The following is a 115,343-nucleotide window of genomic DNA, read 5'->3' as shown; positions in this document are numbered from 1 at the left end:
ACCGAGCAGGCCTGGTGGCCGCAGGAGACCACCCGGTTCGGCGTCCTGGCCCGGCGGGTGTGGCACCCGCTGCTGGCGCACGAGGAGACCGAGACGTCATGACCTCCCTGCTCGCCCCACCGGACGTCTTCGACGTCTGCGGACCGCTGCCCACCGGCACCACCGTGCTCGAGGCCAGCGCCGGCACCGGCAAGACCTTCACCATCGCCGCCCTCGCCACCCGCTACGTCGCCGAGGGGCACGCCGACCTCGCCGACCTGCTCCTCGTCACCTTCGGTCGCGCCGCCACCAGCGAGCTGCGTGACCGGGTCCGGGAGCGGCTCGTCAGCGCCGAACGGGCCCTGCGAGCCGTGGACGCGCGTACCGCGGACGACCCGCTGATCCGGTTGCTCGCCGACGTCGACGACGACGAGCTCGACCGTCGCCGCAGCCGCCTCACTCGGGCCCTCGCCGACGTCGACGCCGCCACCATCACCACCACCCACGGCTTCTGCCACCAGATGCTGCTCTCCCTCGGGGTCGCTGGGGACATGGACCGTGACGCGGTGCTCCTGCCGGACATCGCCGACCTCGTCGACGAGGTCGTCGACGACCTGTACCTGCAGCGGTACGCCGACGACCCCGACCCGGTCCTCAGCGTCTCGGAGGCCCGCGCGGTCGCTCGCGCCGCGGCCGGGGACCGGCAGGCGCGGCTCGAGCCCGCCGACGCCGACCCGGCCACGCAGGCCGGTCACCGGTACGCCCTGGCCCGGGACGTCGTCGCCGAGGTCGCCCGCCGCAAACGGGCCCGTCGGCTGCTCGACTACGACGACCAGCTCACCCTGCTGCGCGACGCCCTCGTGCACCCCGAGCACGGACCCGTCGTCGCCGAACGCGTCCGCTCGCGCTACCGGGTGGTGATGGTCGACGAGTTCCAGGACACCGACCCCGTGCAGTGGACCGTGCTCGAGCGCGCGTTCCACGGGCACCGCACCCTCGTCCTCATCGGCGACCCCAAGCAGGCCGTCTACGCCTTCCGCGGCGGCGACGTGCACGCCTACCTGGCCGCCCGGACCCGGGCCCACCACGTCGCCACCCTCGGGCGCAGCTGGCGCAGCGACGCCCCTCTGGCCCGCGCCCTGGACGCCGTCCTGGGTGGCGCCGCCCTCGGTGACGACGCGATCGTCGTCCACCCGGTGCAGGCCCAGCACGCCGGCCGCCGGCTCGACGGCGGCGCCCCGCTGCGGGTCCGGCAGGTGACCCGGGCCGCGTTCGGGCCCCGCTCGCCGTCCGCCGGCCCCAGGGTCCAGTCGGCCCGCGACCTCGTCGTCGCCGACGTCGCCGCCGACGTCGTCCGCCAGCTGGGCGGCGTCCGGGTGCAGGACGGCGACGGCTGGCGCCCGCTGCGGCCCGCCGACGTCGCCGTGCTCACCCGGACCAACAAGGAGGCCGCCCAGGTCCGCGACGAGCTCGTCGCCTGCGGCGTCCCCGCCGTCGTGTCCGGCCAGGCCAGCGTCTTCGACACCCCGGCCGCCCGGGCCTGGACCACCCTGCTCGCCGCCCTCGAGCAGCCCGGGCGCTCCGGGCTGGTGGCCGCGGCCGCCCTCACCCCCTTCCTCGGCTGGGACGCCGCCCGGCTGGCCACCGCCGGGGACGACGAGCGCGACGCCCTCGCCGACACCCTGCGCCGCTGGAGCCGGCTGCTCGCCACCCGCGGGGTCGCCGCCCTGCTCGAGGCGGCCGCAGCCGACGGGCTGGCCGAGCGGCTGCTGCGCACGGACACCGGTGAGCGCGTGCTCACCGACCTGCGCCACATCGGGCAGGTGCTGCACGCCGCTGCCCTCGAGCACGGGCTCGGGACCTCCGCGCTCACTGAGTGGCTGCGCCGGCGCACCCAGGAGGCCGACGCCGACTACGCCGAGGAGCGCAGCCGGCGGCTGGAGACCGACGCCGCCGCCGTCCAGGTCGTCACCGTGCACTCGGCCAAGGGCCTGGAGTTCCCCGTCGTCTACGTGCCGTTCGCCTGGGACCGCCACGACGGTCGCCCGCCCGGGGTGCTGCGCTACCACGACGAGCGCGGCGAGCGGGTGCTGTCCGTCGGCGGCTCCACCGACCCCGGCCACGACGAGGCCGTCGCCCGCCACCGGGCCGAGGAGCGCGGCGAGGACCTGCGCCTGCTCTACGTCGCGCTGACCCGGGCCCGCTCCCAGGTCGTCCTGTGGTGGTGCCCGACGCAGCGGAACACCGCCTGCGGGCCGCTGACCCGGCTGCTGCTCGGCGGGCACCCGCCCGGTGCCCAGCCGCCCGAACGGGTCACCGCCGCCCGCCTCGCCGACGACGCGGTCGCCACCCGGCTGGCGGGGCTCGCCGCGGGCTCGCAGGGGACCGTCGTGCACGAGCTGGTCGACGCCGCCCCCGCCCGGCTGCACTGGCCGGCGGCCGAGCCCACCGGCGCGGAGCTGTCCGTGGGCCGCCTCGGCCGGGTCCTCGACCAGACCTGGCGCCGGACGTCGTACACCGGCCTCACCGCAGCCGCGCACGCCACCGCGCCCGGGGTGACCAGCGAGCCGGAGACCACCGGCGTCCAGGACGAGACCGACATCGCCGTCCGGGGCGGTGCGGCCACTGCCACGGGAACCGGGGAGGCGACCGGGGAGGTAGCCGGCGAGCCCGCCGGGGACGACCCGTTGGCGCAGCCCTCCCCGATGGCCGACCTGCCCGGGGGAGCGGCGTTCGGGACCGTCGTCCACGAGGTGCTCGAGCACGTCGACCCGGAGGCCGGCGACCCGGCCGCCGAGCTGGCCCGTCGCTGCGCCGAGTCCGGGTCGGCGCGGACCGTGGGCGTCGCTCCCGAGGTCCTGGCCGCCGCTCTTGAACCGGTCCTCGCCACGCCGCTCGGCCCGACGCTCGACGGGCTGACGCTGGCCGACGTCCCGGCTCGCGACCGGCTGGCGGAGCTGGAGTTCGAGCTGCCGCTGGGCGGCGGGGACGCCGGTCTGCCGATAGGCGGCGGGGACGCCGCAACGGCCGGTCGGGTGGCCGGGGCCCTGGCCGACGTCGCGGACCTGCTGCGCCGCGAGCTGCCCGCCGACGACCTGTTCGCCGCCTACCCCGACCGGATGCTCGACGACGGCCTCGGCAGCGCCCGGCTGCTCGGCTACCTCACCGGCTCTATCGACGTCGTGCTGCGGGTCGGGCCGCCCGAGAACCGGCGGTACGTCGTCGTGGACTACAAGACCAACCACCTCGCCGCCCCCGACGAGCCGCTCACCCTCGGGCACTATCGGCCGGCGGCGATGGCCGAGGCGATGATGCGCTCCCACTACCCGCTGCAACTGCTGCTCTACACCGTCGCCCTGCACCGCTACCTGCGCTGGCGGGTCCCCGGCTACCACCCCGACCGCCACCTCGGCGGCGGCCTGTACCTGTTCGTGCGCGGGATGGCCGGACCGGCCACCCCGGTCGTCGACGGCAGCCCCTGCGGGGTGCTGGCGTGGCGTCCCCCGACCACGGTCGTCACCGGCCTGTCCACCCTCCTGGACGGCACCCGGTGAGCCCGCCGGAAGCCGCCGCCGGCAGCGACCCCCGCATCGCGGTGCACGCCCCGCCGCTGATCGCCGAGATCAACCGGGCCGGCGTCGTCGCCGCCCCCGACGTCCACGTCGCCCGCCGGCTCGGCCGGCTCACCGGCGAGGACGACGAACGGGTGCTGCTCGCCGTCGCGCTCACCGTCCGGGCGCTGCGGTCCGGGTCCGTGTGCCTGGACCTCGACGACCTCGACGCGCTCGCCGTCCCCGAGGCGGAGGACGCCGAGCCGCTCGGTGCGCTGCCCTGGCCCCACCCGGAGCAGTGGCGCGCCGCCATCGCCGCCAGCCCGCTGGTCGCGGTCGGCCCCGACGGGTCACCGGAGCGCCCGGTCCGGTGGGTCGACGGGCGGATGTACCTGGACCGGTACTGGCGCGACGAGCAGCTCGTCCGCCGGCACGTGGACGGCCGGCTCACCGCCGGGTCCGGCCAGGGCACTGCCGGGTCCGGTCAGGGCACCGGCCCGACCGGGGTCGACCCGCTGCGCGCCGGGCACGCCGCCCGGCGGGTCTTCCCCCGGCCGCAGGACGCCCGCCAACGGCTCGCCACCGCCTGCGCCGTCCTGAGCCCGCTCACCGTGCTCACCGGCGGACCGGGCACCGGCAAGACCACCACCGTCGCCCGGCTCCTGGCCGCCCTCGACGACGTCGCCGGACCGGGACTGCGGATCGCCCTGGCCGCGCCGACCGGCAAGGCCGCGGCCCGGCTGCAGGAAGCCGTCCGGGCCGAGGTGGCCGACTTGCGCAGCACCGGCGTCGTCGGCGGGCAGACGGCCGACCGGCTCGGCGGTCTCACCGCGTCCACCCTGCACCGCCTGCTCGGCTGGCGGCCCGGGACCAGCACCCGGTTCGTCCACCACCGCGGCCACCACCTGCCGCACGACGTCGTGGTCGTCGACGAGACCTCGATGGTGTCCCTGCCGCTCATGGCCAGGCTGCTCGAGGCGCTGCGACCCCAGGCGAGGGTCGTGCTCGTCGGGGACCCCGACCAGCTCGCCTCGGTCGAGGCTGGCGCCGTCCTCGGCGACCTCGTGGCCCGCCCCCCGGTCGCCGGGACCCTGCCCGCACTGCTCGCCACCGCCGTCCCGGACGACGTCCCCCAGCACCCGGCGGACCGGACCGCGCTCGGCAACGGCGTCGTCCGGCTGGAACGGGTGCACCGGCACGGCTCCGTCATCGCCGAGCTCGCTGGCGCCGTCCGGCACGGGCGCGCGGAGGAGGTCCTCCACCTGCTGCGCACCGGCAGGGACGCCGTGTCCTTCGTCGAGGTCACCACCGAGCGGCCCACCGCCGCGGACGTCGCCGGGGTGCGGGCCGACGCGGTGGCCGCGGGCACCGAGCTGGTCCGGGCCGCCCGCCGCGGAGACGTCCCCGCTGCGCTCGCCGCCCTGGAGCGGCACCGGCTGCTGCTCGCTCACCGCCGCGGCCCGGCCGGCGTCGCGCACTGGGCCGCCGAGGTGGAGGCCTGGGTCGCCGAGGAGACCGGGCCCGACCCGGGCGGGGCCCACGGCCCCTGGTACCCCGGGCGGCCACTGCTCGTCACCGCCAACGACCGCGACAGCGGGCTGTACAACGGCGACACGGGTGTCGTCGTCGCCGCGCCCGGCGGGGTGGTCGCCGTCTTCGGCACCCCCGAGGCCCCGCTGCTGGTGCGCCCGCACCGCCTGCCGGCCGTGCAGACCGTGCACGCGATGACCGTGCACCGGGGGCAGGGCAGCCAGTTCGGCGCCGTGTCGCTGCTGCTGCCGCCGGCGACCTCACCGCTGCTGACCCGTGAGCTCCTGTACACCGCCGTCACCCGGGCCCGCGAACGGGTCCGGGTCGTCGGGACCGCGGCCGCGGTCACCGCCGCCGTCGAGCGGCCGGTGCGACGGGCCAGCGGCCTGCGCCGGCCGATCGGCTGAGCCGCCGCTACGAGCGGGTCAGCCGCGCGGCCCCGGCGCCGTCCCGACGAGCCGGCAGGCGGCGTCCCACTGCTCGGCCGACGGCGCCTGCACGGTCCCGCGCCCGAGCACCTCCCGGCTCACCGCGATCGCGTCGACGAGCAGGTCGTAGAGCATCCGCTCCGGGTCGTGGGTGCACGACGTCGCGATCCCCTCGACCGCGTGCCGGACCGTGTTGGGTGCGGTGAACCGGCGGAAGGTCCGCACCGAGACCGGCACCCGGCCGCCGACCCGCCGCCGGAAGTCCCGCGCCCACGCCTCCGCCCCGGGCGCCAGCCGGAGCACGGCCCGGACCTCGGGGGAACGGATCTCGTCGTCCGGCGGCCCGCCGTCGAGCAACCGGTCGACGGCCTCGGTGGCGAGCAGCGCGAGGGCGAGCACGTGCTGACGCTCCTCGGAGGTCACCGGCAGCGCCCGCACGGCCGCCAGCCGGGCCAGCTCGACGTCCAGCCGCGGGTCGTCCCCGACCACGCCGATCACCGACGGGATCAGCGGCGCCAGACGGGGGCGGGCGTCGTCCCCGGTGACGTCGTTGACGTGCCGGGCCAGCGCCGCGAGCAACGGGTGGGTACAGGCCGGGTGGTCGCTCCACCGCTCCCCGGCCAGGAAGGAGGCGATCTCCATGAAGCACCCGCCGTGCCGCGGTCTGCGGTGCTTGCCGCGGGACAGGACGGGTAGCGCGTCCGGGACGTCGAGTGCGTCCGCGACATCGAGGATGTGGGCCACGAGGCACCCCCTGGGGACGGGTCGTCCGACCCGACCAGTCTGCGCCGCCGCGGTCGTGTCGTCCAGCCCCTGTCGAGCCCTTGTCGACGCCGGGCTCCTCTGCGAATCTCGTGGCTCCGTGGGGCTGTCGCTCCGCGGCCCGAAGAGTTCCGTGCGAGCCCGGTGAGGAGCACCGCCATGAGCATGACCGATGAGCTTCTGCGGAACGCCGAGGCCTACGCCGCCTCCTTCGACCTGGGCCATCTGCCCATGCCGCCAGGTCGGCAGGTCGCCGTCGTCGCCTGCATGGACGCCCGCCTCAACCCGTACGGCCTGCTCGGACTGGCGGAGGGCGACGCCCACGTGATCCGCAACGCCGGTGGGGTCGTCACCGAGGACGTGATCCGGTCCCTTGCGATCAGCCAGCGTCTCCTCGGGACACGCGAGATCATCCTCATCCACCACACCGACTGCGGAATGCTGACTTTCACGGACGACGGCTTCAAGGCGCAGGTCGAGGCCGACACCGGCATCCGTCCGCCCTGGGCCGCTGAGGCCTTCCAGGACCCCGCCGAGGACGTGCGGCAGTCACTCAGGCGGATCACCGCCAACCCCTTCATCCCGCACAAGGAGCAGGTGCGCGGCTTCGTCTACTCGGTGACCGACGGCACGCTCACCGAGGTGCACTGACCTCAGCTGAAGCGGGAGGGGTCGCCGACCCCGACCCGCACGACCTCCGGCTCCGGGCCGGACCAGTCGACGACGGTGGTGGGTCCGGGGCGGCTGTCACCGCAGTCCAGGACGACGTCGACCGCGCTGTCCAGCGTCTCCTTGATCTCCCAGCCGTCCGTCATCGGCTCCTGCTCCCCAGGCAGGATCAACGTGCTCGACATCAGCGGCTCCCCGAGCTCGCGGAGCAGGGCCGTCGTCACCGGGTGGTCCGGGATGCGCACACCGACGGTCCGCTTGCGCGGGTGCGCGAGTCGGCGCGGGACCTCCTTGGTCGCCGGGAGGATGAACGTGTACGGCCCGGGGGTCGCCGCCTTCACCGACCGGAACGCGGTGTTGCTCAGGTGCACCAGCTGGCCCAGCTGCCCGAAGTTTGCGCACAGCAGGGTGAAGTGGTGCCCGTCGTCGAGGCCGCGGATCCGCCGGATCCGCTCCGCGCCGGTCGGGCTGCCCAGCACGCAGCCCAGGGCGTAGCCGGAGTCCGTCGGGTAGGCGATGAGGGCGTCGTCGCGCAGCATCCTGACGACCGTGGCGATCGCGTGCGGCTGCGGGTCCTGGGGGTGCACCTCGAGGTACCTGGCCATCCTGGGAGCGTAGGGCGCCCGGCCCGGGTGTGGTGGACTGACGTCCGTGTCCACCTCCGGTCCTGTCACCCCGGTCGATGGCGTCCCCGCGGTCCCCGACGGTCGAGGCGGGCCCGGTCTTGCCGTCGTCCTGCTCAGCCTGGTCCTGGCCGCCGTGCTCGGGGCCGGGGCCGGGGTCCTGCTCGGCCGGCTCGGTGGGCCGGCCGGCGGCACCCCGGTCGTCACCATCACCGACGAACCGACCCAGGAGCCCGTCGCGATCGAGCCCGTCTCGGTGACCAGCTACGACCCGGTCGGCGGCAGCGGCTTCCAGGACGAGGGCGGCGGCGCGTGGAGCACCCAGACGTACACCACCGCCGACTTCGGCCGGCTCAAGCCCGGCGTCGGCCTGCTCGTCGACCTCGGCGAACCCCGCGAGGTCGGCACGGTGACGTTCGACAGTGCCTCCGCGGGGGTGGCCGTCGCCCTGCTCGCCGGTGACGCTCCGCCGTCCGGGGCCGCTGAGGGGATGACACCGGTGGCCGAGACGACGACCGTCGCCGGGACCAACGAGCTGTCCGCCGCGGACGCCGGCGCCCACCGGTACTGGATGCTCTGGGTCACCTCGCTCGCCCAGCGCGGCGACGGCTACGGAGCCGACATCACCACCCCCACCCTGACCACCCCCTGACGTCCCCTCGATCTCTGGAGGCTTTCCGTGGTCTCACGGCCACTTGAGACCACGGAAAGCCTCCAGAGATCGCGTGGCACCAGGGGGGCGGACGCCGGTTGGTCTGGGGTAGGGCATACTGGGACCTGCGAGGCAGCGCCGACCCGGCGCACCCGCCCGTCGTGGAGCTCCCGCCCGGCACCCGCCCTCACCGGCCGTGTCCGTGCCCGTTGCGCGGCGCCCCGACCCTCTGCCCGGAAGGCACCTCCCCTTGACCAGCAGCACGCTGTCCCCTGTTCGCACGTCCCCTCGCAGCACCCGCACTGCTCCAGCCGCCGCTCCCGCCGGGGCCGACGGCTTCACCGCCCTCGGCGTCCCGGCGGCCCTGGCGGCCATCCTCACCGCCCAGGGCATCACCGCCCCGTTCCCGATCCAGGCCGCGACCCTGCCGGACTCCCTGCGCGGCCGTGACGTCCTGGGCCGCGGCCGCACCGGCAGCGGCAAGACCCTCGCCTTCGCCCTGCCGCTCCTCACCCGGCTCACCGCCGGGGGCCGGCGCACCCGCCCCGGCCACCCCCGCGGGCTCGTCCTGGCGCCCACCCGCGAGCTCGTCAACCAGATCACCGCCGTCCTCGAGCCGCTCGCCGCGGTCGCCGGGCTGTCGGTGACCACCGTGTTCGGCGGGGTCTCCCAGCACCGTCAGGTCACCGCCTTGCGCGCCGGCGTGGACATCGTCATCGCCACGCCGGGCCGGCTGGAGGACCTGATGGGCCAGCGGCACATCGCCCTGGACGCCGTCGAGGTCACCGTCCTGGACGAGGCCGACCACATGGCCGACCTCGGCTTCCTGCCCGGGGTCAAGCGGATCCTCGACGCGACCCCGGCGGGCATCCAGCGGCTGCTGTTCTCCGCCACCCTGGACAACGGCGTCGACGTGCTGGTCCGCCGCTACATGCGCGACCCGGTGACGCACTCGGTCGACTCGGCGTCCTCTCCGGTCGCCGGCATGACCCACCACGTCCTGGCGGTGGACGGTCCGGGCGACAAGCGGGACGTCGTCCACGAGCTGGCCGCCGGCACCGGCCGCCGGCTGCTGTTCACCCGCACCAAGCACGCCGCGAAGAAGCTGGCCAAGCAGCTCACCGCGGCCGGCATCCCCGCCGTCGACCTGCACGGCAACCTCTCCCAGAACGCCCGGGAGCGGAACCTGGCGGCGTTCTCCGACGGGGCGGTGCGGGTGCTCGTCGCCACCGACATCGCCGCCCGCGGCATCCACGTGGACGACGTCGAGCTCGTCGTGCACGTCGACCCGCCGGTCGAGCACAAGGCCTACCTGCACCGCTCCGGCCGGACGGCGCGCGCCGGGGCCGGCGGGACGGTCGTCACCGTGATGCTCACCGAGCAGCGCGGCGACGTCCGCACCCTGATGCGTCAGGCCGGGATCACCGCCGAGCACTCCCCGGCCTCGGCCGGGGCGCCGGTGCTGCGCCGCCTGGTCGGCGACCGCGCGGCGCACATCGAGCCCGCAGTGGCACCGGTGCCGGTGGCCGGGCCGTCCGGCACCCGCAGCCGCTCCCGCCGCTCCGGCGGCCGGGCGCGGACGGCGGTCGACGTCTCCCGGGCCGGCGGCCCGCGCCGCGGTCGCTGACCCGCAGACCTCAGTCGGGCCGGGAGACCGGTCGGACCAGCACGCGGGCGACCCGGTAGCCGTCCATCTCGACCACCTCGAGCTCGTGCCCGTCCGCCGTCACCCGGTCCCCGAGGCGGGGCACGCGCCCGAGCCGGTCCATGACGAACCCGCCGACGGTGTCGTAGTCGCCGTCCGGCAGACGCAGGCCCGGCACCGTCTCGTGGACCTCGTCGACCCGGGTGAGCCCGTCCAGCGTCCGGGCGCCCACCGGCGCCGGCGGCGGCACCTCCGGGACCAGGTCGTACTCGTCGCGGATGTCCCCGACGAGCTCCTCGATGAGGTCCTCGAGGGTGACGATCCCCGCCGTCCCGCCGTACTCGTCGACCACGACGGCCAGGTGCGTGCCCGAGGCACGCATCCGGGCCAGCGCCACCAGCGCGTGCATGGACTCGGGCAGCAGCGGCACCTCCCGCACGACGTCACCGACGACCTGGGCGCCGGCGGTCGTGGCTGGGTCGAACAGGTCCCGCACGTGGACGAAGCCGCGGACGTCGTCCGGGGTCGTCCCGATCACGGGGTAGCGGGAGTACGGCCGCCCCCGGCACGTCTCGACCGCCTCGGCCAACGGCAGGTCGGCGCGCAGGAACTCCACCTCGGTCCGCGGCAGCATCACCTCCCGGACGTGCCGGTCACCGGCCTCCAGCACGTCGCCGAGGATCCGGCGCTCGTGCACGGTCAGCGACTGGTGGCCGCGCAGCAGCACCGCCAGCTCCTCCTCGCTGATCTCCTCCCGCTGGGCCGTCGGGTCACCGCCGAGCAGCCGGACGACGACGTCCGTGGACCGGGACAGCAGCCAGATCACCGGGCGCAGCACGGTCGCCAGCAGGTCCAGGGGGATGGCGACGACGAGGGACAGGCCCTCGGGCCGTTGCAGCGCAAGGCGTTTGGGTGCCAGCTCGCCGAAGACCAGCGACAGGTAGGCGATCGCGACGGTGATGACGATGAACGCCACCGTGTCGGCCGCCTCCTGGCCGAGCCCCCAGTCCACGAGGACGGGGGCCAGGTAGGGGGCGAGCGTGACCGCGCCGTAGGAGGCGGAGAAGAACCCCGCCAAGGTGACCCCGATCTGCACGGTCGACAGGAACCGGTTCGCGTCGGCCGCGAGCCGCCCGGCCCGCGCGCCGGCAGCCCCCCGCTCGGCGAGGCGCTCCAGCTGGGTGCTGCGCAGCGACACCAGGGCGATCTCGCTCGCCGCGAAGAAGCCGCCGACGAGGATGAACAGCACGACCATCCCGACGTCGCTCAGGACGCCGTCCACCGGACCCCTCCGTCCCGCACGCTCACCGCGTCAGGATGTCACTCGTCGGCGCCTGATCGGCAGCACGGTCACCCTGCCGGCGGCGCCGGCGGCTAACCTGCGCCGCACAGCCGTCCCCGGGAGGCCCCGTGACCCAGCCGACCCGACCCCAGTCGACCCGACCCCAGTCGCCGCGACCCCGGCCGGTCGCCCCGCTCGACCTGCTCGACGTCGACTCGCTGCTGACCGAGCAGGAGCGGGACGTCCAGCGGACCGTGCGCCGGTTCTGCGGCGACCGGGTCCGGCCCCACGTGGCCGACTGGTTCGCCGCGGGCGACCTGCCGGTCCGCGAGCTGGCCCGGGAGATGGGCGGTCTCGGCCTGCTCGGGATGCACCTGCAGGGCTACGGGTGCGCCGGCACCAGCGCCGTCGAGTACGGCCTGGCCTGCCTCGAGCTGGAGGCCGCCGACTCCGGCGTCCGCTCGCTGGTCAGCGTCCAGGGGTCGCTGGCGATGTACGCGCTGCACGCCTACGGCAGCGAGGAGCACAAGCAGGAGTGGCTGCCGCGGATGGCCGCGGGCGAGGCGATCGGCTGCTTCGGCCTCACCGAGCCGGACCACGGGTCCGACCCCGGCGGGATGCGGACCCGGGCCCGGCGGGACGGCCCCGACTGGGTGCTCGACGGCACGAAGGCGTGGATCACCAACGGCTCCGTCGCCGACGTCGCCGTGGTGTGGGCCCGCACCGAGGACGGTGTCCGCGGGTTCGTCGTCCCCACGAAAACCCCCGGCTTCACCGCGACCCCGGTGCCGCGCAAGCTCTCCCTGCGCGCCTCGGTGACCGCCGAGCTGGCCCTGGACGGCGTGCGGCTGCCCGCCGGCGCCGAGCTGCCCGGCGCCCGGGGCCTGGCCGGACCGCTGGGCTGCCTCACCGAGGCCCGGTTCGGGATCGTCTTCGGCGCGGTCGGCGCGGCCCGCGACTGCGTGGAGACCGCCCTGGCGTACACCGCGGAGCGGGAGGTGTTCGACCGTCCGCTGGCCGGCTACCAGCTGACCCAGCGCAAGCTCGCCGACATGACCGTGGCCCTCGGCACGTCGATGCTGCTGGCACTGCACCTCGGGCGGTTGAAGGACGCCGGCCGGCTGCGCCCCGAGCAGGTCAGCGTCGGCAAGCTCAACAACGTGCGGGAGGCCCTCGCGGTCGCCCGGGAGGCCCGGACCCTGCTGGGCGCCAACGGCATCACCCTGGACTACCCGGTGATGCGGCACGCCAGCAACCTGGAGTCGGTGCTGACCTACGAGGGCACCTCCGAGGTGCACACCCTCGTCGTCGGGCAGGCCCTCACCGGGCACTCCGCGTTCCGCTGAGCTCCTCCAGCCGGTCACGGTCCAGCACCGCCGTCCACCGACGCCCGGTCTCCACGACACCGTCGGCGACCAGTCGGCTCATCACCCGCGACACCGACTCCGGGGTCGACCCCGTCATCCCGGCCAGGTCGGCGCGGGTGAGCGGCAGCTGCAGCAGCGTCCCGCCGTCGGTGCGTCGCTGACCCACCCGGTCGGCGAGCCGGAGCAGGGTCGCGGCGACCCGTTCGGTGACCGTGCCCGACGCGGACCGGCTCGTGGAGGTGCGGCTGCGCTCGAGCCGGACGGCGACGTCGTCCAGCACCTGCAGGGCGACCGCCGGGTGCTCGGTGAGCACTTGCCGGAAGGCCGCCGGCCCGATCCGCAGCGCGCACACCGTCGTCAGTGCCACCGCGGACTCGGGGTAGCGGGCCTCGCCGTGCACGGTCAGCGAGCCGAACAGGTCACCGGGGACGAGGACGTCGGTGACCACCTCCGCGCCGGACGCAGTGGGCTGGGTCACCTTGACCCGGCCCTCGGCGAGCACGAACAGGTACTCGGCCGGCTCCCCGGCCCGGTAGAGGGCCTCGCCCTGCCCCCAGGCGAGGCTCTTCATCCGCCGGTCGACTCCGGCGAGCTCACCACGGGTCAGGCCGGCGAGCACGGGCACGTGGGCGAGCACCTCGAGCCGCAGCGGCAGCGGGCAGGCGTGCGGCTCGGCGCATACCCGGCGCAGCGGGGCGTGTCGGCGTGCCATCGGCGCCAGCCTAGGGCCGTTCTGCCGCAACCTGACGCACGTCATGGTCGGTGCTCCGGCGAGCTCCTAGCGTCCCGGACGTGCCCCGCGACCGTGCGGGGTCCGGCCCCGACCGGGGCCGTCCGTCCCGCCGGGAGGCAGCTGAGATGACCGCAGTACCCACCACCCCGACCCACACCGTCCTGCGCGCGGAGGGCTTCTCCTGCCCCTCCTGCGTGGCGACGATCGAGAAGCGGCTGCTGCGCCTCGACGGCGTGAGCGCGGCGACCGTCCGGTTCGCCTCCGGGCGGATCGAGGTCGACCACGACCCGCAGCGGGTCCCCGTCGGCGACCTCGTCGCCGAGGTCGCCGACGCCGGCTACCGCGCCGTGCCCGCCGCGTTCTGAGGAGAAGCCGTGCACCCTTCCGCCGCTACCCGCAGCCGGTGGGCCGTTCCCGCGGTCTCCGGTGGCCTCGTCGTCGCCGGCCTGCTGGCCGGTCGAGTCCTGGACCGGCACGCCGTCGAGGACCTGCTCATGGTCACCGCCGCCGTCGTGGCCGGCACGGGGATCGTCCGCGGCGCGGTGCGCGCTCTGCGGGTCCGCACCGTCGGCATCGACCTGCTCGTCTCCGTCGCGGCCGTCGGCGCGGTCCTCATCGGCGAGTACTGGGAGGCCGCCGCGGTGACCGTCCTGTTCGCTGTCGGGCACGCCCTGGAGGCGGCCACCCTGGCCCGCACCCGGTCGGCTCTCGCCGAGCTCGTCGCCGTCGCCCCGGACGTCGCCGTCGTCGTCCGGGACGGCGAGCAGGTACAGGTCCCCGCGCTCGCCGTCCGGCCCGGGGAGAGCGTGCTCGTCAAGAACGGGGCGAAGGTCCCCGTGGACGGCGTCGTGACCGGTGGCTCCGGGGCCGTCGACGAGTCCACCGTCACCGGGGAGTCGATGCCGGTGGAGAAGAGCCGCGGGGACGACGTGTTCGCCGGCACGGTCTCCCGCGGCGGCCTGCTGCAGGTCCGCGCCGTGGGCGTCGGCGCCGACACCACGCTGGCCCGGATCATCCACCGGGTCGAGCAGGCCCAGGACGCTCGCGCCCGCACCCAGGCGTTCATGGACCGGTTCTCGGCCTGGTACACGCCCTCCGTCATCGTCCTGGCCGTCGTGGCCGGCGTGCTGAGCGGTGACGTCGTGCTGGCGCTGACCCTGCTGGTCATCGGCTGCCCCGGTGCCCTTGTCATCTCCGTGCCGGTCGCTGTCGTCGCCGGGATCGGGCGCGGCGCCCGTGACGGCGTCCTGGTCAAGGGCGGGGAGCACCTCGAGACCACCGCCCGGGTGAGCGTGGTCGCGCTCGACAAGACCGGCACCCTGACCGAGGGCCGACCCAGGCTCACCGACGTCGTGGCCGTCGCGCCGGGCGCCGACGAAGACGACGTGCTGCGGTGGGCGGCTCAGGCGGAGGCCGGCTCGGAGCACCCGCTGGCCCGGCCGATCATGGACGCCGCACGCGCCGCGGGACTGCCCGCGCCGACGCTGCCCGAGCAGACCGAGCCCGTCCCCGGGTACGGGGTGGTGGCCGTCGTTGCCGGCCACGCCGTCCTGGTCGGGACCGCGGCGCTGCTGCGTGCCCGAGGGGTCAGCACCGCTGTCGTCGAGCCCTTGCTGGACCGGTTCGCGACGCTCGGCCGCACGCCGGTGGCGGTCGCCGTGGACGGCCAGGTCGTCGGGGTCCTCGCCGTCGCCGACCCGGTCCGGGCCGAGTCGCGACGCGCCGTCCAGCAGCTGCACGCCCTCGGGCTGCGGACCGTCATGCTGACCGGAGACGCTCCGCAGGTGGCGGTAGCCGTCGCCGCGCAGGTGGGGATCGAGGACGTCCGCGCCGGGCTGCTGCCGGAGGCGAAGCTGGACGCCGTCCGAGAGCTGCAGGCCGAGGGGCACGTGGTCGCGATGGTCGGCGACGGGGTGAACGACGCCCCTGCCCTGGCCACCGCAGACGTCGGTGTGGCGATGGGCGCTGCTGGCACCGCGGTGGCGGTGGAGACTGCGGACGTCGCGCTGATGGCGGACGACCTGCTGCGCCTGCCGTACGCGCTCGCCCTGGCCCGGCGCACCGTGCGGGTGCTGCGGCAGAACATCGCCGTGGCCGTGGGCACCGTCGTGGTCCTGCTCGTCGGGGTCCTGGTCGGCGGGGTGACGATGTCCGTCGGCATGCTCGTCCACGAGGTGTCGGTGCTGGCGGTGATCCTTAACGCCATGCGGTTGCTGCGGGGCCGGCCACGCGATACCGGCCTACCGGGCAGTAGTGCCTACGGTGACGCGGGTGAGCCGCACCACCACCACCACGTCCCCGCGCCCCTTGCGCACCGTCGCGATCGTCAACCGCGGTGAGGCCGCGGTCCGCCTCCTGCACGCCGTCCGAGAGCTCAACGCCGCCCGCGGCGAGGACCCCTCGACCCCGCCGGTGCGCACCGTCGCCCTCCACGTCACCGAGGAGGCTGGAGCCCGGTTCGTGCGGGAGGCGGACGCCGGGTACGACCTCGGCCCGGCGGCGGCACGCCCGTACCTCGACCTCGCCGTCCTCGAGCGGGCGCTCACGGCGACCGGGGCGGACGCCGCGTGGGTGGGCTGGGGGTTCGTCGCGGAGGACCCCGCGTTCGCCGAGCTGTGCGACCGGCTCGGTGTCACCTTCGTCGGCCCGGACGCGCAGGCGATGCGCCGGCTCGGCGACAAGATCGGCGCCAAGCTGCTCGCCGAGTCGGTCGGCGTCCCGGTCGCGCCGTGGAGCCGTGGACCCGTCAGCGACCTCGAGCAGGCCCGCGCCGCCGCCGACCGGATCGGCTACCCGCTGGTGCTCAAGGCGACCGCCGGCGGCGGCGGGCGGGGCATCCGCGTCGTCACCACGGACGCCGAGCTCGCCGACGCGTTCGAGCGCACCCGCCAGGAGGCCGCCCGGGCGTTCGGCAGCGACGTCGTCTTCCTCGAGCGGCTCGTCACCGGTGCCCGGCACGTCGAGGTCCAGGTCGTCGCCGACGGCCAGGGCACCGCCTGGGCGCTCGGGGTGCGCGACTGCAGCGTCCAGCGCCGCAACCAGAAGCTGATCGAGGAGTCCTCCTCCCCGGTGCTCCCGGCGGACGCCGACCGCCGGCTGCGCGAGTCCGCCGAGCGGCTCGTCCTGGAGGTCGGCTACCGCGGCGCGGCCACCGTCGAGTTCCTCTACCACCCGGGCGACGGCACCCTCGCCTTCCTCGAGGTGAACACCCGCCTGCAGGTGGAGCACCCGGTGACCGAGCTGACCACCGGGACGGACCTGGTGAAGACCCAGCTGCACGTCGCCGCGGGCGGCCGCCTCGAGGGGGAGCGGCCGAGGGAGGCCGGGCACGCCGTCGAGGCGCGGCTCAACGCTGAGGACCCCGACCGCGACTTCGCCCCCGCCCCCGGCCGGGTCGCCCTGCTGCGGCTGCCCAGCGGGCCGGGCGTACGCGTCGACACCGGCCTGGCCGAGGGGGACACCATCCCGGCCGAGTTCGACTCGATGGTCGCCAAGGTCATCGCCACCGGGCGGGACCGCGGTGAGGCCCTGGCGCGGCTGCGCCGGGCGCTGGCCGACACCCACGTCGTCGTCGAGGGCGGGACGACGAACAAGGGCTTCCTGCTCGACCTGCTCCACCAGCGCGAGGTCGTCGACGGCAGCGCCGACACCGGCTGGATCGACCGCGTCCGCGCCTCCGGCCGGCTCGCCTCCACCACTCACGCGGGCGTCGCCGTCGTCGTCGCCGCGATCGAGGTGCACGACCAGGAGGAGGCGCACGAGCGCGCGCACTTCCTCACCACCGCGCACGGCGGACGCCCGCACGTCCGGCACGAGCCGCTGCGAGCCGTCGAGCTGCGGCTGCGCGACCGGCTGCACCGGGTCACCGTCACCCGCCGCGGCCCGACCCGCTACCGGGTCGCCCCGGGGGAGGGGACGGCACCGGTCGACGTCGGGGTCGAGCGGTTCGACCGCTACACGGCCCGGGTCACGATCGGGGACAGCGCCTTCCAGGTGGTCAGCGCCACCCACGGCGCCGTGCACACCATCGACGTCGAGGGCGCCGTGCACCGGGTCTGGCGGGACGAGGGCGGGGTCGTGCGCTCCCCGGCACCGGCGCTGGTCGTCGCCACCCCGGTCGGCCCCGGCGACCGGGTCCGGCGCGGCGAGCGGGTGGTCGTGCTCGAGTCGATGAAGATGGAGACCGTCCTGACCGCCCCGCACGACGGGGTGGTGCGGGAGGTCGCCGTCGCCGTGGGCGGGCAGGTCGAGTCCGGGACGCCGCTGCTGCGGCTCGACCCCGACGACCCCGACGCCCCCGACGCCGCTCAGGACCCAGCCACGCCGCGGCCGGCGGCCGACGTCCCCGAGCCGCTCGGACTGCCCGAGGCGGCGTCGTCCACCGGCGAGGACCCCGCCGCGACCGCGGTGGCGGCGCTGCGCGACCTGCGGGACCTCGTCCTCGGCCACGACCTGCTGCCGGGGGAGCAGGACCGGGCGCTGGCCGCCTACCGGGCGGTCCGCGCCGGCACCGACCCGGTGCCACCGGCGGTCCTGGACGCCGAGGTGGCCCTGCTCGAGGCCTTCGCCGACGTGGCCGAGGTCGCCCGCAACCGGCCGGCCGGGGAGGAGGACGCCGAGACCCGGGTGCACTCCCCGCGCGAGCACCTGCACAGCTACCTGCACAGCCTGGACGCCGAGCGGGAGCGGCTGCCGGAGTCGTTCCGGCGCCGACTGGTCCGGGCGCTGGCGCACTACGGGGTCGGTGACCTCGAGCGGACCCCCGCCCTGGAGCAGGCCGTGTACCGGCTCTTCCTGGCCCAGCAGCAGGCCGCGGCGCACGCCGGCGCGGTCGCCGCCGTCCTGCAGCAGTGGCTCACCGACCGGGCCCCGGACGGGGTCCGTGCCGAGCGCGTCCACGACGTCCTGGACCACCTGGTGCTCGCCACCCAGCTGCGCCACCCGCTGCTGGGTGACCTGGCCCGCAGCGCCCGGTTCCGGTGGTTCGACCAGCCGCTCGTCGACGCCGCCCGCGCCGACGTGCTCGCCGGCGTCCCCGCCGAGGTCGACGCCCTCGCCGATCCCGAGGCGCCGGACCGGGCCAGACGGATCGACGCCCTGGTCGCCGTGCCGGAGCGGATCGTCGGTGTCCTCGCCCAGCGCCTGGAGCGCGGCGTCCCGGCCCGGGAGCCGATGCTCGAGGTCCTCGTCGGCCGGCACTACCGCGAGCACGACGTCCGCGACCTGCGGGTGCACGACGGCTCCCGGGCCGCGGTGAGCGCCCGGTACACCCTGGACGGCCGGGACACCGTCCTGGTCAGCACCCTGGGGCACGTCGAGGAGCTGGCCCCGGAAGCCGGCCCCGGGGCACCGGGCGGGCCGACCAGGCCGGCGCCGTTGGCGCGTGACCTCGCCGACCTGCTGGCCGGCGCCGGGTCAGGCGCCGGGTCAGGCGCCGGGTCAGGCGTCGAGCGGGCCGTCGACCTCTACCTGTACTGGCCGGGGGCCCCCGTGGCGCCGGACGACCTGGCCGACCGTTTACGAGTCGTGCTCGAGCAGGTCGAGGCCCTGCGGCGGGTCAAGCGGGTGGTCGTCGGGGTGCACCCGGGCGACGGCCGCGACGTCCAGTACCTCACCTACCAGCCCGAGCGGTACGGCGCCGAGGACGACGACCCCACCCGTGCCCTGGTGGAGGACCGGTTGGTCCGGGGCGTGCACCCGATGGTCGCCCGGCGCCTCGACCTGTGGCGGCTGCGGGACTTCGAGGTGACCCGCCTCGATGCGCCCGGGGACGTCCTGCTGTACCACTGCGTCGCCCCGGACAACCCGTCCGACCAGCGGCTCGTCGCCCTGGCGCAGGTGCGTGAGCTCGCCGTCGTCCGGGACGCCGAGGGCACGGTCACCTCCCTGCCGCACCTCGAGCGGGCGCTGGCCGCCTGCCTGGAGGCGATCCGTGGGGCACGGAGCGCCCGCGGTCCGGCCGGGTCGCGGCTCGACACCAACCACGTGTGGCTCACCATCTGGCCGGTGCTGGACGCCGCACTCGAGGAGCTCCTGCCGCTGAAGGAGCGGGTCTCCCCGCTCACCGTCGGCGCCGGGGTCCAGGAGGTCGTCGTCCAGGGCCGGGTCCGGGACGTCGACGGGGGCACCCGCCGGGCCGCCGTCCGGTTCGGCTACCGGCCGGGCACCGGCGTCGTCGCCAACGTCGGTGGACCGCCGACCCGGCGGCTGGCGCCGCTGGACGGCTACGCCCAGAAGGTGATCCGGGCTCGCCGTCGCGGTGCCGTGCACCCGCACGAGCTGGCCGAGCGGGTCGCCGGACCCGGCGGGCAGTTCACCGAGTACGACCTCGCCGAGGACGGGACCACCCTGGTGCCCGTCGACCGGCCGAAGGGCCTCAACACTGCCGGGGTCGTCGTCGGCGTCGCAGTCACTCCCACCGCCCGGTACCCCGAGGGCGTGCGGCGGGTGGTGCTGATGGGGGACCCGACCCGGGCGCTCGGGGCGGTCGCCGAGCCGGAGTGCCGCCGGATCATCGCCGCCCTCGACCTCGCCGAGCGCCTCGACGTGCCGGTGGACTGGTACGCGCTGTCCGCCGGCGCCCGGATCGCGATGGACTCCGGCACCGAGAACATGGACTGGGTCGCGCGGGCGCTGCGGCGCCTGGTCCGGTTCACCCAGGACGGCCGCACCGTCCACGTCGTCGTCGCCGGCATCACCGTCGGGGCCCAGCCGTACTGGAACGCCGAGGCGACGATGCTCATGCACACCAAGGGGATCCTCGTCATGACCCCGGACAGCGCGATGGTGCTGACCGGCAAGCAGTCCCTGGACTTCTCCGGCGGTGTCTCCGCGGAGGACAACGTCGGCATCGGCGGCTACGACCGGGTGATGGGCCCCAACGGGCAGGCGCAGTACTGGGCCCCCGACCTCGGCTCGGCGGTCGACCTGCTGCTCGCTCACCACGAGCACACCTACCGGGCACCCGGCGAGCCCGGGCCCCGGCGCGCGCGGACCACCGACCCGGTGGACCGGGACGTCTGCGCCACGCCGCACACCCTCCCGGGCAGCGACTTCACCACCATCGGCGACGTGTTCTCCGCCGAGCGGAACCCTGAGCGCAAGAAGCCGTTCGACATCCGCACCCTGCTGCGGGCCGTGGCGGACGCCGACCAGCCGGTGCTCGAGCGGTGGGCCGACATGGCGGACGCCGAGACCTCCGTCGTCCTGGACGCCTCCCTGGGCGGCTGGCCGGTGTGCCTGATCGGTATCGAGTCCCACCCGGTGCCGCGGCGCGGGTTCCCGCCCAGCGACGGGCCCGCCACGTGGACCGCCGGCACCCTGTTCCCCCGGTCGTCGAAGAAGACCGCCCGGGCGATCAACGCGGCCAGCGGAAACCGGCCCGTCGTCGTGCTGGCGAACCTCTCCGGCTTCGACGGCTCCCCGGAGTCGATGCGCAACCTGCAGCTGGAGTACGGCGCCGAGATCGGCCGGGCGGTCGTCAACTTCGACGGCCCGATCGTGTTCTGCGTGGTCTCCCGCTACCACGGCGGCGCGTTCGTCGTGTTCTCCAAGGCGCTCAACAGCGCGATGACCGTGCTGGCCGTCGAGGGGTCCTACGCCTCGGTCATCGGCGGGGCCCCGGCGGCGGCGGTCGTCTTCGCCGGCGAGGTGGACGCCCGCACCGCCGCGGACCCACGGGTGCGGGCCCTGGAGGAGCGGCTCGCCGGCGCCGACGACGCGGCCCGCGCCGGCCTGCTCGCCGAGCTCGAGAGCGTGCGCTCGGCGGTGCGCACCGAGCGGCTCGCCGAGGTCGCCGCCGAGTTCGACCGTGTGCACAGCATCCACCGCGCCGTCCAGGTCGGGTCCGTCGACGCGGTCATCGCCCCGCACGAGCTGCGGCCCCGGCTGGTGGCCGCGGTCGAGGCCGGGCTGGCCCGCTGCGGGCGAGGTGCGCCGTCGGACGGCGCGGGGCAGGGTGGGGACAGGACGGCCCGCGCCGGGCGGGCCGGCTGACGACGACGAGGTCCCGATGAGCGCACCGCCCACCGGCCGGCACGTGTCCCCGTGGATCGCCACCGCGACCCGCCCCGACCTCGGGGACACCACGTTCCGACCGGGCCAGGCCGACGTCGTCGTGCTGGGCGCGGGGGTCGCCGGCCTCACCACCGCGCTGCTGGTCCAGCGCGCGGGCCGACAGGTGACCCTGCTGGACGCCGGCCCCGTCGGGCACGGCGTCACCGGGCACTCCACGGTCAAGGTGACCGTCGGGCAGGGCACCGTGCTCGGCAGCATCAGCGACCGGCTCGGCGAGGACGCCGCACGGACCTACGCCGACGCCAACCAGGCCGGCCTGGCCACCGTGCGCTCCCTGGTCGAGGAGCTCGGGATCGACTGCGACCTCGATGTCGCGCCGCACGTCGTCTGGACCGCCGAGCCGGACGGGGTGGCCGCCCTGGAGCGGGAGGCCGAGCTGGCCCGACGGTTCGGGCTGCCGGCCCGGCTCACCGGCGACGTGCCGCTGCCGCTCGTCGTCCGGGCAGCGGTGGCCTTCGACGACCAGGTGGCCCTGCACCCCGTGGCCTACCTGTACGGGCTGGCCGCTGCCTTCGTCGCCGCCGGCGGCACCCTCCTCGAGGGCACCCGGGCCACCGGGGTCTCCGACGACGCCCCCTGCGTGGTCACCACCGAGCGCGGCGACCTGACCGCCGAGCAGGTCGTCGTCGCCACCCACTACCCGGTGCTCGACCGCGGGATGCACTTTGCCCGGCTGTCGCACAAGCGCGCCTACGGGGTGGCGCTGGCGCTGCCCGAGGACGTCGCCGCCGGGATGACCATCACCGTCGACGCCCCGACCCGCTCCACCCGGACCGCCCGCCTGGACGGCGAGCGGCTGCTCGTCGTCGTGGGGGAGAGCCACCCGGTCGGTCACGACCGGGACACCGAGGCGCGGTGGCGCGCGCTGGCCGACTGGGGCCGCGAGCACCTCGGCGCCGGCCCGGTGCGGTACCGGTGGTCGACCCAGGACGTGACCAGCCTCGACGGGATGCCGTACGTCGGCTGGCTGACGCCGGGGACCGACCGGCTGCTCACCGCGACCGGGTTCGCCGGGTGGGGGATGACCAACGGGACCGCGGCCGCCATCCTGCTCAGCGACCTGCTGCTCGGCCACGAGAACCCGTGGGCGCAGGCGTGGGACGCCCGCCGGGTCAACCTGGTCGCGACCGCGGGCCGTCTTGCCCGGCAGAACCTGCACGTCGGTCAACGGTTCGTCACCGACCGGGTGACGAACCGCGACCACCGGTCCCCGGCGGACCTGGCGCCCGGCGAGGCCGCCGTCCTACGCCTCGGCCGCACCCCCGCCGCCTGCTACCGGGACGAGGACGGCCGGCTGCACAGCGTCTCGGCCCGCTGCACCCACCTCGGGTGCTACGTGGCCTGGAACGACGGCGAGCGCAGCTGGGACTGCCCCTGTCACGGCTCCCGGTTCGACCCCACCGGCGCCGTGCTCCAGGGACCGGCGGTGAAGCCGCTGCCACCGGTCGACCCGGCCGGCTGAGCGGCGTCCCGCACCTCGGCGACGGTCCGGATCCCGCACTCGAGCAGCTCGGCGAGCACGGCGTCCCGGCGGGCCGGGCTCAGGGTGGCCGCGGCGCAGCCGACGGCGCTCACTGCCCGCACCGCGGGCCCCTCGGAGTACAGGACGTCCCGCAGCCGGCGCACGCCGGTAACCAGCCCACCGACCGGCCTGCCGACCGGACGCCGGCGGCGCACCACTTGCAACCGGCGGGCGGCGCGCGCCTGGTGCCACTCCAGCACGGTGCCGCGCAGGCCGTGCCGCGAGGCGAGGGTGAGCAGGTCGAGCACCAGCCGCGGCGCGCACGCCGGGTCGTCGGTGGTGCAGCCCACCACACGGGGGACGAGTGGGACGAGGCCGGCCCTGGCCGCGTCGCTGGTCATGTCGTTGACCATCCGGGCCAGCTCGGCGAGCAGCGGGTGGGTGCACCGCGGCTGGTCGCTGAACGGCTCGCCGGCCAGCACCGACGCGTACTCCATGAAGCAGGCGCCCTCGGTCGGGTTGTCGTGGCTGCCGCGCAGCAGCCGGGGCAGACCGTCGGGGACCCGGGACCCTGGAACCGTCATGGCGCGACCTCCGTTGCCTCGCCCGACGGTAAGCACGCCGGATGCCGGCGGACAAGGGGTGCACTAGAAAGAGCCGGTGCGACACGTGTGGATCGACCCCCTGCCCCCCGAACGGCTGGCCGCCCTCCTCGTGCCGGAGCGCGCCGAGCAGCTGCGCCGGACCGCCGAGCACGCCCGCGAGGCGCTTGCCGGGCGCGTGGTGTGGAACGTCAACGCCACCGCCCAGGGCGGCGGGGTCGCTGAGATGCTCCAGTCACTGCTCGCCTACATCCGCGGCGCCGGGGTCGACGCGCGCTGGCTCGTGCTGCGCGGCGACCCGCCGTTCTTCACCCTCACCAAACGGCTGCACCACCTGCTGCACGGCTCACCCGGTGACGGCGGGCCGCTCGGGGACGCCGAGCGGGCGCACTACGAGGAGGTGCTGCAGGACAACCTCGAGGCCATCGTGCACGAGGTGTCCCCGGGGGACGCGGTGCTCCTGCACGATCCCCAGACCGCCGGGCTCGCCGCCGGCCTGCGCGCCGCCGGGGCGCACGTCGTCTGGCGCTCGCACGTGGGCCGGGACGAGGACAACGAGCACACCGACCGGGCCTGGGAGTTCCTGCGTCCGTACCTCGCCGACGTCGAGCGGTTCATCTTCTCCCGCGCACAGTACGTCCCCGAGTGGCTTCCGCAGGACCGGGTGACCGTCATCCCCCCGTCCATCGACCCGTTCACCGCCAAGAACCAGGAGCTCACCGGCGAGCAGGTCCGCGGCATCCTGCTCTCCGCCGGCCTGGTCCGGGACGGCGCCGGGGAGCACCCACCGGTGGAGTTCACCCGTCGGGACGGTCGCCCGGACGTCGTCGGCCGGCACACCGGCGTCCTCGTCGACGCGGCAGCGGCCCCGCCGCTGGACGCGCGGCTCGTCGTCCAGGTCAGCCGGTGGGACCGGCTCAAGGACATGGCCGGCGTGCTGGAGGCGTTCACCCGGCACGTCGATGACCTGCCCGGCGACGTGCACCTCGTGCTCGCCGGTCCCGAGGTCAGCGGGGTGTCGGACGACCCGGAGGGCGCCGAGGTGCTCGCCGACTGCATCGCCCGCTGGCGGCGCCTCGAGCCTGCGTGCCGGGAGCGCGTCCACCTCGCCGAGCTGCCGATGGACGACATCGACGAGAACGCGATCATCGTGAACGCGCTGCAGCGGCACGCCTACGTCGTCGTCCAGAAGAGCCTCGTCGAGGGGTTCGGGCTCACCGTCACCGAGGCGATGTGGAAGGGGCGCCCGGTCGTGGCCAGCGCCGTCGGCGGGATCCAGGACCAGATCGAGGACGGCCGCACCGGGCTGCTGGTGCACGACCCGACCGACCTCGACGAGCTCGCCCGCGCCCTCGAACGGCTGCTCGCCGACCGGGACCTCGCCGACCGGATCGGTGCCGCGGGCCGCCGCCGGGTGCTCGACGCCTTTCTCGGCGACCGGCACCTGCGGCAGTACGTCACGCTGATCGAGGAGCTGGTGCGGTGAACGCACCGACCCTCGGGATGCTCCTCGGGGGCCTGGTGCTCCTCGTCGGCGGCGGTGAGGTCCTCGTCCGCGGCGCCAGCGGCCTCGCCCGCGGGTTCGGCCTGTCGCCGCTCGTCGTCGGGCTCACCGTCGTCTCCTTCGCGACGTCCGCCCCCGAGCTCGCCGTCACCCTGGACGCCGCCGTGTCCGGCAGCCCCGGGCTGGCCGTCGGCAACGTCGTGGGCAGCAACATCGTCAACGTCCTGCTCGTGCTCGGCCTGTCGGCGCTCATCCTGCCGCTGGCGGTGCGTTCCTCCCTGGTGCGCCGGGACGTGCCGGTGATGCTGGCGCTCAGCGCGCTGCTCCTCGTCCTGGCCCTGGACGGCGGGGTGTCCCGGCTCGACGGCCTGCTGCTCGTCGTCCTGCTCGTCGGGTACGTCGTGTGGTCCGTCGTCGGCGGACGGCGCGCCGACCCGGCCGGGCCACCTGCCGGTGACGGCGAGCACGACCGGCGTGATGCGGCCGACGGGAGACGGACCGCCGGGGCGATGCTCCGTGACGGCGCTCTCCTCGCCGTCGGGGTGGCCGCTCTGGTGCTGGGCGCCGACTGGCTGGTGGGCGCTGCCACCGAGGTGGCCGGCGCGCTCGGTCTCAGCGACATGGTCATCGGTCTGACCGTGGTCGCGGTGGGCACGTCGCTGCCCGAGCTGGCGACCTCGGTCATCGCCGCGGTGCGCGGCGAACGCGACATGGCCGTCGGCAACGTCGTCGGCAGCAACATCTTCAACATCGGCGCGGTGATGGGTCTGTCGGCCGCCGTCGCGCCGGGAGGGGTGCCGGTCGAACCGAGCGCCGTCCGCTTCGACCTGCCGGTGATGGTCGCGGTGGCGCTGCTGCTGCTGCCGATCGTGTTCACCGGCTTCACCGTCGCCCGGTGGGAGGCGGTCGTCTTCGTCGGCTACTACGGCGCCTACGTGGCGTTCCTGCTGCTGGACGCGACCACGCACGACGCCCTTCCCGCGTTCAGCGCCGTCATGCTCGGGTTCGTCGTCCCGCTCACCGTCCTCACCTTCGTCGCACTCGTCGGGTACGAGCTCGGGCTGCGGCGCGGGCGCAGGTCCGCGGCGGAGCGGGGCACCGGTCCCACGTGACCCTGCCGCGCCCCGGCGCGGCCGGCGGAGTCGTACACCCCAGGGGGTATCGTGACGGGATGCGCGTCCTCGTCGCCCGCACGCCGCTGGCCGGGTGGACCGCCCGGCGCTGGGTGGTCACGGTCGTGGTGCTGCCGGTCCTGCTGGCCTGGTTCGGCTCTGCCGCCGGGGCCGGCGAGCTGCTCGCCGCCGGCGCCGACCTGCCGCTGGGATGGGCAGGACTGGTCCTGCTGACCTCCCTCGCCGGCGCTCTCGTGCTGGCCAGCTACGTACCGGCCGTCGGTAGCCGGCCCGACCTCGGCTGCACGACCTGCGCGGCGCTGTCGGCGGTCACCGTGCTCGCGGCGACCCTCGTGCTGCGCAACGGCGCCGCCGGGGACGGCGGCACCGCCGCGCTCGCGCTGGCCGTCGTCGGATTCGGCCTCGCCCAGCGGCTGAGCGACCCGGCGGCCTGCGGTGTCCCGGCAGGAGCAGTCCCCGGGGTCGGCGAGGCGTCTCAACCCCCGGTGACCCGCTCCTCCGCCACCGACGCCCCGCCGTCGACGACCAGCAGCTGACCGGTCACGTACCCGGCTCCCGGTGAGGCCAGCCAGCACACCGCGGAGGCCACCTCCTGCGGTGTGCCGCTGCGCCCGAGCGGTGTGCTGCGCCCCTCCAGCGCCTCGGCCGCGGTCTGCGAGCCGGTGGCGATCCAGCCCGGCGCGACCGCGTTGACCGTGATCCCGTCCGCGGCGAGGTCTACCGCCAGCGCCCGGGTCAGCCCGACGAGCCCGGCTTTGGCCGCGGCGTACGGGACCTCGCCGCGCATCGCCATCACCGCGCCGGTGACGCTGGCGACCATGACCACCCGGCCGCTGTCGGCCGCGCGCAGGGCCGGCAGCGCCGCGCGGGTGACGAGGAACGCGGTGTCCAGGTTGCGCCGCAACGAGGCGTGCCAGGTGCTCACCGGCACGCGGTCCAGCGTCCCGGACTGGTAGTCGGGGTCGGACGCCGAGACCATCCCGGCGTTGTTCACCACGACGTCCAGCCGTCCCCACTGCTGCCGGGCCTGGGCCACCACCGCCTCGGCGACTCGCTCGTCGGTGAGGTCGCCGACGACGCCGGCAGCGGGCCAGCCGGCGGCCGTGAGCTCGGCCACCCGGTCGTGCACGCGGTCGGTGGTGGCGGCCAGCACCACGGCGGCACCGGTCTCGGCGAGGGCCCTGGCACAGGCGACGCCGATCCCGGTGGGGCTGCCCGCGCCGGTGACCAGCGCGACCCGCTCGGGACGGTCTGCGGCTGCGTCGAGCACCGGCACGGGGCACCTCGTTCCTCGGGGTCGGGAGGGGCAGGCCAGGCCGCTACCGGCTCAGCCGGGTGAAGCGTACGGGCGCAGCGCCACGGCCAGCCGGCACCGCTGCGGTAGACAAGCGCTGCGGGAGACAAGCGCTGCGGTAGACATGGGCCGTGCCCCGGTGCCTGCCCGAGCGTCCACGCTTCGCCAGTCCGGCCGAGCAGCTCGTCTGGGAGCGGCTGCGCTCCACCCTGCGCCCCGACGACCTGCTCGTGGCCAACCAGCGGATCACCGACCGCAGCAAGGACCACGAGATCGACATGATCGTCGTGCTGCCGGACGCCGGGGTGGTGGTCGTGGAGGTCAAGGGCGGTGCGCTCTGGCACGACGGGCGGTCCTGGCACCGCCGCTGGAACGGCCGCGACGCCACCCTCGACCCCGTGGACCAGGTCCGCACGAACAAGTACGCGGTCCGCGACTACGTCGAGCACGACCCGCGGTGGCGTGACTCCAGCCGCCGGCGGGTGCGCTGGGCACACGCCCTGGTGCTGCCGGCCACCACCCTGCCGGACGAGTTCTCGCTGCCGGACTGCCCCCGCTGGTCGGTCGTGGACAGCCGCGGACTCGACACGCTGGCCGCCCGCCTGCGCGAGATCCCCGTGCGGCAGCAGAGCCCGAACCGGGCCCCTGACCTCGACGACGTCGAGCTGATCGCGGAGATCCTGCGCGGCCGGGGACTGCCGCAGCGCGACCTGGTCGCCGAGGCCGCGGCCCGGGACCAGCAGGTGCAGGTGCAGCTCACCCAGGAGCAGGGGCTGGTGCTCGACGCCACCCGGCTGCTGCGTCGGGTCGAGGTCCGGGGCGGCGCGGGCAGCGGCAAGACGTTCCTGGCCATGGAGCGGGCCCGCCGGCTCGCCCGGGACGGTGAGCGAGTCGCACTGGTGTGCTACTCGCACGGGCTGGCCTCCTACCTGCGCCGGGTGGTCGCCGGCTGGCCGCGGCGCCAGCAGCCGGCCTACGTCGGGGAGTTCCACGCCCTCGGCCGGCTGTGGGGGGCGCCGCAGGGCCCGCCGGAGAGCGACCGCAGCGCGGACGCCGCCCGGTTCTGGGAGCGGGAGCTGCCGGAGCGGATGACCCGGCTGGCGGCCGCGCTGGACCCGGGGCACCGGTTCGACAGCATCGTGGTCGACGAGGCCCAGGACTTCGCCGACGCCTGGTGGGCGCCGCTGCTGTCCTCCCTGCGGGACGGGGACGACGGCGGGCTGTACGTCTTCTCCGACGAGGGGCAGCGGGTCTTCGACCGCTTCGGCGCCCCGCCGGTGCCGCTCGTGCCGCTGGTGCTCGACCACAACCTGCGCAACACCCGGCAGATCGCGGACACCTTCAACCCGTTGACCGACGTCCGGATGCGACTTCTCGGCGGCGACGGACCCGACGTCCGGTTCGTGCCGTGCCCCGCGCCGGACGCGATCGACGTCGCCGACCGTGAGGTGGACCGGCTGCTCGCCGAGGGCTGGCGGCCCCAGGACGTCGCGCTGCTGGCGACCGGGTCCCGGCACCCCGAGCAGGTGGCCCGTCAGGACCGGGGCCAGGAGTCGTACTGGGACACCTTCTGGGACGCCGACCAGGTCTTCTACGGGCACGTGCTGGGCTTCAAGGGCCTCGAGCGCTCCGCCGTGGTCCTCGCGGTCAACGGTGGCCTGGCCGACCGGGGCCGGGAACGGCTGTACGTCGGGCTCTCCCGGGCCCGGGACCAGCTCGTCGTCTGCGGCGACCCAGGAGAGGTGCGGGCCGTCGTGGGGGAGGACGTCGCCCGACGGCTCGGCACGTCCGGTCCGACCTGAGGGTCCACGTCGCTTCGCCAGATCGAAGCGGCAGGATCGAAGCGGCAGGATGGACGGCCGGACGGTGCGCCCGACACGCGCGGTATCTTCACGTCAAGACGTCCTCGACGGTGGAACGGAGTCCCGGTGACCGACCCGAAGATCATCTACACCCTCACGGACGAGGCGCCCCTGCTGGCGACGTACTCGTTCCTGCCGGTGCTCGAGGCCTACGCCGCCAAGGCCGGGGTGGCGGTCGAGACCCGGGACATCTCCCTCGCCGGCCGCATCCTCGCCTTGTTCCCCGAGCGGCTCACCGAGGAGCAGCGGGTCGGCGACGCGCTGGCCGAGCTCGGTGACCTCGCCACCCGCCCCGAGGCGAACATCATCAAGCTGCCGAACATCAGCGCCTCCATCCCGCAGCTCAAGGCCGCGATCACCGAGCTGCGGGCCCAGGGCTACGACCTGCCGGAGTACCCGGACGACCCGCGCACCGACGAGGACCGCGACGTGCGCGCCCGCTACGACAAGGTCAAGGGCTCGGCGGTCAACCCGGTGCTGCGCCAGGGCAACTCCGACCGGCGCGCTCCGGCCTCGGTGAAGAACTACGCCAGGGCGCACCCGCACTCGATGGGGCCGTGGAGCCCCGACTCCAAGACCGCGGTGGCCACGATGGGCCACGACGACTTCCGCTCCAACGAGCAGTCGGTCGTCGTCGAGCAGGACGACACGCTGCGGATCGAGCACGTGGCCCCCGACGGCACGGTCACCGTCCTCAAGGAGGAGGTGCCGGTGCTGGCCGGGGAGGTCGTCGACGGCACCTTCATGGACGTCGCCGCGCTACGCCGGTTCCTGGCCGAGTGCGTCACCCGGGCCAAGGAGCAGGACGTCCTGCTGTCGGTGCACCTCAAGGCCACGATGATGAAGGTGTCCGACCCGATCATCTTCGGCCACGCCGTCCAGGCGTACTTCCCGACCCTGTTCGAGCAGTACGGAGAGCAGCTGGCCGCCGCCGGGGTGTCGCCCAACGACGGACTGGCCGGCCTGCTCGCGGCCGCCGACCGGCTGCCCGAGGGGCCGGCGATCCGGGCCGCCGTCCAGGCCCGGCTCGCCGAGGGCCCGGCCCTGGCGATGGTGGACTCCGACCGGGGCATCACCAACCTGCACGTGCCCTCCGACGTCATCATCGACGCCTCGATGCCGGCGATGATCCGCAGCTCCGGGCACATGTGGGGCCCGGACGGCCAGGAGCACGACACCCTGGCCGTGATCCCGGACTCCAGCTACGCCGGCGTCTACCAGGCGGTGATCGAGGACTGCAAGGCCCACGGCGCCCTGGACCCGGCGACGATGGGCTCGGTGCCCAACGTCGGCCTGATGGCCCAGGCCGCCGAGGAGTACGGCTCGCACGACAAGACCTTCGAGGTCCACGCCGCTGGCACCGTGCGGGTCGTCGACTCCGCCGGGCGGACCCTGATCCAGCACGACGTCCAGCCCGGCGACATCTGGCGCGCCTGCCAGACCAAGGACGCCGCGATCCGGGACTGGGTGCGTCTGGCCGTCCAGCGGGCCAGGGCCAGCGACACCCCGGCGGTGTTCTGGCTGGACGAGACCCGCGCCCACGACCGGGTGCTCGTCGAGAAGGTGCGCACCTACCTCGCCGAGCACGACACCGACGGGCTGACCCTGGAGGTCCTCGCCCCCGCCGAGGCCACCCGGTACTCCCTGGACCGCATCCGCCGCGGCCAGGACACCATCTCGGTCACCGGGAACGTGCTGCGCGACTACAACACCGACCTGTTCCCGATCCTCGAGGTCGGCACCTCCGCGAAGATGCTGTCCATCGTCCCGCTGATGAACGGCGGTGGTCTGTTCGAGACCGGTGCCGGAGGGTCGGCCCCCAAGCACGTCCAGCAGCTGCTCAAGGAGAACTACCTGCGCTGGGACAGTCTCGGGGAGTTCTTCGCCCTCGTGCCGTCGCTGGAGCTCTACGCCGAGCAGGCCGGGCGCCCCGCCGCGACCGTGCTGGCGGCGGCGCTCGACCGGGCCACCGAGACGTTCCTCAACGAGGACCGCTCGCCGACCCGGCGGCTCGGCGGGATCGACAACCGGGGCTCGCACTTCTACCTGGCCCTGTACTGGGCCCGCGAGCTCGCGGCCCAGGACGACGACCCGCGGCTCGCCGAGGCCTTCGCCCCGCTCGCCCAGCGACTCGGCGAGCAGGAGCAGACGATCGTCGACGAGCTCCTCGCCGTCCAGGGCTCCCCGGTCGACATCGGCGGGTACTACCACCCTGACCCGCGGCTGGCGTCCGCGGTGATGCGCCCGTCGACGACGTTCAACGAGGCTCTCGCCGCGTTGTAGCGCAGCGAGGCCGTCCGCCGGTGCGGTCGGGGCGGTGGCGCTGCCCAGGCGGCTAGTCTCGGCCTGGTGGAGCGCGCGGACGACGTCGCCGGCCCGCTCGAGCTCGTCTCCGGTCTCGGCTCGGTCGACGACCTCGGCGTCCTGGACGCCTTCCCGGCGCGGATGACCGCGGCCACGGCGGCCCTGCTGGACGCCGGCACCGACCCGCTCGAGGTGACCCGGACGATCGCGGGCGTCAACGACGTCCTCACCGTCCGGCTGCTCCGCCTCGCCGAGGAGACGCTGGGGCCGCCGCCCTTCGCCTACGCCTGGCTCGCGCTCGGCTCGCACGGCCGCGGCGAGCAGGTGCTGTCCAGCGACCAGGACAGCGCCCTGGCCTTCGGCGGCCCCCGGCTCGGCCCGGGGGAACCGGCGCAGTACTACCCGCGGCTGGCCGGCCATGTCGTCGACGGGCTCGCCCGGGCCGGCATCCGGCGCTGCAGCGGCGGGTACATGGCCACGTCCTGGTGGCGGTCCCTCGACGACCTGGCGGCCGCCTTCGAGCACTGGGTGGAGCACCCGCTGCCGTCCGCGCTGCTGCAGGCGGAGGTGTTCCTCGACGTCCGCCCCGTGCACGGCGACCTCGACGTCGCCCGGCTGGACCGGATCCTCGTGCGCGGCGGGCAGCGTGGCGCCTTCGTCCTGCAGATGGCCCGGGCCGCGGTGTCGTTCCGCCCGCCGCGGGTCATCTTCGGCCGGCTGCACACCGACCACGGCTACCTGGACGTCAAGCGGGCCGGCACCGCCGCCATCGTCCTGCTGGCGCGTCTGTACGCGCTGTCCGTCGGCTCCGCGGCCCGCAGCACGACGACCCGCCTGGCGGCAGCCCGTGAGCACGGTGCGCTGAGCCCGGCCGGCGTCGACCAGCTGCTGGCGGCCTACCGGCTGCTCACCGGGCTGCGACTTCGCCACCAGGTGGCCCAGGTGCGTGCCGGCCTGCCCCCGGACAACCGGGTGCACGTGGCCGGGCTGTCCGCCGCCGACCAGCGGCGGCTGCGTGACGCCGTCCGCACCGTCCGGGTGGTCCAGGAGGTCACCGAGTCCCGCTACGCCACCCACACGGTGACCTGATGGCCCTGGAGCTCGACCGGCGCCAGCGGCTGTGGGTGGCCGGGGTCACCGGTTACGCGGTCGCCGCCGGCGGCGTCGTCACCGGCCTGCTCGCCGGCGGCGCCGACCCGGTGGCCACCGCGCTGCTCGCCACCGCCTCGGTCCTGGGGCTGGCGTGGCTGCTCGCGGCGCGGGTCAGCCGGACCGCGGCGACCGCGCGCCGGCTGGCCGCCGACACCAGGGTGCTGCTCGACGTCAACCCCGCCCACCGGCTCGATCCCGTGGCCGCCGGGGAGATGTACCTGCTCGCCGCGGCGGTGAACCGGCTCGCCGACGCCCGCCAGGACGCCGAGGGTGGCCTCGCCGAACGTGTCGCCACCGCCCGCCGTGACCTCGAGGCCGAACGCAACCGGCTCGCCGCCCTGCTCGCCGGTCTGGCCCTGCCCGTCGTCGTCTGCGCCCCCGACGGGCGGGTGCTGCTGTACAACGACGCCGCCCGCCGGCTCGTCGACGACGAGACCCTGCTGGGCCTGGGCCGACCGGTGTTCGGTGTCGTGGACCGCTCCCTCGTCGCCCACGGGCTGGCCCGGGCCCGCCGGGGCGGACGCGGGTACACCGGCACCACGGTGCACCGCGGCCGGCTGCTGTCGGTGCGGCTCACCGCGGTGCAGGAGCCCGGTGGCCAGGACGGCGGGTTCGTCCTCGTCCTCGAGGACGTCACCGAGACGGTGCGGGCGACCGACCGCCGAGAGGCCTCGCTCGTTGCCCTGACCGAGCGGCTGACGGAGGCTCACGACCCGCAGCAGCTGCGCCGGCTGGTCGCGGACTGGGTCCAGCACAGTGCCGCCGTCCCCCTGCTGCCGGTGATGACGGAGATCTCCGCCGACGACCTCGCCGAGGTGGTCGCCGGTACCGTCCAGGAGCACCTCGGCCCGGACGCGGACGTCGCCGTGCAGGCGCCGACCGCACCGGGCGCCGGCTGGGTCCGGGCGGACCCGCACGCCCTGGCGCGGCTCGTCGTCCGGCTGCTCGCCGGTGCCGGGGGGTCCGCCCCGGTGACCGTGCGGGTCGGGCCGGGAGAGGAGGACGTGTCGCCGACGCCAGGTCCGGCCGGGGAGGTGACGCTGTCGGTCACCTGGACGCCCCGGGCCGGTGCCGCTGGGCCGGGAGACCTGCCGGCCGACCTGCCGGGTGACTGGCTGGACGACCTGCTGGACCGGCCCGCCCCGATCGCGGGGCTGACCTCCCGGGCGCTGCTCGCCCGCCACCGGGGGCGGGTCGACGGCGCGCCGGGGCTGCTGCGGCTGCACCTGCCGGCCGTGCCCGCGTCGTCCGGTGCCCCTGCTGCAGGAGCCGGTGTCCTGCGGTCGGCGGTGGAGACCGGTAGCCGCCCGGAGTTCTACGACTTCGAGCTGCCCGCGCCTGCGCCGGACACGGACCTCGCGGACCGGCCCCTGGCCGACCTGACGTTCACCGTCCTGGACACCGAGACCACCGGACTGGACCCGGCCACCGACCGGGTCGTCGCCGTCGGCGCCGTCCGGGTCGTCAACGGCCGGCTGCTCCACGACGAGGTGCTCGAACGGCTCGTCGACCCCCGTCGCCCGGTGCCCGCGGCCTCGACGGCGGTGCACGGCATCACCACCGCGATGGTGGCCGGCCAGCCGACGCTGCCCGAGGTGCTGCCCGACCTCCTGCGGTTCGCGCACGGCACCGTGCTCGCCGGGCACAACGTCGGGTTCGACCTGCGCTTCCTGCAGGCGGCCGCGGACGCCGCCGGCGTCCGGCTCGACCTGCCGGTGCTCGACACGCTGCTGATCGACGCGGCCCTGCACCCGGACCACGAGAGCCACACCCTGGAGGCCATCGCCGAACGGCTCGGCGTCGACGTCGTCGGGCGGCACACCGCGCTCGGCGACGCGCTCGTCACCGCCGAGGTCCTCGTGCGTCAGCTCGTGCTGCTTCGTCGGTCCGGGGTGACGACGCTGGGGGAGGCGATCCGGCTCAGCCGCAGCACCCAGCAGGCGCGGGTCGACCGCCGGCTCACCGGTGGCGGGCGGTGAGGCGCGCGGTCAGCGGGCCTCGCGGAGCAGGCCGGTGGCGGCCACCAGGGCCAGCACCCCGCCACCGACGGTGAGGACGAGCCCTGGACCGGGCATCCAGCCGGAGAACCCGACCAGCCCGACCAGGTGGAGGACCTGCCACAGGCTCAGAGCGACGGCGACGGCGCCCATCACCGCGGCGTGGCCGGCGGCCCAGCGCGGGGAGCGCAGGATCGCCCCGGCGACCCCGAGCATCGCCGCGTACATCGTCCAGATGCCGGCCCCCTGGACGCCGGCGACGTTGCCGAGGGCGGTCGACACCCAGGGCAGGAAGGCGCCGAGGAGGATCATCAGGGCCGCGCCGAGCAGGTGCCGGCTGTAGCGGCTGCGACGGGCGACCGGGCGCCGGGCAGGTGTGCTGACGGCGTTCATGGCGGTGAGCGTGCGACGTCCCCGGCTGCCGGGTCCACCCGCCTCGCCGGCGGCGCGCCGAGCGGCGTGCCTCACGCGACGAGCGGTCGAGGGGTGACCGCCCGGCGATTGGTGTGAGCCACATCACGGCGAGTGCTTGACCGTGAGATGACGGGTCTGTTTCCTGCCGACGACCGCTGCCCCTCCGTCGTCCCAGGGAGACCGCATGGACGCGACACAGCGCCGGGAGTACTGGCGCAGGAACCTCCGCCTGATGGCGGTGCTGCTGACGATCTGGGCGCTCGTGTCCTACGGCGCCGGCATCCTCTTCGTCGACGCGCTCAACGAGTTCAGCATCCTCGGCTTCCCGCTCGGGTTCTGGTTCGCCCAGCAGGGGTCGATCATCACCTTCGTCGTCCTCATCGCCATCTACGTGTGGCGGATGGACAAGCTGGACGCCGAGTACGGGATCACCGAGTACGAGGAGGAGGTCCACCACTCGTGAGCGACATCCAGCTGTGGACCCTCGTCTTCGTCGTCCTGACGTTCGGTCTGTACATCTACATCGCCTACGCCAGCCGGGTCAGCACGACCTCGGGCTTCTACGTCGCCGGCGGCGGCATCCCCGCCCCGGCCAACGGCGCGGCCATCGCCGCGGACTGGATGTCGGCGGCGTCGTTCATCTCGATGGCGGGCATCGTCGCGTTCTCCAACAACGGGTACGCCGGCTCGGTGTACCTCATGGGCTGGACCGGCGGCTACGTGCTGCTCGCCATGCTGCTCGCGCCGTACCTGCGCAAGTTCGGCAGGTACACCGTCCCCGACTTCGTCGGTGACCGGTACAACGAGACCGCTCGGCTCGTGGCGGTCATCGCCGCGATCGTCGTCTCGTTCGTCTACGTGGCCGGCCAGATGTCGGGCGTCGGCGTCGTGTTCCAGCGGTTCCTCGGGGTCGACACCACCGCCGGCATCGTCATCGGCATGGTCATCGTGTTCTTCTACGCCGTCCTCGGCGGGATGAAGGGCATCACCTGGACCCAGGTGGCCCAGTACACGGTGCTGATCATCGCCTACCTCATCCCGGTGTTCGCCATCTCCCAGCAGCTGACCGGGATCCCGGTGCCGCAGATCGGGTTCGGCCAGCTGCTCGACGAGCTCGACGGCCTGCAGCAGGACCTCGGTTTCGCCGCGTACACCGAGGCCTTCACCCAGACCAACATGCTCAACATGGTGCTCATCACCGCGGCGCTCATGTTCGGCACCGCCGGCCTGCCGCACGTCATCGTCCGCTTCTACACGGCCAAGTCCGTTCGGGCGGCGCGGTTCTCGGCGCTGTGGGCGTTGTTCTTCATCTCCCTGCTGTACACCTCGGCCCCGGCCGTGGCCGTGTTCAGCAAGTTCAACATCATCGACCAGATCGCCGGCACGCCGGTCGACCAGGTGCCGTCCTGGTTCACGAACTGGTCCGAGGTGGGCCTCATCACCCACACCGACCTCAACGGTGACGGGATCATCGACTACGTGCCGGGGGAGGCCGGTGAGCTCGTCATCAACAACGACATCATCGTGCTCGCCACCCCGGAGATCGCCGGTCTGCCGGCCCCGATCGTCGGCCTCGTCGCCGCCGGTGGCCTGGCCGCCGCCCTGTCGACGGCGTCCGGTCTGCTGCTCGTCATCTCCTCCGCGGTGGCGAACGACATCTACTACAAGCGGATCAACCCGCAGGCCACCGAGGCGCGCCAGCTCCTCGTCGGGCGGATCGCGATGGCCGCTGCGATCGTCGTCGCCGGCTACCTCGGGATCAACCCGCCCGGTTTCGTCGCGCAGGTGGTGGCACTGGCCTTCGGCCTGGCCGCGGCGAGCTTCTTCCCGACCCTCGTGCTCGGTATCTTCTGGAAGAAGACCACGGCGGCCGGCGCCGCAGCCGGCATGATCGCCGGCCTCGGGACGACGTTGCTGTACATGGTGTGGACCATCGACATCTACGGCAACAGCGACGGCATCCTCGGCATCCACGAGACCGGCTTCGGCACCGTCGGCATGATCATCAACTTCGTCGTGACGATCGTCGTCTCGCAGTTCACGACGAAGCCGTCGCTGGCCATGCAGGAGCTGGTCGAGGAGATCCGCTACCCCGGCAAGACGGAGCTCGTCGTCGCGCACGCCGAGGGGCACCTGGAGGACGTGGTCATCGAGGACGGTGACGAGCCTCCGTCGGGTCCTCGGCACTGACCGACCTGCACGACGCCCCGGCGCCGGTCCCGCTGCGGCGGGCCGGCGCCGGGGGCGCGTCGTCTAGCCTCGGTGCGTGCTCGACGTCCCGATCCGCAGCGACATGATCCGGCTCGGCCAGTTCCTCAAGCTGGCCGGGACCGTGGACGCCGGCGGGGACGTCCGCCCCCTGCTGAGGTCCGGAGGCGTGCGGGTCAACGGTGAGGTGGAGACCCGTCGCGGCCGGCAGCTGCACCGCGGCGACGTCGTCGAGGTCGACGGCGCGGCGCCGGCCCGCGTGGCCTGAACGGAGCGATCTCGGTGTCCTGGCTCGTGCTCGTGGTCTCCGGGGTCCTGGAGGCGGTGTGGGCCACCGCCCTCGGCCGTTCCGAGGGGTTCACCCGGCTGGGACCGACCGTGGTGTTCGCCGTCGCGCTGGTGCTCAGCATGTCGGGTCTCGCCTACGCCATGCGTGAGCTGCCCACCGGCACCGCCTACGCGGTCTGGGTGGGCATCGGCGCCTCGCTGACCGTCGGCTACGCGATGGTGACCGGCGCCGAGCCGGTCTCGGTGCTGCGGGTGCTGCTGCTCGCGGGGATCGTCGTCTGCGTCGTCGGGCTCAGACTGATCGACTGAGCCCGGTCACGGCTGCCTCGGCGAGCTATGATCGATCTCGTGGTTGCAGCTGTCGACCGGTGGGACGCCCACACCCGCGCCGTCGAGGCGATGCTGCGCTCCTACCGGGCCGTCCCGGCCGGGGCGCCGGTGCGGCTCGCCAAGCGGACGTCGAACCTCTTCCGTCCCCGGACCGGGACGGTGGTCGCCGGGCTCGACGCCTCCGGGCTGACCGGCGTCCTGGAGGTCGACCCGGACGGTCGCACCGCCGAGGTGCAGGGCATGTGCACGTACGAGAGCCTCGTCGAGGCGACCCTGCCGTACGGGCTCGCGCCGCTCGTCGTCCCGCAGCTGCGCACGATCACGCTCGGCGGCGCCGTCACCGGCCTGGGTATCGAGTCGACCTCGTTCCGGCACGGGCTGCCGCACGAGTCCGTGCTGGAGATGGACGTGCTCACCGGTGCGGGGGAGGTCGTCACTGCTGCGCCCGACGGCGAGCACGACGAGCTGTTCCGGGCCTTCCCGAACTCGTACGGCGCCTTGGGGTACGCGACCCGGCTGCGGATCGAGCTGCAGCCGGTGGGGCCCTACGTCGCGCTGCGCAACGTCCGGTTCACCGACCTCGACGAGCTGGTGGCTGCGGTGGGTGAAGTGACCGGCACCGGCGCGTGGGGCGGCGAACGGGTCGACGCGATGGACGGGGTGATGTTCTCGCCGGACGAGGCGTACCTCGTCCTCGGTACCTTCACCGACCAGGTGCCGGCGGTCAGCGACTACACCGGGCAGGACGTGTACTACCGCTCGCTGCGCGACCGAGGTCGCGACGCCCTCACCGTGCACGACTACCTGTGGCGGTGGGACACCGACTGGTTCTGGTGCTCGAGGGCCTTCGGCGTGCAGAACCCGCACGTGCGCCGGCTGTGGCCGCGGCGGTACCGCCGCAGCGACGTGTACCACCGGCTCGTCGGGCTCGACCACCGGCTGCACGTCGCCGCACGCCTCGACCGGCTGCGCGGCATGCCGCCCCGCGAACGCGTCGTGCAGGACGTCGAGATCCCGCTCGAGGGCACCGCCGACTTCCTGCGGTGGTTCTCACGGAACGTGCCGATGGAACCGGTGTGGCTGTGCCCGGTACGACTGCGCTCGGACCGGGCGTGGCCGCTGTACCCGCTGTCGCCGGGGCGAACCTACGTGAACGTGGGCTTCTGGGGCACGGTGCCGATCGCTCCCGGCGCGGCCGACGGTGACGTCAACCGGGCGGTGGAGCGGGCAGTGGCAGAGGCCGGCGGGCACAAGTCGCTGTACTCGGACGCGTACTACGACCGGGAGACTTTTGACCGGTTGTACGGCGGCCAGACGTACCGCTCGGCCAAGGAGCGTTACGACCCCGCCCACCGGCTCACAGACATGTACGACAAGGTGGTGGGCCGGCGCTGAGTCCGGCTCCGGAAGGAGAGACATGACCACGGTCGCGGACATCGTGGACGCCGTGACGGACGGACCACTGCCGCTGAGGCTGACGGCATACGACGGCAGCGACGTCGGGCCGCGCGACGCGGCGATCCGGCTGCACGTGGCCTCCGAGCGGGGGCTGTCGTACGTGCTGACGGCACCGAGTGACCTCGGCCTGGCGCGCGCCTACGTCAACGGTGACATGGAGGTGCAGGGGGTCCACCCCGGGGACCCGTACGAGGTGCTGCGACTGGGCGAGGACCTGCGTCTGCGCCGTCCCTCTGCGGCGGAGGTCGTGACGCTGGCGCGGGGCCTGGGCCTGCAGCGGCTGCGCCCACCGCAGCCGCCGCCCCAGGAGTCCCTGCCCCGCTGGCGGCGCACCGTGCAGGGGCTGCGGCACTCCAGGTCCCGGGACGCCGCGGCGATCCAGCACCACTACGACGTCTCGAACTCCTTCTACGAGAAGGTGCTCGGCCCGTCGATGACGTACACGTGCGCCCTCTACCGCAGTCCCGACGACAGCCTGGAGACCGCGCAGGAGGCGAAGTACGCCCTGGTCGCCGACAAGCTCGGGCTGCGGCCCGGTATGCGTCTGCTCGACGTCGGCTGCGGGTGGGGTGGCATGGTGCGGCACGCGGCGCGGGAGCACGGCGTGCGCGCCCTCGGCGTCACCCTGTCCCGCCAGCAGGCGACGTGGGCGGCAGAGGCGATCAAGAAGGAGGGGCTCGACGACCTGGCCGAGGTGCGCTACCTCGACTACCGGGACCTGCCGACCGACGCTCCTTTCGACGCGATCAGCTCGATCGGGCTCACCGAGCACATCGGGGTAGAGAACTACCCCGACTACTTCCGCCGGTTGCGCCAGCTGCTGGTGCCCGGTGGCCGGCTGCTCAACCACTGCATCACCCGCAGCGACAGCCGCGCCTCGCACCGCACCGGGGCGTTCATCGACCGGTACGTGTTCCCGGACGGCGAGCTCGCGTCCCCCGGCCGGCTGATCACCGAGATCCACGACGCCGGGCTCGAGGTGCAGCACGACGAGAACCTCCGGCAGCACTACGCGCTGACCCTCGCTGCCTGGTGCCGCAACCTTGTCGACCGGTGGGACGAGTGCGTCGCTGACGTCGGTGAGGGAACGGCGCGGGTGTGGGGCCTGTACATGGCCGGCTCCCGGTTGTCGTTCGAGCGCAACGCCCTGCAGCTGCACCAGGTGCTGTGCACCCGCACCGAGGCGGGCGCACCAGACTTTCCGCTCCGCCCGGACTGGACCCCGTGACCCCAGGCCGAGGGTGAGTCCAGCAGGGCTCAGCGCAGCGCCCGCTCCATCCGCACGACGGTCCCCGCGTCGGTGGAGATCCGCACGTGGTTCATCGCCCGGCGGATGAGCCGGAGCCCGTGACCGCGGTACGGCTCGCTCGGAGAGTCGTCCCAGCGGCCGGCGTCGTGCACCTCCAGGTGCACTCGCCCGTCCCGCACCGCGGCCGAGACCTGCACCTCGCCGTCCGGGGAACCGTGCTCGACGGCGTTGGCGACGGCTTCCGAGCAGGCCAGGACGACGAGCTCCACGTCGTCGTCGGGGGCGTCGTGGGTCCGCAGCCAGTCGGCGAGCCGCCGCCGCATCCCGGACAGGTCAGGTCGGTCAGGTCGGACGACGTGTTCGAAGGTGCCCGCCGTGCCACCGGCCTCCGCCTGTCCTGGCGGGGACGGTGCCGGTGCCTGTCCCGGTCCCGGTGGGGACGGTGAACCCGGCACCGCGGTCGACGGGTCGCCGACGGTGCCGCCCGGGGTCTCGGGGCGCGCCACGCGGCGAGGGTACGGCGTGCCCCGCGCGGCCGCCCGTCGGAGCCCCCCGCCCGACCCACCCGTGATCATGCAATCCCGCCACCCCGCCCCACGCCCCCCGTGATCATGCAATCCCGCCACCCCGTCCCCGTCCCGTGATCATGCAATCCCGCCACCCCGCCCGCGGCCTTGCTGGCCGTGGCGTCCCACGCCGGGTCGGGCGCCTTCACAGAATGCTGCGCTCGGCACAACTTTCCCGGCGTGTCGCGCCACCAACCCAGCATTCTGCGAGCCGGTGGGTGGCGGGATTGCATGATCACGGGGGGGAGGGGAGGGGGGTTGTCGACTGGTCACCGATGGGTCAGAGCCAGCGGCGCAGGGGGCGGACGGCGGCCTCGAGCGCCCGCTGGGCGGCGCCGCGGCGTGCCCACCGCTCGCCGTCGACCTGCCGGCAGCTTCGCAGGTCGTCGTCGTAGTGGGCGTCAAGGGTGGCCACGAGGTCGTCGTCCAGGACGACGAGCGCCACCTCCTCGTCGTGGTCCAGGGAGCGCCGGTTGACGTTGCTCGAGCCGATGAACGCACACATGTCGTCGACGAGCAGGGCCTTGGCGTGAAGCATCGAGGTCTGGTAGCTCCACACCCGCACACCGGCGCTCACCAGGTCGGCGTATGTCGCCTCCCCGGCCAGCCGCGAGACGCGCTTGTCCCAGTGCGGCCCCGGCAGCATGACCTCGACCTCGACGCCGCGGGCCATGGCGTCCCGTAGCACCTCCATCAGATCGTCCTCGGGGGCGAAGTACGCACTCTGCAACCGGATCCGGTGACGCGCGGACTGCAGCAGGATGTACCAGGCGCGCTTGAGGTCGTCGTGACCGATGCTCGCCGAGCCGCGTACCACCTGGATGACAGCACCGCCTGGTTGCGGCTGGTCGGGAAAGCGGTCGCGGTCGTCGTAGAGGTCACCACCGGTCTCCGCCCAGTCCTGGGCGAATGCGGCGGCCAGGCCGTCGACCGCGGGCCCCCGGACCCGGAAGTGGGTGTCCCGCCACTCAGTCTCGTCTCTCGCGTCTCCGCACCACTCCTGCGCGATCCCGACCCCCCCGGTGAAGGCCACCTGTTCGTCGCACACCATGACCTTGCGGTGTCCGCGGTGGTTGTGCTTGAACGGCGACTTCGACCAGGGGATGCGGAACCAGCGGACGTCGACGCCCGCATCGCTCATCACCGCGAGGCAGTCCCGGTCGATGTGCCAGCCGCCGACGGCGTCGATGAGGACGCGAACCCGGACGCCGGCTCGGGCCCGCCCGGCGAGGGCAGCGGCGATGTCGTGGGCAGGCTGACCCTGCCAGTAGACGAAGGTCATGAGATCGACAGTGCGCCGGGTGGCGCGGATCGCCTCGAGCAGGGCCGGGAAGATCTGGTCCCCGTTACGCAGGACGTCGATCGCGTTGCCCTCGGTGAAGCTGACGCCGACGAGGCACTCCATGCGGCGGCGCAGCGCGTGCCCGGCCTCGTCCACGGAGGCGTTCTACCACGCTGCGGCGTCCGGCGTCCGGCGTCCCGCGACCGGATGACGGGGGTCGGCGGCCGCCGCCGAGCAGCCGGATCCACGAGGACGATGTACCGCCGTCACCAGTCGGTCGGCCGCTCGACGCCACTGTGCGCCCACGGGGTCGGCCGGGCGCAGGGCGTCGGCGACGGACGACCGGCCGGGCGCCGTCCGGTGGGCGCCACGTCATGCCCGCACGACGTGGGACGGGGGCCGCGATGGCCACGTCATGCCCGCACGACGTGGGGGGGTTGGGGGGGTTGGGGGGGTTGGGGTGGTAGGGCGGACGGCGCGGGGCTGGGGGAGGGGGGGCCGGGTCAGGGGGACAGTGCCGCGAAGGCCTTGCGGATCCGCTTCTCGGACACCGGGTGCGCGGTGCCCACGCCCTGGGCGAACAGCGACACCCGCAGCTCCTCGAGCATCCACCGCACGGCGACCACGTCGTCGTCCTCCCGGCGGTGCTCGGGCAACCGGTCCACCACCCGGGCGTACTCCTGCGCCAGCCGCTGGACGACGCCGGTGCGGTCCCGGTCCCGCGCCGGGTCCTCCGGCAGCTTGTCGAGCCGCCGGTGCAGGGCCCGCAGGTAGCGCAGCAGGTCGGGGAGCCGCCGCGCTCCGGTGGCCGTGACAAAGCCGGGGTGCACGAGGGCGTCGAGCTGGGCCCGGGCATCGGCCAGTGAGGGCAGCAGCGGCAGGGACGCCGCGGCGTCCAGCCGGACGGCGACGGCGTGGGAGTCCGCGAGCACCCGGGCCACGGTTCGGACGACGTCGGCGAGCACCGGCTCGGCGGAACCCCGTACGTGCGCCGCGAGCCGCTCCCAGTCGGCTGCGTCCCACACCGGCGCGCCACCCGTCGTCATCAGCGTGTCGACGGCGCACGCGGCGCAGTCCTCGAGCAACCGGTCGACGCTGCCGTGCGGGTTGCGGGTCAGCGCGAGCCGGCCGGCGTTGTCGAGGACCTCGCGAGCCACCCGGCCCGGGCTCGGCACCTCGGCGAGCAGCAGCCGCCGTTGACCGGCCCAGGTGGCCCGTCGCTGCTCGGCCTCGGTGGGCAGCACCCGGACGTCGACCCGGCCGCCGGCGTCCACGAGTGCCGGGTAGCCACGGACGAGGTGGCCGGAGGCGGTGACCTGCTCGACCACGCGTGGCAGCGTGTCGACGTCCCACCCGGTCAGGCCGGTGCGGTCCAGGGCCGGGGTGGTCCCACCAGCGGACGCCGTCTCCCGGGCGGGCTCCGGTGCACCGGAGGCCGTCACCGCCCGGGCCACGGCCTGGGCCACGTCGGGTGCCAGCCGGCGCCGCAGGGCCTCGAGGTCCTTGCCCTCGGCGAGCCGGCGGCCGGAGTCGTCCTCGACCCGGAACGTGACCCGCAGGTGGTCCGGGACCCCGGTCGGGTCCCACGCGTCGTCGGGCACGTCCACGCCGGTGGTGCGGTGCAGCTCGTCGGCGACGGCACGGGTCAGCGTTCGGCCGTCCGGCTCGGCGGGCAGCCGGGCCAGCACCTCGCGGGCGCGGTCCGGGGCGGGCACGAGCTGCTTGCGCACCGGCTTGGGCAGCCCTCTGATCAGTGCGGTGACGAGGTCCGCCCGCAGTCCTGGTACCTGCCAGTCGAACCCCGAGGCGGTCACCTGGTTGAGGACGGCCAGCGGGACGTGCACGGTGACCCCGTCGGCGTCAGACCCCGGCTCGAACTGGTAGCTCAGCGGCAGCTCGAGCAGCCCCTGTCGCCAGGTCCGCGGGTAGTCGCGCTCGTCGACGTCCCCGGCCTCGGGGTTGACCAGCAGGTCGAGGTCGAAGGTCAGCAGGTCCGGGTGCCGGTGCCGCTCGCGCTTCCACCAGGCGTCGAAGTGGCGGGCGGACACGACGTCGGCCGGGACCCGCCGGTCGTAGAAGTCGAACAGCGTCTCGTCGTCGACGAGGATGTCCCGGCGGCGGGCCCGGTGCTCGAGGTCCTCGACGTCGGCGAGCAGCTCGCGGTTGCGGTGGAAGAACCGGTGGTGGGTGTCCCAGTCCCCCTCGACGAGCGCGCGGCGGATGAACAGCTCCCGGGAGGTCTCGGGGTCGACGGCGGCGTACCCGACGCGGCGCGCGGCGACGAGCGGCACCCCGAAGAGCAGCACCTTCTCCTGCGCCATCACCGCGCCCTGCTTCTTCGACCAGTGCGGCTCGCTGTAGACCCGCTTGACGAGGTGCCCGGCGATCGCCTCCGCCCACTCCGGCTCGATCCGGGCCACCTCACGGCCCCACAGCCGCGAGGTCTCCACGAGCTCGGCGGCCATCACCCAGGCCGGCGGCCGACGGAACAGCGCCGACCCGGGGAAGACGGCGAACCGGGTGCCCCGGGCACCGAGGTAGTCGTTGCGGTCGCCCTGCTTGAGGCCGATGTGCGACAGCAGCCCGGCGAGCAGCGACCGGTGCACCTGCTCCGGCGTGGCAGGGGTGCGGTTGACACTGACGTCCACGCTCCGGGCGACCTCGCGCAGCTGGGCGTAGAGGTCCTGCCACTCGCGCACCCGCAGGTAGCTGAGGAACTCCGTGCGGCACATCCGGCGAAACGCGCTGGAGGACAACGCTTTCTGCTGCTCGGTGACGTGGTTCCACAGGTTGAGGTAGGCCAGGAAGTCGGAGGTCTCGTGTCGGAACCGGCGGTGCGCCTCGTCGGCCGCCTGCTGCCGGTCCGCCGGGCGCTCACGCGGGTCCTGCACCGACAGCGCCGCGGCGATGACGAGCACCTCGTGGACGGCGCCGTTCGCGTCCGCCTCCAGGACCATCCGGCCCAGCCGCGGGTCGACGGGAAACTGGGCGAGCCGGCGTCCGAGCGGGGTGAGGCGCCGGCGCGGGTCCTTCTCGTCCGGGTCGATGGCGCCGAGCTCGTGCAGCAGGGCGAGGCCGTCACGGACCTGCCGCGGGTCGGGCGGGTCGACGAACGGGAAGGCCGCGACGTCACCGAGACCGAGCGCGGACATCCGCAGGATGACCGAGGCGAGGTTGGTCCGCAGGATCTCCGGGTCGGTGTACTCCGGGCGGGAGTGCAGGTCCTCCTCGGAGTACAGCCGGACGGCGACGCCGTCGGCGACCCGGCCGCAGCGGCCGGCCCGCTGCCGCGCCGACGCCTGGGACACCGGCTCGATCGGCAGCCGCTGCACCTTCGTGCGGTGGCTGTACCGGGAGATCCGGGCGGTGCCCGCGTCGACGACGTAGCGGATCCCGGGGACCGTCAGCGAGGTCTCGGCGACGTTCGTGGCCAGCACGACGCGGCGGCCGGGGTGCGGGCTGAACACCCGGTGCTGCTCCGCGGCGCTGAGCCGGGCGTACAGCGGCAGGACCTCGGTGCCGCGCAACGACATCGCCCGCAGGGCGTCCGCGGTGTCCCGGATCTCCCGCTCCCCGGAGAGGAAGACCAGGACGTCGCCGGGTGCCTCGCCGGCGAGTCGCGACACCGCGTCACAGACCGCCTGCACCTGGTCGGTCTCCTCCGGGTCGTACGGCTCGTAGCGCACCTCGACGGGGTACGTGCGGCCGGACACCTCGATCACGGGGGCCCCGTCGAAGTGCCGGGAGAACCGGTCCGGGTCGATCGTCGCCGAGGTGATGACCACCTTGAGGTCCGGGCGGCGGGGGAGCAGCTGCTTGAGGTAGCCGAGCAGGAAGTCGATGTTGAGGCTCCGCTCGTGCGCCTCGTCGATGATGATCGTGTCGTAGCGCAGCAGCGACCGGTCGTTCTGGATCTCGGCCAGCAGGACGCCGTCCGTCATCACCTTGACGAGCGTGTCCTGCCGGGAGGAGTCGGTGAACCGGACCTTGTAGCCGACCACGCCGCCCAGCTCACCGCCGAGCTCCTCGGCGACCCGTTCGGCCACCGACCGCGCGGCGATCCGGCGTGGCTGGGTGTGGCCGATCGTCCCGCGCACCCCACGGCCCAGCTCGAGGCAGATCTTCGGCAGCTGGGTGGTCTTGCCCGACCCGGTCTCCCCGGCGACGACCACGACCTGGTGGTCGCGGATCGCGGCGGCGATCTGCTCCCGGTGCCGGCTGACCGGCAGCTCCTCGGGGTAGCTGACCTGCGGGACGGACGCTCGCCGGCGGGCCACCCGCTGCTCGGCCTGGTCGAGCGCGGCCTCGACCTGGGTCAGTGCCCGCTGCCTGCGGGCCTCGTCGCGCAGCGACCGGACGCCGTCCAGCCGGCGGCGCAGCCGACGCTCGTCCGCCAGGGTCAGCCCGGCAAGGCGCCCGTGCAGGCTCTGGAGCGGGTCCACCGCAGGCAGCGCCGACATGACCGGCTCAGGGTACGCCGCACCCCTGGGGCCGTCGCGAACGTAGGCTTCCGTCCGTGGCAACGGGACTGGACGGCCTGGTCGAGCTGGTGGCCGGTGGCGGCGTGCTCGTGCTCAGCGGCGCCGGCCTGTCCACCGACTCCGGCATCCCGGACTACCGGGGGCCGACCGGGTCGCTGCGGCGCGCCAGCCCGATGACGTTCCAGGAGTTCACCGGCTCGGCGGCGGCCCGGCGCCGGTACTGGGCCCGCAGCCACGTCGGCTGGCGGACGATCGCACGGGCGCGGCCCAACGCCGGTCACGACGCCGTCACCCGGCTGCAGCACCGCGGGCTCGTCGACGCCGTCATCACCCAGAACGTCGACGGCCTGCACCAGGCCGCCGGCTCGAGCGACGTCGTCGAGCTGCACGGTGGGCTCGACCGGGTGGTGTGCCTGTGCTGCGGTGACGTCACGTCGCGGGCCGGGCTGGACGCCCGGCTCACCGTGGCCAACCCGCGCTTCGGAGCGGACGTCGAGCGGGTCAACCCCGACGGCGACGCCGAGGTGCCCGACGAGGTGCTCGAGGACTTCGTCGTCGTGGACTGCCTGCGCTGCGGCTCCGGCCCGCTGAAGCCGGATGTCGTGTTCTTCGGCGAGCGGGTGCCGCCCGACCGTACCGCGCGCTGCTTCACGCTGGTCGACGCCGCCCGCGCCGTCGTCGTCCTCGGGTCGTCCCTGACGGTCATGTCCGGGTACCGGTTCGTCCTGCACGCCTCCCGCCGGGGCATCCCGGTCGCGGTCGTCAACCGGGGCCCAACCCGCGCCGACGACCGCGCCGACGTGCGGGTGGACGCGCCGCTGGGGGACGTGCTGCCGGTGCTGGCGGCCCGACTGGCCGTCCCGGCGGACCGGACGGCCTGAGCCGGCCGGTCAGGCGCTGCGGTCAGGCGCTGAGGGAGAACCAGACGCTCTTGCCCGGGCCGGAGGGGTCGATACCCCAGGAGTCGGCGACGGCGGACACGATCGCCAGGCCGCGCCCCGACGTCCGCCACACGCTGTCCTCACCGGTCAGGTCGTCGGTCCTGGGCTGCGGGGTGTGCACGCTGGTGTCGGACACCGCGACGGTCAGCTCGGCGTCCGAGCCAGTGACCGTCACCACGACGGACCCGCCCACGTGCACGACCGCGTTCGTGATCAGCTCGCTGACGAGCAGCTCGACCTCGTCGGCCCGCTCGTGCCAGCCCCAGTCGCGGACTCGGTCGGTCACCGCCCGCCGCATCGCGCGCACCGCCGCCGCGTCCGTCGTCGCAGCCTCGAAGGTGGCCTGGCGCACGCCCGGTCCGCCGTTGGCGCCGGTACGTTCCAGGATCAGCAGGGCGACGTCGTCCTCCCTGGCCGGGTCGTGCCCGATCAGGGCGTCGGCGAACGCCGGCAGCGGCTCCCGGACGGCGGAGCGGGCCCGGGCGAGCAGGGCCGCCTCGCCGCGTCCGAGGTCCAGGTCGCGGCGCTCGACGAGGCCGTCGGTGTAGAGGACGACCCGGCAGCCCTCGGTCAGCGGCACCCAGGTGACCGGGTAGGACGCCTGGGGGTCGATGCCCAGCGGCAGTCCGCCGGGGACGTCGAGCGACCCGGCCGTGCCGTCCGGCATGACGAGCAGCGGCTGCGGGTGCCCGGCCCGCACGATGGTGAGGCCGTCGTGGGTCGCGTCCAGCGCGGCGTAGGTGCACGTGACGAAGGAGTCCGCGCCCGCGGTGAGCAGGAAGCGGTTGGCCCGGGCGACGATGGTGGCCGGGTCGTGCCCCTCGGCGGCGTAGGCCCGCAGCGCCCCGCGGACCTGGCCCATCAGTGCCGCGGCCGCAGCGGAGTGGCCCTGGGCGTCGCCGATGACGATGCCGGTGCCCCCCTTGGGCAGGGGGATGACGTCGTAGAAGTCGCCGCCGACCTCGAGACCGGCGACAGCGGTCTGGTACCGGACCGCGATGGCGCAGCCGGGGACGTCCGGCAGGTGCTGCGGGAGCAGGGACCGTTGCAGTGTCCGGGTCAGCGACCGTTCAGCGGCCAGCACCTCGGAGCGGGCGACGGCCTGGGCCAGCAGGCCGGACAGCGTCGTCAGCAGTGCCCGCTCGGAGACCGTGAACCGGTGCGGACCGTCGAAGCTCAGGCACCACGACCCGATCACCTCGCCCCCGGCGATCATCGGCAGGAACGCCCACGCTCCCTTGCCCGCGGCCCGGGCGACCGCCTGTCGCTGCGGGTATCGGGCGACGTAGTCCTCGAAGGTCTCCACGAAGATCGGGCTGCGTTCCAGGACGGCCTCGACCATCGGTGAGCGCTCGGCCATCGGCTGGTCCTCCAGCACCTTCCGGACGGGGTCGGGGTAGCCGCGGCTGGACGCCAGCCGCAGCCGGGGCCCGTCCGCGAGCGAGATCAGCAGGCCCTGGGCGTCGAACGCCTGCAGCTGGCGCTCCATCACCGCGGTGACGTCCGCGACGGTCACGGCGCCGGCGAGCGCCGTCGCCGCCTCCTCGACGGCCCGGGCCTGCACCACCCGCAACGGCACCCGGGACGCCGGGGCGGGCCCGACGGACCAGGCGTCCTCGGCGTCCGGCAGCACCTGGACGACGAACAGCTCCCGGCCGGCCACGTCTGCCGGAACGTCCCACAGCAGCAGGGTGACGACGCGTTCGCGGCCGTCGGAGCGCACGACCCGGCGGCGCAGCCGGCGGCCGTCCTCACGGGTGCTGCCGGCGGCGAGGGCACCGTCCACCGGCTGCTCGTCGGCCCGGTCGGCGGGCCGCAGCCACGAGGTCAGGACGGCGCCGGGCAGGTCCTCGTCGGCGGTCCCGAGCAGCTGGCCCATCGCCGGGTTGGCGTGCACGACGACGGCGTCGGCGTCGATGACGCACATGCCGTAGGGGGAGACGTCCGAGACCGCGGTGAGGACGCGACCGATCGTGGCCTCGTCGAGCATCCGACCGCGCCTCCACCTCACACGTCTCCGGCGGGGTGCCGGACCGGCACTCACTGTAACGGCGGGGGACGCGGCGGCGCCGCCGCTGAGCACCCGGTTCCGGCCGGTTTCCGGTGGCCGGTTCGCCGCCGCCGTGATCGGGTAGCGGCAGGACCGACACGGCCGTTCGCAGAGAGGAGACCCGATGCAGACCGGATGGCTCCAGGAGGTCGTCGAGGCCGACGGCCCCTTCGCCAGCGTCCACCTCGACGTCACCCGGGACCAGCCCACCTCGGCCGAGGAGCTCCGGCTGCGCTGGGCTGCTGTACGTCAGTCGCTGCTGGAGCAGGGCGCGCCGCAGGACGTCGTCGGCGTCGTCGAGGACGTCGTGCTGTCCGAGACGGGCCTGCCCGGGGAGCAGGGCCGCACGGTGATCGCCGGCCCCGCCGGCGTCGTCCTGGACCGCGTCCTGCCCCGCCGGCCGGTGCGCGACAGCGGCTCCTACGGTCCGGTGCCGCACCTCATGCCCCTGGTCCGCGGGCTCGTGGACGCCGTCCCCTACGCGGTGGTCGAGGTCGACGCGGCGGGCGCCGACGTCACCCTCGTCGGCGCGCTCGGCCAGCCGGTGCTCGAGCGGGAGATCGAGGGCGGTCACGACGTGCTGCACAAGTTCGGCGGCGGGGGGTGGTCGCACCGCCGCTTCCAGATGCGGGTCGAGGACTCCTGGGAGCGCAACGCCGCCGCGGTCGCCGACGGTCTGGACCGGGTCGTCGCGCAGCACCGGCCCGCGCTGCTGCTGCTCGCCGGTGACCCGCAGGTCCGCAGCCTCGTCCACCGGCACGCCACCGGCCGGGTCGCCGAGCTGCTGACCGACCTCGAGAGCGGAGGCCGCGCCGAGGGGGTGCACGAGGAGGCGTTCCAGGAGGCGGTGGAGGGGGCGCTGCGCCGGCACCGCCAGGCCGCGACGGGCGAGCTGCTCGCCCGGTACACCGAGCACCTGGGCCGGGACGACTCGGTGGCCCACGGGCTGCCGGCCGTCGTCGAGGCGCTGCGCGCCGGTGCCGTGGACGTCCTGCTGCTCGCCGACGACCCGTCCTCGACCGAGCGGCTGTGGGCCGGTGACCAGCCGCTGCAGATCGGCCGGACCGAGCAGGAGGTCGCCGCCCTGGGTTCCACGTCGGCGACGAGCGACCGGGCGGACGCCGTCCTGCTGCGGGCCCTGGTCGCCCAGCGCGGCGACATCGAGCTCGTCGAGGGCACCGACGTCCTGGAGGGGGGCGTCGGCGCGCTGCTGCGCTTCGACGTCCGTCCGCCGGTACCCGGCCGTTCCTGACCCCATGGCCAGGCGGTCCGTCGTCCGGGTCGGGATCTCCGGGTGGCGGTACCGCCCGTGGCGGGGGGTGTTCTACCCGCCGGGGCTGCCTGCGGGACGCGAGCTGGAGTACGCGGCGCAGCGGATGAGCAGCCTGGAGGTCAACGGGTCCTTCTACGCGCTGCAGCGGCCGACGACCTACCTCACCTGGCGCGCGCAGACGCCGGACGGCTCGGTCCTCGCCGTCAAGGGCGGCCGGTTCATCACCCACATGAAGAAGCTCCGGGACGTCGAGGTGCCGCTGGCCAACTTCCTGGCCTCCGGGCCGCTCGCCCTCGGGGACCGGCTCGGCCCGTTCCTGTGGCAGCTGCCGCCCACGCTGGCGTTCGACCCTGGGCGGGTCGGGGCCTTTCTCGACCTGTTGCCCCGGACGACGACCGAGGCCGCCGTGCTGGCGGCCGGGCACGACGAGCGGCTCGCGGACCGGTCGTGGACGACGACGGACGCCGACCGCCCGCTGCGGCACGCGGTCGAGGTGCGCCACCCGAGCTTCGTCACCGACGCGTTCCCGGACCTGCTGCGGGACAAGGGGATCGGGCTCGTCGTGGCGGACACCGCCGGGCGGTGGCCGCTGTTCCTGCAGGCCACCGCCGACTTCGTCTACGTCCGCCTGCACGGGGACACCGAGCTGTACGCCAGCGGCTACTCGGCCGAGGCGCTCGACCTCTGGGCGCAGCGGGTCCGCCGGTGGGCCGGTGACGGCCGGGACGTCTACGTGTACTTCGACAACGACGCCAAGGTCCGTGCCCCGTTCGACGCCCTGGCCCTGTCCGAACGGGTCCGCGACCTCGTCCCCGCGCCGTGGGGTGACGCGCCGGCCGGCTCTCCGGGCACTGGTCCGGGCACCGGTCAGCGGGAGGGACCGGACGACGGGTCGGACCAGGTCGCCACGACGTAGGCCACCCCGAACGGGTCGCCGGCGTAGCGCACCTGCGCCGGTGGCAGGCCGTCGATCAGCCCGGCGAGCACGTGCCAGGCGACGGTGCCGGCAGCGAGCAGCTCCGCGGCGGTGTCGTCGTCGACCTGGGCGAGCGTGGCGGTGTCCGCGGCGCGCAGGGCGGCGAGCACGGCGGCGTCGAACGGCACCGCCCGCTCGTCCACGTACCCGGGGGCCTTGACCCCCCGGCGGGCGCTGCCGTCGCCGAGCACCAGCACCGGGTCGCCCCCGGCCGACAGCTGCCGGCCGAGGGCGACCCGGTCGGCGACAGCGGACGACGCCGCAACGGCGTGCTCGGTCACCGGGCCGGTCCACCCGGCGCCGGCCAGCAGCGCACGCCCGACGAGCAGTGGCAGCGGGGCGGCGGACATCGGGCCTGCCCGGTCAGCGGTGGGTGCCGGTGGACTGGCGCCGGGGGCGAAGGACGCGGCGTCGACGGCCGGGCCGTCCGCGCCGACGAGGTGCACCCGGCCCGGCGCGTCGGTGAGCAGGACGCCGACCGCGTCCCGGCAGGCCGCCCGCAGGTCGGGCACCGGGTCGGCGGCGCCGGTGAGGCCGGGCAGGAGCAGCGGAGGGTGCGGGCACAGCGCCACCGGCGGACGGCTCACGCCAGTCCTCGCACCGTGCGTGCCGGTGGCCGCGTCCCGCGCAGGGTGGCCACCATGTCGAGCACCTCGCGGGTCTGCACCACGTCGTGCGCCCGGTAGACGCGGGCGCCGTGCCAGGCGCACACGGCAGTGGTGGCGAGCGTCCCGACCAGGCGCTCGGTCACCGGCGCGTCGAGGGTCTCGCCGACGAAGTCCTTGTGGGACAACGACACCAGCACCGGCCAGCCGGTGGCGACCACCTCGTCGAGCCGGCGGGTGACCTCCAGGGAGTGCCAGGTGTTCTTGCCGAAGTCGTGGCCCGGGTCGATGAGGACCGACTGCGCTGCGACGCCGAGGCCGACGGCCCGGCGGGCCAGGGCCGTGGTCCGCTCGACGACGTCCGCGACGACGTCGTCGTAGGCCACCCGGTGCGGCCTGGTGCGTGGCTGCTGGCCGCCGGCGTGGGTGCACACGAGGCCCACGTCGTGGGCGGCGGCGACCTCCGCCAGCACCGGGTCCACCCCGCCCCAGGCGTCGTTGAGCAGGTCGGCGCCCTCGCCGCAGACCACCCGGGCGACCTCCGAGCGCCAGGTGTCCACGCTGATGACGACGTCGGGGTGCCGGTCACGGACCCGGGCGACGAAGCCCGCGGTCCGGCGGATCTCCTCCGCGGCGTCCACCTCCTCGCCCGGCGCGGCCTTGACCCCGCCGACGTCCACGATCTGCGCCCCGGCGGCGACCACCTCGTCCACCCGGTCCAGCGCGGCGTCCTCGGCGTACGTGGCGCCCCGGTCGTAGAACGAGTCCGGCGTCCGGTTCACGATCGCCATGACGAGCAGCTCGGTGTCGCCGAACACCCGCCGGCCCAGCCTCAGCACCCCAGCACCTCCCGCAGCGCGGGCCGTTCGGCGACCGGCACCGGGCGGGCCCGCCAGCCGCCCTCGGCGCGGCGGTACTGGTGCAGCACCGGCTCGGCCGGTACGCCCCGCGGCGTCGGGTACCGGGTGTCGGCGACCGCGAGCAGCTCGCCGGCCATGACGGCCAGGTCGTGCACGGCCTGGTGGCGGTGGCCGCGGCTGCCCAGGTCGACCTGGGCGACGGCGTCCAGCCCGTACCGGTCGACGGTGTCGATGAGGGTGGCCAGCTCGACGCCGTACCCGGCCGGGAACGGCAGCTCGACGGCCAGCGACCGGCGCACCGCCCACTCGCCGGCCAGCGGCTGGACGACCGCGGCCAGGTGCGGCCACCACAGTGACAGCAGGGGGCGGGCGACGAGCTCGGTGACTCTGCCGCCGTCCGTCGACGGACCACCGCCGGCCGGTCCGGTGCCGTCGCCGGCAGGCGCCGCTGCGTCGTCGAGCACCCGGTCGTAGAAGCCCTTGACCAGCCGCACCCCGGGGTCGGCCAGCAGTGGGCCTATCAGCCCGGTGACGAAGTGCGGTCCCCACTCGGTGAGGTCGGCGTCGACGAACACGAGCACGTCACCGGTGGTGACGAGCAGCGACTTCCACAGCGCCTCGCCCTTGCCCGACAGCGTGCCCAGCTCGGGCGCCACGTCCCGGGAGGCGTGGACGACGGCCCCCGCGGCCGCCGCGACCGCGGCGGTGTCGTCGGTGGAGTCGGAGTCGATGACGACGAGCTCGTCGACCAGTCCCACGTCGAGGACGTCCCGGCGCAGCGTCCCGACGACCTCTCCGATCGTGGCCGCCTCGTCCCGGGCCGGGACGACCACGCTCACCCTGGTGCCGGTCTCGTCGCGCAACCGCAGGCACCGCTCCAGAGGCCAGTCCCCGGCCGTCGACGTGCGCCGCTCGAACCAGCCAGCCGCTCGCGGGTCCACGGCAGGAACCTAACCGGTGGGGCTTTCGGGGGAGGGGCGCGGGTAAGCCCAGGCACCCGCGCGTGGCGCAGTCCCACTCCGGGGCGGGCGCCGCAGGCGTCGGACGTGTCCGAGAAGAAGGACATGTTCGAGAAGAAGCAGGACGGCGCGGTGAAGGTGCTCTTCCAGCCCTGAGGCGGCAGACTCCGGCCGCGTGACCGAGTCCAGGGCCAAGCCGCACCTCGCCGCCGTCCTGGAGGCCCGTGCGGACGCCGTCGTCGAGCAGGTCCTGCGTGGGCGTGGCTGGGTTCCGCACGTCGTCGCCTACCCCGGATACGGCTCGGTCGCCCGGGACGGCGCGCCCGGCTGGATCCGGGTGCTCGGCCGGGTGCTGCTCTCGCGCCCCGGGACCGCCGGGCAGCCGCGTCGGCAGGGGCTCGTCCGGGGCTGGCGCAGCTTCGTCACCGCGCCCGTCGCGGGCGCGCAGGTGGTGGTCACCGCCGGGTCGTCCACTGGGACGGTGCGGACCAACCGCAGCGGGTACGTCGACGCCGTCGTCGAGTGCGACCTGCCCGCCGGTACGCACGAGGTGACGCTCCGGCTGCCCGACGGGGAGCCCACTTCGGCCGTCGTCACCGTCGTCGGCGCGCAGCAGACCCTCGGCGTGGTCAGCGACATCGACGACACCGTCATGATCACGTCCTTGCCGCGCCCGCTCATCGCCGCCTGGAACACGTTCGTCCTGCACGAGCAGGCCCGGTACGTGGTGCCGGGGATGGCGCCGCTGTACCGGGAGATCGTCGTCCGGCAGCCGGGGACCCTCGTGGTCTACCTGTCGACCGGGGCGTTCAACGTGGCCCCGACGCTGTCCCGGTTCCTCACCCGCCACGGGTACCCGGCCGGGCCGCTGCTGCTCACCGACTGGGGTCCCACGAACACCGGGTGGTTCCGCTCCGGGCGCCAGCACAAGGCGGCGACGCTGCGCCGGCTGGCTCGCGAGCTGCCCCAGGTGCGCTGGCTGCTCATCGGGGACGACGGGCAGCACGACCCGGACATCTACCTGGACTTCGCCCGGGAGTACCCCCAGCACGTTCGCGGGATCGCGATCCGCCAGCTGACCACGGGGGAGCGGGTGCTGTCCCGGGGCACGACCGGCCCGAGGCCCGAGGACCACGGGCCCGCCGAGGCTCCGGTGCCGGAGGTGCGCGCTCCGGACGGCACCGGCCTGGGCGACGCGCTGCGCCGCGCCGGTCTGCTGTGAGGGACACCGCTTCGGGTCGAGTCGGGAGCCCGGGGTCGAGTCGGCAGTCCGGGGTCGAGTCGGCAGCTCGGGGAGGTCCTGCCAGGATGGGCGGATGAGCTACCCGGCGGCACCGGACCGGTACGACACGATGACCTACCGCCGGTGCGGGCGCAGCGGCCTGGACCTGCCGGCCGTCTCCCTCGGGCTGTGGCACAACTTCGGTGACGACCGGCCGCTGGACACCCAGCGCGCCATCCTGCGTCGCGCGGTGGACCTCGGCGTCACTCACATCGACCTGGCGAACAACTACGGGCCGCCGTACGGTTCGGCCGAGCTGAACTTCGGCCGGGTGATGCGTGAGGACCTGCGGCCGTACCGGGACGAGCTCATCGTCTCGACGAAGGCCGGCTACGACATGTGGCCGGGCCCGTACGGGCAAGGTGGCGGCTCGCGCAAGTACCTGCTGGCCAGCCTGGACCAGTCCCTGCGGCGTCTCGGCCTGGACTACGTCGACATCTTCTACTCCCACCGGTACGACCCGACGACGCCGCTGGAGGAGACGATGGGCGCGCTCGACACCGCCGTCCGCTCCGGCAAGGCCCTGTACGTCGGGATCTCCTCCTACGGCCCTGAGCGCACCCGCGAGGCCGCCAGGATCCTGTCGGACCTCGGCACACCGCTGCTGATCCACCAGCCGTCGTACTCGATGCTCAACCGCTGGATCGAGACCGAGGGACTGCTCGACGTCCTGGAGGAGGTGGGTGCCGGCTGCATCGCGTTCTCGCCGTTGGCTCAGGGGATGCTGACGACGAAGTACCTGGACGGCGTGCCCGAGGGGTCCCGCGCAGCCCGCGACAGCTCTCTGTCGAGCGAGCTGCTCACGGACGAGGCGATAGAGCACGTCCGGGCGCTGAACGGGATCGCCGCCGCTCGCGGTCAGACCCTGGCGCAGATGGCGCTGGCCTGGGCGCTGCGCGACGAGCGGGTCACCTCGGTGCTCATCGGCGCCAGCAGCGTGGAGCAGCTCGAGGAGAACCTGGGGGCGACGCGGGCGCCGGCGTTCACCGACGACGAGCTGGCCGCGATCGACGAGCACGCCGTGGACACCGGGATCGACCTGTGGGCGTCCTCCCGGCAGGCATGACGGTGCGCGACCGGGCCGTCGTCGTCCTGGGGCTGATGGGCTCCGGCAAGAGCACCGTGGCCTCGGACCTTGCCAGCGCGCTGGACCGGCCGCTGCGCGACAGCGACACCGACCTGCTGCGTGAGCACGGCATCGACACCGCGACGCTCGCCGACCGGGACGGGGTCGACGCCCTGCACCGGTGGGAGGCCGAGCACCTCCTCACCGGTGTGGCGGAGCGACCGGCGGTGGTGGTCGCGGCAGCGGCCAGCACCGTGGAGGTACCCAGGTGCCGGGCGGCGCTGGCGGACGCGTTCGTGCTGTGGCTGGACGCCCCGCCGGAGGTGCTCGCGGCGCGGTTCGGCGCCGACGACTACCGGCCCCGGTTCGGCAGCGACCCGCTGGAACTGCTGCGTCGACAGGACCCGGTGCGCCGGCCGTTGTTCACGCAGGTCGCGGACGTCGTGCTGGACGCCTCGGCGCCGGTCGAGGAGGTGCTCGCCAGGGCGCGTGCCGCCGTCGGCCTCGACCCGGCGAGTACCTGATGCGCGCGGTCGTGGTCGAGGAGGTCGGCGTGCCGCCCGTGCTGCGGGAGGTACCCGACCCGGTGCCGTCGCCGGCCGGCGTGGTGGTCCGGGTCGAGGCCACCGGCATCTGCCGCAGCGACTGGCACGCCTGGCAGGGGCACGACCCCGACGTCGTCCTGCCGCACGTGCCGGGGCACGAGCTCGCCGGCACGGTCGTCGCCGTCGGCCCTGACGTCGTCCGCTGGACCGTGGGGCAGCGGGTCACTGTCCCGTTCGTCTGCGCGTGCGGGACGTGCGAGGTCTGCCGGGCCGGTGACGGCCAGGTGTGCCCGCACCAGACCCAACCGGGCTTCACCGGGTGGGGGTCCTTCGCCGAGCTCGTCGCCCTCGAGCACGCCGACACCAACCTCGTCGCACTGCCTGACGACCTCGACTCGGTCACCGCAGCGGGCCTGGGCTGCCGGGTCGCCACGGCCCACCGGGCCGTCGTGACGCGCGGCCGGGTGCAGCCGGGGGAGTGGCTGTCCGTGCACGGCTGCGGCGGTGTGGGCCTGGCGGCCGTGGCCATCGGCGTCGCGGTCGGAGCGCGCGTCGTCGCCGTGGACGTCCGCCCCGAGGCGCTGTCCGCGGCGCGGGAGCTCGGCGCCGAGGTGGTCCTGGACGCCACCACGGACGGCGACGTGCCCGCTGCTGTCGTCGCCGCCACCGGGGGCGGAGCACACGTCGCCCTCGACGCGTTCGGCTCCGCCGTCACCTGCGCCGACTCGGTGCTCTCGCTGCGCCGGCGCGGCCGCCAGGTGCAGGTGGGGCTGCTGCCGGCCGCGACCGGCCACCCGCGGGTCCCGATGGAGCGGGTCATCGCCTACGAGCTCGACCTCCTGGGCAGTCACGGGATGGCGGCCGCCGACTACCCGCCCCTGCTCGACCTCGTCACCTCCGGTCGGCTGCCCCGGGCTGCCCTGGTGCACCGGACCGTGTCGCTCGAGGAGGTCCCCGCGGCGCTGGCCGCCCTCGGTGAGGGGCGGCTCGGCGCCGGGATCACGGTGGCCGTGCCGTGAGGTGCCGGGTCGGGGGACCGCCGGTACGTTCGGTGTCATGAGTGAGGAACCGCTGGAGCGTTCGCGAGAGGCCGTGGAGCGGGCGAAGGAGGCCGCCGACCGAGCAGCGGAGGCCGAGCCCTTCCACCGCGAGGAGCCCGAGGAGGAGCGGCGCACCGCCCCGGAGCCGCAGTCCGCGTCCAAGGATCCTGCCGACGGCGACGGCAGCGCGCCCGACCCCCACGACCCCCCCACCCCGTGATCATGCAATCCCGCCACCCCAGGCCGGCACCCCCCGGTGATCATGCAATCCCGCCACCCCAGGCCGGCACCCCCCGGTGATCATGCAATCCCGCCACCCCAGCACAAAATGCCTGGCTCCGGCATCGTTCTAGCGGCGTGTCGTGCCTGCGACCCAGCATTCTGCGAGGTGGCGGACCCGGGAGCCGTGCGGCCAGGGGTGGCGGGATTGCATGATCACGAACAGGGGATTCGCAGCTGATCACGAAGGGTGGTCGACGGATCGTGACGGGGTTAGTCGACTGATCACGCAGAGCGGCCTGGGCTGCCCCGCAGAGGGGTCAGGCGGCGGCGAGGGGTCAGGCGGCGACGGCGAGGGCGAACGGCAGTACGCCACCCGCACCGGCCACTCGCAGCAGCCGCCCCGCGACCGTCAGCGTCCACCTGGAGTCGACGAGGTCGTCGACGAGGAGCACGGGCGCCGGAGCGAGCCGGCGCACCTCCGCGGCCATGTCCGGCGGCACCTCGAACCGGTCCCACACGCCCGCTAGCCGGAAGGCGCTGTTGCCACCGCGGGCACCGACCGGACCACCGTCGACGGCAACGAGCGACCCGAGCACCGGCAACCTGCCCAGTGCCCCGATCTGCTCGGCGACCGAGGCGACGAGGCGCCCGCGGCGGCGCGACGGGACCGTCACGACGGCGGCCGGCCGCACCTGCCAGCCCCACCCGGCCAGGACGTCGACGCAGGCCCGGACGAGCTCGTCGTCGGCGGGACGGTCCTCGGCCTCGTCCGCGAGCAGTCCCCGCAGGCGCTGCCCCCAGCCCAGGTCGGTGAGCCGTGCGACGGCGCGTCCCGGCGCCACCTGCTCCTGCACGGGGATCCGTCCCTGGACGGGGACGCCGAGCCGGCTCATCCCGGTGGGCCACGTCGTCCGGGGGTCGACCTGCACCCCCACCCGGCGGATCGCGGCGCCGGCCGACTGTCGTACCTCGGTGGGGACCGCGGTGGGGTACCAGGGCCCGGCGCAGACGTCGCAGCGGCCGCACGGTGCGGCGGTCTCGTCGTCGAGCTGCTGCTGGAGGAACGCCATCCGGCAGGACTCGCCGTGCTGGTAGGCGACCATGGCGTCCTGCTCGGCCACGCGTGCCTGCGCCACCCGCTCGTACCGCTCGGCGTCGAAGACCCACGGCCGGCCGGTCGCCGTCCAGCCGCCGCCCACCCGCTGGACGGCGCCGTCCACGGCGAGGACCTTGAGCAACAGCTCCAGTCGGGTGCGACGGACGTCGGCGACCGTCTCCAGGGCGGGGACGGACAGCGGCCGGTCTGCTGCGGCCAGCGCGGAGAGCACCGCCTCGGCGTCCTCGCGGCGAGGCATGGCTGCTGTGGCGAAGTAGCGCCAGATCTCGCGGTCCTCCGGACCCGGCAGCAGCAGCACGTCCGCGGTGCTCACCGCACGACCAGCCCGACCCACCTGCTGGTAGTAGGTCACCGGCGAGGACGGCGCTCCGAGGTGCACGACGAAGCCAAGGTCCGGCTTGTCGAAGCCCATGCCCAGCGCCGAGGTCGCCACCAACGCCTTGACCCGGTTGTCGCGCAAGGCCTCCTCGGCCTCGCGGCGCTCGGTGTCGTCGGTGCGGCCGGTGTAGACCCGGACGTCGTGACCGGCCTCGCGCAGCAGCGCGGCGGTGTCCTCCGCGGCGCTGACGGTGAGCGTGTAGACGATCCCGCTGCCGGGCAGTGCGGGCAGGTGCGTGGCCAGCCAGCCGAGCCGGTCCTCGGCACTCGGCAGCCTCAGCACACCGAGACGCAGCGAGGTGCGGGCCAGCGGCCCCCTGATCGTCGTGACCCGCACGCCGCCGCGACCCAGCTGCTCGGCCACGTCCTCGACGACCCGGGCGTTCGCCGTCGCCGTGGTGGCCAGAACCGGCGTGCCCGCGGGCAGACGGTCGAGCAGGTCACCGATCCGGCGGTAGTCCGGTCGGAAGTCGTGCCCCCAGTCGGAGACGCAGTGCGCCTCGTCGACGACGAGCAGCCCGCAGCGCCGAAGCAGGTCGGGCAGCTGCTCGGCGGCGAACCGCGGGTTGGTGAGTCGCTCCGGTGACACCAGCAGGACGTCGACCTCGTCGCGGTGGAGAGCGGCCGCCACGTCGTCCCACTCGGTGACGTTCGAGGAGCTGATCTCCACCGCGCGCACTCCGGCGCGGCCCGCGGCCGCGACCTGGTCGCGCATCAGGGCGAGCAACGGGGACACCAGCAGCGTCGGGCCGGCGCCGCGGCCGCGCAGCAGCGCGGTGGCGACGAAGTACACCGCGGACTTCCCCCACCCGGTGCGCTGGACGACCAGGGCCCGGGCGCGGTCCTCGACCAGCACCCGGACCGCGTCGTCCTGGCCCTCACGGAAGGTCGCGTCCTGGTTCCCGGTGAGGCGGCGCAGCAGGCTCAGGGCGTCCTCGGACGCGGGGACAGGGGGTGCGGCGCTCGGCATGCGGCGAGCGTAGGGGCGGCCACCGACAACGAGGTCGACCGGCCGCCCCTCCGCGCTGCGAGCGCCGTCCCGGTGGATCAGCCCTTCACGCCACCGGCGAGCAGTCCCCGCACGAAGTACCGCTGCAGGGTGACGAACACGATGAGCGGGACGATCATCGCGATGAAGGCACCGGCTGACAGCAGGTGCCACTCCGACCCGCGGGTGCCGACCATGTTCGCGAGCTGCACGGTGAGCGGGGCGACGTCCTGGTCGCCGCCGGCGAAGGTCAGGGCCACCAGCAGGTCGTTCCACACCCAGAGGAACTGGAAGATGCCGAACGCGGCGATGGCCGGCACGAGCAGCGGGAACAGCACCTGGAAGAAGATCTTCACGTGTCCCGCGCCGTCCATCCGGGCGGCCTCGATGAGCGAGCGCGGGATGTCCTTCATGAAGTTGTGCAGCAGGAAGATGGCCAGCGGCAGCGCGAAGATCGAGTGGGACAGCCAGACCGTCCAGAACGAGCCGGCCAGACCCCAGTCGACGTAGAGGGTCAGCAGCGGGATGAGCGTCACCTGGATCGGGACGATCTGCAGGGCGAACACGGCGACGAACAGCGTGTCCCGCCCCTTGAAGTCGATCCACGCGAAGGCGTACGCCGCCAGCAGCGCCAGCGTGATCGGGATGACCACGGCGGGGATCGTGATGACGACCGAGTTGACGAAGAACGTGGAGAAGTTCACGCCGGTGCCGAACAGCGCCTGCTCGTAGTTGGCGAGCGTGACCTCGGGCTCGAAGGGGAACTCCCACCACCCGGATCGGCGGATGTCGATCTCCGGGCGGAACGACGTGATGAGCAGGCCGAGAGTCGGGATCGTCCACAGGATCGCCATGACGATGGCGATGCCCGACGCCCACGGGGAGCTGAGCTTCGTCTTCGCCTCGGCAGAGCGCTGGGCTCGTTTGGCCGCCTTGCGGTTCTGGCGCGAGGTCTCGACGGCGGTGGCGGTAGCGGCGGGTGTGGTCGTGCTCACCGGATCTCCTCGGAGAGGCGCATCTGCCGGACGTTGTAGACGACGATGGGGACGACAAGCACGAAGAGGATGACGGCGAGCGCCGCGCCCAGGCCGGTGTTGAACTGCCGGAAGGCCTGCACGTAGAACTCGTTCGCGACCACGCTGGTCTGGAAGTTCCCGCCGGTCATCGTCCGGACGATGTCGAAGACCTTCAGCGTGACGATGGCGATGGTGGTGAAGACGACGACGATCGCCGGGCGGATGCTCGGCACGGTCACGTAGCGAAACATCCGCACGCCGCCGACGCCGTCGAGACGCGCGGCCTCGATGATGTCGTCGGGGATGGCCTTGATGGCCGCGGACAGCACCGTCATGGCGAAGCCGGCCTGGATCCAGATGAAGACGACGATGAGGAAGAACGTGTTCCACGGCGTGCTGATGAGGAACTGGTAGGGCTCCAGGCCGAGCCAGACGAGCACCTGGTTGGCCAAGCCGATCTGGCTGACGCCCGGCTGGTCGGGACGGAACTCGTAGACGAACTTCCAGATGACGCTCGCGCCGACCATGGAGATGGCCATCGGCAGGAAGATGAGCGCCTTGGCGAACGACTCGAAGCGTGAGCGGTCGACCAGGACGGCGTAGACGAGGCCGAGGAACGTCGCCGCGATCGGCACGACGAGCACCCAGATCGCCGTGTTCCGCAGGACGACCTGGAAGCCCTCCTGGGTGAAGATGGTCGCGTAGTTGTCCAGGCCGATGAAGTTCTCCCCGGTCCGGTCGTAGAAGGAGTCCACGATCGTGCGGATCGCCGGGTAGATGAGGCCGAGGACCAGCATCAGCACGGACGGCCCGAGGAACCCGGCCACGACCACCCAGTTCGGGATGCGCTTGGGCCGGTCGACGGCGAACAGGATGCCGGCCATGACGACGACGAACAGCGCGATGGCGAACGCCATCACGAGGAACTTCTCGCCGGGCGTCCCGGCGTCGAGCAACCAGTCCATCTCGTTCTCCTCGCTGCGTGCCGCCCGGACCGGAAGTGCCGGGGCCACCTTGCCACAGGCCCCGGCACTCCCGGCCGGACGACATCAGGACGACATCAGGACGACGTCCGGGTCACTCGACCGTCACGGCCAGGACGCCTCGATGGCCTCGAGAACGGCCTGGTCGTCCTTGTCGTTGGCGATCCAGTTCGTCATCTCGGTCCAGAAGCTGCCGGCACCGACCTCACCGGGCATGAGGTCGGAGGCGTCGAACCGGAAGACGGCCTCCTCGTCCTGGAACAGCTCGGCGGACAGCTGGTCGATCGGCGACTCGAGGTTCGCCGGGTCCAGGCCGGTGTTCGAGCTCACCCAGCCCGGCCCGCTGACCTTCGCCTTCTCGTTCGCCCAGTCGTCCGAGGACAGGTAGGTCTGGAACGCCTGCACGGCCGGCCGGTCCGAGAACGCGGCGGCGAACTCGCCACCGCCGAGCAGCGGCCGGGTGTCGTCCATCGACGGGAGGTAGAACGCGAAGACGTCGCCGTCCTCGGCCACCTCGGTGCCCTCAGGCCAGTTGGCCTGGTAGAAGGACGCCTGGCGGTGCATCCAGCACGCCCCGTCGAGGATCGGCAGGCCGGCGTCGCCGAACTCGGTGGAGGCGATGCTCTGGACCCCGCCCAGGCCACCGTTGACGTACTCCTCGTTCTTGAGGATCGAGCCGACCTCCGCGAGCGCCTCCGCGATCTGCGGGTCGTCGAACGGGATCTCGTGAGCGACCCACTGGTCGTAGACCTCCGGGCCCGCGGTGCGCAGCACGAGGTCCTCCAGCCAGTCGGTGGCCGGCCAGCCCGTCGCGTCGCCGGACCCGATGCCGGCGCACCACGGCACGCCGCCGTCGGCGACGATCTGGTCGGACAGGTCGATGAGCTCGTCCCAGGTCTGCGGGATCTCGTAGCCCGCCTCCTCGAACATCGAGGGGGAGTACCAGACGAACGACTTGACGTTCGCGCCGATCGGGGCCGCGTAGAAGGTGCCGTCGACCGAGCCGTACGCCTTCCAGTCCTCGTTCCAGAACTCGTCGACGTTGGCCGCGACGCTGTCCGGGGCCGGGACGACTGCTCCGGTGTCACGCACCAGCGTCTGCAGCAGGCCCGGCTGGGGGATGTAGGCGATGTCCGGGGCGTTGCCGGACTGGATCCGGACGACGAGCTGGGCCTCGAACTCGCGGGAGCCCTCGTAGTCGATCTCGGCCCCGGTGCACTCCTCGAACGGCTTGTAGGACTCGATGTGCGGGGCGTCCTCGGGGGAGACGATCGAGGTGTAGACCGAGACCGTCTCGCCCTCCAGGTCGCCGAACTCCTCGAACGCCGAGCAGTCGACCTCGCCGCCGGCCTCGGCGTCGCCGTCTCCGCCGTCGCCGCTGTCGCCGCCGCAGGCGGTCAGGACGAGGGCGATGCCCAGACCGCCCGCGACCGCGGCAGAACGACGTCTGCGCGTACTGAATGCCATGAACCTGGTCCTTCCATCGGGACTGCGGCGGGGTTGCCGCACAGTGCGTCACGAGCCAACTCCCCAGGGCCGTGAGCGGCAAGCAGACTCGTCAACATCGGCGTAACAATCCGGTCACGTGCGCGGTGACCGCAGGGTCGGGTGCCCTGACGAGAACGGCCAATCACCGCGGACATCGACATATCGCCGCACACGGGTGATCGTGACTCGACGAGCGCTCCGGCGACTGGCTCCGGCACGATGAGGACATGCCACCCATCACGACCGGGCCGAGCGGAAGCACGGGCCCCAGCACCGGGCCACAGGACGGCGGCCCACAGGACGACGGCCCGCGGACCCCGCGGGCCGTCGCCGACGCCTACGTCGACGAGCTCGTCGAGCTCGACCCGCTGGTCGCCACCTCCCTCGGACGACGTCCCGGCGACGACCGGGCCCCCGACCTGTCGCCGCAGGCCCAGGACGCCAAGGACGACGCCGCCCGCCGGGCACTCGGACGGCTCGCGGCGGCCGAGGCCGCCGGCGCGGCCGAGGACCCCCTGGAGGCGCGGGCCGCCCGGCTGCTGCGGGAGCGGCTCGAGGCCCAGCTCGCCGTCAGTGCTGCTGGTGAGCACCTGCGCCAGGTGCGCAACATCTTCGGACCGCCCCAGGCGGTGCGGCAGCTGTTCTCGATGATGCCGGCGCGCACACCGGAGGACTGGGCAGTCATCGCCCGGCGGATGTCCCGGGTCGACGAGTCCTTCGCCGGGTACGTCGAGTCGCTGCGCGCAGGAGGCCGGCGTGGTCTGTACGCCGCGCCCCGGCAGGTGCGCACGCTCGCCGACCAGCTCGGGGACTGGCTGGAGGCGGCCGGCGGTCGTGGCTGGTTCACCGGGTTCGTCGAGGAGGCGCCCGCCGACCTCCCCGCGAGCCTGCGGAGCGACCTGACGCGCGCCGCCGAGTCGGCCAACCGGGCCACCGCCGACCTGCGGGGGGTCCTGCTGCACGAGTACCTGCCGGCCACCGAGGGCACCCCGGACGCCGTCGGCGCCGAGCGCTACCGACTGCTCGCGCGGCTGTCCACCGGTGCCGACCTCGACCTCGAGGAGGCCTACCGCTGGGGGTGGCAGGAGTACCTGCGCCTGGACGCCGAGATTCGCGAGGAGGCCGAGCGCGTTCTACCCGGCGCCACACCGCTCGAGGCGATGCGGCACCTGGACGCCGAGGGCGAGGCGGTGGAGGGCGTCGAGGCGGTCCGGGAGCGGTTGCAGCAGATGCTCGACGGCGCCGTCGCCGACCTCGACGGGACGCACTTCGACATCGCGGACCCGGTGAAGGTCGTCGAGGCCCGCATCGCCCCACCGGGCAGCGCTGCCGCGCCGTACTACACCCGCCCCACCCTCGACTTCTCCCGGCCGGGCCGTACCTGGCTGCCGACCTTGGGGCAGAACCGGTTCCCGCTGTGGAACCTGGTCTCGACCTGGTACCACGAGGGAGTTCCGGGCCACCACCTGCAGCTGGCGCAGTGGGCCTACGTGGCGCCACAGCTGTCCACCTACCAGACGACGGTGGGATCGGTCAGCGCGAACACCGAGGGATGGGCCCTGTACGCCGAACGCCTTATGGACGAGCTCGGCTACCTCGCCGACCCGGGCGCCCGGCTTGGCTACCTCGACGCGCAGATGATGCGCGCCGTCCGGGTCGTCATCGACATCGGCATGCACCTGCGGCTCAGCGTGCCGGAGGACTCCACGTTCCACCCCGGGGAGACCTGGACGCCGGAGCTGGCCAGGGAGTTCTTCGGAGCCCACAGCGGGCGTGAGGCCGCCTTCATCGACAGTGAGGTCGTCCGGTACCTGGGCTGGCCCGGGCAGGCGATCAGCTACAAGCTGGGGGAGCGCGCGTGGCTCGCGGGGCGGGAGGAGGCTCGCCGCCGCCGGGGCGACGGCTTTGACCTCAAGGCCTGGCACATGGCGGCCCTGTCGGCCGGCTCCCTGGGCCTGGACGACCTCACCGAGGTGCTCGCCGGCCTGTGAGACAGAGCCGGCCGCGGCGCGCTCACTGCGGGTCGTGCCGCGGCCGGGCGCCGGCCCGCAGCTGGACCAGGGCGTCCCCGTGCACCAGTCGGGCCCGCACCGCCCCGGACGCCGCCCGACGCGCGAGGGCTGCGACCGGCAGGGGGACGTGCGACCCGATGAGGACGGCGTTCGCCCACCGCCGGCGCCGTAGCGCCGCCGGTTCGGCAAGCACGGCGACGGACTCGAAAACGGCTGTCGCCGAAGCGATCTCGACGCGCAGCTCCTCCAGGGCCCCGGGGTCGGCGATGTTCGCGAGGTAGACCGCGCCCGGGCGCAGCACCCGGGCGACGCAGGCCACGAACTCGGCCGTCGTCAGGTGCGAGGGAGTCCTCGCGCCCGCGAACACGTCCCGGACGACGACGTCCGCGCTGGCGTCCGGACGCCTCGCCAGGCCCTCTCGGGCGTCCCCGGACTGCAGCCGCAGGCGAGGGGAGCGGGGCAGGCCGAACCAGCCTCGGACGAGCCGGTTCAGCTCGGCGTCCAGCTCGACGACGACCTGCCGGGACCCCGGCCGGACGGCGTCCAGGTGCCGGGCCAGGGCGCACCCGCCGCCGCCGAGGTGGACGACGTCGAGCGGCTGGGGAGCCGGCGCGGCCGCGACCTCGACGACGTCCGCCATCCACTGCAGGTACTCGAACTCCAGGACTGTCGGGTCGCGCAGGTTGACCGGCGAGCTCGGCACCCCGTTGACCCAGACCGTCCATGCGTCAGGGTCGGCGCCGTCGCGGGTCAGGCGAACCGTGCCGGTGTCGATCGGGTACTCGCCCTCCACCGGTCCTGACCGGTCGCTGTGCCCACGGCGGTCACGCTGCCGGCTCCCCATCCCCACCCTCCCCACCCCCACACCCTCCCCTCGCCGTGATCATGCAATCCCGCCACCCTCCGAGCCCCACCCCTCGGTGATCATGCAATCCCGCCACCCTCCGAGGTGGTCTTGGTTGCCATGTCAGCCTCACGTCGGGTGGCGCGCCTCCACCACAGAATGCTGCGCTCAGCACGGCCTGGCCGGCGTGTCGCGCCCACAACCCAGCATTCTGCGAGCGGGTGGGTGGCGGGATTGCATGATCACGAGGGGGGATTGTCGACTGACCACCGAGGGTGGTCGGCTGACGGACCGCCGAGCGCGGACGTGGCGGGAGGTGACGCAGATGACACTAGAGTGACGGCTCGTGAAGATCGGCATCCCGCGCGAGGTCAAGAACAACGAGTACCGGGTGGCCGCCACCCCCTCCGGCGTCCACGAGCTGGTCCGCCACGGTCACCAGGTGTACGTCGAGACGGACGCCGGGACCGGGTCCTCGATCTCCGACGAGGACTTCGCCGGCGCGGGAGCCCAGATCCTGGACTCACCCGACGACGTGTGGGCCGAGGCCGACCTCGTGCTCAAGGTCAAGGAGCCGGTGGCGTCGGAGTACCACCGGATGCGCGAGGGGCAGACTCTCTTCACCTACCTGCACCTGGCCGCCGACGCCCGGCTCACCACCGAGCTCGTCGAGCGCAAGGTGACCGCCATCGCCTACGAGACCGTGGAGCTGCCGGACCACTCGCTGCCGCTGCTCGCCCCGATGAGCGAGGTCGCCGGCCGGCTCGCCCCGCAGGTCGGCGCGCACACCCTCATGCGCGCCCAGGGCGGCCGCGGGGTCCTCATGGGCGGTGTGCCGGGCACCTACGCCGCCAAGGTCGTCGTCATCGGAGCCGGCGTGGCCGGGTTCAACGCGGCCGCCATCGCGCTCGGTATGCAGGCCGAGGTGCTCCTGCTCGACAAGAACGTCGCCCGGCTGCGCCAGGTGGACGCGATCTACCAGGGGCACTGCCAGACGGTCGCGAGCAACACCTACGAGATCGAGCGGGCCGTCCTGGACGCCGACGTCGTCATCGGCGCGGTCCTCGTCCCGGGCGCCAGGGCACCCAAGCTGGTCAGCACCGAGCTGGTCTCCCGGATGAAGCCCGGCAGCGTGCTCGTCGACATCTCCATCGACCAGGGCGGCTGCTTCGAGGACTCCCGCCCGACCACGCACGCGGAACCCACCTACCGGGTGCACGACTCGGTCTTCTACTGCGTCGCGAACATGCCCGGCGCCGTCCCGCACACCTCCACCTACGCCTTGACGAACGTCACCTTGCCGTACGCCCTGGAGCTGGCCGACAAGGGCTGGCAGCAGGCGATGCGCGACGACGAGCCGCTGTCCCTCGGGCTCAACACCCACGCCGGGGCGGTGACGTACGCCCCGGTCGCGGAGGCCCACGGGCTGGACGCCGTCCCGCTGGCCGAGGTGCTCTCCTGACGAGCCCGCGGCGGCCAGCACCACCGAGCGGCCTGGCCCGCGCGGTGGCCGGCTACCTCGAGCACCTCACCGTTGAGCGCGGACTGTCGGTGAACACCCTCGGTGCCTACCGCCGGGACCTCGAGCGGTACGTGGCGTTCCTGGAGGGACAGGGCCGGCGTGACCCCGGCGACGTCGTGGCCCAGGACGTCAGCGACTTCCTCGCCACCATCCGCACCGGGCAGGACGGCCGCCCGGCGCTGTCCGCCGCGTCGGCGGCGCGCACCGTCGTCGCCGTGCGCGGCCTGCACCGCTTTCTCGCCCTCGAGGGGACGACGGTCGCCGACCCGGCCCGGGACGTCCGCCCGCCGACACCGCCCAAGCGGCTGCCCAAGGCCATCAGCGTCGCCGCGGTCACCCGGCTGCTCGAGGCCGCGTCCGTCGGCGACACCGCCGCCGCGCTGCGGGACCGGGCGCTGCTCGAGCTGCTCTACGGCTCCGGCGCCCGGATCAGTGAGGCCGTCGGGCTCGACGTCGACGACGTGCTCACCGGGGACGACGGGGGCGTCGGCGCCGCCGTGCGGCTCGTCGGCAAGGGCGGCAAGGAGCGGCTGGTGCCGCTCGGGTCCTACGCCGTGCAGGCGCTCGAGGCCTACCTCGTCCGGTCCCGCCCGGTGCTGGCCCGGGCCGGGCGGGGGACCCCGGCGGTCTTCCTCAACAGCCGGGGCGGACGGCTGTCGCGCCAGAGCGCGTGGGCGGTGCTGCGCTCGGCCGCTCAGCGGGCCGGGCTGTCCGAGCACGTCTCCCCGCACACCCTGCGGCACTCCTTCGCGACCCACCTGCTCGAGGGCGGCGCCGACGTCCGGGTGGTCCAGGAGCTCCTCGGCCACGCCTCGGTGACGACCACGCAGGTCTACACGCTCGTCACCGTCGACACCCTGCGCGAGGTGTACGCCGCCGCGCACCCGCGGGCCCGCTGACCCGCGGTGCTGCTGGGGTAGGGTCGCTGCGATCTGACCGCCGTCCGAGCAGGAGACGAGAGCACCTGTGAGCAGCAGTGACACCACCGTGGTGCCTGCCGGGGAGACGGTCGGCCCGACCGGCCGCCCACTGCCCGCCTTCCCCGAACCCGCCCCGCTGGCGGGGCACGGTCCAGCTCGGATCATCGCGATGTGCAACCAGAAGGGCGGCGTCGGCAAGACGACGACGACCATCAACCTGGGTGCTGCCCTGGCCGAGTACGGCCGCCGGGTGCTCCTCGTCGACTTCGACCCCCAGGGCGCACTGTCGGTGGGGCTCGGGGTGAACCCGCACGAGCTCGACCGGACCATCTACAACCTGCTCATGGAGCGCTCCAGCGACGTCCGGGAGGTCATCCGTCCCACCGCGGTCGCCGGACTCGACCTGCTGCCGGCGAACATCGACCTGTCCGCGGCGGAGGTTCAGCTCGTCGGCGAGGTGGCCCGCGAGACGGTGCTCGCCCGGGTGCTGCGCCCGGTGGCCGACGACTACGACGTCGTCCTCATCGACTGCCAGCCCTCCCTGGGCCTGCTGACCGTCAACGCGCTGACCGCCGCCCACGGCGTCGTCATCCCCCTGGAGTGCGAGTTCTTCGCCCTGCGCGGGGTGGCGCTGCTGGTGGAGACCATCGAGAAGGTCCAGGACCGGCTGAACCCCGCGCTGCAGATCGACGGCATCCTCGCCACGATGTACGACTCGCGCACGCTGCACAGCAGGGAGGTCGTCGCCCGGGTCGTGGAGGCGTTCGGCGACCGGGTCTTCCACACCGTCATCGCCCGCACGGTGAAGTTCCCGGACGCGTCCGTCGCCGCGGAGCCGATCACCTCGTACGCGCCGGGCCATCCGGCGGCCGAGTCCTACCGGCAGCTCGCCCGCGAGCTCATCGCCCGTGGTGACGCCGCCTGAGCAGGGGCCGGGCAGCCCCGCCGGACGCTCCTTCGAGGTCCACCTGGAGAACTTCAGCGGGCCGTTCGACCTGCTGCTGTCCCTCATCGCCAAGCACAAGCTCGACATCACCGAGATCGCCCTGGCAACCGTCACCGACGAGTTCGTCGCGCACATCCGCTCGGCCGCCGACGGCGGCTGGGACCTCGGGCAGGCCAGCGAGTTCCTCGTCGTCGCCGCGACCCTGCTGGACCTGAAGGCAGCCCGCCTGCTGCCCGCCGGCGAGGTCGACGACGACGAGGACGTCGCCCGGCTGGAGGCGCGCGACCTGCTCTTCGCGCGGCTGCTGCAGTACCGGGCGTTCAAGCAGGTCGCCGCCTCCCTGGCGGAGCGCCTGGCCACCGAGGGCCGCCGGTACCCCCGCTCGGTGCCGCTCGAACCGCACCTGGCGAACCTGCTGCCCGAGCTCGTCATGAGCACCACGCCCGATCAGCTGGCCACCGCGGCAGCGCGGGCGCTGGCACCCCGTCCGCAGCCGGAGGGGGTCAGCCTGGCCCACCTGCACAGTGCCCGGGTCAGCGTCCGGGAGCAGGCGCAGGTCCTCGCCGACCGGTTGCGTCGCAGCCGTCGCACCACCTTTCGCGCGCTCGTCGCCGACGCCACCTCGACGACGGTCGTCGTCGCCCGCTTCCTCGCACTGCTCGAGCTGTTCCGCGACGGCGCCGTGGCGTTCGACCAGGTCGAGGCCCTGGCGGAGCTCAGCGTCCGCTGGACGGGCAGCGAGGATGGTGACGTCGAGGTGGACGACGAGTTCGACCAGACAGACCCGGACGGCGTGCGGCTCGCCGGCCGGGACGCCGAGCAGGAGGTGGCACCGTGACCGACGCCGGCACGCACAGCGACGCGGCGAACGCGGCAGCACAGGGGTCGACGAGCCGGACGGCAGGGGAGGACGACCCGGTGGCCGAGGGCCTCGACCTCGACGTGCTCCCCGGCGGGGCGCGGGCTGCTCTGGAGGCCGTCCTCATGGTGGTCGACGAACCGGTGCCCGTGCTCCAGCTGGCGTCCGCTCTCGTCCTGCCCGTGGAGCGGGTGGAGGCGCTCCTGGCCGAGCTCGTCGCCGACTACGCCGAGCAGCACCGCGGCTTCGAGCTGAGGGAGGTCGCCGGGGGCTGGCGGATCTTCAGCCGGCCGGACGTCGCCCCGGTGGTCGAGCGGTTCGTCCGCGACGGGCAGACGGCCCGGCTCACCCAGGCCGCTCTGGAGACCCTCGCCGTCGTCGCCTACCGTCAGCCGGTGTCCAGGGCACGAGTGTCTGCGATCCGGGGGGTCAACGTCGACGGCGTGATGCGCACCCTCAGCAGTCGCGGTCTGGTCGAGGAGGCCGGCCACGACCCCGACAGCGGCGCCGTCCTCTACCGGACGACGAGCTACTTCCTCGAGCGGATGGGGCTGACGTCGGTGGACGACCTGCCACCGCTGGCCCCGTACCTGCCCGACGCTGACGTCCTCGAACAGCTGGCGGGAGAGGAGCGGTGAGCCCGCCTGACGGCCGCGGGCAGGGCCGAGGCGGTCACCGCGGGCGCCCCGGCCGGCCCACCGGCCGGCCGTCCGCCGGACCGGCCAGGCAGCGGGTTCGTCGTCCGGGGCCGGCCCAGCCGGTCGAGCCCGCGGTCGACGTCCACGACCCGGACGGCGTCCGGCTGCAGAAGGTTCTCGCGCACGCCGGGGTCGGCTCCCGGCGGGCCTGCGAGGCGCTCATCGCGGCCGGCCGGGTCACCGTGGACGGCCACGTCGTCACCGAGCTCGGCGTGCGGGTCGACCCCACCACGGCGGTGATCACGGTCGACGGGGTGCGACTCCAGCTGGACGAGTCGAGGACCTACCTGGTCCTCAACAAGCCGCGCGGCGTGCTGTCCACGATGGAGGACCCGCAGGGCCGGCCGTGCCTGGCCGACCTGCTCGGTGATCGCGGGGACCGGTTGTTCCACGTCGGCCGTCTGGACGCCGACACCGAGGGCCTGCTGCTGCTGACCAACGACGGGGAGCTCGCCCACCGGCTGCAGCACCCCTCCTACGGCGTCCGCAAGACCTACCTGGCCGAGGTCGAGGGTCGGGTCTCCAAGGACGTCGGCCGCCGGCTGCGGGCAGGGGTCGACCTCGAGGACGGGCCGGTCGCGGTCGACTCCTTCCGGGTCGTGGACGCCGCCGGCGGGCGCACCCTCGTCGAGGTGGTCCTGCACGAGGGCCGCAAGCACGTCGTCCGCCGCCTGCTCGCCGAGGTCGGTCACCCGGTGACACGCCTGGTGCGCACCGAGGTCGGCCCGGTGCGGCTCGGGGACCTGCGCCCCGGCAGCACCCGGCCGCTGACCCGGGCCGAGCTGAGTGCCCTGCTGCTCGACACCGGGCTGTGACGTCGGTGTGCCGGTGAGGGACGCCGGCGAGCGCGGGGCGCCGTGGTCCGGGTGGTGGTCATGGCGTCTCAGCAGGTGGATGCGTCGGTAGGCTCGTCCCGACAGCGGACGACGCGAGGAGGGGTACCGATGGCGGTGCGGGCCATCCGCGGGGCCACCCAGCTCGAGGTGGACGAGCGCGAGCACCTGCTCGAGCGCACCCGCGAGCTGGTCACCCAGGTGCTCGAGGCGAACCGCCTCGACCGGGACGCCCTCATCTCGATCATCTTCACCGTCACCGCCGACCTGCGCAGCGAGTTCCCCGCGCTGGCGGCCCGCGAGCTCGGCCTCGGCGACGTCCCGCTGCTGTGCACGGTCGAGGTCGACGTGCCCGGCGCCCTGCCCCGCGTCGTCCGGCTCATGGCGCACGCGGAGCTGGACGTTCCCCGCAGCCAGGTGCAGCACGTCTACCTGCGCGGCGCCGAGGTGCTGCGCCGGGACCTCGCGCAGTAGGCCCGTGAGCCTCACCCGTACCCGCGGACCGGTGCGCGTCGTCGGCACCGGGCTGCTCGGCACGTCCGTGGGCCTCGCCCTGGCGACTCGGGGGGTCGACGTCCTGCTCGCCGACCCCTCGCCGTCCGCCGTGGTTCTCGCCCGTGACCTCGGCGCGGGCCGACCCGCCACGGACGACGACCCGCCGCCGGCCCTCGTCGTCGTCGCCGCCCCGCCGGACGTCACCGGGGACGTCGTCGCCGAGGAGCTGGCGCGCTGGCCGGACGCCGTCGTCACCGACGTCGCGAGCGTCAAGTCCGGTCCGCTGCGCCGGGTAGCCGACCGCGGCGGTGACCTGGCGCGCTACGTGCCCGGTCACCCCCTGGCGGGGCGCGAGCGCGGCGGCGCGGTCGCCGCACGCGCGGACCTGTTCGCCGGCCGGCCGTGGGTCGTCGTCCCGGGTGCGACGGCGGCCGCCGTGCGCCGGGTCGAGGACCTCGTCACCGACCTCGGCGCGACCCCCGTGGCGCTGTCGGCGGCGGCGCACGACGAGGCCGTCGCGGTCGTCTCGCACGTCCCGCAGGTCGCGGCGAGCCTCGTGGCGGCCCGGCTGCGCGACGCCCCTGCCGAGGCCGTCGCCCTGGCCGGTCAGGGGCTGCGGGACGTCACCCGGATCGCCGCCAGCGACCCCGCGCTGTGGGTGCAGATCCTCGGGGGAAACGCCGCCCCGGTCCGCCGAGTGCTCGGTGCGCTGCGCGACGACCTCGACGTCGTCCTGGACGCCCTGGACCGCCTGGCGGGCGAGGGCGCGGGTGCTGCCGCGGGGGACGGCGGCCCAGCGGTCGGCGCGAGTGCCGCGCTCGCCGCCGTGGTGGCTGCCGGCAACGACGGGCACGCGCGCATTCCGGGCAAGCACGGGGCGCCGCCCACGCCGTACGCCGTCGTCACGGTCGTCGTCCCGGACCGGCCTGGTGAGCTCGGGCGGCTGTTCTCCGACATGGGGGAGATCGGGGTCAACCTCGAGGACCTGCGTCTGGAGCACTCTCCGGGCCAGCCGGTGGGTCTGGCCGAGCTGTCGGTGGTCCCCGCCGCCCGGGAGCGGCTCGAGACCGCCCTGAGCCACCGCGGCTGGGTCGTCCACTCCTCCCCTCGCTGATCGCTCGAACACCCCTATTGGTGATCATGCAATCCCGCCACCCCCAGCGCCCCTTCGGTGATCGTGGATACTCCCCTTCGGTGATCATGCAATCCCGCCACCCTTGCCTGTGCTGGTGGAACAGCTGCACCACGCCTCACGAGGGTGGCGGGATTGCATGATCACGAGGGGAGGGGGCGGGGCGAGGGTGGCGGGATTGCATGATCACGAGGGAGGGGGGTGGAGGCCGAAGGGCGGGGGGTGCGGGCGTACTCCACTAGGCTCGGCACAGCCCCCACCGAACCGTCGAGGAGTCGCACGTGCCCGCCCTGCAGCGCCGCATCGTCGTCGCGATCGACGGTCCGTCCGGCTCGGGCAAGTCGACGGTCAGCCGAGAGGTGGCCCGCCGGCTCGGGCTGGCGTACCTCGACACCGGGGCGATGTACCGGGCGGTGTGCTGGTGGTGCCTCGAGCGGGGCATCGACCTGACCGACGTCGAGGCCGTCGCGCAGGAGGCCCGCCGCCTGCCCCTGCGGATGGGGACCGACCCGGCCGACCCCCGGGTCCTCGTCGACGGTCAGGACGTCGGCGCCGCCATCCGGGAGAGCCGGATCTCCCGGCAGGTCAGCCTGGTCGCCACGAACCTCGCCGTCCGTGCCGAGCTCGTCCACCGGCAGCAGGAGATCATCGCCGCCGCCCCGGCCGGCATCGTCGCGGAGGGCCGGGACATCACCACGGTCGTCGCGCCGCAGGCCGACGTGCGGGTGCTGCTCACCGCGGACGAGGAGGCGCGACTGACCCGCCGCGCTCTCGAGCTGCACGGCCACAGCGCCCAGGAGGCGCTCGCTGCCACCCGGGACGAGGTGCTGCGCCGCGACCGCGACGACGCCACCGTCTCCACCTTCCACGTAGCAGCCGACGGGGTCGTCACCGTGGACACCTCGACCCTCACTCTCGAGCAGGCGGTGGACGCCGTCCTCCAGGTCGTCGCCGACCGCACCGGGGAGCCACGATGACCGACCGGAACGATGCCGTCGACCCGACAGAGGCCTTGCGCGCCGGGCTGGAGGACTACGAGCTCGACGAGTCCGACCTCTCGCTGCTCGAGGCCGCACCGGAGGACCTGCCCGGCGGCGACGCCGGCCCGCTGCCGGTGCTCGCCGTCGTCGGGCGTCCCAACGTCGGCAAGTCCTCCCTGGTCAACCGCATCCTCGGACGGCGGGAGGCCGTCGTCGAGGACGTCCCCGGGGTCACCCGGGACCGGGTGACCTACCCCGCGACGTGGGCCGGGCGCAGCTTCACGGTCATGGACACCGGAGGCTGGGAGGTGGACGTCGCGGGCCTCGACGCCCGGGTTGCCGAGCAGGCGGAGATCGCCGTCGAGCTGGCGGACGCCGTCCTGTTCGTCGTCGACGCCACGGTCGGGCCGACGAGCACCGACGAGTCCGTGGTCCGGCTGCTGCGCCGCAGCGGCAAGCCCGTGCTGCTGGTGGCCAACAAGGTGGACGACGAGCGCGGGGAGCTGGAGGCCGCCTCGCTGTGGTCGCTCGGCCTCGGGCTGCCGCACCCGGTCTCCGCCCTGCACGGGCGCGGCTCGGGGGACCTGCTGGACGCCGTCCTGGAGGTTCTGCCGCAGACCCCGCGCGAGCGGCTGGGTCCGGTCGCCGGGGGGCCGCGGCGGGTGGCCCTCGTCGGCAGGCCGAACGTCGGCAAGTCCAGTCTGCTCAACCGCCTCGCCGGCAGCGAGCGGGTCGTCGTCGACGCCACCGCGGGCACCACCCGGGACCCGGTCGACGAGCTCGTCGAGCTCGGTGGGCGCACGTGGCAGCTCGTCGACACCGCCGGCATCCGCCGCCGGGTGCACCAGACCCGCGGCGCAGACTTCTACGCCTCGCTGCGCACCCAGGCCGCGCTGGAGAAGGCCGAGGTGGCCGTCGTCCTCATCGACGCCAGCGAGACCCTGACCGAGCAGGACACCCGGATCATCTCGATGGTCGTCGAGGCGGGCCGGGCGCTGGTCATCGCCTACAACAAGTGGGACCTGCTCGACGACGAGCGCCGTCGCTACCTGGAGCGGGAGATCGAGCGGGACCTCGTCCAGGTGCAGTGGGCGCCGCGGGTCAACGTCTCGGCCCGGACGGGGCGGCACGTCGAGCGGCTGGTGCCGGCGCTCGACACGGCGCTGGAGTCGTGGGACGCCCGGGTCCCCACCGGCCGGCTCAACGCGTTCCTCGGTGAGCTCGTGGCGGCGCACCCGCACCCGGTCCGTGGTGGCAAGCAGCCGCGGATCCTGTTCGCCACCCAGGCCGCCACCCGGCCGCCCCGGTTCGTGATCTTCGCCTCCGGCTTCCTCGAGGCGGGGTACCGCCGCTTCATCGAGCGCCGGCTGCGTGAGACGTTCGGGTTCACCGGGACGCCGATCGAGGTGTCCGTGCGGGTGCGGGAGAAGCGGCGCGGCCGTCCCGCGCGCTGACCACCTCACGTCATGCGGCCTTGAGGTGCCTTCGGCGGGGGTCGCAGCCACGTCCAGGCCGCATGACGTGGGAAGGGGGAGCGGGGCAGGCGGGGACCTCACGCCACAACGTCGGGCTGCTGCGAAACTACTGCCAACAAGCCCGGAAAACCGCGGAACTGGCCGAACTCCTGACCACGGCGCGCGAGTCGACACGAGAGGTCGACAACCGCCCGCTCCCCCAGCAGAACGCCCTTCACAGGTCAGTCGTCAAGCTCCTGATCGAGGACTACGAGGCCGGCGCCTCGACGTACGAGCTTGCCGAGCGGTACAACGTGCGACGCAACACCGTCCGCGACACGCTCCGCCGCGCAGGGTTCGACCTCACTGTCAAGGCGAAGCGTGCAGCCCTCAGCGAGGAACAGAAGGCAGAGGCGCGACGCCTGTTCGATGACGGGGCGACCCGTCGCGATCTGATGGAGATGTACGGAGTGAGCGAGTCGACGATCACCTGACTCGTGCCACTTCTCCGGGATCTGGTGGGTGCGGGGGGATCGCTGCTGGTCAGAGGGTTGAGTAGGGGGGCTGCGACACACTAATCGGTGGGTAGTGTCGCCGGGTGGTGTTCGTTCGGAAGGTGCGGACGGGGTCGGGGGCGACGGCGGTGCAGATCGCTGAGCGGGCGGGCGGGCGTGACCGGGTGCTGGAGCACGTGGGGTCGGCGCGCACGGCGCAGGAGCTGACGGCGCTGCTGGAGGTCGCCCGCCGCAAGATCCGCCCGGGTCAGGGCGAACTGGACCTCAGCGGTGGGTCGGTGCCCGCTGGTCAGGCGGTCATCACCAGCCGGTCCAGTGCCCTGCTGTGGCACGTCCTGGTCAGCACGTACGCGCGGTTGGGGTTCGACGCGCTCGGGGACGAGGCGTTCAAGCAGCTGGTGCTGGCCCGGCTGGTCGAGCCGACCAGCAAGGCCGACTCTGTGCGTGTCCTGGACGAGCTGGGGGTCGCTCACGCCTCGCTGCGCACGATGTTCCGGTCGCTGGCCCGCTGCCAGGAGCGTGGGTACCGGGACCAGATCGCCAGGGCGTGCTTCGAGCACGCCAGTGTCCACGGTGATCTGTCGCTGGTGCTGTACGACGTCACCACCTTGTACTTCGAGGCTGAGAAGGAGGACGACCTGCGGCGGGTCGGGTACTCCAAGGAACGCCGCGTGGACCCGCAGATCGTCGTTGGGCTGCTCGTGGACCGGGCCGGGTTCCCGCTCGAGGTCGGCTGCTTTCAGGGCAACAAGGCCGAGACGACCACGATCCTGCCGATCATCCAGCAGTTCCAGGCCCGCCACCAGGTCGCGGACATGGTCGTCGTCGCCGACGCGGGGATGCTGTCGGCGGCGAACCTGCGGGAACTGGACGAGGCGAACCTGCGGTTCATCGTCGGCTCGCGGGTCACCAAGGCGCCGGTCGACCTGGCCTCCCACTTCCGCTGGCACGGGGACGCGTTCACCGATGGGCAGGTCATCGACACGATCACCCCACGCTTGTCCACCGGCACCGCCCGCAGCAGCAACGACACCACCAAGCGCGCCGAACCCGTGTGGGACCCGGCCGTGCACGAGCGGTCGTGGCGGGCAGTGTGGTCGTACTCCAGCAAGCGAGCCGCCCGCGACGGCAGGACCCTCACCGCGCAGGAGAACAGGGCCAGGGCAGTGGTCTCCGGGGAGAAGGCCGCCCGCACACCCCGGTTCGTCACGACGGCGAACGGCGCAGTCAGTCTCGACCAGGCGGCCCTGGACCGCGCCCGCCGGCTCGTCGGGTTGAAGGGCTACATCACCAACGTGCCCGCCACGCTCATGGCGGCCAGTGAGGTCATCGACTCCTACCACTCGTTGTGGCAGGTCGAGGCCTCGTTCCGCATGAGCAAGAGCGACCTACGGGCCCGTCCGGTGTTCCACCACGACCGCGACGCGATCGAGGCCCACCTCACTGTCGTCATGGCCGCCCTCGCCGTCGCCCGTCACCTGCAGAACACGACCGGGATGAGCCTCAAGAAGATCATCCAGGCGTTACGCCCGCTGCAGCAGATCACCGTCAACATCGCCGGACACGAACATCCCGCCAGCGACCCCCTCACCGACACCGCCCGCACGATCATCGACGCTGTAGGTGTCAAGTGGCCGACACACTAAATCGGCACGAGTCAGGTTCGATGACGGGGCGACCCGTCGCGATCTGATGGAGATGTACGGAGTGAGCGAGTCGACGATCAGGCGAGTGTTGCGCCGGTGATGAACAGCACCTACTCCTCGTCGGAAGGCTCAGCAGTCGCGAAGCCCTCCTTTCCCATGATGCGGCGCCCGCGATGGTGTCGATGTCATTCGATCGCATCCCGAGTGCCCGGCACTTCGTTCGCGCCTGCTCACCAGTGATCGACACCCAGCGGGGCAGGTAGAGCGTGGCGAAGCGGGAGTTCCAACAGGGTCACAAACTCAAGACAGTTACGGTCTTTGGCGCACCTTCTGGCGCTTGGGCACCTTGGTAACAGGGATCACCCCACGACGCTGCTGAAGCAGGTTCTCATCCTTCCTGTTCTCTCGAACCTCGAGCCGATCCAGAATCCGCTTCTGCGTCGATGGCGTCCAGTAGACCTCGAGGTGCTTCCGAGCCCGCGTAATCGCTGTGTAGAAGATGCTGTGCGAGATGTTCTCTTCGTTGGCTTCCGTGATGACGACCTTCACCGAGTCGAACTCGAGACCCTGCGCCTTGTGGATCGAGACCGCGTAGGCAATCTGGAATGGCACGATGGTCGTCGTCGAGTCATCGTCCTCGTCCGTGTCTGGGCGCTCGATGACGTCGAACTGGACCACGGAGCCTCCGACGACGCGGAGGTTCGAGTGCATCGCCTCCATCGCTGTCACGTCGCGCCCGAGCCCAAGGTCGACGTCGAAGGTAATCTTCCCGGGCGCCTGGCTGATTCCGACAATCTTGCCCTTCATGTTGTTGAAGATCAGCGGACGGAAGCGATCCGTCTCATTGAAGAGCACCGGATCACCAACCTTGTAGACAGCTTCACCCCAGACGTATGCCGGGTTTGGGTTGTTTGCTTGAATGAAGCGGTTGACGTTATTGATTCCGTACAAGCCGTCGTAGTTGAGGCAGAGCACGATCTCGTCGGCGCCGTGCCGCGTAAAGAGCGACTCCCCCAGTTCCTTGGAGTACTCGTTCTTCGACAGCGATTCTTCGATCCTGTCGTCAAGGTCGCGCACGCGATCCCAGAGGGTCAGGAGCGCCTCGTCGGTCGTGCGGAACGGGTGTGTCAGTTCGTGCACTGACTCCGGCGGGATGTACGAGCGAATTGTGCCAAACCAGTTCCCGAACTCGATGGACTCGATCTGGTAGACATCACCGACTAGCACCAGCAGATCGAAGTCGGTGTTGGCGAGCACCTCGAGGAACGCAGCGTTGCTGACCGTACTGCATTCATCGATGACTACGACATCGAAATGACCTGATGTGTCCCAGTCGCCCCGCACATGCTTGGAGATCGTGCTGAAGTGTGCGTTGGGAGCGTCGACGCGGCGCTTCAGGTTGTCGACGGCCGGGTTGGTGTGTGCCAGGAAGAGCTTCCGCTCACTCTCGAAGTAGTTCGCGATGTGGTTGACCATCGTGGACTTGCCGGTGCCGGCTGCGCCGTAGATCAGGGCGACCTTCGAGTGGGCGAAGAGCTTCCGCAGGGCATCAGCCTTGATGTCATCGTCAACCTTCTGCGGATCACCGTCCGGAAGCTTCGCGTTCTCGTCGAGCCATGCGGCGACATTGTCCACATAGTCATCGATACCGCCCGAGGCGATCTTCTGGAGCTGCTCGATGATCTCTACCGTGCCATCCTCGTACCCCGTGATGAAAACGTGGCCGTTGTCATGCTTAATCCTGCGATTCGCATGCTTGTAGTACACATTCCCGTTGTAGGCGCTAATCAAGCTATCGATGTCGCCAAGATCCGTGAGCTCGGAGTCTGGGGTGTAGATCATTCCACGCTGTTCGACGTTATTGCGCACTCTGCGGGCCAGGAGCTCATGTTCCCGCCCAGTCGCCGAAACGCTCGCGGCTACATCAACAAAACGCGGCTTGTGGTCGACGAGGAACGTACAGAAGGGCATCGTATCGAACGGAACGCAACCCCATACAACATGGAGGCTGGAGAGCCTGGAGCACTCACCGACGCTGTACTGCGCCTTCAGGATCTGGTTGTTCATGCGGAGTATCAGGTAACGCAGGAGTCGGGTTCCTGGACGGTTTCGCTGGATGATTGCCCTCGCCGCGTCCAGTGCAGGGAAGATGAGCGGCGTCCGCTGGGCGTTCGCGAGGGCCCAGGTCTTCACCTGGTTGTACACCGCGTCTGACGAGTCAATGAGGTCGAGCAGATTGTGACGTGTCAGCGTTAGGTACTGCATCAGGTTGCGGTACTCGACGTGACCTGACTGTACCTTGGTCTGCTGGCCGAGGAGCCGAGCGAAGTTGTCGAACTCGCACGGACGGATCGACACCGACCAGTCGCGGACGATGATGATCGGCATCGTCTGACCAAGTACGTCGATCGAGTCGTTCGCGAGCTCGAGTTTCGCGGCGTAGTAGTCGCTCACGTCTATGTCGGTGAAGCCGATGATCCGATCGAACTTGCTCGTCCGGTTGTGGGCGAGGCTGAAGGTGACCTCGTAGTAGATTCGGCCGCCGATGAAGAACGGCCGCGAGCTGTTGATGTAGTAGCGCTCCGTCTTGCCGGTCAGCAGGTCGTGCTTTGATGCCTCGATTCGACCAGCAATTTTCTCGTAGTATGCGCGAAGCGCCGGATCCTCATGAAGCGGGAACTGCTCGAGATTCCGGAGGATGTCCAGGCCAAGGTGCTGCTTCGCGAGGTCACGCGTGCGTAGCAGGTACTCGTAGTACTTGAGCATCAGGCGCTCAGAGGGATCCCGGTCGAGGGTGTAGTGCGAGACGCTGATCTGAAGCAGGTTGTGGAAGCGCGTCAGCAGGCGATAACGGGCATCGCCGTTCACTGCGTCCCGCGCGGCTTCAAACTGCGTCTGGTAGTTGTACGTGACCGACCGATCTGGAACGTGCGCATAGACGACCAAGCCCTCGACGAGATGGCGCAGGTATTGCAGCAGGTTCTGTGACAGGAACCCGCGGTCGGTCGTGATCACCGAGATGTTCTGGTCGATCGCGTTGCTCGAGTCCAGAACCTGCTGCTCTACCGTTGCCATACCGAACGACCTTCTGACTGGGAGTGCGTCGCTGGCGTGTTGAGCGATCTCGATCGCTTCCAGTGAGCGGAGCGTGACCTCACTCGACAGCCTCCTCCAGAGCCAGGATCTGACGTGCGACAGCCGTCAAGTCGCGATTCCCCGCCACGGCCACGTCGATCTCTCCTGTGTAAACATCGTGGTGGTCGCGAGCGGTGAGCTCCCATGTACCGCGAATCGACGTAAGCGAACGATCGGCGACGACCAGCACGATCTCCTCGTCTTCGGACTCATATGTTCCGCGCGGCCGTAGTTCGCCCACGTCCAGGTTGAGGTCGACCGAGCCGCCGTTCTTGTAGCTGATCGAGGGCGGGATGTACTGCGTCGCGCTCGGCGTGTAGAGCTGGCCCATGTTCGCGTAGTTCGGGATGCCAAGTGATCGCTGCGTCGGCCCCCACTTGCGCGGCGGATGAGGCAGCTCAAGGTCAGAGAAGTCGTCCGCCCATTCGGGTTCGCTGTAGTCGAAGGCAAAGATATCCCCTTCGAGGTGAAGGTTTACCTCGACATCGTGGAAGAACGTCGTCGTTCGGTTCGTGATCCTGATGATGGCCGGGCGAAGCTGGCTTGCTGCGATCTTGGGGAGCGCCGCTGTCCATGCTGCGCGGAACTTCGACTCCCAACGATCGATCGACTCGAGGTACTCCTCCTCAGAACGTTGCTCAGGTTCCATCAGGGCACTGACTACTGGTGACAAGCCATCGATGGCGGCCCTGTACGCAGATAGTCCAGCGAGACCAGCTCTCAGAGAAGCCGCATCCGTCGATTGCGGTTCAGGCCTCGGCATCGCATCGATGAGACGCGCACGCATCTTGCTCAAGTACTCATCGAGGGTGCTTTCCTCGTCAACGGCTACGGAAGCAATCTCACCGAGTACCTCAACTGCGAAGTCAATTTCGACTTGTGCTCCTGCTGAGCCACGCTGAATCAGAAGATCGAGCTCTTCAGAGTTCGCTTCTCGCGTCTCGCCGTCAGCGCGTATGTAGATGCGGCCGTCTGTGAGTGAGTCCCCAGTCGCGCGGCAAGGGAAGGGCGCCTGTCCAAGCTTCGGCGGATCCACGATGATCACGAGCACTTGGTTTGTCGACCCTTCTACCGGCACCCACACGATGTCCCAGCGAGGGCCGGCGGCGCCGACATACTTCTGGATCACCTTCGAGATCTCCATCATCTCGACGGGCGGGATGCCGGTGATAGCGCCCTGCGCCACACCGATGATCATGACGCCGTACCCCTCGAAGGCCGTAGCTGCCACGTCTGGCATACGGTTAGCAGCGCCGAGGATGAACTTGGCGATCTTCTCCTTGTCCTTCTTCGTCGACAGATCAAGCGTGCTCTTCAGCTCAAGGTAGTGACGCTCGGCCAGGTCACCTTGCTCTGCGACGGCTGCCACAAGCGCCTGAGCTGCCAGAACGCCTCGCGGCGCGCGGGTCGTGTCGAGCTCAGGCATCAGTCGGCCTCCCCCTTAGCAAACAGCTCGGCCTGCTCGAGCACCAGTTCAATGGCTTTCGCCTCAGCGTCAGGCGGGTAGTCGTAGCGTGCCAGCAGGCGCCGCACCTTGGTGCGCATGGTGGCTCGGACGGAATCCTTGAGATTCCAGTCGATGGTCGCGGACTCCCGCACAGCCTTGACGAGCTTCTGCGCGATCTCCTTGAGTACCTCGTCGCCAAGCTCCAGCACGGCGGCATCGTTCTGCACGATGGCGTCGTAGAACGCGACCTCGTCCTCCCGCAGCCCCAACTCGTCATGCCGCTTCTGGTCGTCGCGCATCTGCTTGGCGAGCTTCACCAACTCCGCGATGATCTCCGCCGTCGTCAGCGATCGGTTCGTGTACCGATTGATCGCCTCGTCGAGCAGTTCGGAGAACTTCCGTGCCTGCACAAGGTTGGTGCGCTGCACAGTGCGAATCTGGTCGTTGAGAAGGCGCCGCAGCAACCCCATCTGCAGGTTCGGCTTGTCCTTCTCCGCGAGCGAGTCAAGGAACTCATCGCTCAGGATCGACAGCTCCGGCGTCTCGACACCAGCGAGCTTGTAAATGTCGACCACCTGGTCGGCAGCGACCGCCTCGTTGAGCAGCTGCCCGAGCGCCGTGTCGATCTCGACAGCCCCAGATCCGCCACGCCCAGAATCCGGATTCTGGATCTTCAAGATGGCGGCACGCACGTCAGTGAACAAGCGCACGTCGTTGCGGATCGCTGCCGCCTCGTCGCGCGCTCCAGCCAGAGCGAACGCCTTAGCCAGTGCGAGCACCTGGTCGTTGAAGCGCTTGGTGCGGTCGGGGTCGGCCATGACGAAGTCGAGCACCTTGGCGTACTCTGCCAGGCGCTGGGGGGCGGTGAGAGCTGGCGAGGAGTTGTAATCGACGCCGTGCAGCAGTCCCCGGATGATGTCGTGCTTCTCCAGCATGACGGCGACCATGTCGTCGATCGGTACGCCTGCCTGGTCACGGTCGGAGGGTGAGTACTCCTGGAGGGCCGCCTGAAGGTTCGCGAACACGCCGATGTAGTCGACGATGAGCCCGCCGGGCTTGTCCCGGAAGGTGCGGTTGACTCGAGCGATGGCCTGCATGAGCCCTGCACCCTGCATGGTCTTGTCGACGTACATCGTGTGCATGCTGGGCGCATCGAAGCCGGTCAGCCACATGTCGCGGACGATCACCAGTTCAAGTTCGTCGTCGGGGTTCTTGGCCCGGAGCTTGAGGTCTTTGCGGACGTCCTTGGAGTGGATGTGCGGCTGGAACTCGGCCGGGTCCGCGGCCGAGCCGGTCATGACGACCTTGATCTTTCCCTTAGCGGGATCGTCCGAATGCCAGTCGGGGCGAAGCGCGACGATCTTCTCATAGAGCCGCACCGCGATACGACGGCTCATCGTCACGATCATGCCCTTACCGAACAGCGCTTCTCGCCGCTTCTCCCAGTGCTCGACGATGTCCCGAGCAATGAGATCGAGCCGCGAGTCAGCACCGACGATGGCCTCCAGGCGCGACCAGCGGGACTTCGCCGCCGTGGCGGCATCCTCTTCGACGGTCTCCGTGATCTCGTCCGCCAACTCGTCGAGCGCGGCGAGGTCATCGTCGGACAGGTCGATCTTCGCCAGGCGCGATTCGTAGAAGATCTTCACCGTCGCGCCGTCCTCGACCGCACGCGTGAGGTCGTAGACGTCGATGTAGTCGCCGAACACCGAGCGCGTGGACTTGTCGTTCGATTCGATCGGTGTACCAGTGAAGCCGATGTAGGTAGCACCAGGCAACGCATCTCGCATGTGCTTCGCCAGACCTGAGCGCAAGCGCCCGTGACGATCCAGCGTCTCACCGAAGCCGTACTGGCTACGATGCGCCTCGTCCGCCACAACCACCACGTTGCGACGATCCGTCAGCACCGGGTTGGCATCGCCATCCTCACCTGGAGCGAACTTCTGCAGTGTCGTGAAGACGATGCCACCCGACGCGCGCTTCAGCTTCGTCCGCAGATCAGTACGAGTCGCGGCCTGCACAGGGGTCTCCGGGAGGATACGAGCAGGGGCGAACGTCTCGCCGAACAGCTGGTCGTCCAAGTCGTTGCGATCCGTGATGAACACCAGCGTCGGATTCGCCATCCGAGGATCGCGCATGATCTTCGCGGCATAGAACACCATCTCGAAGCTCTTGCCCGACCCCTGGGTGTGCCAGACCACGCCTCCACGACGATCACCATCAGGCCGGGACGCCTGCACGGTCGACTCGACCGCCGCGTTCACCGCCCAGTACTGGTGGTACTTCGCCACCCGCTTCACCAGCACCCGTGTCGGCTGCCCAGTGGCCTTGTCGGTGGCGGTCTCGTCGCTGAAGACGATGAAGTTTTGCAGCAAATCAAGGAACCGCTTCGGCTCGAACACTCCCTTGATCAGCACTTCAAGAGCCGGGCGGTCACTGACCACCTCGCGGCCCTCGATGGTCTTCCACGGCGCATAGTGTTCGAACGCTCCGGCGTAGCTGCTCATCGCCGCCGACGTGCCATCCGAGATGACCGTCACGGCATTGGGCACGAACACGGACGGGATGTCCTGCCGGTACGTCTGTACCTGGTTCCACGCCGACTTCAGCGTGGCGTGCTCGGCAGTCGGGTTCTTCAACTCCAGCAGCGCCAACGGCATACCATTGACGAGCACCAGCACGTCAGGCCGGCGGTTCTTGCCGTTCTCGACGATCGTGAACTGGTTAATCGCCACCCAGTCGTTGTTCTCCGGCTGCTCGAAGTCGACCAGCCACAACCTGGTCGTCCGCAGCGCACCGTCAGCATCCCGACGCTCAACAGGCACGCCCTCCGTGATGAGCTGATGCAGTCGATAGTTCTCATCGATTGGGCTCTGCGACTCCGCACGCCGCACGCGCTTGATCGCCTCGTCGATCAGGGCAGGGGAAGTCCCGGGATTGATCCGCCTGATCGCATCACGCAGCCGGCCCCAGAGGAACACCTCCTCATAGGAGTCACGCTCCGCGCCCGGCTCGCCCGGTGCGATGTCCGGGCCGTGCAGGGTGTGGTAGCCCAGCTCCGCGAAGTACTCCAGCGCCGCCAGCTCGACGGTGTTCTCGTTGAACGCGCTCACGATGCAACCTCCAACGTCGATTCATCCACCCAGCGCGCCAGCACACTGAGCGCCGCCAAGTACTCAAGGGCTTGCTGTTCGGGCATCTCCTGGTCAGCCTCGTGAGCAAGCGGGTTACGGATACCAGCGAACACGCCCTCGGCAAACATGCGAGCACCACGCTGCACCGACCTGAAGGTCTTACTACCGTCATCCGGCATACGGTGCAGACGCGGATTCTTCGCAGCAGCGGGCTGTTCGCTGAACGCCTGGTTGAAGAGATCTGTCTCGCTCACATCACGACGACCGAGCTTGTTCTGCGTCTCGGCGTTCAACTTGCGAATCGCGCCTTCTACGGCCTCGCGGAAGTGCCCCGAGTGCCACAGCGACGACGCGCCGTCCCAGACCCACGGATGCAGGTTCGCAGCCGACAACTCCGGGGCGTCATCGCCAAGGTTCTTGCGGACCTCCTCCTGACGCTCCAGCTCTGCCTTCACGCGAATAGCCGCCTCACGGTGCCGTGTCCAGCGGTTGCTCTTACGTAGCTCGATGTCGGTGCGCCAGCTCGGCACGACCCGGTCAAAGATCTTCTCCACGACCTGTGCTTGCTGCGCCACCTCGGCGTCCGTAGCCGCGGTGCTGGACTTGTTGGAGAGCGACACGACTCCGTTACCGACATAGCTGTTGTTCGTCATCACGGTCTGCTGGATGAACTTGTCCAGCTCACCAAGAGCCCACTCGACATTGATCCCTGTCATGCGGCGACTCCTTCAGCAGGGACGCGCATGCGACCGGAGAGTAATTCAGGGAGGAGGGCGTCGCGAAGCTTAGTAAGGCGGACGACTTCGCGCTCCGCCGAGAGCAAACGTCCCCAGAGCGGCGACAGCATCTCGTTCAGCTGCTCGATCTCGGAGACAACCGGAATCTCGACGTTCGTGCTCTCCAGATGCCCTCTCTGGATGTGACCCATGGTGGTGGCCTTGTCGGCGGCAACTCCTCGGAAGATCGGCATCACCGCGTCGAGGCGGTCGAACACGAGCCAGGCTGGATACCCCGTCGGGATCACCTTGAAGATGTGCTGGTTGACGATCGCCTCGTCGCGGAACCAGCGGTACACCCCGAGTGATCCCGACCAAGACATCAAGATGTCACCAGCACGCGCGACCTTCTCATCCGGCACGTCAATGTCGTTATACACAGTCGAACCTCCGGGCCCGGAGTTCAGCTCAGCAATTCGGATCACCATGCGCCCCGTTCCGGTCGCAACTTTTGTGTAAGCGCCGCCGTTGACGAAGTGCGCGAGCTCAGCGACTGCGATTCGGTCACCCGCTTGAGAAATCGAAGCATCTACTCGAGCGCGAACGAGCTGAGGGATCAACGCGACCGTTCGCCGGTTCGACTCGATCTTGTCGTCGAGCGCGCCGAGTGTCGCGGCGATGGCGCGCTGCTCTGGAAGGTCGGGCACCCGAACCGGAATTTCCGACAGGACAGTCTGACTCAGGTAGGGAAGTGCGCTTCCTTGAGCCCAAGACGCTATGTTCACGCTCTCGATGAGATACAACAGAAAGCGTTCGTCGACCTTTCCAGGCTTAGGCACTGCGGCCATCATGTTGTTATCCATCGCCGTAGCGCGAGTGATCTGGCGGAGTCGCTCAGCCTTAAGGCCTTCGCCAATTTTCGCGAAGGCGACAGCGCCCGCGGGGACGAGCTTGAGTCTCATCCGTTCAGCTGCGTCAATGGAAACCCAGTTGTTAGCTTCGACGATGCGCTTACTATTCGCGGGCAACGTCATGTCACTGACCTTGATGAACGGATAGTCACCTGAGACATGGCCCTGCTCGGATCTCGGGAACGCGCCTCCGGCTTGGAATGAGCAAAGGTCACCGAGCGTCTTCGATTCCCACATGCTCATTACTCCAGAACCCCCAGCCGTCGCCGAACCTCGTCCTCCAGCTCGCGCCCGCGTTCGAACTCGGCGAACAGTTCCTTCGTCAATCGCTCGATCTTCTCGTCGATCGGTTCGTCGTCGGCCTCGGCCTCGGCGGCACCGACGTAGCGGCCTGGGGTGAGCACGTAATCGTGCTTGGCGATCTCTTCCAGCGAGGCGGCCTTCGCGAAGCCCGGCAGGTCCTCGTAGCCGCCGTCGTGGTTGCGCCAGGAATGGTAGGTACCAGCTATCTTCGCGATGTCGTCGTCGGTGAGCACGCGCAGGCGGCGTGACTCCATCGTGCCGAGCTTTCGGGCGTCGATGAAGAGCACCTCACCGCGACGCTCCCTGTGGCCGTTGCCGTGACGGGCCTTCGAGACAAACCAGAGCGAGACGGGAATGCCGGTGTTGAAGAACAGCTTGTCGGGCATCGCCACGATGCAGTCGACGAGGTCGGCCTCGACAAGCTTGCGGCGGATCTCGCCCTCGCCGCCTGTCTTCGACGACAGCGACCCGTTCGCCAGCACGAAGCCGGCTGTGCCTCGTGGGCTCAGGTGGTGGATGAAGTGTTGCACCCACGCGAAGTTCGCGTTCCCCTGGGGCGGGGTGCCGTACTGCCAGCGCGGGTCGCCCTCGAGCTTCGCGTCCCACCAGTCGGAGACGTTGAAGGGAGGGTTGGCAATCACGAAGTCGGCGCGCAGGTCAGGGTGCAGGTCATCAGTGAATGAGTCCGCCGAGCGCGGCCCCATGTCGGCCTCGATACCTCGCAACGCCAGGTTCATCTTCGCGAGCTTCCACGTCGTGTCCGTGAACTCCTGGCCGTAGACGGAGATGTCGGTGCGCTTGCCGCCGTGGGCTTTCACGAACTCGGCCGACTGCACGAACATGCCGCCCGAGCCCGCCGCAGGGTCATACACGCGGCCCTGGTAGGGCTCCAGCATCTCGACCAGCGTCTTCACCACCGAACGCGGCGTGTAGAAGGCCCCGGCGTCCTTGCCGGTCTCCTTGCCGGCAAACTGACCGAGGAAGTACTCGTACACGCGGCCCAGCACGTCATCGGCGCCGTGGTCGTCCGTCTCGGTGAAGCCGATCGATCCGATCAGGTCGACGAGCTCGCCCAGGCGTCGCTTGTCGAGGCCGTCGCGGCCGTAGTTGCGCGGGAGAACGCCACGCAGGGAAGGGTTCTCCTTCTCGATGAGATCCATTGCCTGGTCGATTTGCTGACCGATCTCGGGCTGCTTCGCCACGGACTGGATGTAGCCCCAGCGCGCTAGCTCCGGCACCCAGAACACGTTGTGGCTGGTGTACTCGTCGCGGTCTTCGAGGAAGTCCGGCAGCCGCTCCGGCTTGATGCCCTCCGCAGCCAGCTCGGCCTCGAGCGTTGCCCGTCGCTCCTCGAAGCGGTCAGAGATGTACTTGAGGAACACCAAGCCCAGCACGACGTGCTTGTACTCGCTCGGCTCTTGGTTGCCGCGCAGCTTGTCGGCAGCCTCCCAGAGGGTCTGCTCCAAGGTCTTCTGTGGTTTCGGCTTCGCTGCTCGCGCCATTTGTCGTGGTCTCCTCCGCGCCGAGGGCGCGTCTTAAGTTGTGCTCATAGTGCCGTGTCCTACGCTACCGGCGGCCTCTGACACTGCTAGCCCGGATCTTTCATCCCACCGGTGTTGATCATGGCGCTGCGGGTCGTGACCGCGGCGTGGGGTGATTCTGGCAGGAGGGTGTGACAGCGCCCCGAGTGTCGTCTCGGGTGGTCGCCGGTTCCACTGGCCGGTGGGGTCCTTGGGTTTGTCGGGACGGGTGGGCCGGCGCTCACCCGGGGGCGGCGAGGGCACGGAGTTGGCGGACGCCGTCGTCGACGAGGTGTCCCCAGGGCGCGGTCGTCTTGACGTGCAGGACGACCCGGCGGCCGGTGCGTGCCAGGGTGGCCGGGACGGTGAACAACCGCAGTCGTAGCCGTTTGGGCTCCCAGCGCCGGGCGTCGTGCCCGGTGAGAGCCAGCATCTGCATCCACGCGGTGAGCTCCGCGGCGAGAGCGACGATGGCGCACCAGATCTGGTTCTGCGCGAAGTCGTGCAGCGGCAGGTTCGCCAGACCGGTGTCCTTGGCGCAGCGGATGCGGTCCTCGGCGCGAGCCCGGCGGCGGTGCCGCAGTTCCAGGTCGGCCAGCTGGGTGCCCGGGCCGCCGGGGCCGGTGTTGGTGGCGAACGCGGTGATGCGGTGCCCGTCGACGTCGGTGATGCGCAGCTGCGCGCCGGGGTGCGGGCGTTCTTTGCGGATGATGACCCGCATGCCTTTCGGCCACGTCGACAGATCCAGGAGGTGGGTGACCTCGGTGACCCAGGCTCCCTCGCGGACGTCACCGTCGCCGTCGTAGGCGGGGGTCCACGCCTGCTTCGGAATCAGCTTCAGAGTCGGCTCGAAGTCGGCCGGCAGGGTGAACCCGACCGAGTACGACAAGCGTTGGGACACGACCCAGTTCAGGAACTCGTGGGTGGCCCCGGCGGCGTCGGTGCGGATCAGCACCTTGCGCCCGGCCCGGGTGCCCTTGTGGTGGGACGGCAGCTGCCGCAACGCCTCGCGGGTGACGGTGATGTGGTCGGCGGCGGTGTTCGAACCGGCGTTCCCGGGCCGCAGCAGCACCGACAGCGGCTCCCCGGTCCCGTCGGCCCCATGGTCGACGAACGAGCACAACGGGTGGAAGCCGTATCCCCGTTTGAAGGTCGGCGCGGCGGACTCCTTTTCGCTGTGCGAGGTCACCAGCGTGGCGTCCAAGTCGATGACCAGCGGCCGGTCCCTGCTGGTGCCGGCGTCCGGAGCATGCCTGCCGGCCAGCCGCCACGCCGTCGTGCGCGCGACCTGCCGCGCCGCATTGATCGCCTTCAGTGCTGCGGGGGCGTCCTGGGCCAGCGCGCTGATCGTCCGTGACACCGTCGGGTCCGACGCGACCGGGCCGTACACCTCAGGTGCGGCGCGCAGCACCGCGACGTCGGCCAGGCAGTCCCCGCCGAGCACCAGGCTGACCGCCAGGTCCAGTACCACCTTGGCCGGATCGTGGATCGCCAGCGGCTTGCGCCACGGCGCCAGCGCCTGCGACAGCGCCGCATCCAGCCCGGTCGTGGCGACCGTCTCGGTGATCACCGTTCCGCCGCCGTGGCCGACCCCACCGGTACCGGTCGTGTCGACGTGGAGACGCGGATAGAACCGGCTACGCTGCTTCACCTGAAAGGTGCTCCTCGATCTGGAACGCGTGGACCTTCGACAAGCCACATCATCCCAGGTCAGGAGCACTTTTCATGTGATGAACGCGCCGTCAGGCCGGACCGCGACGAAAGCGCCGGGCTAACCGAATGACCAAACTCAGGAGAGCAACCTCCTGGAGCTGGCCGTCGACGACACGATCCCCAAGGAGAAGATCCGCGCCAAGCTCCGCGAGATCGGCACCGAGCGCGAACGCCTCACCGCCCAGCTCCAAGCCACCGTCGACACCCTCAAAGACGCCGTCGAGTTCATCGAGACCAACCTGTGCCTACTCGAAGACCCCTACGAGCTGTACATGAACGCCAGCGACGAAGTCCGCCGACGCCTCAACCAGGCCATCTTCAAGCACATCTTCATCGACCACGACGAGATCATCGACCACGACCTTGAGGATCCGCTCGGTGACCTCTTCACCGTCCAGACGATCTACCATGCCAGCACCATCGGAGCACCGCCTGGCCGCCTGCACGACCTCGCCCAGGCCTCCTGGGCCAAGCATTACCAGGCGAAGAAGAAGGGAGCCGCCCACATGGGCGACTCCCTTACTTCGTTGACCCTGGAAGCTCCTCCAAACCCGGCCCATAGGGTCGGTGTTTGCAGTAAGCCTCACCTGGTCGGGCTGGCGGGATTTGAACCCACGACCCCCTGACCCCCAGTCAGGTGCGCTACCAAGCTGCGCCACAGCCCGCGACGGCCGGAATGCTACACGTCCGCCACGCCGCCCCTCGCCGGGACGGGGGACGCCGGTGAGGTGTCACGTACCCTGGGGCGCGCCGGTCCGTCGCCCGCCCGTCGCCGGCCCGCGCCGAGACGCACACAGCCACACATGACACAGCCACACCGCGACCAGCACAGCCACACCACGACCACCCAGGGGGACCTGCCTGTGCCTGCCCGCCCCGGCCTCGTCGCCACGGCCGTCTGCGCCGCGCTGACCCTCGCCGCCTGCAGCGGCGGGGCAGCCGCCCAGGAGGCCGTGGGCACGCCCGAGCCGGCCGGGACCCCCACCAGGCCCCCTGTGACCGCTCCCGCCGCTCCGGCCGCGGCCGCCGTCCCCGCGGACGCCGTGGTGACCGCCGAGCCGGTGCCGACCGGGACGGCGACCCTCGCCGTCGCCGGCGACGTCCACTTCGAGGGCGTGTCGGCGCGGGCTCTCACCGAGGGCATCGGCCCGGCCGCCGACGTGCTCGCCGCCGCGGACCTCGCGGTGGTGAACCTCGAGACCGCCGTCACCGACCGCGGCACCCCGGCGCCCAAGACGTACGTCTTCCGCACGGACGACCGCGCCTTCGACGTCCTCGCCGACGCGGGGGTGGACGCCGTCTCCCTCGCCAACAACCACGCGATGGACTACGGAGCGGTCGGCCTCCACGACACCCTTGCCGCCGCCGAGGACGCAGGCGTCCAGGTGATCGGCGCCGGCCGCGACGAGGACGCCGCGTACGCGCCGTTGCGGACGACGGTCGACGGGCTCGACGTGTCCGTGCTCGCGGTCACCGACGTCCTCGACGCGTTCGCGATCGACGCCTGGGTGGCTCGCGGGGACCGGCCGGGGATGGCGTCCAGCAAGGGCGCGGACGAGGCCCGGCTGCTGCGCGCCGTCCGGCAGGAGGCGGCCGCCGCGGACGTCGTCGTCGTCGTCGCCCACTGGGGCCGCGAGTACGAGGCCTGTCCCACCGACCGCCAGGTCCAGCTCGCCGACGCGCTGGCCGAGGCCGGCGCGGACGCCGTCGTCGGCAGCCACGCCCACGTCCCGTTGCCGGCCGAGCGGCGTCCGGACGGGGTCTACGTCCACTACGGCCTGGGAAACTTCGTGTTCTATGCCTTCCGCGAGCCGGCCCGGTCCTCCGGGGTGCTGACCCTGCAGGTCGGCGTCGACGGCGTCCAGGACGCCCGCTGGCAGCCGATGCGGATCACCGACGGCCTGCCGTACCCCACCGGCCCCCAGCAGGACGCCGCCGCAGGGTGGGCGCCTCCCGGCTCCACGTGCTGACTGGCATAGGCTGCGCACGTCAGTGGGGGTGAGGATCAGGAGGTCCCAGCTCGTGGATGTCGCGACGACGGACCGGGTGCTGACGATCCCGAACGCCCTGAGCCTGCTCCGCCTGCTGCTCGTCCCGGTGTTCGCCGTCCTCATCGTCGCCGAGCAGGACGGCTGGGCGCTGCTCGTCCTCGCCGTGTCCGGGCTCACCGACTGGTTGGACGGGTACCTCGCCCGTCGGTGGCAGCAGATCTCCAGGGTCGGGCAGCTCCTCGACCCGGCCGCCGACCGGCTCTACATCCTGTCCACCCTCCTCGGCCTCGCCTGGCGGGACCTCATCCCGTGGTGGCTGGTGGCCCTCATCGTCTCCCGCGACGTGCTGCTGGCGCTGACCATGCCGGTGCTCGCGCGGCACGGCTACGGGCCACTGCCCGTGCACTTCCTCGGCAAGGCCGCGACGTTCAACCTGCTCTACGCCTTCCCGCTGATCCTGCTGGGGGAGTGGCCGGGCCTCGTCGGCGACGTCGCCCGCCCCCTCGGCTGGGCGTTCGCCTGGTGGGGGACGGGACTGTACTGGTGGGCCGGCCTGCTCTACCTGCGTCAGATGCGCCTGCTGCTCGCCGGCACCCGCGTCGGCGAGCCTGCGTGAGGGCCGGCCGGTGAGCACCCCGACTCGTCGCCGCGACGACTCGATGTCGTTGCTGACCGAGGTGATGGAGAACCCCCTCGACCCCGGGTACGCCCTCGCGGCGCAGGACCGCCGCGAAGGCCGGGTGCCCCCCACCCGCGGCCGGCGCCTGGTGCTGTGGACCCTCGCCGCGGTCGTCACCGGGACGCTGCTCGGCGCGGCCGTGCTCGACCTGCGCCGTCCCGAGCCCGGGGACGCCCGCACCATCCTGCTCGAGGAGATCTCCGCCCGGTCCGAGCACGCCGACGACACCCGCGAGCGTGTCGACGCGCTGCGTGCCGAGGTGGAGGCACTGCAGGCCGAGGCCCTGCAGGGGGAGCCCGAGGTGCTCGAGCTGGCCCGCCGGCTCTCCCAGGACGCCGGCGTCGTCCCGGTCACCGGGCCCGGCCTCGTCGTCACCCTGGACGACGCCTCCCGGGTCCGGGACCCGCTCGCCGAGGACCCCCGGGAGAGCGACGCCGAGGACGACCGCGTCGTGGACGCCGACGTGCAGGTGACCGTGAACGGGCTGTGGGAGGCCGGCGCCGAGGCGATCGCCGTCAACGACCAGCGACTGACGTCGCTGTCGGCGATCCGGTCCGCCGGCGGCGCCGTCCTCGTCGGCTTCCGGCCGCTGCAGCCCCCCTACCGGGTCCAGGCCATCGGCGACCCGGCCGCGCTGCGCACCGGTCTCGCCGAGTCCTCCGCCGCCAGCTACCTCGCGTTCGTGCAGGACAGGTACGGGTTACGGGTGTCGGTCCAGACCGAGGACCACCTGGAGCTGCCCGGCACCGGCACGCTGCGGCTGCGGTACGCCGAGGTGCCCGACGGCGCCTCGGCGCGGGGCAGCGGTGAGACGATGGACCCCACGGAGGTGAGCTCGTGATCCCGGCGCTCGGACTGCTCGTCGGCATCGTCCTGGGCCTGGTCTTCCAGCCAGCGGTGCCGCTCGCCCTGCAGCCGTACCTGCCCATCGCCGTCGTCGCCGCCCTCGACGCGGTGTTCGGCGGGTTCCGCGCCGTCCTCGACGGCATCTTCGACGACCGGGTGTTCGTCGTGTCGTTCCTGTCCAACGTCGTCGTCGCCGCGCTCATCGTCTACCTCGGTGACCAGCTCGGCGTGGGCGCCCAGCTCTCCACCGGCGTCGTCGTCGTCCTCGGCATCCGGATCTTCTCCAACGCCGCGGCCATCCGGCGGCACCTGTTCCGGGCATGAGCAGCACCGGATCCCCGCAGGACCCCCAGCGGTCCCAGGCCTGGCAGCGGCTCGCGGAGAGCCTGCGGCCCCGGGCCTCACGCGGCCAGCTCCTCGCCGGCCTGCTGCTCGGCCTGCTCGGGTTCGCCCTCGTCGTCCAGGTGGGGTCCACGGACGAGGCCGACCTGTCCGGGCTGCGCCAGTCGGACCTCGTGCGGATTCTCGACGACGTCACCGAGCGGTCCGACCGGCTGGACGAGGAGGCCGCTGAGCTCGCCGCGACGCGGGACGAGCTGCTCTCCGGCAGTGACAGCCGTGAAGCCGCCCGGCTGCAGGCGCAGGAGCGGGTCGAGGTGCTGTCCATCCTCGCCGGCACCGCTCCGGCCCGGGGGCCGGGAATCCACCTGACCCTTCGCGGGGACGGTGTGGACGCCCGGCTCGTCGTCGACGTCGTCCAGGAGCTGCGGGACGCCGGGGCCGAGGCGATCCAGGTCAACGACGTGCGCGTGGTCGCGAGCACGCCGTTCGTCGACCTGCCGGGCGGCCGGCTCGAGGTGGACGGCAGAGTCGTCGAGCAGCCGTACGTGTTCCGGGCGATCGGCGACCCGCAGACGCTGGCGACCGCGATGTCCTTCCCCGACGGGGTGGTGGACAAGGTCGAGCGCGACGGCAGCGCGGTCGTCACCCAGCACGACGAGGTGCTGATCGACGCGTTGCGGCCGCTCGAGGAGCCTCAGTACGCTCGCCCGGCCGAGCCGGTGGACCCCCCTCCGCCGCCGTCCCCGTAGAACAGTCCGTAGAACAGTTCGTCGAACAGTCCGTAGAGCAGTCCCCGCAGACAGGAGCAGCCCCGACATGGCCCAGTTCGAGTACCCGGAGGACCTGCGGTACACCGCCGAGCACGAGTGGGTCCGCCGCGCCGGGGACGTCGTCCGGGTCGGCATCACCGCCTACGCCCAGGACGCGCTCGGGGACATCGTCTACCTGCAGCTGCCGGCCGTCGGGGACGTCGTCAACGCGGGCAGCCCCTGCGGGGAGATCGAGTCGACCAAGAGCGTGAGTGACGTCTACGCGCCTGTCGACGGGACGGTCACCGCGGTCAACGACGCCGTGGACGCCAGCCCTGAGCTCGTCAACTCCGACCCGTACGGCGACGGGTGGCTGTTCGAGATGCAGCCCCAGGACCCGGCCGCGCTCGACGGGCTGCTCGACGCCGACGGGTACCGCCAGAGCCTGTCCTGACCGCACCGGGACAGCAGCCGCGACGACGACGTCGCACGTCTACCTCGACCCTCCAGGCGAGGGTTAGGGTGTGCCGCACCACGGCGTGAGCCGACGAGACAGGGGGAGGAGGTCGTGATGGCGTCCGAGGACGACCCGGCCGCGGCAGAACCGCCCGCAGAGCCCCAGGCAGAACCGCCCGCAGAGCCCCAGCGGTCCGGGCCCGACACCACGGTGTCCTGGGGCGGGTCCGTCGCCGAGGGGGAGGCCGAGCAGACCACGCTCTCGCGCGACGAGCAGCGGGCCGTCGACGCCCTGCCGCCCGGCTCGGCGCTCCTTGTCGTGAGCCGCGGCCCGAACGCGGGGGCCCGCTTCCTGCTGGACTCCGACCGCACCACCGCCGGCCGTCACCCCGCCTCGGACATCTTCCTCGACGACGTCACCGTCTCCCGCAAGCACGCCGAGTTCCTCCGCGAGGGCGACCGGTTCCGGCTGCGGGACGTCGGCAGCCTCAACGGCACGTACGTCAACCGCGACCGGGTGGACGACGTCCTGCTCGCGGCCGGGGACGAGGTCCAGATCGGCAAGTTCCGGATGACCTTCCACCCCCACCGTCACGCCACCGGTGGCACCGCGCAGTGAGTACGGCCGCCTCCCGCCGGGCCGCCGGTCGCGGCGAACCCCGGCTGCACACCATCGGTGAGGTGCTCGCCGCCCTGCAGCCCGACTTCCCGGACGTCACCCACTCCAAGATCCGGTTCCTGGAGGACCAGGGGCTCGTGGAGCCTCAGCGGACGCCGTCCGGCTACCGCAAGTTCTCTCCCCAGGACGTCGAACGGCTCCGGCTCGTGCTCGCGCTGCAACGGGACCGGTACCTGCCGCTGCGGGTGATCCGGGAGTACCTCGACGCCCTCGACCGGGGCCTGGAGCCACCGGAGCTGCCGGGGGGCGCACCGCGTGCCCCCCGCGTGGTGCCGGACCACTCCACTCCGGGCCCGGAGAGGTTCGCGCCCGCGGCCCGCCGGCTGCGGCTCACCCGCGCCGAGCTGTGCGAGGCCGCCGGGGCCGACGAGGACCTCCTCACCGCGCTGGAGAGCTACGGGCTGGTGTCCGCCGGCTCGGGCGGCTGGTACGACGCCGACGACCTGGAGGTGGCGACGGTGGCGGCCGAGCTGCGCGGTTTCGGGATCGAGGCCCGGCACCTGCGCCCGTTCCGCACCGCGGCCGACCGGGAGGTCGGCCTGGTCGAGCAGGTCGTCAGCCCGTTGCGCCGGCAGCGGCAGGCCGGTGCGGGTGCCCGCGCCGACGAGGTGGCACGGGAGATCTCGGCGCTGTGCGTCCGGCTGCACGCCACGCTGGTGCGTAGCGCCCTCGGCGGGCCCAACGGGTGACCCCGTCGCCGGGCTGCCGCCGGGGGGTTACCGTGGGCTCGTGCGAGAGCTCGACGTCGTCGGTGTGAGGGTGGAGATGCCCTCGAACAACCCCATCGTGCTGCTGCGGGAGCGGGACGGGGACCGCTACCTGCCGATCTGGATCGGCGTCCCGGAGGCGAGCGCCATCGCCTTCGCCCAGCAGGGCGTCGTCCCGCCCCGGCCGCTGACCCACGACCTGCTCAAGGACGTCATCGAGGCGGTCGGTCGCACCCTCGAGCGGGTGGACATCGTCGACGTCCGGGACAACGTCTACTACGCCGAGCTGGTGCTCGACGGCGGGCTCACCGTCAGCTCGCGCACCTCCGACGCGATCGCGCTGGCGCTGCGGGTGGGCTGTCCCATCCTCGGCGCCGAGAGCGTGCTGGACGCCGGCGGCATCCCGGTGCCCGAGGAGGACGAGGACGAGGTGGAGAAGTTCCGCGAGTTCCTCGACCAGGTCAGTGCCGAGGACTTCGAGTCCCCGCCGGGCGGAGAGCAGACCTCAGGTTGAGGTCGAAGGTCACCTGTCCGGCGACACGCCCGCCGCGAGGAACGCCGCCTCGTTGACCCGCCCCCCCACCGGCCGTACCGTGCGAGCACAGACAGCGTCCCGACACCGCCCCGCCGCCGCACCTGCCGGTGGGACCTCGTGCCAGGACAGGACAGGGAGGTCGGCGTGAGCGGCACCGACGCGACGGGCGACACGGCGCGCGGCGTGCCCGTACGGACGCAGGGACTCCTCTTCGACGACGACCTGCCGGTCCTCGACGAGGACTCCGGCTACCGCGGGCCGACCGCCTGCAAGGCCGCCGGCATCACCTACCGGCAGCTCGACTACTGGGCCCGCACCGGACTGGTGCAGCCGAGCATCCGTCCCGCGACGGGCTCGGGCACCCAGCGGCTGTACAGCTTCCGCGACATCCTCGTGCTCAAGGTCGTCAAGCGGCTCCTGGACACCGGGGTGTCCCTCCAGCAGATCCGGACGGCGGTCGCGCACCTGCGCGAGCGCGGCGTGGAGGACCTGGCCCAGATCACCCTGATGAGTGACGGCGCCAGCGTCTACGAGTGCACCTCCGCCGACGAGGTGGTCGACCTGGTGCAGGGCGGTCAGGGGGTCTTCGGGATCGCTGTCGGCCGGGTGTGGCGGGAGGTCGAGGGCTCCCTGGCCGCGCTGCCCAGCGAGCGCGCCGGCGAGGAGCCGCCCGCGGACCACCCCGGCGACGAGCTCGCCGTCCGGCGCAGCCGGCGCACCGGCTGAGAACCAGCTCAGTCCGGTCGGCGCCGGCGCTGACGCACCCGCAGCACCCGGCCCAGGAGCTGGTCGAACAGACCGGCCAGCTCGGCGGCCCCGTGACCCGGGAACTCGTGCAGCGGCGTCGAGCTGCCCTGCGCCTGCTGCAGTGCGCTGCGCTCGGGCACCATGGGGGAGAGCACCAGCGGTCCGAACAGCCCCTTGAGCTCGCTGAGCCGGTAGTCGTGCTCGCTCGAGCGGCTGCGCACCCGGTTCACCAGGATCCCGAGCGGCTGCAGGTCCGGCGCCGGGCCCTGGCGCAGGTCGGCGACCGCCCGCAGCGCTCCGTCTGCCGCGTTGAGGGCGAACAGGCCCGGCTCGGTGACGACGAGGGCCCGGTCCGCCGCGGCCAGGCCGGCCCGGGTCAGGCCGCCGAGGGACGGCGGGCAGTCGACGATGACGAGCCGGTAGTCGTCCTCGAGGTGCGCCAGGGCGTTGCCGAGTCGGTGCAACCGCCGGCCGTGCAGCTCCGGGACGTCGTGGGTCGCGGTCCGGGGGCCGCCGGGCAGGACGTGCACGACCCCGTCGCCGTCCAGGGCGGCGTCCCAGCCGCTGACCCGGACCGCCCGGCGGACGACGGAGGAACGAGAGGACTGCAGGACGTCCGCGGTCTGGCCGCCGCCGGCGTCCTCGACCTCGCCCAGGTCGACTGCGAGACCGGTGGTCGCGTCCCCCTGGGGGTCCAGGTCGACGACGAGAGTGCGTACCCCGCGGTGCCGGGCTGCGGAGGCCAGCCCCAGTGCGACCGACGTCTTGCCCACCCCGCCCTTGAGGCTGACGACGCTCAGAACCAGCACGCGCGTCACGGTACCGGCGCCCCGTGGAGGGCAGGGCGCCGGCCCTGGTAGCGTCCGCGCTGTCGAAGACCCCGCGCGGGAGAGTCCCCGCGACCGGCCCCGGGCCGGCGACGGGGCGCCGAAGGGGCAAACTCCCCGGAACCTCTCAGGCGCCCGGACCGTGCGGGCGAGGCGACTCTGGAGCGACCGGCGACAGAGGGGGAGGCAGGTCCGTGTACCCGGGACGCCGGGTGACGAGGAGAGCCTCCGGATGACCCAGCCCACCAGCAGCCCGCACCGCACGACGAGCCCCTACCCCGCCAGCGAGGGCCACCGCGTCGAGCGGTTCACCGACCGGCACGTCGGGCCGGACGGCGCCGAGGTCGCGCGCATGCTCGAGGTGGTCGGGTACCCCGACCTCGAGGCGCTCGTGGCCGCCGCCGTCCCGGCCGGCATCCGGATGGACGGTCCGCTGGACCTGCCGCCCGCGGCGTCCGAGGCCGCCGTCCTCGACGAGCTGCGCGCCCTGGCGGCCGCGAACACCGTCCGGCGGCCGATGATCGGCCTGGGCTACTACGGCACCCACACCCCCGGGGTGATCCGCCGCAACGTGCTGGAGAACCCCGCCTGGTACACCGCCTACACGCCCTACCAGCCGGAGATCTCCCAGGGCCGGCTGGAGGCGCTGCTGAACTTCCAGACGATGGTCGCCGACCTCACCGGGCTCGACGTCGCCAACGCCTCCGTGCTCGACGAGGCCACCGCGGCGGCGGAGGCGATGACTCTCATGCGCCGTGCCTCGCGGGCCTCGCAGCAGGCCGCGCTCGTCGTCGACACCGAGGTGCTGCCGCAGACCCTGTCGGTGCTGCGGACCCGGGCCGGGGCCCTGGGCCTGCCGGTCGTCGTCGCCGACCTGCGCGACGGGATCCCGGACGGCGACGTGTTCGGGGTGCTGCTGCAGTACCCCGGCGCCAGCGGCGTCGTCCGTGACGACGCCGGCCTCGTCGCCGCCGCCCACGAGCGGGGAGCCCTCGTCACGGTCGCCGCCGACCTGCTGGCCATGACGCTGCTGCGCCCGCCCGGGGAGATCGGCGCGGACGTCGCCGTCGGCACCACCCAGCGGTTCGGCGTCCCGCTGGGGTACGGGGGGCCGCACGCCGGGTACATGGCGGTCCGCAGCGGTCTGGAGCGCTCCCTGCCGGGGCGACTGGTGGGGGTGTCCCGGGACGCCGACGGTGCCACCGCCTACCGGCTGGCCCTGCAGACCCGCGAGCAGCACATCCGCCGGGAGCGGGCGACCTCGAACATCTGCACCGCCCAGGTGCTGCTCGCCGTCATGGCCGCGATGTACGCCGTCTACCACGGCCCGGACGGCCTGCGCCGGATCGCCGAGCGGGTGCACGCCCACGCGACGTCCTTGGCCGCCGGCCTGCGCAGCGCCGGGCTGGACGTCGTCCACGAGGCCTTCTTCGACACGGTGCTCGTCCGCGTGCCGGGGCGGGCCCGCGCCCTCGTCGAGCAGGCCCACCAGGCCGGGTACCTGCTGCGGCTCGTCGACGACGACCACGTCGGCGTCGCCTGCGACGAGACGACGACCGCGGACGACGTCGCCGCCGTCGTCGCCGTGCTCACCGGCCGCGCCGAGGGCGCGTGGTTCGGGTGGGACGGGGCGGTCCCGGACGGGCTGCGCCGCACGTCGGCCTACCTCACCCACCCGGTGTTCTCGGCGTACCGCTCCGAGACCGCGATGCTGCGCTACCTGCGCCGGCTCGCCGACGCCGACTACGCCCTGGACCGAGGGATGATCCCGCTCGGGTCCTGCACGATGAAGCTCAACGCCACCACGGAGATGGAGGCGATCACCTGGCCGGGCTTCGCCGACCTGCACCCGTTCGCCCCCGACGCCGACGCCGCCGGCACCCGGGCGCTCGTCGCCGACCTCGAGCGGATGCTGCTGGCGATCACCGGCTACGACGCGGTGTCGTTGCAGCCGAACGCGGGATCGCAGGGGGAGCTGTCCGGGCTGCTGGCCATCCGGGCCTACCACCGGGCGAACGGTGAGGAGGGCCGCGACGTCTGCCTGATCCCGGCGTCCGCTCACGGCACGAACGCGGCGAGCGCCGTGATGGCCGGGTTGCGGGTGGTCGCCGTGGCCACGGACGACGCCGGCAACGTCGACATGGCCGACCTGCGTGCCAAGGTGGACCAGCACCGGGACCGGCTCGCCGCGATCATGGTGACGTACCCGTCGACGCACGGGGTGTTCGAGGAGTCGATCACCGACGTCTGCGCCCTCGTGCACGACGTCGGCGGCCAGGTGTACGTCGACGGGGCGAACCTCAACGCCCTGGTCGGCGTGGCGCAGCCGGGCCGCTTCGGCGCCGACGTCTCGCACCTCAACCTGCACAAGACGTTCACCATCCCGCACGGCGGCGGGGGACCCGGTGTCGGGCCGGTCGCCGTCCGCGCCCACCTCGCCCCCTACCTGCCCTCGGCGGACGTCCTCGACCCGGGTGAGGCCCCGGTCGGGCCGGTGGCCGCGGCCCCGTTCGGGTCGGCCGGCATCCTGCCGATCTCGTGGGCGTACATCCGGCTGATGGGGCCGGACGGTCTGCTCCGGGCCACCCAGGTGGCGGTGCTCGCCGCGAACTACGTCGCCGCCCGGCTGCGCGAGCACTACCCGGTGCTCTACACCGGGCGCGGCGGGCTCGTCGCGCACGAGTGCATCCTGGACCTGCGAGACATCACCAAGCGGACCGGTGTGACCGTCGACGACGTCGCCAAGCGGCTCATCGACTACGGGTTCCACGCGCCGACGATGTCCTTCCCGGTCGCGGGCACGCTGATGGTCGAGCCGACCGAGAGCGAGGACCTCGCCGAGCTGGACCGGTTCTGCGACGCCATGATCGACATCCGGCGGGAGATCGACCGGGTCGCGGCGGGGGAGTGGCCGGCCGACGACAACCCGCTGCGCAACGCCCCGCACACGGCGGCGAGCCTGGTCGGCGCCTGGGAGCACCCCTACGACCGGCGGACCGCCGTGTACCCCGGTGGCGTCGACCCGCGGGCGAAGTACTGGCCGCCGGTGCGCCGGATCGACGGCGCGTACGGCGACCGCCACCTCGTCTGCGCCTGCCCCCCGCTCGAGGCCCTCACCGACTGACCCGGTCTCTGACTGACCCGATCTCTGGAGGCCTTCCGGGGTCTCGAAGGTGGCTGAGACCCCGGAAGGCCTCCAGAGATCGTCAGGTGCGGCCGTCCTCCTCCTGGGCCTCGTGGAGCGTCGCCTGCCGCGGCTGCCAGTCGGCGAGGAGCACCTGCGCCACCAGTGGCGGTCGAGCCGACCGGACGGCGTCGACTACGTCCGGGTCGTCGTCGACGAGGACGTCCAGCCGGTAGCGGTCGGCCAGGCGGCGAAGTGCCTCGACCTTGACCAGCCGGGCGGGCCGGCGGTCGCCTTCGGGGCGCAGCAGCAGCTCCCCGTCCGGCGCGTCCACCGAGCGCAGCCAGTCCACCGTGTCACGGCGCAGGTGCTCGGGGCGGCCGGACAGGTAGACCACGGTGCTGCCGCGGGCGAGCGCCTCGCGGGCCACGGCGAGTCCCTCGGGGTGCACCGGGTCGTCGACGGCGGCGGCGAAGAAGCCGTCCCAGTCCTTGCGCCGTCCGGTCAGGTAGTGCATCCGGTGGCGGGTGTCGGCGAGCACGCCGTCCAGGTCCAGCACCACCGCCCCCCTCTCCCCGTGATCATGCAATCCCGCCACCCCTCTCGCCGTGATCATGCAATCCCGCCACCCTCCGCGGCCGGCCACGGCCACAGAGTGCTGGGTTGTTGGCGCAACACGCCGGCAGATGGGTGACGAACCCAGCATTCTGTGCTGCCCGGTTGTGTGCTGACACGGCCGACACCCCCAACCTGGCGGCCGAACCGCCGTGGCGTGGACGTCGTCACGCGAGGGGCCCGCCGAGGTGGCAGTCCGAGGTGTGGAGACTGCGCCCGACCGGCAGGCTAGGGGACGCCGGACAACTCGGTCCGGGAGAGCGCCGGGGCACTGGAGGTCGAGCGTGGGCGACGAGGTCAGCGGCCGGGAGTTCTCCCGCGAGCAGCGACAGCGCTACCGAGAGAAGGTCCAGCTCTGCCTGGACGTCTTCGAGCAGATGCTCGCCCGGTCCACCTTCGACGTCGAGCGGCCGATGACCGGCATGGAGATCGAGCTCAACCTCGTCGACGCGGACTACCAGCCCGCCTTCACGAACGTCGAGGTCCTCGAGCGGATCGCCGACGAGCGGTACCAGACCGAGATCGGCGCGTACAACATCGAGCTCAACGTCGCTCCCCGGCCGCTGCCGGGACGGGCCGCGCTGGACCTCGAGGACCACCTGCGGGAGTCCCTCAACGCCGCCGAGGCCAAGGCCGAGCAGGCCGGCTCCCACATCGTCATGACCGGCATCCTGCCGACGGTGATGCCGGAGCACTTCGAGGGCGAGTGGATGACGACGTCGCCCCGGTACGCCGCCCTGGACGCCGCCATCTCCACCGCCCGCGGGGAGGACCTGCTCATCGACATCGCCGGTGAGGGTCCCGGTGCCGAGCGGCTGACCCTCTACTCGAAGTCCATCGCCCCGGAGTCGGCGTGCACCAGCGTGCAGCTGCACGTGCAGGTGTCCCCGGCCGACTTCGCCGCGAGCTGGAACGCGGCGCAGGTGCTGCTCGCGCCGCAGATCGCGCTCGGTGCGAACTCGCCGTACTTCTTCGGTCGCCGGCTGTGGGACGAGACCCGGATCGAGGCCTTCACCCAGGCGACCGACACCCGCCCGGACGAGCTGCGCAACCAGGGGGTGCGCCCACGGGTGTGGTTCGGGGAGCGGTGGATCACCTCGATCTTCGACCTGTTCGAGGAGAACGTGCGCTACTTCCCCTCCCTGCTGCCGGAGGTCACCGACGAGGACCCGATGGCCGTCCTGGACGCCGGCGGTGCGCCCCGGCTGCAGGAGCTGCGGCTGCACAACGGCACGGTGTACCGGTGGAACCGGCCGGTCTACGACCTCGTCGACGGCCGGCCGCACCTGCGGGTGGAGAACCGGGCGCTGCCCGCCGGCCCCACCGTCGTCGACGTGCTGGCCAACGCGGCGTTCTACTACGGGGCGCTACGAGTACTCGCCGAGGAGGACCGGCCGGTCTGGACCAAGATGACCTTCGGAACGGCGGAGGAGAACTTTCTCAACTGCGCGCGCCAGGGCATGGACGCCTCGGTCTACTGGCCCGGCCTCGGTGAGGTGACCCCGGACGAGCTCGTCCTGCGCCGGCTGCTGCCGATGGCGCACGAGGGGCTGGAACGGTGGGGTGTCGCTCCGGAAGTGCGCGACCGCTACCTGGGTGTCATCGAGGCCCGGGCGAAGACCGGACGCAACGGCGCTGTCTGGCAGACCGAGACGGTGCAGGCGCTGGAGGACCGCGGGGCCGACCGCGCCGAGGCGCTCACCGGCATGCTGCGGCTGTACTGCGAGCACATGCACAGCAACGAACCCGTACACACCTGGCCGGTTCCGTAGCACTCGGGTCGAGTCAGGACGAAGTGCGGAGCCACGGACGGCCCCATATCGTCGCGCCTCATGGAGCCGACACTGGCCCTTCTCGCCGAGACCGTCACGGATCCGGCGGGTCTGCTGCCGGCGCGTCAGCAGATGGCGTTGTCGCTGGGGTGGCACATCATCCTGGCCTGCTTCGGAGTGGCTTTCCCGGCGATCATCTTCGTCGCCCACTGGCGTGGCGTGTACCGGGACAGCGCTACCGGGCTGCGGCTTGCGCAGCGCTGGGCCAAGGTGTCGGCCGTCCTGTTCGCCATGGGGGCCGTCTCCGGGACGGTGCTCAGCTTCGAGATGGGGCTGCTGTGGCCGGGGCTGATGGGCCGGTTCGGCGACGTCCTCGGTCTGGCCTTCGCGCTCGAGGGTCTCTCGTTCTTCGTCGAGGCGATCTTCATCGGCATCTACCTGTACGGCTGGGGGCGCATGCCGGCACGGCTGCACCTGCTCATGCTGGTCCCCATGACGGTCGCCGGCGTGGTGGGCACGTTCTGCGTGATCTCGGTCAACGCGTGGATGAACGCCCCGGCAGGGTTTCGCATCGTCGACGGCGAGGTCACCGACGTCGACCCCTGGGCGGCGATGTTCAACGACATCGCCGTGCCGCAGTTCTTCCACATGTGGCTGGCCGCGTACATGGTCGTCGGCTTCGCCGTCGCCGGCGTGTACGCCGTCGGGATGCTCCGGGGCCGCCGCGACGAGCACCACCGGGTCGGCTTCATCATCCCGTTCGCCTTCGCCAGCGTCGCCGCGGTCATCCAGCCCTTCGCCGGCCACGTGCTCGGCACCGACCTCGTCGACCGCCAGCCGGCGAAGCTGGCCGCCTTCGAGCTCGCGACCACGACCGAGAGCCCGTCGCCGCTACGGATCGGCGGTGTGCTCGTGGACGGCGAGGTCAAGGGGGCCGTGGACATCCCGGTCCTCGGCTCGGTCATCGCCAGAGGGTCGTTGACCGAGCCGGTGCCAGGGCTGGACACGATCCCCCCGGAGAACTGGCCACCGGTCAACATCGTGCACTGGTCGTTCCAGACGATGGTCGGCATCGGCACGCTCCTCGCCCTCGCCGTGGTGCTGTTCTGGTTCCTGCGCTGGAGGCGCCAGGATCTCCTGGAGCGCACGTGGTTCCTGCGGTTCGTCGCCGTCACCGGTCCGCTGGCCGTCGTCGCGCTCGAGGCCGGCTGGGTCGCCACCGAGGTCGGACGGCAGCCGTGGACGGTGTACGGCATCCTGAGGACCACGGACGCGGCAGGTCCCAACTCCTACGGGGTCTGGTGGCTGCTCGGCACGACTGCGGTCGTGTACACGGCGATGACGATCGGAGCCGTCCTGGTCCTGCGGTCCATGGCCCGGCGCTGGCGCGAGGGCGAGGAGGACCTGCCGAGCCCGTACGCTCCGGCTCCTCGGGTCGGTCACCAGCCGGACGTCGAGGGGCCGCGGCCATGACAACGGTGGCGGTAGCGGTTGCGGCCGCGATGTTCCTCGGCGTGATCGCCTACGCCGTTCTCGGAGGCGCCGACTTCGGCTCGGGCTTCTACGACCTCACCGCAGGCAGCGCCGAGCGGGGCGCGGAGCTGCGCACCCAGGTCGACCACAGCATCGGACCCGTCTGGGAGGCCAACCACGTGTGGTTGATCTACGTGATCGTCATGTTGTGGACGGGGTTCCCCACGGCGTTCGCTGCTGCCATGACCACGCTCTTCGTGCCGCTCCTGCTCGCACTGCTGGGCATCGTGCTGAGAGGGGCGAGCTTCGCCTTCCGCAAGTACTCGGCCACCCTGGCCGAGGCGCGGCTGCACGGAGCCCTGTTCGCCTCCTCGTCCTTGGTCGCCCCGTTCTTCCTCGGCACCGTGGCAGGCTCGATCGCCTCCGGCCGGGTGCCCGCCGACGGCGGGGGCGATGCGTGGTCGTCCTGGCTGAACCCCACCTCGTTGCTGATCGGCGTCCTCACCGTGGCGTCCTGCGCCTTCCTCGCCGGCACCTTCCTGACCGCCGACGCGGCCCGCGCCGGCCGAGAGGACCTTGCCGAGAGACTGCGCCTGCGCACCCTCGTCGTCGGCGGTGTGACGGGCGTGCTGGCCGTGGGCGTCCTGCTCCCGATCGCGGACGACGCACCGACGCTCGCCGAGGGCCTCGTCACCCGCGGGGCTCCCCTGATCGTGGCCTCTGTCGTCGCCGGGACCGCGGGCCTGGTGCTCCTTCTTCGTCGACGGTACGCCGCCGCGCGTGCCGGCGCCGTCGGCGCGGTGGTGGCCGTCATCCTCGGGTGGGGCGTCGCGCAGTACCCGTGGCTGCTCGTCGACGAGCTGACCATCGAGCAGGCGGCCGGGGCCCCGGCGACCATGCGTGCGCTCCTGCTCGTGGCCGTCCTGGCCGGCGTCATCGTCCTGCCCCCGTTGGTGTACCTGCTGCGGCTGACCCAGAGCGAGGCGTGGACGCAGCACTAGGCGCACCCGACCCGCGGAGCCGGCACTGAGCCTCGCCCGCAGCAGGGTGTCAGTCGGCCAGCCTGGCCGGGAACCCGCCGGTGGCGACCGGGCCCCAGCGCTGCGGCGTGACCCGGATCAGCGACTTGCCCTGCCGGCGCATCGCCTCCCGGTACTCCTCCCAGTCGGGGTGCTCACCGGAGATGGAGCGGAAGTACTCGACGAGCGGCTCGATGGCGGCGGGCATGTCGAGGACCTCGGCGGTGCCGTCGACCTGCACCCACGGACCGTCCCAGTCGTCGGACAGCACGACGAGGGAGACCCGCGGGTCGCGGCGGGCGTTCGTCGTCTTGGCCCGCTCCGGGTAGGTCGACACGACGAACCGGCCCTCGGAGTCAACCCCGCAGGTCACCGGGGACGCCTGGGGGGATCCGTCGCGGCGACGGGTCAGCAGCACCGCGTGGTGCCGGGTGCGAGCGAACTCCAGCAGACCCTCGCGGTCGACGGTGGTGCTGGTTGCGATCGTGCGTGCCATGTTCCTGGTCTACCAGGTACCTCGGTAGCCTCCGCGGACCGGAGCCGGTCCCGAGGAGGCGCAGTGTTCACCAAGGTCCTGGTCGCCAACCGCGGCGAGATCGCCGTCCGCGCCTTTCGGGCGGCCTACGAGCTGGGCGCCCGTACGGTCGCGGTGTACCCCTACGAGGACCGCAACGCGGTCCACCGGATCAAGGCCGACGAGTCCTACCTCATCGGCGAGCGCGGCCACCCGGTGCGCGCCTACCTGGACGTCGCGGAGATCGTCCGGGTGGCGCAGGAGTCCGGGGCGGACGCGGTGTACCCCGGCTACGGGTTCCTGTCGGAGAACCCGCGGCTCGCCGAGGCGTGCGAGGACGCCGGGATCACGTTCGTCGGTCCGCCGCCGCGGGTCCTGGAGCTGGCCGGCAACAAGGTCCGGGCGATCGCGGCGGCCCGCGAGGCGGGGATCCCGGTGCTGCGGTCCAGCCAGCCGTCCGCGGACGTCGACGAGCTGCTCGCCGCGGCCGCGGACGTCGGGTTCCCGGTCTTCGTCAAGGCGGTCGCCGGGGGTGGGGGCCGGGGGATGCGCCGGGTGGACGACGAGCGCGCGCTGCCGGAGGCGTTGGCGACGGCGATGCGCGAGGCGGAGGGTGCCTTCGGTGACCCGACCGTCTTCCTCGAGCAGGCTGTCGGACGACCCCGCCACATCGAGGTGCAGGTGCTCGCCGACGCCTCCGGCGAGACGGTTCACCTCTTCGAGCGGGACTGCTCGTTGCAGCGCCGGCACCAGAAGGTCGTCGAGATCGCGCCCGCACCGTACCTGGACCCCGCTCTGCGCGACGCGCTGTGCCGGGACGCGGTCGCCTTCGCGCGCCGGCTCGGCTACGTCAACGCCGGCACCGTGGAGTTCCTCGTCGAGACCGAGGGGCCGCGGGCCGGCCAGCACGTGTTCATCGAGATGAACCCGCGCATCCAGGTCGAGCACACGGTCACCGAGGAGGTCACTGACGTCGACCTCGTCCAGTCCCAGCTGCGGATCGCGTCCGGGGAGAGCCTCGCCGACCTCGGCATCGCCCAGGAGAGCCTGCGGGTCAACGGCGCCGCCCTGCAGTGCCGGATCACCACCGAGGACCCCGCGAACGGGTTCCGGCCGGACACCGGGAAGATCACCGCGTACCGATCGGCCGGCGGGGCCGGCGTCCGGCTGGACGGCGGGACCGCGGACACCGGCGCCGAGATCAGCGCCCACTTCGACTCGATGCTCGTCAAGCTCACCTGCCGGGGCCGGGACTTCCCGACGGCGGTCAGTCGGGCTCGGCGCGCGCTGGCCGAGTTCCGCATCCGCGGCGTGCAGACGAACATCCCGTTCCTGCAGGCGGTCGTCGAGGAGCCGGCGTTCCTGGCCGGGGAGCTGTCGACGGCGTTCATCGACGAACGGCTCGACCGGCTCACCTCCCGCACCCCGGCCGACCGGGGGACCAAGCTCCTGACCTGGCTGGCGGACGTCACGGTCAACCGGCCCCACGGCGACGCCCCCGCGTCCCTCGCGCCGACGACGAAGCTGCCGCCGTGCGACCTGGAGCGCGAACCGCCGGCGGGTACGCGCCAGCTGTTGCGCGACCTGGGGCCGGAGGGGTTCGCCCGGGCGCTGCGGGAGCAGACCGCGGTGGCCGTCACCGACACGACGTTCCGCGACGCCCACCAGTCGCTGCTGGCCACCCGGGTACGGAGCCGCGACCTGCTCGCGGTCGCGCCCTACGTCGCCCGGACGACGCCGGGCCTGTGGAGCGTGGAGTGCTGGGGCGGGGCGACCTACGACGTGGCGCTGCGCTTCCTCGGGGAGGACCCGTGGGAGCGGCTGGCCGCGCTGCGCGAGGCGATGCCGAACCTCGCCCTGCAGATGCTGCTGCGCGGCCGCAACACCGTCGGCTACACCCCGTACCCGACAGCGGTGACCGACGCGTTCGTCGCGGAGGCGACCGAGGTCGGCATCGACGTGTTCCGGATCTTCGACGCCCTCAACGACGTCGACCAGATGCGGCCGGCCATCGACGCCGTCCGCGCCACCGGCACGGCGGTCGCCGAGGTCGCCGTGTGCTACACCGCAGACCTCACCGACCCCGGCGAGCGGCTCTACACCCTCGACTACTACCTGCGGCTGGCCGAGAAGATCGTCGAGGCGGGCGCGCACGTGCTCGCCGTCAAGGACATGGCCGGGCTGCTGCGGCCCCCGGCGGCCCGCACCCTCGTCGGCGCGCTGCGCGAGCGCTTCGACCTGCCGGTCCACCTGCACACCCACGACACCGCCGGCGGGCAGCTGGCGACCCTGCTCGCGGCCGTCGACGCTGGCGTGGACGCCGTGGACGTCGCCAGCGCGTCGATGGCGGGGACGACCAGCCAGCCGCCGGCGTCCGCGCTGGTCGCCGCGCTGGCGCACACCGAGCGGGACACCGGGTTCGACCTGCGCGCGGTCATGGACCTCGAGCCGTACTGGGAGGCGGTCCGCCGCGTCTACGCGCCGTTCGAGTCCGGGCTGCCGTCGCCGACCGGCCGGGTGTACGACCACGAGATCCCCGGCGGCCAGCTGTCCAACCTGCGCCAGCAGGCGATCGCGCTCGGCCTGGGGGAGAAGTTCGAGCAGATCGAGGAGATGTACGCCGCCGCTGACCGGATCCTCGGCCGGCTGGTCAAGGTCACCCCGTCGAGCAAGGTCGTCGGCGACCTCGCCCTGCACCTGGTCGCCGTCGGCGCCGACCCGGCGGAGTTCGCCGAGAACCCCCAGCAGTTCGACGTCCCCGACTCCGTCATCGGGTTCCTCTCCGGTGAGCTCGGCGACCCGCCCGGCGGCTGGCCGGAGCCCTTCCGCACGCGCGCGTTGCAGGGCCGGCCGGCGCCCCGCCGGGCCGCCGAGCTGGACGCCGACGACGAGGCCGTCCTCCAGCGGCCGGGCCGCGAGCGCCAGCAGACCCTCAACCGGTTGCTGTTCCCCGGGCCGACGGAGTCGCTGCGGCAGGTCCGGTCCACCTACGGGGACGTGTCGGTGCTCGACACGTTGGACTACCTCTACGGGCTCGAGCCGGGCCGTGAGCACGTCATCACCCTTGAACGCGGCGTCAGCCTGCTCGCCGGGCTGGAGGCGGTGGGGGACGCCGACGAGCGCGGGATGCGCACGGTGATGTGCACGCTCAACGGCCAGCTGCGTCCGGTGCAGGTGCGGGACCGGTCGGTGCAGGTGGACGTCAAGTCCGCCGAGAAGGCCGACCCGAGCGCGCCGGGGCACGTGGCGGCACCGTTCTCCGGCGTCGTCACCCCGGTGGTCGCCCAGGGGGACGTCGTCGAGGCCGGGCAGACGGTCGCCACCATCGAGGCGATGAAGATGGAGGCGTCGATCACCGCCCACGTGGCGGGCACCGTGAGCCGGCTGGCGGTCGGCGGGGTGCAGCAGGTGGAGGGCGGGGACCTCGTTCTCGTCCTCGACCCCGCCTGACCCGAACGCCACGACGGCGACACGGTCCTCCAGGCGCGCCTGGTTTACCTGTTCTTGACTTGTCTGCGACCATGACGTGGTCCGCAGCGGGTCAGCGGCTCCCCGAGGAGGCACCATGCCGGAGTTCGTCGAGGCCATCACCACGGCGATCGCCGAGGCGCGTACGGCTCTGGAGCGGGCGCGGGCCGAGGGTGAGGTCCAGGACGCCATCGTGCACGAGGGGCGGCTCGAGGAGCTCAACCGGCTGGCGGCCGCGCACGGCGTCCTGCCGGAACGCTGACCGTCGCCCCGGGCTGACCGTCGTCCCCGGAAGGAAGGCCGGGGGAGAGGCGCGCGGGCCGGCTCCCTATCCTCGGCCCGTGACTCCCACACTGACTACCGGGCTCGTCGTCGCGGCGCTGGTCGTCGCGCTCTGGGCGGTGGTGCAGACGGTGTTGGGACGTCGCGTCAGCGGGCCGCAGCTGCTCGTCACGGCGGTCGTCGAGGTCGTCCTCATGGTCGCCGCCGTCGTGGGCGTCGTCCGGCTCGGCCAGGCTGACGGCGTCGACTCGATCACCTTCATCGGCTACTGGCTCACCGCGGTCCTGCTGCTGCCGGTCGGCGCGTTCTGGGCGATCGGGGAGCGCAGCCGGTGGGGCAACGGCGTCCTGGCCCTGGCCGGCGCCGTCGTCGCGGTGCTCGTGCTGCGGCTCGAGCAGATCTGGAGCGCCGGTGGCTGAGTCGCCGAGCACGCGGCCGGGGGAGACCGGGGCCGGGTTCGGCCGGCTGCTGGTCGCCGTCTACGCGGTGTTCGCGGTCTCCGCCAGCGCCCGGGCCGGCGTCCAGATCGCCACCGACTTCGCGGCGGCGCCCGTCGCGTACCTCCTGTCCGGGTTCGCGGCGGCCGTCTACATCGTCGCCACCGTCGCGCTGGCCCGTGGCGGGACGACGTCCCGCCGGGTCGCGGTCGTGGCGGTGTCCGTCGAGATGGTCGGTGTGCTCGTCGTCGGTCTGATCAGCGTCCTGGTGCCGGCCGCGTTCCCGGAGGCGACGGTGTGGTCGCAGTTCGGCGCCGGGTACGGCTACGTGCCGCTCGTGCTGCCGGTCGTGGGGCTGTGGTGGCTGCGACGCACCGGACTGCGGCGCCCTCGACCCTGACAGGGCCACCATGACGTCGTCGCCAGCAACGCTGCTACGGGGTCCGGTAGCTGTGGCCGCTCTCCTCATCGCCCGGCAGGAGCGATTCGCCCCGGAGGAGTTGTGCTCACCGCCCGTGGCTCTCGCCGTGGCCGCCGAGGCCCGTCTGGAGCTGGACCCCTGGGGCGGCGACCACGCCCGGCGGGTCCGCCGGGTGCTTGACCATGCCGCCGAGGTGAAGTCCTACGCCGAAGCGGTGCTGGCCAACCCGGCCAGCTCCTGGTGGGCGCAGCCGGTGGACCGGTACGGGCAGGTACTTGTGGCTGGGCAGTGCTCTTCGGGGGTTGAGCACGCCGTCCGGTTCGCTAGTTCCGCCTATGCTCAGCGCCCGGTCCCGGCCCTCATCTCGCCTCGGGTCGGACACGTGCTGGGATGTCTTCACCGGCCGTCATGTCGGCGACGAGGAGCCGATGCCGTCGGTGGACCGGGTCCTGCTGCAGGCCGATCCGGCTGCCCGTGTCCTCGAGCTGCACGAACCGAAGCACTGGCGCGACCTGTGCCTGCAGTTCCCGTTGCGCAGCGCGCCCGGCGAGCCGCTGCCCGGTGGCCTGACGCCGGACTGGACGGCCGTAGCAACCACGTGGGACGCCGTCCACCTGTCCTTCTTCGGATTCTTGGCGAGCGCCTGTGTGCGCGTCGGCGACGGGCTTCACCATTCCATGCTGTGGACCTGGGACGGAGAACAGACTTTGTGGCTGCGACAGAAGTTCACCTCGTCATCGGTGGTGTCTGTCGCCGCGGACAGCGACCGGGTCCGAGTCACGCTGGCCTCTCTGCGTGACGTGTGGGGGCGGGAACCGATATCCGGGGAGCGTGCGCCTCTCAGGTCGCAGTGACATAATGTTCATTATCGGTCTTCGAGTCTCGCGACTGCCCACCAGGGCCACCGGGGTCGGCCGTGACGAGAATCCCCTCTTCGTGATCATGCAGTCCCGCCACCCACCGGCCACCTTCCGGCTCACAGAGTGCTGGGTTGGTGGCGCGACACGCCGGCCACGCTGTGCCGAATGCAGCATTCTGTGGTCGCGGCGCCGGACCCGACACGGGCTGCCATGCCCACCAAGGACCCTTTCCGTCCTTCGGGGTAGCCGCCAGCGGCCATGAGACGTTCATGCGGCCCCGCCACCCCGCAGTCCGGAGTCCAGGGTGGCGGGACTGCATGATCACGAATGGGGCGGTGCGGGGGTGGCGGGATTGCATGATCACGGATGGGTGATGGGGTGGCGGGATTGCAT

Annotated in this window: 92 protein-coding genes, 1 tRNA gene, 2 pseudogenes and 1 riboswitch (1 of these 96 only partly in view); of the genes and pseudogenes, 65 read left to right on the top strand and 30 right to left on the bottom strand. The window is 72.6% G+C overall.

What is annotated here, in order from left to right; translation table 11 throughout:
- The 3 genes in view from recC to recD are tightly spaced (each overlapping or abutting the next) and all read left to right on the top strand, a layout consistent with a single transcriptional unit that may run on beyond the window.
- A protein-coding gene (gene recC / locus HJG43_08090; GenBank protein UER54504.1) for an exodeoxyribonuclease V subunit gamma crosses the window boundary here: on the top strand, positions 1-102 show its end. Its footprint begins 3,366 nt before the window's first position; the window shows 102 of its 3,468 coding nt (coding positions 3,367-3,468); its start codon lies off the left edge, out of view; its stop codon occupies positions 100-102.
- Positions 99-3,533 carry a UvrD-helicase domain-containing protein gene (locus HJG43_08085; GenBank protein UER54503.1) on the top strand — a complete coding sequence of 1,145 codons (3,435 nt, stop codon included), beginning with the start codon at positions 99-101 and terminating at the stop codon, positions 3,531-3,533. The genes recC and HJG43_08085 overlap by 4 nt, the downstream gene beginning before the upstream one ends.
- Positions 3,530-5,467, top strand: coding sequence for an exodeoxyribonuclease V subunit alpha (gene recD / locus HJG43_08080; GenBank protein UER54502.1), 1,938 nt, complete (start codon positions 3,530-3,532; stop codon positions 5,465-5,467). The genes HJG43_08085 and recD overlap by 4 nt, the downstream gene beginning before the upstream one ends.
- 18 nt (positions 5,468-5,485) lie before the next feature.
- Here the strand turns inward: recD and HJG43_08075 are convergent, their stop codons facing one another.
- The gene (locus HJG43_08075) at positions 5,486-6,232 is read right to left on the bottom strand and encodes a hypothetical protein (GenBank protein UER54501.1); all 747 of its coding nucleotides are present in this window, start codon (positions 6,230-6,232) and stop codon (positions 5,486-5,488) included.
- A 177-nt stretch (positions 6,233-6,409) separates the two neighbouring features.
- Here HJG43_08075 and HJG43_08070 point away from each other — a divergent pair, with 177 nt between their 5' ends.
- Complete coding sequence (locus HJG43_08070) at positions 6,410-6,901, top strand: carbonic anhydrase (protein ID UER54500.1); 492 nt, start codon at positions 6,410-6,412, stop codon at positions 6,899-6,901.
- Positions 6,902-6,903: 2 nt separating this feature from the next.
- Here the strand turns inward: HJG43_08070 and HJG43_08065 are convergent, their stop codons facing one another.
- Positions 6,904-7,524, bottom strand: coding sequence for a threonylcarbamoyl-AMP synthase (locus HJG43_08065; protein UER54499.1), 621 nt, complete (start codon positions 7,522-7,524; stop codon positions 6,904-6,906).
- A gap of 46 nt (positions 7,525-7,570) precedes the next feature.
- On the opposite strand from HJG43_08065, the gene HJG43_08060 reads away from it, so the two are divergent.
- Positions 7,571-8,194, top strand: coding sequence for a hypothetical protein (locus HJG43_08060; GenBank protein ID UER54498.1), 624 nt, complete (start codon positions 7,571-7,573; stop codon positions 8,192-8,194).
- Positions 8,195-8,390: 196 nt separating this feature from the next.
- Positions 8,391-9,965, top strand: a pseudogene (locus HJG43_08055) (DEAD/DEAH box helicase).
- Here HJG43_08055 and HJG43_08050 read toward each other — a convergent pair.
- Positions 9,853-11,121: pseudogene (locus HJG43_08050) on the bottom strand (HlyC/CorC family transporter). The pseudogenes HJG43_08055 and HJG43_08050 overlap by 113 nt on opposite strands.
- Before the next feature lie 128 nt (positions 11,122-11,249).
- Here HJG43_08050 and HJG43_08045 point away from each other — a divergent pair.
- A complete protein-coding gene (locus HJG43_08045; GenBank protein UER54497.1) occupies positions 11,250-12,467 on the top strand; it encodes an acyl-CoA dehydrogenase in 1,218 nt (405 codons plus the stop codon).
- Here HJG43_08045 and HJG43_08040 read toward each other — a convergent pair.
- Positions 12,442-13,200 (bottom strand): Crp/Fnr family transcriptional regulator, encoded by a 759-nt coding sequence (locus HJG43_08040; protein UER54496.1) that lies wholly within the window; start codon positions 13,198-13,200, stop codon positions 12,442-12,444. The genes HJG43_08045 and HJG43_08040 overlap by 26 nt on opposite strands.
- A gap of 146 nt (positions 13,201-13,346) precedes the next feature.
- On the opposite strand from HJG43_08040, the gene HJG43_08035 reads away from it, so the two are divergent.
- From HJG43_08035 to HJG43_08020, 4 genes are all read left to right on the top strand, one after another.
- The gene (locus tag HJG43_08035) at positions 13,347-13,586 is read left to right on the top strand and encodes a heavy-metal-associated domain-containing protein (protein ID UER54495.1); all 240 of its coding nucleotides are present in this window, start codon (positions 13,347-13,349) and stop codon (positions 13,584-13,586) included.
- A gap of 129 nt (positions 13,587-13,715) precedes the next feature.
- Positions 13,716-15,560, top strand: a complete 1,845-nt coding sequence (locus HJG43_08030; GenBank protein UER55823.1) for a cation-translocating P-type ATPase — start codon at positions 13,716-13,718, stop codon at positions 15,558-15,560.
- Positions 15,529-21,216 carry an ATP-grasp domain-containing protein gene (locus HJG43_08025; GenBank protein UER55822.1) on the top strand — a complete coding sequence of 1,896 codons (5,688 nt, stop codon included), beginning with the start codon at positions 15,529-15,531 and terminating at the stop codon, positions 21,214-21,216. The genes HJG43_08030 and HJG43_08025 overlap by 32 nt, the downstream gene beginning before the upstream one ends.
- A 16-nt stretch (positions 21,217-21,232) precedes the next feature.
- The gene (locus tag HJG43_08020) at positions 21,233-22,759 is read left to right on the top strand and encodes an FAD-dependent oxidoreductase (GenBank protein ID UER54494.1); all 1,527 of its coding nucleotides are present in this window, start codon (positions 21,233-21,235) and stop codon (positions 22,757-22,759) included.
- Here the strand turns inward: HJG43_08020 and HJG43_08015 are convergent.
- Positions 22,675-23,343: a hypothetical protein gene (locus HJG43_08015; protein UER54493.1), complete on the bottom strand. Its 669-nt coding sequence runs from the start codon at positions 23,341-23,343 to the stop codon at positions 22,675-22,677. The genes HJG43_08020 and HJG43_08015 overlap by 85 nt on opposite strands.
- Positions 23,344-23,419: 76 nt before the next feature.
- Here HJG43_08015 and HJG43_08010 point away from each other — a divergent pair, with 76 nt between their 5' ends.
- The 3 genes from HJG43_08010 to HJG43_08000 are packed head-to-tail and all read left to right on the top strand — an operon-like array spanning position 23,420 to position 26,534.
- Positions 23,420-24,847: a glycosyltransferase gene (locus tag HJG43_08010; protein ID UER54492.1), complete on the top strand. Its 1,428-nt coding sequence runs from the start codon at positions 23,420-23,422 to the stop codon at positions 24,845-24,847.
- A 17-nt stretch (positions 24,848-24,864) separates the two neighbouring features.
- Positions 24,865-25,977, top strand: coding sequence for a calcium/sodium antiporter (locus HJG43_08005; GenBank protein ID UER55821.1), 1,113 nt, complete (start codon positions 24,865-24,867; stop codon positions 25,975-25,977).
- Between the two features lie 59 nt (positions 25,978-26,036).
- Complete coding sequence (locus HJG43_08000; protein ID UER54491.1) at positions 26,037-26,534, top strand: hypothetical protein; 498 nt, start codon at positions 26,037-26,039, stop codon at positions 26,532-26,534.
- Here HJG43_08000 and HJG43_07995 read toward each other — a convergent pair.
- On the bottom strand, positions 26,474-27,274 hold the full coding sequence (locus HJG43_07995) for an SDR family oxidoreductase (GenBank protein UER54490.1): 801 nt from the start codon (positions 27,272-27,274) through the stop codon (positions 26,474-26,476). The genes HJG43_08000 and HJG43_07995 overlap by 61 nt on opposite strands.
- A 149-nt stretch (positions 27,275-27,423) precedes the next feature.
- Between HJG43_07995 and HJG43_07990 the strand changes: the two genes are divergently transcribed.
- The 4 genes from HJG43_07990 to HJG43_07975 all read left to right on the top strand — a co-directional run bounded on the left by HJG43_07990 (position 27,424) and on the right by HJG43_07975 (position 34,589).
- Entirely contained in the window at positions 27,424-29,094 is a 1,671-nt protein-coding gene (locus tag HJG43_07990) for a nuclease (GenBank protein ID UER54489.1), read from the top strand.
- A gap of 126 nt (positions 29,095-29,220) precedes the next feature.
- On the top strand, positions 29,221-31,437 hold the full coding sequence (locus HJG43_07985; GenBank protein UER54488.1) for an NADP-dependent isocitrate dehydrogenase: 2,217 nt from the start codon (positions 29,221-29,223) through the stop codon (positions 31,435-31,437).
- A gap of 66 nt (positions 31,438-31,503) precedes the next feature.
- Positions 31,504-32,547: a hypothetical protein gene (locus HJG43_07980; GenBank protein ID UER54487.1), complete on the top strand. Its 1,044-nt coding sequence runs from the start codon at positions 31,504-31,506 to the stop codon at positions 32,545-32,547.
- On the top strand, positions 32,547-34,589 hold the full coding sequence (locus HJG43_07975; protein ID UER54486.1) for a PAS domain-containing protein: 2,043 nt from the start codon (positions 32,547-32,549) through the stop codon (positions 34,587-34,589). Before HJG43_07980 ends, HJG43_07975 begins: the two co-directional genes overlap by 1 nt.
- 9 nt (positions 34,590-34,598) lie before the next feature.
- Here the strand turns inward: HJG43_07975 and HJG43_07970 are convergent, their stop codons facing one another.
- Positions 34,599-35,000, bottom strand: a complete 402-nt coding sequence (locus tag HJG43_07970) for a hypothetical protein (protein ID UER54485.1) — start codon at positions 34,998-35,000, stop codon at positions 34,599-34,601.
- 205 nt (positions 35,001-35,205) lie between these two features.
- Between HJG43_07970 and HJG43_07965 the strand changes: the two genes are divergently transcribed.
- The 6 genes from HJG43_07965 to HJG43_07940 all read left to right on the top strand — a co-directional run bounded on the left by HJG43_07965 (position 35,206) and on the right by HJG43_07940 (position 40,533).
- Positions 35,206-35,484 (top strand): DUF4212 domain-containing protein, encoded by a 279-nt coding sequence (locus HJG43_07965; GenBank protein UER54484.1) that lies wholly within the window; start codon positions 35,206-35,208, stop codon positions 35,482-35,484.
- Complete coding sequence (locus HJG43_07960; protein ID UER54483.1) at positions 35,481-37,211, top strand: cation acetate symporter; 1,731 nt, start codon at positions 35,481-35,483, stop codon at positions 37,209-37,211. The genes HJG43_07965 and HJG43_07960 overlap by 4 nt, the downstream gene beginning before the upstream one ends.
- Before the next feature lie 76 nt (positions 37,212-37,287).
- Positions 37,288-37,497 (top strand): RNA-binding S4 domain-containing protein, encoded by a 210-nt coding sequence (locus HJG43_07955; GenBank protein ID UER54482.1) that lies wholly within the window; start codon positions 37,288-37,290, stop codon positions 37,495-37,497.
- A gap of 14 nt (positions 37,498-37,511) precedes the next feature.
- A complete protein-coding gene (locus HJG43_07950; GenBank protein UER54481.1) occupies positions 37,512-37,826 on the top strand; it encodes a multidrug efflux SMR transporter in 315 nt (104 codons plus the stop codon).
- A 27-nt stretch (positions 37,827-37,853) separates the two neighbouring features.
- Positions 37,854-39,242: an FAD-binding oxidoreductase gene (locus HJG43_07945; GenBank protein UER54480.1), complete on the top strand. Its 1,389-nt coding sequence runs from the start codon at positions 37,854-37,856 to the stop codon at positions 39,240-39,242.
- Between the two features lie 22 nt (positions 39,243-39,264).
- Positions 39,265-40,533 carry a class I SAM-dependent methyltransferase gene (locus HJG43_07940; GenBank protein UER54479.1) on the top strand — a complete coding sequence of 423 codons (1,269 nt, stop codon included), beginning with the start codon at positions 39,265-39,267 and terminating at the stop codon, positions 40,531-40,533.
- Positions 40,534-40,562: 29 nt separating this feature from the next.
- Here the strand turns inward: HJG43_07940 and HJG43_07935 are convergent, their stop codons facing one another.
- From HJG43_07935 to hrpA, 3 genes are all read right to left on the bottom strand, one after another.
- Positions 40,563-41,060, bottom strand: a complete 498-nt coding sequence (locus HJG43_07935; GenBank protein UER54478.1) for an ATP-binding protein — start codon at positions 41,058-41,060, stop codon at positions 40,563-40,565.
- Positions 41,061-41,400: 340 nt separating this feature from the next.
- The gene (locus tag HJG43_07930) at positions 41,401-42,525 is read right to left on the bottom strand and encodes a cardiolipin synthase B (GenBank protein UER55820.1); all 1,125 of its coding nucleotides are present in this window, start codon (positions 42,523-42,525) and stop codon (positions 41,401-41,403) included.
- A 380-nt stretch (positions 42,526-42,905) separates the two neighbouring features.
- Positions 42,906-46,862, bottom strand: coding sequence for an ATP-dependent RNA helicase HrpA (gene hrpA, locus HJG43_07925; protein UER54477.1), 3,957 nt, complete (start codon positions 46,860-46,862; stop codon positions 42,906-42,908).
- Between the two features lie 56 nt (positions 46,863-46,918).
- Between hrpA and HJG43_07920 the strand changes: the two genes are divergently transcribed.
- On the top strand, positions 46,919-47,764 hold the full coding sequence (locus HJG43_07920; protein UER54476.1) for an NAD-dependent protein deacetylase: 846 nt from the start codon (positions 46,919-46,921) through the stop codon (positions 47,762-47,764).
- A 22-nt stretch (positions 47,765-47,786) separates the two neighbouring features.
- Here HJG43_07920 and HJG43_07915 read toward each other — a convergent pair whose 3' ends face one another.
- Positions 47,787-49,814 (bottom strand): SpoIIE family protein phosphatase, encoded by a 2,028-nt coding sequence (locus HJG43_07915; protein UER54475.1) that lies wholly within the window; start codon positions 49,812-49,814, stop codon positions 47,787-47,789.
- A 184-nt stretch (positions 49,815-49,998) separates the two neighbouring features.
- Here HJG43_07915 and HJG43_07910 point away from each other — a divergent pair, with 184 nt between their 5' ends.
- The gene (locus tag HJG43_07910) at positions 49,999-51,126 is read left to right on the top strand and encodes a hypothetical protein (GenBank protein UER54474.1); all 1,128 of its coding nucleotides are present in this window, start codon (positions 49,999-50,001) and stop codon (positions 51,124-51,126) included.
- Positions 51,127-51,130: 4 nt separating this feature from the next.
- Positions 51,131-52,063 (top strand): DUF72 domain-containing protein, encoded by a 933-nt coding sequence (locus HJG43_07905; protein ID UER54473.1) that lies wholly within the window; start codon positions 51,131-51,133, stop codon positions 52,061-52,063.
- On the opposite strand, the gene HJG43_07900 is transcribed toward HJG43_07905, so the two are convergent.
- Genes HJG43_07900 through HJG43_07890 form a run of 3 tightly spaced genes read right to left on the bottom strand, consistent with a single transcriptional unit; the run spans position 52,015 to position 54,529 of the window.
- A complete protein-coding gene (locus HJG43_07900) occupies positions 52,015-52,695 on the bottom strand; it encodes a hypothetical protein (protein UER55819.1) in 681 nt (226 codons plus the stop codon). The genes HJG43_07905 and HJG43_07900 overlap by 49 nt on opposite strands.
- A gap of 11 nt (positions 52,696-52,706) precedes the next feature.
- The gene (gene folP / locus HJG43_07895) at positions 52,707-53,519 is read right to left on the bottom strand and encodes a dihydropteroate synthase (GenBank protein ID UER55818.1); all 813 of its coding nucleotides are present in this window, start codon (positions 53,517-53,519) and stop codon (positions 52,707-52,709) included.
- 41 nt (positions 53,520-53,560) lie between these two features.
- Complete coding sequence (locus HJG43_07890; GenBank protein UER54472.1) at positions 53,561-54,529, bottom strand: glucosyl-3-phosphoglycerate synthase; 969 nt, start codon at positions 54,527-54,529, stop codon at positions 53,561-53,563.
- Positions 54,530-54,722: 193 nt separating this feature from the next.
- On the opposite strand from HJG43_07890, the gene HJG43_07885 reads away from it, so the two are divergent.
- From HJG43_07885 to HJG43_07865, 5 genes are all read left to right on the top strand, one after another.
- The gene (locus HJG43_07885) at positions 54,723-55,769 is read left to right on the top strand and encodes a DUF2183 domain-containing protein (protein ID UER54471.1); all 1,047 of its coding nucleotides are present in this window, start codon (positions 54,723-54,725) and stop codon (positions 55,767-55,769) included.
- A gap of 94 nt (positions 55,770-55,863) precedes the next feature.
- Positions 55,864-56,895, top strand: a complete 1,032-nt coding sequence (mgrA, locus tag HJG43_07880) for an L-glyceraldehyde 3-phosphate reductase (protein UER54470.1) — start codon at positions 55,864-55,866, stop codon at positions 56,893-56,895.
- Positions 56,892-57,419: an AAA family ATPase gene (locus tag HJG43_07875; protein UER54469.1), complete on the top strand. Its 528-nt coding sequence runs from the start codon at positions 56,892-56,894 to the stop codon at positions 57,417-57,419. The genes mgrA and HJG43_07875 overlap by 4 nt, the downstream gene beginning before the upstream one ends.
- On the top strand, positions 57,419-58,459 hold the full coding sequence (locus tag HJG43_07870) for an alcohol dehydrogenase catalytic domain-containing protein (GenBank protein UER54468.1): 1,041 nt from the start codon (positions 57,419-57,421) through the stop codon (positions 58,457-58,459). The genes HJG43_07875 and HJG43_07870 overlap by 1 nt, the downstream gene beginning before the upstream one ends.
- A gap of 37 nt (positions 58,460-58,496) precedes the next feature.
- Positions 58,497-58,700, top strand: coding sequence for a hypothetical protein (locus HJG43_07865; GenBank protein UER54467.1), 204 nt, complete (start codon positions 58,497-58,499; stop codon positions 58,698-58,700).
- Positions 58,701-59,037: 337 nt separating this feature from the next.
- On the opposite strand, the gene HJG43_07860 is transcribed toward HJG43_07865, so the two are convergent.
- The 4 genes from HJG43_07860 to HJG43_07845 all read right to left on the bottom strand — a co-directional run bounded on the left by HJG43_07860 (position 59,038) and on the right by HJG43_07845 (position 64,651).
- On the bottom strand, positions 59,038-61,167 hold the full coding sequence (locus tag HJG43_07860; GenBank protein ID UER54466.1) for an ATP-dependent DNA helicase RecQ: 2,130 nt from the start codon (positions 61,165-61,167) through the stop codon (positions 59,038-59,040).
- A gap of 77 nt (positions 61,168-61,244) precedes the next feature.
- On the bottom strand, positions 61,245-62,039 hold the full coding sequence (locus HJG43_07855) for a carbohydrate ABC transporter permease (GenBank protein ID UER55817.1): 795 nt from the start codon (positions 62,037-62,039) through the stop codon (positions 61,245-61,247).
- 137 nt (positions 62,040-62,176) lie between these two features.
- Positions 62,177-63,166: a sugar ABC transporter permease gene (locus tag HJG43_07850; GenBank protein ID UER54465.1), complete on the bottom strand. Its 990-nt coding sequence runs from the start codon at positions 63,164-63,166 to the stop codon at positions 62,177-62,179.
- Between the two features lie 123 nt (positions 63,167-63,289).
- Positions 63,290-64,651, bottom strand: a complete 1,362-nt coding sequence (locus HJG43_07845) for a carbohydrate ABC transporter substrate-binding protein (GenBank protein UER54464.1) — start codon at positions 64,649-64,651, stop codon at positions 63,290-63,292.
- A gap of 248 nt (positions 64,652-64,899) precedes the next feature.
- On the opposite strand from HJG43_07845, the gene HJG43_07840 reads away from it, so the two are divergent.
- Positions 64,900-66,663, top strand: coding sequence for a DUF885 domain-containing protein (locus tag HJG43_07840; GenBank protein ID UER54463.1), 1,764 nt, complete (start codon positions 64,900-64,902; stop codon positions 66,661-66,663).
- Positions 66,664-66,685: 22 nt separating this feature from the next.
- Here the strand turns inward: HJG43_07840 and HJG43_07835 are convergent, their stop codons facing one another.
- Complete coding sequence (locus tag HJG43_07835) at positions 66,686-67,477, bottom strand: fused MFS/spermidine synthase (GenBank protein ID UER54462.1); 792 nt, start codon at positions 67,475-67,477, stop codon at positions 66,686-66,688.
- A gap of 210 nt (positions 67,478-67,687) precedes the next feature.
- Here HJG43_07835 and xerD point away from each other — a divergent pair, with 210 nt between their 5' ends.
- From xerD to HJG43_07775, 12 genes are all read left to right on the top strand, one after another.
- On the top strand, positions 67,688-69,949 hold the full coding sequence (gene xerD / locus HJG43_07830; protein UER55816.1) for a site-specific tyrosine recombinase XerD: 2,262 nt from the start codon (positions 67,688-67,690) through the stop codon (positions 69,947-69,949).
- Between the two features lie 190 nt (positions 69,950-70,139).
- Positions 70,140-70,895, top strand: coding sequence for a ParA family protein (locus HJG43_07825; protein UER55815.1), 756 nt, complete (start codon positions 70,140-70,142; stop codon positions 70,893-70,895).
- A complete protein-coding gene (locus HJG43_07820) occupies positions 70,879-71,754 on the top strand; it encodes a segregation/condensation protein A (GenBank protein ID UER54461.1) in 876 nt (291 codons plus the stop codon). The genes HJG43_07825 and HJG43_07820 overlap by 17 nt, the downstream gene beginning before the upstream one ends.
- The gene (gene scpB, locus HJG43_07815; GenBank protein UER54460.1) at positions 71,751-72,413 is read left to right on the top strand and encodes an SMC-Scp complex subunit ScpB; all 663 of its coding nucleotides are present in this window, start codon (positions 71,751-71,753) and stop codon (positions 72,411-72,413) included. Before HJG43_07820 ends, scpB begins: the two co-directional genes overlap by 4 nt.
- Positions 72,410-73,288: an rRNA pseudouridine synthase gene (locus HJG43_07810; protein ID UER54459.1), complete on the top strand. Its 879-nt coding sequence runs from the start codon at positions 72,410-72,412 to the stop codon at positions 73,286-73,288. Before scpB ends, HJG43_07810 begins: the two co-directional genes overlap by 4 nt.
- 129 nt (positions 73,289-73,417) lie before the next feature.
- Positions 73,418-73,780 carry a chorismate mutase gene (aroH, locus tag HJG43_07805; GenBank protein ID UER54458.1) on the top strand — a complete coding sequence of 121 codons (363 nt, stop codon included), beginning with the start codon at positions 73,418-73,420 and terminating at the stop codon, positions 73,778-73,780.
- A gap of 4 nt (positions 73,781-73,784) precedes the next feature.
- Positions 73,785-74,915, top strand: coding sequence for a prephenate dehydrogenase (locus HJG43_07800; GenBank protein UER54457.1), 1,131 nt, complete (start codon positions 73,785-73,787; stop codon positions 74,913-74,915).
- Positions 74,916-75,223: 308 nt separating this feature from the next.
- Complete coding sequence (gene cmk / locus HJG43_07795) at positions 75,224-75,910, top strand: (d)CMP kinase (protein ID UER55814.1); 687 nt, start codon at positions 75,224-75,226, stop codon at positions 75,908-75,910.
- Positions 75,907-77,367, top strand: a complete 1,461-nt coding sequence (der, locus tag HJG43_07790) for a ribosome biogenesis GTPase Der (GenBank protein UER54456.1) — start codon at positions 75,907-75,909, stop codon at positions 77,365-77,367. Before cmk ends, der begins: the two co-directional genes overlap by 4 nt.
- Positions 77,368-77,429: 62 nt before the next feature.
- Positions 77,430-77,861 (top strand): hypothetical protein, encoded by a 432-nt coding sequence (locus HJG43_07785; GenBank protein UER54455.1) that lies wholly within the window; start codon positions 77,430-77,432, stop codon positions 77,859-77,861.
- 104 nt (positions 77,862-77,965) lie between these two features.
- Complete coding sequence (locus tag HJG43_07780) at positions 77,966-79,528, top strand: IS1634 family transposase (protein ID UER54454.1); 1,563 nt, start codon at positions 77,966-77,968, stop codon at positions 79,526-79,528.
- Positions 79,506-79,628 (top strand): hypothetical protein, encoded by a 123-nt coding sequence (locus HJG43_07775; GenBank protein UER54453.1) that lies wholly within the window; start codon positions 79,506-79,508, stop codon positions 79,626-79,628. Before HJG43_07780 ends, HJG43_07775 begins: the two co-directional genes overlap by 23 nt.
- Before the next feature lie 209 nt (positions 79,629-79,837).
- On the opposite strand, the gene HJG43_07770 is transcribed toward HJG43_07775, so the two are convergent.
- The 7 genes from HJG43_07770 to HJG43_07740 all read right to left on the bottom strand — a co-directional run bounded on the left by HJG43_07770 (position 79,838) and on the right by HJG43_07740 (position 92,345).
- Positions 79,838-82,603: an AAA family ATPase gene (locus HJG43_07770; protein UER54452.1), complete on the bottom strand. Its 2,766-nt coding sequence runs from the start codon at positions 82,601-82,603 to the stop codon at positions 79,838-79,840.
- A 79-nt stretch (positions 82,604-82,682) separates the two neighbouring features.
- A complete protein-coding gene (locus HJG43_07765; GenBank protein ID UER54451.1) occupies positions 82,683-84,089 on the bottom strand; it encodes a hypothetical protein in 1,407 nt (468 codons plus the stop codon).
- Entirely contained in the window at positions 84,089-87,223 is a 3,135-nt protein-coding gene (locus tag HJG43_07760; protein ID UER54450.1) for a type I restriction endonuclease subunit R, read from the bottom strand. Before HJG43_07760 ends, HJG43_07765 begins: the two co-directional genes overlap by 1 nt.
- Positions 87,220-87,960, bottom strand: a complete 741-nt coding sequence (locus HJG43_07755; GenBank protein UER54449.1) for a restriction endonuclease — start codon at positions 87,958-87,960, stop codon at positions 87,220-87,222. Before HJG43_07755 ends, HJG43_07760 begins: the two co-directional genes overlap by 4 nt.
- The gene (locus HJG43_07750) at positions 87,957-89,114 is read right to left on the bottom strand and encodes a hypothetical protein (GenBank protein ID UER54448.1); all 1,158 of its coding nucleotides are present in this window, start codon (positions 89,112-89,114) and stop codon (positions 87,957-87,959) included. Before HJG43_07750 ends, HJG43_07755 begins: the two co-directional genes overlap by 4 nt.
- On the bottom strand, positions 89,114-90,676 hold the full coding sequence (locus tag HJG43_07745; GenBank protein UER54447.1) for an SAM-dependent DNA methyltransferase: 1,563 nt from the start codon (positions 90,674-90,676) through the stop codon (positions 89,114-89,116). Before HJG43_07745 ends, HJG43_07750 begins: the two co-directional genes overlap by 1 nt.
- Before the next feature lie 259 nt (positions 90,677-90,935).
- Positions 90,936-92,345, bottom strand: coding sequence for an IS1380 family transposase (locus HJG43_07740; protein ID UER54446.1), 1,410 nt, complete (start codon positions 92,343-92,345; stop codon positions 90,936-90,938).
- Between the two features lie 334 nt (positions 92,346-92,679).
- Here HJG43_07740 and HJG43_07735 point away from each other — a divergent pair, with 334 nt between their 5' ends.
- Complete coding sequence (locus tag HJG43_07735) at positions 92,680-93,033, top strand: hypothetical protein (protein UER54445.1); 354 nt, start codon at positions 92,680-92,682, stop codon at positions 93,031-93,033.
- Here the strand turns inward: HJG43_07735 and HJG43_07730 are convergent.
- Positions 92,996-93,072 (bottom strand) — tRNA-Pro (locus HJG43_07730). The two genes, HJG43_07735 and HJG43_07730, sit on opposite strands and share 38 nt — an antisense overlap.
- A gap of 138 nt (positions 93,073-93,210) precedes the next feature.
- Here HJG43_07730 and HJG43_07725 point away from each other — a divergent pair.
- From HJG43_07725 to HJG43_07680, 10 genes are all read left to right on the top strand, one after another.
- Positions 93,211-94,377 (top strand): CapA family protein, encoded by a 1,167-nt coding sequence (locus tag HJG43_07725; GenBank protein ID UER54444.1) that lies wholly within the window; start codon positions 93,211-93,213, stop codon positions 94,375-94,377.
- A gap of 76 nt (positions 94,378-94,453) precedes the next feature.
- On the top strand, positions 94,454-95,014 hold the full coding sequence (locus HJG43_07720) for a CDP-alcohol phosphatidyltransferase family protein (protein UER55813.1): 561 nt from the start codon (positions 94,454-94,456) through the stop codon (positions 95,012-95,014).
- A 10-nt stretch (positions 95,015-95,024) separates the two neighbouring features.
- Positions 95,025-95,918, top strand: coding sequence for a DUF881 domain-containing protein (locus HJG43_07715; GenBank protein UER54443.1), 894 nt, complete (start codon positions 95,025-95,027; stop codon positions 95,916-95,918).
- Positions 95,915-96,247 (top strand): small basic family protein, encoded by a 333-nt coding sequence (locus HJG43_07710; protein ID UER54442.1) that lies wholly within the window; start codon positions 95,915-95,917, stop codon positions 96,245-96,247. Before HJG43_07715 ends, HJG43_07710 begins: the two co-directional genes overlap by 4 nt.
- Positions 96,244-97,014 carry a DUF881 domain-containing protein gene (locus HJG43_07705; protein ID UER54441.1) on the top strand — a complete coding sequence of 257 codons (771 nt, stop codon included), beginning with the start codon at positions 96,244-96,246 and terminating at the stop codon, positions 97,012-97,014. Before HJG43_07710 ends, HJG43_07705 begins: the two co-directional genes overlap by 4 nt.
- A gap of 67 nt (positions 97,015-97,081) precedes the next feature.
- Positions 97,082-97,468, top strand: a complete 387-nt coding sequence (gene gcvH, locus HJG43_07700) for a glycine cleavage system protein GcvH (protein ID UER54440.1) — start codon at positions 97,082-97,084, stop codon at positions 97,466-97,468.
- Between the two features lie 117 nt (positions 97,469-97,585).
- On the top strand, positions 97,586-98,089 hold the full coding sequence (locus tag HJG43_07695; protein UER54439.1) for an FHA domain-containing protein: 504 nt from the start codon (positions 97,586-97,588) through the stop codon (positions 98,087-98,089).
- On the top strand, positions 98,086-98,838 hold the full coding sequence (locus HJG43_07690; protein UER54438.1) for a MerR family transcriptional regulator: 753 nt from the start codon (positions 98,086-98,088) through the stop codon (positions 98,836-98,838). The genes HJG43_07695 and HJG43_07690 overlap by 4 nt, the downstream gene beginning before the upstream one ends.
- Positions 98,839-98,878: 40 nt before the next feature.
- Positions 98,879-99,370: a bifunctional nuclease family protein gene (locus HJG43_07685; protein UER54437.1), complete on the top strand. Its 492-nt coding sequence runs from the start codon at positions 98,879-98,881 to the stop codon at positions 99,368-99,370.
- A 165-nt stretch (positions 99,371-99,535) separates the two neighbouring features.
- The gene (locus HJG43_07680) at positions 99,536-100,117 is read left to right on the top strand and encodes a MerR family transcriptional regulator (protein UER54436.1); all 582 of its coding nucleotides are present in this window, start codon (positions 99,536-99,538) and stop codon (positions 100,115-100,117) included.
- 8 nt (positions 100,118-100,125) lie between these two features.
- Here HJG43_07680 and HJG43_07675 read toward each other — a convergent pair whose 3' ends face one another.
- Entirely contained in the window at positions 100,126-100,947 is an 822-nt protein-coding gene (locus HJG43_07675) for a ParA family protein (protein UER54435.1), read from the bottom strand.
- Positions 100,948-101,013: 66 nt separating this feature from the next.
- A riboswitch (glycine riboswitch) is annotated at positions 101,014-101,118 on the top strand.
- A 79-nt stretch (positions 101,119-101,197) separates the two neighbouring features.
- Between HJG43_07675 and gcvP the strand changes: the two genes are divergently transcribed.
- A complete protein-coding gene (gene gcvP, locus HJG43_07670; protein ID UER54434.1) occupies positions 101,198-104,089 on the top strand; it encodes an aminomethyl-transferring glycine dehydrogenase in 2,892 nt (963 codons plus the stop codon).
- An 82-nt stretch (positions 104,090-104,171) separates the two neighbouring features.
- Here gcvP and HJG43_07665 read toward each other — a convergent pair whose 3' ends face one another.
- Entirely contained in the window at positions 104,172-104,705 is a 534-nt protein-coding gene (locus HJG43_07665; protein UER54433.1) for a hypothetical protein, read from the bottom strand.
- A 283-nt stretch (positions 104,706-104,988) separates the two neighbouring features.
- Between HJG43_07665 and HJG43_07660 the strand changes: the two genes are divergently transcribed.
- From HJG43_07660 to HJG43_07650, 3 genes are all read left to right on the top strand, one after another.
- Complete coding sequence (locus HJG43_07660) at positions 104,989-106,476, top strand: glutamate--cysteine ligase (protein ID UER54432.1); 1,488 nt, start codon at positions 104,989-104,991, stop codon at positions 106,474-106,476.
- 132 nt (positions 106,477-106,608) lie between these two features.
- On the top strand, positions 106,609-107,949 hold the full coding sequence (locus tag HJG43_07655) for a cytochrome ubiquinol oxidase subunit I (GenBank protein UER55812.1): 1,341 nt from the start codon (positions 106,609-106,611) through the stop codon (positions 107,947-107,949).
- Complete coding sequence (locus HJG43_07650) at positions 107,946-108,950, top strand: cytochrome d ubiquinol oxidase subunit II (GenBank protein ID UER54431.1); 1,005 nt, start codon at positions 107,946-107,948, stop codon at positions 108,948-108,950. Before HJG43_07655 ends, HJG43_07650 begins: the two co-directional genes overlap by 4 nt.
- Positions 108,951-108,999: 49 nt before the next feature.
- Here HJG43_07650 and HJG43_07645 read toward each other — a convergent pair whose 3' ends face one another.
- Complete coding sequence (locus HJG43_07645; GenBank protein ID UER54430.1) at positions 109,000-109,464, bottom strand: PPOX class F420-dependent oxidoreductase; 465 nt, start codon at positions 109,462-109,464, stop codon at positions 109,000-109,002.
- Between the two features lie 63 nt (positions 109,465-109,527).
- On the opposite strand from HJG43_07645, the gene HJG43_07640 reads away from it, so the two are divergent.
- From HJG43_07640 to HJG43_07620, 5 genes are all read left to right on the top strand, one after another.
- Positions 109,528-112,932 carry a pyruvate carboxylase gene (locus HJG43_07640; GenBank protein UER54429.1) on the top strand — a complete coding sequence of 1,135 codons (3,405 nt, stop codon included), beginning with the start codon at positions 109,528-109,530 and terminating at the stop codon, positions 112,930-112,932.
- Between the two features lie 115 nt (positions 112,933-113,047).
- Positions 113,048-113,212, top strand: a complete 165-nt coding sequence (locus HJG43_07635) for a hypothetical protein (protein UER54428.1) — start codon at positions 113,048-113,050, stop codon at positions 113,210-113,212.
- A 79-nt stretch (positions 113,213-113,291) separates the two neighbouring features.
- On the top strand, positions 113,292-113,651 hold the full coding sequence (locus tag HJG43_07630; protein UER54427.1) for a hypothetical protein: 360 nt from the start codon (positions 113,292-113,294) through the stop codon (positions 113,649-113,651).
- Positions 113,644-114,069, top strand: coding sequence for a hypothetical protein (locus HJG43_07625; GenBank protein ID UER54426.1), 426 nt, complete (start codon positions 113,644-113,646; stop codon positions 114,067-114,069). Before HJG43_07630 ends, HJG43_07625 begins: the two co-directional genes overlap by 8 nt.
- A gap of 449 nt (positions 114,070-114,518) precedes the next feature.
- Positions 114,519-114,944 (top strand): hypothetical protein, encoded by a 426-nt coding sequence (locus tag HJG43_07620; GenBank protein UER54425.1) that lies wholly within the window; start codon positions 114,519-114,521, stop codon positions 114,942-114,944.
- The last annotated feature ends 399 nt before the right edge of the window (positions 114,945-115,343 follow it).

The organism is Kineosporiaceae bacterium SCSIO 59966 (assembly GCA_020881835.1).
Taxonomy (GTDB): Bacteria; Actinomycetota; Actinomycetes; order Actinomycetales; family SCSIO-59966; genus SCSIO-59966.
This window is presented reverse-complemented; position numbering and strand designations above follow the sequence as displayed.

Excerpts from the sequence above, each read along its gene's own strand:
- HJG43_07825 (UER55815.1), top strand. The coding sequence starts at position 70,140 with ATGTGCAACCAGAAGGGCGGCGTCGGCAAGACGACGACGACCATCAAC.
- HJG43_07975 (UER54486.1), top strand. The coding sequence starts at position 32,547 with ATGGCCCTGGAGCTCGACCGGCGCCAGCGGCTGTGGGTGGCCGGGGTC.
- HJG43_07635 (UER54428.1), top strand. The coding sequence starts at position 113,048 with ATGCCGGAGTTCGTCGAGGCCATCACCACGGCGATCGCCGAGGCGCGT.
- HJG43_07725 (UER54444.1), top strand. The coding sequence starts at position 93,211 with ATGACACAGCCACACCGCGACCAGCACAGCCACACCACGACCACCCAG.
- HJG43_07940 (UER54479.1), top strand. The coding sequence starts at position 39,265 with ATGACCACGGTCGCGGACATCGTGGACGCCGTGACGGACGGACCACTG.
- HJG43_07915 (UER54475.1), bottom strand. The coding sequence starts at position 49,814 with ATGCTCGACGAGGCCACGATCGGTCGCGTCCTCACCGCGGTCTCGGAC.
- xerD (UER55816.1), top strand. The coding sequence starts at position 67,688 with ATGCTGCGCTCAGCACGGCCTGGCCGGCGTGTCGCGCCCACAACCCAG.
- HJG43_07945 (UER54480.1), top strand. The coding sequence starts at position 37,854 with ATGATCGATCTCGTGGTTGCAGCTGTCGACCGGTGGGACGCCCACACC.
- HJG43_07855 (UER55817.1), bottom strand. The coding sequence starts at position 62,039 with ATGGCGATCCTGTGGACGATCCCGACTCTCGGCCTGCTCATCACGTCG.
- HJG43_07875 (UER54469.1), top strand. The coding sequence starts at position 56,892 with ATGACGGTGCGCGACCGGGCCGTCGTCGTCCTGGGGCTGATGGGCTCC.
- HJG43_07735 (UER54445.1), top strand. The coding sequence starts at position 92,680 with ATGAACGCCAGCGACGAAGTCCGCCGACGCCTCAACCAGGCCATCTTC.
- HJG43_07755 (UER54449.1), bottom strand. The coding sequence starts at position 87,960 with ATGACAGGGATCAATGTCGAGTGGGCTCTTGGTGAGCTGGACAAGTTC.
- aroH (UER54458.1), top strand. The coding sequence starts at position 73,418 with ATGGCGGTGCGGGCCATCCGCGGGGCCACCCAGCTCGAGGTGGACGAG.
- HJG43_07905 (UER54473.1), top strand. The coding sequence starts at position 51,131 with ATGGCCAGGCGGTCCGTCGTCCGGGTCGGGATCTCCGGGTGGCGGTAC.
- HJG43_08035 (UER54495.1), top strand. The coding sequence starts at position 13,347 with ATGACCGCAGTACCCACCACCCCGACCCACACCGTCCTGCGCGCGGAG.
- HJG43_07655 (UER55812.1), top strand. The coding sequence starts at position 106,609 with ATGGCGTTGTCGCTGGGGTGGCACATCATCCTGGCCTGCTTCGGAGTG.
- HJG43_08015 (UER54493.1), bottom strand. The coding sequence starts at position 23,343 with ATGACGGTTCCAGGGTCCCGGGTCCCCGACGGTCTGCCCCGGCTGCTG.
- folP (UER55818.1), bottom strand. The coding sequence starts at position 53,519 with ATGGCGATCGTGAACCGGACGCCGGACTCGTTCTACGACCGGGGCGCC.
- HJG43_08065 (UER54499.1), bottom strand. The coding sequence starts at position 7,524 with ATGGCCAGGTACCTCGAGGTGCACCCCCAGGACCCGCAGCCGCACGCG.
- HJG43_07965 (UER54484.1), top strand. The coding sequence starts at position 35,206 with ATGGACGCGACACAGCGCCGGGAGTACTGGCGCAGGAACCTCCGCCTG.
- HJG43_08030 (UER55823.1), top strand. The coding sequence starts at position 13,716 with ATGGTCACCGCCGCCGTCGTGGCCGGCACGGGGATCGTCCGCGGCGCG.
- HJG43_07970 (UER54485.1), bottom strand. The coding sequence starts at position 35,000 with ATGAACGCCGTCAGCACACCTGCCCGGCGCCCGGTCGCCCGTCGCAGC.
- mgrA (UER54470.1), top strand. The coding sequence starts at position 55,864 with ATGAGCTACCCGGCGGCACCGGACCGGTACGACACGATGACCTACCGC.
- HJG43_07930 (UER55820.1), bottom strand. The coding sequence starts at position 42,525 with ATGGAGTGCCTCGTCGGCGTCAGCTTCACCGAGGGCAACGCGATCGAC.
- HJG43_07870 (UER54468.1), top strand. The coding sequence starts at position 57,419 with ATGCGCGCGGTCGTGGTCGAGGAGGTCGGCGTGCCGCCCGTGCTGCGG.
- gcvP (UER54434.1), top strand. The coding sequence starts at position 101,198 with ATGACCCAGCCCACCAGCAGCCCGCACCGCACGACGAGCCCCTACCCC.
- HJG43_07865 (UER54467.1), top strand. The coding sequence starts at position 58,497 with ATGAGTGAGGAACCGCTGGAGCGTTCGCGAGAGGCCGTGGAGCGGGCG.
- der (UER54456.1), top strand. The coding sequence starts at position 75,907 with ATGACCGACCGGAACGATGCCGTCGACCCGACAGAGGCCTTGCGCGCC.
- gcvH (UER54440.1), top strand. The coding sequence starts at position 97,082 with ATGGCCCAGTTCGAGTACCCGGAGGACCTGCGGTACACCGCCGAGCAC.
- HJG43_08020 (UER54494.1), top strand. The coding sequence starts at position 21,233 with ATGAGCGCACCGCCCACCGGCCGGCACGTGTCCCCGTGGATCGCCACC.
- HJG43_07750 (UER54448.1), bottom strand. The coding sequence starts at position 89,114 with ATGAGCATGTGGGAATCGAAGACGCTCGGTGACCTTTGCTCATTCCAA.
- HJG43_07650 (UER54431.1), top strand. The coding sequence starts at position 107,946 with ATGACAACGGTGGCGGTAGCGGTTGCGGCCGCGATGTTCCTCGGCGTG.
- HJG43_08040 (UER54496.1), bottom strand. The coding sequence starts at position 13,200 with ATGGCACGCCGACACGCCCCGCTGCGCCGGGTATGCGCCGAGCCGCAC.
- HJG43_08085 (UER54503.1), top strand. The coding sequence starts at position 99 with ATGACCTCCCTGCTCGCCCCACCGGACGTCTTCGACGTCTGCGGACCG.
- HJG43_07765 (UER54451.1), bottom strand. The coding sequence starts at position 84,089 with ATGCCTGAGCTCGACACGACCCGCGCGCCGCGAGGCGTTCTGGCAGCT.
- HJG43_07745 (UER54447.1), bottom strand. The coding sequence starts at position 90,676 with ATGGCGCGAGCAGCGAAGCCGAAACCACAGAAGACCTTGGAGCAGACC.
- HJG43_07770 (UER54452.1), bottom strand. The coding sequence starts at position 82,603 with ATGGCAACGGTAGAGCAGCAGGTTCTGGACTCGAGCAACGCGATCGAC.
- HJG43_07910 (UER54474.1), top strand. The coding sequence starts at position 49,999 with ATGCAGACCGGATGGCTCCAGGAGGTCGTCGAGGCCGACGGCCCCTTC.
- HJG43_08070 (UER54500.1), top strand. The coding sequence starts at position 6,410 with ATGAGCATGACCGATGAGCTTCTGCGGAACGCCGAGGCCTACGCCGCC.
- HJG43_07850 (UER54465.1), bottom strand. The coding sequence starts at position 63,166 with ATGGACTGGTTGCTCGACGCCGGGACGCCCGGCGAGAAGTTCCTCGTG.
- HJG43_07860 (UER54466.1), bottom strand. The coding sequence starts at position 61,167 with ATGCCGAGCGCCGCACCCCCTGTCCCCGCGTCCGAGGACGCCCTGAGC.
- HJG43_07705 (UER54441.1), top strand. The coding sequence starts at position 96,244 with ATGAGCAGCACCGGATCCCCGCAGGACCCCCAGCGGTCCCAGGCCTGG.
- HJG43_07785 (UER54455.1), top strand. The coding sequence starts at position 77,430 with ATGACGTGGGAAGGGGGAGCGGGGCAGGCGGGGACCTCACGCCACAAC.
- hrpA (UER54477.1), bottom strand. The coding sequence starts at position 46,862 with ATGTCGGCGCTGCCTGCGGTGGACCCGCTCCAGAGCCTGCACGGGCGC.
- HJG43_07695 (UER54439.1), top strand. The coding sequence starts at position 97,586 with ATGGCGTCCGAGGACGACCCGGCCGCGGCAGAACCGCCCGCAGAGCCC.
- HJG43_08005 (UER55821.1), top strand. The coding sequence starts at position 24,865 with ATGCTCCTCGGGGGCCTGGTGCTCCTCGTCGGCGGCGGTGAGGTCCTC.
- HJG43_07840 (UER54463.1), top strand. The coding sequence starts at position 64,900 with ATGCCACCCATCACGACCGGGCCGAGCGGAAGCACGGGCCCCAGCACC.
- HJG43_07845 (UER54464.1), bottom strand. The coding sequence starts at position 64,651 with ATGGCATTCAGTACGCGCAGACGTCGTTCTGCCGCGGTCGCGGGCGGT.
- HJG43_07620 (UER54425.1), top strand. The coding sequence starts at position 114,519 with ATGCCGTCGGTGGACCGGGTCCTGCTGCAGGCCGATCCGGCTGCCCGT.
- HJG43_07645 (UER54430.1), bottom strand. The coding sequence starts at position 109,464 with ATGGCACGCACGATCGCAACCAGCACCACCGTCGACCGCGAGGGTCTG.
- HJG43_07665 (UER54433.1), bottom strand. The coding sequence starts at position 104,705 with ATGATCACGGCGAGAGGGGTGGCGGGATTGCATGATCACGGGGAGAGG.
- HJG43_08000 (UER54491.1), top strand. The coding sequence starts at position 26,037 with ATGCGCGTCCTCGTCGCCCGCACGCCGCTGGCCGGGTGGACCGCCCGG.